The organism is Nonomuraea terrae, from assembly GCF_044465245.1.
Classification (GTDB): domain Bacteria; phylum Actinomycetota; class Actinomycetes; order Streptosporangiales; family Streptosporangiaceae; genus Nonomuraea; species Nonomuraea terrae.
Genome location: NZ_JBITLL010000004.1, coordinates 384,766 through 496,916 on the forward strand (window position 1 = coordinate 384,766; position 112,151 = coordinate 496,916).

Annotated in this window: 103 protein-coding genes and 2 pseudogenes (2 of these 105 only partly in view); 44 read left to right on the top strand and 61 right to left on the bottom strand. The window is 71.9% G+C overall.

The window, feature by feature from the left end; translation table 11 throughout:
- From ACIBP6_RS20085 to ACIBP6_RS20105, 5 genes are all read right to left on the bottom strand, one after another.
- A protein-coding gene (locus ACIBP6_RS20085) for a response regulator (protein WP_111182827.1) crosses the window boundary here: on the bottom strand, positions 1-148 show its 5' end (the start). It extends 521 nt beyond the left edge of the window; the window shows 148 of its 669 coding nt (coding positions 1-148); its start codon is at positions 146-148; its stop codon lies off the left edge, out of view.
- Positions 145-2,688, bottom strand: a complete 2,544-nt coding sequence (locus tag ACIBP6_RS20090) for a DUF4118 domain-containing protein (RefSeq protein ID WP_397054123.1) — start codon at positions 2,686-2,688, stop codon at positions 145-147. The genes ACIBP6_RS20085 and ACIBP6_RS20090 overlap by 4 nt, the downstream gene beginning before the upstream one ends.
- Positions 2,689-2,875: 187 nt before the next feature.
- Positions 2,876-4,786, bottom strand: a complete 1,911-nt coding sequence (locus ACIBP6_RS20095) for an amino acid transporter (protein ID WP_397054125.1) — start codon at positions 4,784-4,786, stop codon at positions 2,876-2,878.
- Between the two features lie 136 nt (positions 4,787-4,922).
- Positions 4,923-5,183 carry an SAV_915 family protein gene (locus tag ACIBP6_RS20100; protein ID WP_397054127.1) on the bottom strand — a complete coding sequence of 87 codons (261 nt, stop codon included), beginning with the start codon at positions 5,181-5,183 and terminating at the stop codon, positions 4,923-4,925.
- Between the two features lie 183 nt (positions 5,184-5,366).
- Positions 5,367-6,113, bottom strand: coding sequence for an SAM-dependent methyltransferase (locus ACIBP6_RS20105; RefSeq protein ID WP_397054129.1), 747 nt, complete (start codon positions 6,111-6,113; stop codon positions 5,367-5,369).
- A gap of 186 nt (positions 6,114-6,299) precedes the next feature.
- Here ACIBP6_RS20105 and ACIBP6_RS20110 point away from each other — a divergent pair, with 186 nt between their 5' ends.
- From ACIBP6_RS20110 to ACIBP6_RS20125, 4 genes are all read left to right on the top strand, one after another.
- Complete coding sequence (locus ACIBP6_RS20110) at positions 6,300-6,779, top strand: hypothetical protein (RefSeq protein WP_397054131.1); 480 nt, start codon at positions 6,300-6,302, stop codon at positions 6,777-6,779.
- A 67-nt stretch (positions 6,780-6,846) separates the two neighbouring features.
- Complete coding sequence (locus tag ACIBP6_RS20115) at positions 6,847-7,275, top strand: pyridoxamine 5'-phosphate oxidase family protein (RefSeq protein WP_397054133.1); 429 nt, start codon at positions 6,847-6,849, stop codon at positions 7,273-7,275.
- Between the two features lie 191 nt (positions 7,276-7,466).
- Positions 7,467-8,036, top strand: a complete 570-nt coding sequence (locus ACIBP6_RS20120) for an MFS transporter (RefSeq protein ID WP_397054135.1) — start codon at positions 7,467-7,469, stop codon at positions 8,034-8,036.
- Positions 8,037-8,053: 17 nt separating this feature from the next.
- Positions 8,054-8,539, top strand: a complete 486-nt coding sequence (locus ACIBP6_RS20125; RefSeq protein ID WP_397054137.1) for an MFS transporter — start codon at positions 8,054-8,056, stop codon at positions 8,537-8,539.
- Between the two features lie 132 nt (positions 8,540-8,671).
- Here the strand turns inward: ACIBP6_RS20125 and ACIBP6_RS20130 are convergent.
- Positions 8,672-9,190, bottom strand: a pseudogene (locus ACIBP6_RS20130) (hypothetical protein); the annotation flags it as partial.
- Positions 9,191-9,598: 408 nt separating this feature from the next.
- On the bottom strand, positions 9,599-11,260 hold the full coding sequence (locus tag ACIBP6_RS20135) for a sensor histidine kinase (protein WP_397054139.1): 1,662 nt from the start codon (positions 11,258-11,260) through the stop codon (positions 9,599-9,601).
- 173 nt (positions 11,261-11,433) lie between these two features.
- On the opposite strand from ACIBP6_RS20135, the gene ACIBP6_RS20140 reads away from it, so the two are divergent.
- A complete protein-coding gene (locus tag ACIBP6_RS20140; RefSeq protein ID WP_397054141.1) occupies positions 11,434-12,075 on the top strand; it encodes a response regulator in 642 nt (213 codons plus the stop codon).
- Between the two features lie 54 nt (positions 12,076-12,129).
- On the opposite strand, the gene ACIBP6_RS20145 is transcribed toward ACIBP6_RS20140, so the two are convergent.
- The 3 genes from ACIBP6_RS20145 to ACIBP6_RS20155 form a co-directional block, all read right to left on the bottom strand.
- Positions 12,130-12,504 carry an RrF2 family transcriptional regulator gene (locus ACIBP6_RS20145; RefSeq protein ID WP_397054143.1) on the bottom strand — a complete coding sequence of 125 codons (375 nt, stop codon included), beginning with the start codon at positions 12,502-12,504 and terminating at the stop codon, positions 12,130-12,132.
- A gap of 49 nt (positions 12,505-12,553) precedes the next feature.
- Complete coding sequence (locus ACIBP6_RS20150) at positions 12,554-13,492, bottom strand: sulfite exporter TauE/SafE family protein (protein WP_397054145.1); 939 nt, start codon at positions 13,490-13,492, stop codon at positions 12,554-12,556.
- A 163-nt stretch (positions 13,493-13,655) separates the two neighbouring features.
- A complete protein-coding gene (locus ACIBP6_RS20155; RefSeq protein WP_397054147.1) occupies positions 13,656-14,003 on the bottom strand; it encodes a peptidase inhibitor family I36 protein in 348 nt (115 codons plus the stop codon).
- Between the two features lie 263 nt (positions 14,004-14,266).
- On the opposite strand from ACIBP6_RS20155, the gene ACIBP6_RS20160 reads away from it, so the two are divergent.
- The 3 genes from ACIBP6_RS20160 to ACIBP6_RS20170 all read left to right on the top strand — a co-directional run bounded on the left by ACIBP6_RS20160 (position 14,267) and on the right by ACIBP6_RS20170 (position 18,098).
- Positions 14,267-14,455: a hypothetical protein gene (locus ACIBP6_RS20160; protein WP_397054148.1), complete on the top strand. Its 189-nt coding sequence runs from the start codon at positions 14,267-14,269 to the stop codon at positions 14,453-14,455.
- 193 nt (positions 14,456-14,648) lie between these two features.
- Positions 14,649-15,323 (top strand): sulfotransferase family protein, encoded by a 675-nt coding sequence (locus tag ACIBP6_RS20165; protein WP_397054150.1) that lies wholly within the window; start codon positions 14,649-14,651, stop codon positions 15,321-15,323.
- Between the two features lie 48 nt (positions 15,324-15,371).
- On the top strand, positions 15,372-18,098 hold the full coding sequence (locus ACIBP6_RS20170) for an alpha/beta fold hydrolase (protein ID WP_397054152.1): 2,727 nt from the start codon (positions 15,372-15,374) through the stop codon (positions 18,096-18,098).
- A gap of 146 nt (positions 18,099-18,244) precedes the next feature.
- On the opposite strand, the gene ACIBP6_RS20175 is transcribed toward ACIBP6_RS20170, so the two are convergent.
- From ACIBP6_RS20175 to ACIBP6_RS20185, 3 genes are read right to left on the bottom strand one after another with little or no spacing between them, the layout of a single operon-like run.
- Positions 18,245-19,249, bottom strand: a complete 1,005-nt coding sequence (locus ACIBP6_RS20175; protein ID WP_397054154.1) for a LacI family DNA-binding transcriptional regulator — start codon at positions 19,247-19,249, stop codon at positions 18,245-18,247.
- Positions 19,250-19,302: 53 nt separating this feature from the next.
- The gene (locus tag ACIBP6_RS20180) at positions 19,303-21,348 is read right to left on the bottom strand and encodes a SpoIIE family protein phosphatase (protein WP_397054156.1); all 2,046 of its coding nucleotides are present in this window, start codon (positions 21,346-21,348) and stop codon (positions 19,303-19,305) included.
- Positions 21,349-21,406: 58 nt separating this feature from the next.
- Complete coding sequence (locus ACIBP6_RS20185; protein ID WP_397054158.1) at positions 21,407-23,245, bottom strand: glycoside hydrolase family 15 protein; 1,839 nt, start codon at positions 23,243-23,245, stop codon at positions 21,407-21,409.
- Between the two features lie 147 nt (positions 23,246-23,392).
- Between ACIBP6_RS20185 and ACIBP6_RS20190 the strand changes: the two genes are divergently transcribed.
- Both ACIBP6_RS20190 and ACIBP6_RS20195 read left to right on the top strand, forming a co-directional pair.
- Positions 23,393-24,250, top strand: a complete 858-nt coding sequence (locus ACIBP6_RS20190) for an aldo/keto reductase (RefSeq protein ID WP_397054160.1) — start codon at positions 23,393-23,395, stop codon at positions 24,248-24,250.
- A gap of 64 nt (positions 24,251-24,314) precedes the next feature.
- Positions 24,315-25,445, top strand: a complete 1,131-nt coding sequence (locus tag ACIBP6_RS20195; protein WP_397054162.1) for an acyltransferase family protein — start codon at positions 24,315-24,317, stop codon at positions 25,443-25,445.
- Here the strand turns inward: ACIBP6_RS20195 and ACIBP6_RS20200 are convergent.
- Entirely contained in the window at positions 25,411-26,811 is a 1,401-nt protein-coding gene (locus ACIBP6_RS20200; RefSeq protein ID WP_397054164.1) for a pyridoxal phosphate-dependent decarboxylase family protein, read from the bottom strand. The two genes, ACIBP6_RS20195 and ACIBP6_RS20200, sit on opposite strands and share 35 nt — an antisense overlap.
- Positions 26,812-26,884: 73 nt before the next feature.
- Between ACIBP6_RS20200 and ACIBP6_RS20205 the strand changes: the two genes are divergently transcribed.
- A complete protein-coding gene (locus ACIBP6_RS20205) occupies positions 26,885-28,063 on the top strand; it encodes an acyl-CoA dehydrogenase family protein (RefSeq protein ID WP_397054166.1) in 1,179 nt (392 codons plus the stop codon).
- Positions 28,064-28,116: 53 nt separating this feature from the next.
- Positions 28,117-29,337, top strand: a complete 1,221-nt coding sequence (locus ACIBP6_RS20210) for a site-2 protease family protein (protein ID WP_397054168.1) — start codon at positions 28,117-28,119, stop codon at positions 29,335-29,337.
- A 28-nt stretch (positions 29,338-29,365) separates the two neighbouring features.
- Here the strand turns inward: ACIBP6_RS20210 and ACIBP6_RS20215 are convergent, their stop codons facing one another.
- Both ACIBP6_RS20215 and ACIBP6_RS20220 read right to left on the bottom strand, forming a co-directional pair.
- Positions 29,366-29,890: a proteasome activator gene (locus ACIBP6_RS20215; RefSeq protein ID WP_397054170.1), complete on the bottom strand. Its 525-nt coding sequence runs from the start codon at positions 29,888-29,890 to the stop codon at positions 29,366-29,368.
- A gap of 88 nt (positions 29,891-29,978) precedes the next feature.
- Positions 29,979-30,773 (bottom strand): SDR family oxidoreductase, encoded by a 795-nt coding sequence (locus ACIBP6_RS20220; protein ID WP_397054172.1) that lies wholly within the window; start codon positions 30,771-30,773, stop codon positions 29,979-29,981.
- Between the two features lie 250 nt (positions 30,774-31,023).
- On the opposite strand from ACIBP6_RS20220, the gene ACIBP6_RS20225 reads away from it, so the two are divergent.
- Both ACIBP6_RS20225 and ACIBP6_RS20230 read left to right on the top strand, forming a co-directional pair.
- Complete coding sequence (locus ACIBP6_RS20225) at positions 31,024-31,359, top strand: STAS domain-containing protein (protein ID WP_397054174.1); 336 nt, start codon at positions 31,024-31,026, stop codon at positions 31,357-31,359.
- Between the two features lie 31 nt (positions 31,360-31,390).
- Complete coding sequence (locus tag ACIBP6_RS20230; RefSeq protein WP_397054176.1) at positions 31,391-31,825, top strand: MarR family winged helix-turn-helix transcriptional regulator; 435 nt, start codon at positions 31,391-31,393, stop codon at positions 31,823-31,825.
- 19 nt (positions 31,826-31,844) lie between these two features.
- Here ACIBP6_RS20230 and ACIBP6_RS20235 read toward each other — a convergent pair whose 3' ends face one another.
- Together ACIBP6_RS20235 and ACIBP6_RS20240 are read right to left on the bottom strand one after the other, a co-directional pair.
- On the bottom strand, positions 31,845-32,840 hold the full coding sequence (locus ACIBP6_RS20235; protein WP_397054178.1) for a GlxA family transcriptional regulator: 996 nt from the start codon (positions 32,838-32,840) through the stop codon (positions 31,845-31,847).
- A 61-nt stretch (positions 32,841-32,901) separates the two neighbouring features.
- Positions 32,902-33,756 (bottom strand): FRG domain-containing protein, encoded by an 855-nt coding sequence (locus ACIBP6_RS20240; RefSeq protein WP_397054180.1) that lies wholly within the window; start codon positions 33,754-33,756, stop codon positions 32,902-32,904.
- A 162-nt stretch (positions 33,757-33,918) separates the two neighbouring features.
- Here ACIBP6_RS20240 and ACIBP6_RS20245 point away from each other — a divergent pair, with 162 nt between their 5' ends.
- From ACIBP6_RS20245 to ACIBP6_RS20255, 3 genes are read left to right on the top strand one after another with little or no spacing between them, the layout of a single operon-like run.
- Positions 33,919-34,833: an alpha/beta hydrolase gene (locus ACIBP6_RS20245; protein WP_397054182.1), complete on the top strand. Its 915-nt coding sequence runs from the start codon at positions 33,919-33,921 to the stop codon at positions 34,831-34,833.
- A complete protein-coding gene (locus tag ACIBP6_RS20250) occupies positions 34,830-36,419 on the top strand; it encodes a flavin-containing monooxygenase (RefSeq protein ID WP_397054184.1) in 1,590 nt (529 codons plus the stop codon). The genes ACIBP6_RS20245 and ACIBP6_RS20250 overlap by 4 nt, the downstream gene beginning before the upstream one ends.
- Before the next feature lie 42 nt (positions 36,420-36,461).
- Complete coding sequence (locus tag ACIBP6_RS20255) at positions 36,462-37,091, top strand: TetR/AcrR family transcriptional regulator (RefSeq protein WP_397054186.1); 630 nt, start codon at positions 36,462-36,464, stop codon at positions 37,089-37,091.
- Positions 37,092-37,095: 4 nt separating this feature from the next.
- On the opposite strand, the gene ACIBP6_RS46830 is transcribed toward ACIBP6_RS20255, so the two are convergent.
- The 4 genes from ACIBP6_RS46830 to ACIBP6_RS20270 all read right to left on the bottom strand — a co-directional run bounded on the left by ACIBP6_RS46830 (position 37,096) and on the right by ACIBP6_RS20270 (position 41,481).
- Positions 37,096-37,203 carry an MFS transporter small subunit gene (locus ACIBP6_RS46830; protein ID WP_425464789.1) on the bottom strand — a complete coding sequence of 36 codons (108 nt, stop codon included), beginning with the start codon at positions 37,201-37,203 and terminating at the stop codon, positions 37,096-37,098.
- A complete protein-coding gene (locus ACIBP6_RS20260; protein WP_397054188.1) occupies positions 37,200-38,564 on the bottom strand; it encodes an L-lactate MFS transporter in 1,365 nt (454 codons plus the stop codon). Before ACIBP6_RS20260 ends, ACIBP6_RS46830 begins: the two co-directional genes overlap by 4 nt.
- A gap of 317 nt (positions 38,565-38,881) precedes the next feature.
- Positions 38,882-39,385: a MarR family winged helix-turn-helix transcriptional regulator gene (locus ACIBP6_RS20265; RefSeq protein ID WP_397054190.1), complete on the bottom strand. Its 504-nt coding sequence runs from the start codon at positions 39,383-39,385 to the stop codon at positions 38,882-38,884.
- Positions 39,386-39,486: 101 nt separating this feature from the next.
- Complete coding sequence (locus tag ACIBP6_RS20270; RefSeq protein WP_397054192.1) at positions 39,487-41,481, bottom strand: FUSC family protein; 1,995 nt, start codon at positions 41,479-41,481, stop codon at positions 39,487-39,489.
- Between the two features lie 164 nt (positions 41,482-41,645).
- Here ACIBP6_RS20270 and ACIBP6_RS20275 point away from each other — a divergent pair, with 164 nt between their 5' ends.
- Positions 41,646-43,544 (top strand): S41 family peptidase, encoded by a 1,899-nt coding sequence (locus ACIBP6_RS20275; RefSeq protein ID WP_397054194.1) that lies wholly within the window; start codon positions 41,646-41,648, stop codon positions 43,542-43,544.
- A 90-nt stretch (positions 43,545-43,634) separates the two neighbouring features.
- On the opposite strand, the gene ACIBP6_RS20280 is transcribed toward ACIBP6_RS20275, so the two are convergent.
- Positions 43,635-44,987, bottom strand: a complete 1,353-nt coding sequence (locus tag ACIBP6_RS20280) for a hypothetical protein (protein WP_397054196.1) — start codon at positions 44,985-44,987, stop codon at positions 43,635-43,637.
- 221 nt (positions 44,988-45,208) lie between these two features.
- On the opposite strand from ACIBP6_RS20280, the gene ACIBP6_RS20285 reads away from it, so the two are divergent.
- Positions 45,209-46,726 carry a hypothetical protein gene (locus tag ACIBP6_RS20285; protein WP_397054197.1) on the top strand — a complete coding sequence of 506 codons (1,518 nt, stop codon included), beginning with the start codon at positions 45,209-45,211 and terminating at the stop codon, positions 46,724-46,726.
- A gap of 1 nt (position 46,727) precedes the next feature.
- Here the strand turns inward: ACIBP6_RS20285 and ACIBP6_RS20290 are convergent, their stop codons facing one another.
- The 6 genes from ACIBP6_RS20290 to ACIBP6_RS20315 all read right to left on the bottom strand — a co-directional run bounded on the left by ACIBP6_RS20290 (position 46,728) and on the right by ACIBP6_RS20315 (position 53,178).
- Complete coding sequence (locus ACIBP6_RS20290) at positions 46,728-47,969, bottom strand: aminotransferase class V-fold PLP-dependent enzyme (protein ID WP_397054199.1); 1,242 nt, start codon at positions 47,967-47,969, stop codon at positions 46,728-46,730.
- Complete coding sequence (egtD, locus tag ACIBP6_RS20295) at positions 47,966-48,946, bottom strand: L-histidine N(alpha)-methyltransferase (protein WP_397054201.1); 981 nt, start codon at positions 48,944-48,946, stop codon at positions 47,966-47,968. Before egtD ends, ACIBP6_RS20290 begins: the two co-directional genes overlap by 4 nt.
- On the bottom strand, positions 48,943-49,680 hold the full coding sequence (egtC, locus tag ACIBP6_RS20300; protein ID WP_397054203.1) for an ergothioneine biosynthesis protein EgtC: 738 nt from the start codon (positions 49,678-49,680) through the stop codon (positions 48,943-48,945). The genes egtD and egtC overlap by 4 nt, the downstream gene beginning before the upstream one ends.
- A 1-nt stretch (position 49,681) precedes the next feature.
- A complete protein-coding gene (egtB, locus tag ACIBP6_RS20305) occupies positions 49,682-50,974 on the bottom strand; it encodes an ergothioneine biosynthesis protein EgtB (protein WP_397054205.1) in 1,293 nt (430 codons plus the stop codon).
- Positions 50,971-52,194, bottom strand: coding sequence for an ergothioneine biosynthesis glutamate--cysteine ligase EgtA (gene egtA, locus ACIBP6_RS20310; RefSeq protein ID WP_397054207.1), 1,224 nt, complete (start codon positions 52,192-52,194; stop codon positions 50,971-50,973). Before egtA ends, egtB begins: the two co-directional genes overlap by 4 nt.
- 102 nt (positions 52,195-52,296) lie before the next feature.
- Positions 52,297-53,178 (bottom strand): MBL fold metallo-hydrolase, encoded by an 882-nt coding sequence (locus ACIBP6_RS20315; protein ID WP_397054209.1) that lies wholly within the window; start codon positions 53,176-53,178, stop codon positions 52,297-52,299.
- Between the two features lie 104 nt (positions 53,179-53,282).
- Here ACIBP6_RS20315 and ACIBP6_RS20320 point away from each other — a divergent pair, with 104 nt between their 5' ends.
- Complete coding sequence (locus ACIBP6_RS20320; protein ID WP_397054211.1) at positions 53,283-53,711, top strand: MarR family winged helix-turn-helix transcriptional regulator; 429 nt, start codon at positions 53,283-53,285, stop codon at positions 53,709-53,711.
- Positions 53,712-54,057: 346 nt separating this feature from the next.
- Positions 54,058-54,276 carry a hypothetical protein gene (locus ACIBP6_RS20325; protein ID WP_397054213.1) on the top strand — a complete coding sequence of 73 codons (219 nt, stop codon included), beginning with the start codon at positions 54,058-54,060 and terminating at the stop codon, positions 54,274-54,276.
- Positions 54,277-54,339: 63 nt separating this feature from the next.
- Here the strand turns inward: ACIBP6_RS20325 and ACIBP6_RS20330 are convergent, their stop codons facing one another.
- From ACIBP6_RS20330 to ACIBP6_RS20345, 4 genes are all read right to left on the bottom strand, one after another.
- Complete coding sequence (locus ACIBP6_RS20330) at positions 54,340-54,594, bottom strand: anti-sigma factor family protein (RefSeq protein WP_397054215.1); 255 nt, start codon at positions 54,592-54,594, stop codon at positions 54,340-54,342.
- Between the two features lie 80 nt (positions 54,595-54,674).
- Positions 54,675-55,304 (bottom strand): RNA polymerase sigma factor, encoded by a 630-nt coding sequence (locus ACIBP6_RS20335; protein ID WP_397054217.1) that lies wholly within the window; start codon positions 55,302-55,304, stop codon positions 54,675-54,677.
- 406 nt (positions 55,305-55,710) lie between these two features.
- Positions 55,711-57,033: a TerC family protein gene (locus tag ACIBP6_RS20340; RefSeq protein WP_397054219.1), complete on the bottom strand. Its 1,323-nt coding sequence runs from the start codon at positions 57,031-57,033 to the stop codon at positions 55,711-55,713.
- A 184-nt stretch (positions 57,034-57,217) separates the two neighbouring features.
- A complete protein-coding gene (locus ACIBP6_RS20345; RefSeq protein ID WP_397054221.1) occupies positions 57,218-58,036 on the bottom strand; it encodes a TIGR02452 family protein in 819 nt (272 codons plus the stop codon).
- A 279-nt stretch (positions 58,037-58,315) separates the two neighbouring features.
- Between ACIBP6_RS20345 and ACIBP6_RS20350 the strand changes: the two genes are divergently transcribed.
- The gene (locus ACIBP6_RS20350) at positions 58,316-61,333 is read left to right on the top strand and encodes a S8 family serine peptidase (RefSeq protein WP_397054223.1); all 3,018 of its coding nucleotides are present in this window, start codon (positions 58,316-58,318) and stop codon (positions 61,331-61,333) included.
- 222 nt (positions 61,334-61,555) lie between these two features.
- Here ACIBP6_RS20350 and ACIBP6_RS20355 read toward each other — a convergent pair whose 3' ends face one another.
- Together ACIBP6_RS20355 and ACIBP6_RS20360 are read right to left on the bottom strand one after the other, a co-directional pair.
- On the bottom strand, positions 61,556-62,593 hold the full coding sequence (locus ACIBP6_RS20355) for a FecCD family ABC transporter permease (RefSeq protein WP_397054225.1): 1,038 nt from the start codon (positions 62,591-62,593) through the stop codon (positions 61,556-61,558).
- Positions 62,590-63,630, bottom strand: coding sequence for a FecCD family ABC transporter permease (locus tag ACIBP6_RS20360; RefSeq protein WP_397054227.1), 1,041 nt, complete (start codon positions 63,628-63,630; stop codon positions 62,590-62,592). The genes ACIBP6_RS20355 and ACIBP6_RS20360 overlap by 4 nt, the downstream gene beginning before the upstream one ends.
- Before the next feature lie 91 nt (positions 63,631-63,721).
- Here ACIBP6_RS20360 and ACIBP6_RS20365 point away from each other — a divergent pair, with 91 nt between their 5' ends.
- From ACIBP6_RS20365 to ACIBP6_RS20375, 3 genes are all read left to right on the top strand, one after another.
- Positions 63,722-64,720: an ABC transporter substrate-binding protein gene (locus tag ACIBP6_RS20365; RefSeq protein WP_397054229.1), complete on the top strand. Its 999-nt coding sequence runs from the start codon at positions 63,722-63,724 to the stop codon at positions 64,718-64,720.
- A gap of 113 nt (positions 64,721-64,833) precedes the next feature.
- Complete coding sequence (locus ACIBP6_RS20370; protein WP_397054231.1) at positions 64,834-65,640, top strand: class I SAM-dependent methyltransferase; 807 nt, start codon at positions 64,834-64,836, stop codon at positions 65,638-65,640.
- A 117-nt stretch (positions 65,641-65,757) separates the two neighbouring features.
- Positions 65,758-65,922 carry a hypothetical protein gene (locus tag ACIBP6_RS20375; RefSeq protein ID WP_397054233.1) on the top strand — a complete coding sequence of 55 codons (165 nt, stop codon included), beginning with the start codon at positions 65,758-65,760 and terminating at the stop codon, positions 65,920-65,922.
- 89 nt (positions 65,923-66,011) lie between these two features.
- Here the strand turns inward: ACIBP6_RS20375 and ACIBP6_RS20380 are convergent, their stop codons facing one another.
- Positions 66,012-66,776: a class I SAM-dependent methyltransferase gene (locus tag ACIBP6_RS20380; protein ID WP_397054235.1), complete on the bottom strand. Its 765-nt coding sequence runs from the start codon at positions 66,774-66,776 to the stop codon at positions 66,012-66,014.
- Between the two features lie 227 nt (positions 66,777-67,003).
- The gene (locus ACIBP6_RS20385) at positions 67,004-67,180 is read right to left on the bottom strand and encodes a hypothetical protein (RefSeq protein ID WP_397054237.1); all 177 of its coding nucleotides are present in this window, start codon (positions 67,178-67,180) and stop codon (positions 67,004-67,006) included.
- A gap of 196 nt (positions 67,181-67,376) precedes the next feature.
- Between ACIBP6_RS20385 and ACIBP6_RS20390 the strand changes: the two genes are divergently transcribed.
- Both ACIBP6_RS20390 and ACIBP6_RS20395 read left to right on the top strand, forming a co-directional pair.
- Complete coding sequence (locus ACIBP6_RS20390) at positions 67,377-67,967, top strand: RNA polymerase sigma factor (RefSeq protein WP_397054239.1); 591 nt, start codon at positions 67,377-67,379, stop codon at positions 67,965-67,967.
- A complete protein-coding gene (locus tag ACIBP6_RS20395) occupies positions 67,960-68,931 on the top strand; it encodes a CU044_5270 family protein (RefSeq protein WP_397054241.1) in 972 nt (323 codons plus the stop codon). The genes ACIBP6_RS20390 and ACIBP6_RS20395 overlap by 8 nt, the downstream gene beginning before the upstream one ends.
- 245 nt (positions 68,932-69,176) lie before the next feature.
- Here ACIBP6_RS20395 and ACIBP6_RS20400 read toward each other — a convergent pair whose 3' ends face one another.
- The 3 genes from ACIBP6_RS20400 to ACIBP6_RS20410 are packed head-to-tail and all read right to left on the bottom strand — an operon-like array spanning position 69,177 to position 71,520.
- A complete protein-coding gene (locus ACIBP6_RS20400; protein ID WP_397054243.1) occupies positions 69,177-69,845 on the bottom strand; it encodes an NADPH-dependent F420 reductase in 669 nt (222 codons plus the stop codon).
- A gap of 57 nt (positions 69,846-69,902) precedes the next feature.
- Positions 69,903-70,844: an SDR family oxidoreductase gene (locus ACIBP6_RS20405; RefSeq protein ID WP_397054245.1), complete on the bottom strand. Its 942-nt coding sequence runs from the start codon at positions 70,842-70,844 to the stop codon at positions 69,903-69,905.
- A 52-nt stretch (positions 70,845-70,896) separates the two neighbouring features.
- Positions 70,897-71,520: an NADPH-dependent F420 reductase gene (locus tag ACIBP6_RS20410; RefSeq protein ID WP_397054247.1), complete on the bottom strand. Its 624-nt coding sequence runs from the start codon at positions 71,518-71,520 to the stop codon at positions 70,897-70,899.
- A 292-nt stretch (positions 71,521-71,812) separates the two neighbouring features.
- Between ACIBP6_RS20410 and ACIBP6_RS20415 the strand changes: the two genes are divergently transcribed.
- Positions 71,813-72,724 carry a LysR family transcriptional regulator gene (locus tag ACIBP6_RS20415; protein WP_397054249.1) on the top strand — a complete coding sequence of 304 codons (912 nt, stop codon included), beginning with the start codon at positions 71,813-71,815 and terminating at the stop codon, positions 72,722-72,724.
- Positions 72,725-72,870: 146 nt separating this feature from the next.
- Here the strand turns inward: ACIBP6_RS20415 and ACIBP6_RS20420 are convergent.
- Positions 72,871-72,966 (bottom strand): annotated as a pseudogene (locus ACIBP6_RS20420) (IS5/IS1182 family transposase); the annotation flags it as partial.
- Positions 72,967-72,985: 19 nt separating this feature from the next.
- The gene (locus ACIBP6_RS20425; protein WP_397054251.1) at positions 72,986-73,627 is read right to left on the bottom strand and encodes a TetR/AcrR family transcriptional regulator; all 642 of its coding nucleotides are present in this window, start codon (positions 73,625-73,627) and stop codon (positions 72,986-72,988) included.
- A gap of 143 nt (positions 73,628-73,770) precedes the next feature.
- Here ACIBP6_RS20425 and ACIBP6_RS20430 point away from each other — a divergent pair, with 143 nt between their 5' ends.
- From ACIBP6_RS20430 to ACIBP6_RS20445, 4 genes are all read left to right on the top strand, one after another.
- Positions 73,771-74,505: an SDR family NAD(P)-dependent oxidoreductase gene (locus ACIBP6_RS20430; protein ID WP_397054253.1), complete on the top strand. Its 735-nt coding sequence runs from the start codon at positions 73,771-73,773 to the stop codon at positions 74,503-74,505.
- A gap of 31 nt (positions 74,506-74,536) precedes the next feature.
- On the top strand, positions 74,537-75,160 hold the full coding sequence (locus ACIBP6_RS20435; protein ID WP_397054255.1) for an NADPH-dependent F420 reductase: 624 nt from the start codon (positions 74,537-74,539) through the stop codon (positions 75,158-75,160).
- Positions 75,161-75,275: 115 nt separating this feature from the next.
- Positions 75,276-75,449 carry a hypothetical protein gene (locus tag ACIBP6_RS20440; protein ID WP_397054257.1) on the top strand — a complete coding sequence of 58 codons (174 nt, stop codon included), beginning with the start codon at positions 75,276-75,278 and terminating at the stop codon, positions 75,447-75,449.
- Positions 75,450-75,578: 129 nt separating this feature from the next.
- Positions 75,579-76,001 carry a hypothetical protein gene (locus tag ACIBP6_RS20445; protein ID WP_397054259.1) on the top strand — a complete coding sequence of 141 codons (423 nt, stop codon included), beginning with the start codon at positions 75,579-75,581 and terminating at the stop codon, positions 75,999-76,001.
- 732 nt (positions 76,002-76,733) lie between these two features.
- Here the strand turns inward: ACIBP6_RS20445 and ACIBP6_RS20450 are convergent.
- Both ACIBP6_RS20450 and ACIBP6_RS20455 read right to left on the bottom strand, forming a co-directional pair.
- The gene (locus ACIBP6_RS20450; protein WP_397054261.1) at positions 76,734-77,210 is read right to left on the bottom strand and encodes a peroxiredoxin family protein; all 477 of its coding nucleotides are present in this window, start codon (positions 77,208-77,210) and stop codon (positions 76,734-76,736) included.
- A gap of 515 nt (positions 77,211-77,725) precedes the next feature.
- Complete coding sequence (locus ACIBP6_RS20455) at positions 77,726-78,229, bottom strand: DUF417 family protein (RefSeq protein ID WP_397054262.1); 504 nt, start codon at positions 78,227-78,229, stop codon at positions 77,726-77,728.
- 176 nt (positions 78,230-78,405) lie between these two features.
- On the opposite strand from ACIBP6_RS20455, the gene ACIBP6_RS20460 reads away from it, so the two are divergent.
- From ACIBP6_RS20460 to ACIBP6_RS20480, 5 genes are all read left to right on the top strand, one after another.
- Entirely contained in the window at positions 78,406-79,077 is a 672-nt protein-coding gene (locus tag ACIBP6_RS20460) for an RNA polymerase sigma factor (RefSeq protein WP_397054264.1), read from the top strand.
- A gap of 65 nt (positions 79,078-79,142) precedes the next feature.
- Entirely contained in the window at positions 79,143-79,337 is a 195-nt protein-coding gene (locus ACIBP6_RS20465; protein ID WP_397054266.1) for a hypothetical protein, read from the top strand.
- A 129-nt stretch (positions 79,338-79,466) separates the two neighbouring features.
- Complete coding sequence (locus tag ACIBP6_RS20470; RefSeq protein WP_397054268.1) at positions 79,467-80,441, top strand: zinc-binding alcohol dehydrogenase family protein; 975 nt, start codon at positions 79,467-79,469, stop codon at positions 80,439-80,441.
- A gap of 60 nt (positions 80,442-80,501) precedes the next feature.
- Complete coding sequence (locus ACIBP6_RS20475) at positions 80,502-81,380, top strand: alpha/beta fold hydrolase (RefSeq protein ID WP_397054270.1); 879 nt, start codon at positions 80,502-80,504, stop codon at positions 81,378-81,380.
- Positions 81,381-82,442: 1,062 nt separating this feature from the next.
- Complete coding sequence (locus tag ACIBP6_RS20480) at positions 82,443-84,377, top strand: outer membrane protein assembly factor BamB family protein (RefSeq protein WP_397054272.1); 1,935 nt, start codon at positions 82,443-82,445, stop codon at positions 84,375-84,377.
- Between the two features lie 191 nt (positions 84,378-84,568).
- On the opposite strand, the gene ACIBP6_RS20485 is transcribed toward ACIBP6_RS20480, so the two are convergent.
- Positions 84,569-84,742: a hypothetical protein gene (locus tag ACIBP6_RS20485; protein WP_397054274.1), complete on the bottom strand. Its 174-nt coding sequence runs from the start codon at positions 84,740-84,742 to the stop codon at positions 84,569-84,571.
- A gap of 342 nt (positions 84,743-85,084) precedes the next feature.
- Between ACIBP6_RS20485 and ACIBP6_RS20490 the strand changes: the two genes are divergently transcribed.
- The 3 genes from ACIBP6_RS20490 to ACIBP6_RS20500 are packed head-to-tail and all read left to right on the top strand — an operon-like array spanning position 85,085 to position 87,176.
- On the top strand, positions 85,085-85,699 hold the full coding sequence (locus ACIBP6_RS20490) for a TetR/AcrR family transcriptional regulator (RefSeq protein WP_397054276.1): 615 nt from the start codon (positions 85,085-85,087) through the stop codon (positions 85,697-85,699).
- Positions 85,696-85,902, top strand: coding sequence for a ferredoxin (locus ACIBP6_RS20495; RefSeq protein ID WP_397054278.1), 207 nt, complete (start codon positions 85,696-85,698; stop codon positions 85,900-85,902). Before ACIBP6_RS20490 ends, ACIBP6_RS20495 begins: the two co-directional genes overlap by 4 nt.
- A complete protein-coding gene (locus ACIBP6_RS20500) occupies positions 85,899-87,176 on the top strand; it encodes a cytochrome P450 (RefSeq protein WP_397054280.1) in 1,278 nt (425 codons plus the stop codon). Before ACIBP6_RS20495 ends, ACIBP6_RS20500 begins: the two co-directional genes overlap by 4 nt.
- 1 nt (position 87,177) lies before the next feature.
- Here the strand turns inward: ACIBP6_RS20500 and ACIBP6_RS20505 are convergent, their stop codons facing one another.
- Positions 87,178-88,281 carry a LacI family DNA-binding transcriptional regulator gene (locus tag ACIBP6_RS20505; RefSeq protein WP_397054282.1) on the bottom strand — a complete coding sequence of 368 codons (1,104 nt, stop codon included), beginning with the start codon at positions 88,279-88,281 and terminating at the stop codon, positions 87,178-87,180.
- Positions 88,282-88,513: 232 nt separating this feature from the next.
- Here ACIBP6_RS20505 and ACIBP6_RS20510 point away from each other — a divergent pair, with 232 nt between their 5' ends.
- The 3 genes from ACIBP6_RS20510 to ACIBP6_RS20520 all read left to right on the top strand — a co-directional run bounded on the left by ACIBP6_RS20510 (position 88,514) and on the right by ACIBP6_RS20520 (position 92,229).
- Positions 88,514-89,293, top strand: coding sequence for a GNAT family N-acetyltransferase (locus ACIBP6_RS20510; protein ID WP_397054284.1), 780 nt, complete (start codon positions 88,514-88,516; stop codon positions 89,291-89,293).
- Positions 89,294-89,621: 328 nt separating this feature from the next.
- A complete protein-coding gene (locus ACIBP6_RS20515; protein WP_397054286.1) occupies positions 89,622-90,227 on the top strand; it encodes a hypothetical protein in 606 nt (201 codons plus the stop codon).
- A gap of 25 nt (positions 90,228-90,252) precedes the next feature.
- Positions 90,253-92,229 carry an alpha-glucuronidase gene (locus tag ACIBP6_RS20520; RefSeq protein WP_397054288.1) on the top strand — a complete coding sequence of 659 codons (1,977 nt, stop codon included), beginning with the start codon at positions 90,253-90,255 and terminating at the stop codon, positions 92,227-92,229.
- Here ACIBP6_RS20520 and ACIBP6_RS20525 read toward each other — a convergent pair.
- The 14 genes from ACIBP6_RS20525 to ACIBP6_RS20590 form a co-directional block, all read right to left on the bottom strand.
- Positions 92,223-92,921 (bottom strand): DUF624 domain-containing protein, encoded by a 699-nt coding sequence (locus ACIBP6_RS20525; protein ID WP_397054290.1) that lies wholly within the window; start codon positions 92,919-92,921, stop codon positions 92,223-92,225. The genes ACIBP6_RS20520 and ACIBP6_RS20525 overlap by 7 nt on opposite strands.
- Positions 92,922-93,045: 124 nt before the next feature.
- Complete coding sequence (locus tag ACIBP6_RS20530) at positions 93,046-94,683, bottom strand: ABC transporter substrate-binding protein (protein WP_397054292.1); 1,638 nt, start codon at positions 94,681-94,683, stop codon at positions 93,046-93,048.
- 47 nt (positions 94,684-94,730) lie between these two features.
- The gene (locus ACIBP6_RS20535; RefSeq protein WP_397054294.1) at positions 94,731-95,606 is read right to left on the bottom strand and encodes a carbohydrate ABC transporter permease; all 876 of its coding nucleotides are present in this window, start codon (positions 95,604-95,606) and stop codon (positions 94,731-94,733) included.
- Positions 95,603-96,577, bottom strand: coding sequence for an ABC transporter permease (locus ACIBP6_RS20540; RefSeq protein WP_397054296.1), 975 nt, complete (start codon positions 96,575-96,577; stop codon positions 95,603-95,605). The genes ACIBP6_RS20535 and ACIBP6_RS20540 overlap by 4 nt, the downstream gene beginning before the upstream one ends.
- Positions 96,574-98,934 carry a beta-xylosidase/alpha-l-arabinosidase gene (locus ACIBP6_RS20545; RefSeq protein ID WP_397054298.1) on the bottom strand — a complete coding sequence of 787 codons (2,361 nt, stop codon included), beginning with the start codon at positions 98,932-98,934 and terminating at the stop codon, positions 96,574-96,576. The genes ACIBP6_RS20540 and ACIBP6_RS20545 overlap by 4 nt, the downstream gene beginning before the upstream one ends.
- A 295-nt stretch (positions 98,935-99,229) precedes the next feature.
- Positions 99,230-99,535: a hypothetical protein gene (locus ACIBP6_RS20550; RefSeq protein ID WP_397054300.1), complete on the bottom strand. Its 306-nt coding sequence runs from the start codon at positions 99,533-99,535 to the stop codon at positions 99,230-99,232.
- Positions 99,532-100,200, bottom strand: a complete 669-nt coding sequence (locus ACIBP6_RS20555; protein ID WP_397054301.1) for a response regulator — start codon at positions 100,198-100,200, stop codon at positions 99,532-99,534. The genes ACIBP6_RS20550 and ACIBP6_RS20555 overlap by 4 nt, the downstream gene beginning before the upstream one ends.
- Entirely contained in the window at positions 100,197-102,734 is a 2,538-nt protein-coding gene (locus ACIBP6_RS20560) for a sensor histidine kinase (protein WP_397054302.1), read from the bottom strand. Before ACIBP6_RS20560 ends, ACIBP6_RS20555 begins: the two co-directional genes overlap by 4 nt.
- A 1-nt stretch (position 102,735) precedes the next feature.
- Positions 102,736-103,578, bottom strand: a complete 843-nt coding sequence (locus ACIBP6_RS20565; RefSeq protein ID WP_397054303.1) for a potassium-transporting ATPase subunit C — start codon at positions 103,576-103,578, stop codon at positions 102,736-102,738.
- Complete coding sequence (gene kdpB, locus ACIBP6_RS20570; RefSeq protein ID WP_397054304.1) at positions 103,579-105,681, bottom strand: potassium-transporting ATPase subunit KdpB; 2,103 nt, start codon at positions 105,679-105,681, stop codon at positions 103,579-103,581.
- On the bottom strand, positions 105,682-107,343 hold the full coding sequence (kdpA, locus tag ACIBP6_RS20575; RefSeq protein ID WP_397054306.1) for a potassium-transporting ATPase subunit KdpA: 1,662 nt from the start codon (positions 107,341-107,343) through the stop codon (positions 105,682-105,684).
- The gene (kdpF, locus tag ACIBP6_RS20580) at positions 107,343-107,432 is read right to left on the bottom strand and encodes a K(+)-transporting ATPase subunit F (protein WP_080045909.1); all 90 of its coding nucleotides are present in this window, start codon (positions 107,430-107,432) and stop codon (positions 107,343-107,345) included. The genes kdpA and kdpF overlap by 1 nt, the downstream gene beginning before the upstream one ends.
- A gap of 357 nt (positions 107,433-107,789) precedes the next feature.
- Positions 107,790-109,184, bottom strand: a complete 1,395-nt coding sequence (locus ACIBP6_RS20585; protein ID WP_397054308.1) for a TROVE domain-containing protein — start codon at positions 109,182-109,184, stop codon at positions 107,790-107,792.
- A gap of 197 nt (positions 109,185-109,381) precedes the next feature.
- Positions 109,382-110,779: a TROVE domain-containing protein gene (locus tag ACIBP6_RS20590; protein ID WP_397054310.1), complete on the bottom strand. Its 1,398-nt coding sequence runs from the start codon at positions 110,777-110,779 to the stop codon at positions 109,382-109,384.
- Between the two features lie 454 nt (positions 110,780-111,233).
- On the opposite strand from ACIBP6_RS20590, the gene ACIBP6_RS20595 reads away from it, so the two are divergent.
- Positions 111,234-111,803 carry a hypothetical protein gene (locus tag ACIBP6_RS20595; protein ID WP_397054312.1) on the top strand — a complete coding sequence of 190 codons (570 nt, stop codon included), beginning with the start codon at positions 111,234-111,236 and terminating at the stop codon, positions 111,801-111,803.
- 63 nt (positions 111,804-111,866) lie between these two features.
- Here the strand turns inward: ACIBP6_RS20595 and ACIBP6_RS20600 are convergent, their stop codons facing one another.
- Positions 111,867-112,151, bottom strand: the end of a protein-coding gene (locus ACIBP6_RS20600; RefSeq protein WP_397054314.1) for a class I SAM-dependent DNA methyltransferase. The gene runs 480 nt beyond the window's last position; only the last 285 of its 765 coding nucleotides appear in the window; the start codon falls outside the window, past its right edge — the gene reads right to left on this strand; its stop codon occupies positions 111,867-111,869.

Below are 112,151 nucleotides of genomic sequence, written 5' to 3' on the forward strand. Positions count from 1 at the left end.
TGACCAGGTCGGGTGTGTGGTCGACGGCCGCGCGCAGCGCCGCGGCGCCGTCGGCGGCCACGGTCACCTCGTAGTGGCGGGCGGCCAGGTTGATGCGCAGTGCGCGCAGGATCTGGGGTTCGTCGTCCACGACGAGGATGCGGGTCACCGCGTCACCCCGCGCGGGGCGGTGGGCAGTGTCAGGATCATGGTGAGACCTCCCCCTGGTGTGTCTTCCGGGACGAGCGTGCCGCCCATGGCTTCGGTGAGCCCGCGCGAGAGCGCGAGCCCCAGGCCGACTCCCGAGTGGTTGTCGCGGTCGCCGAGCCGCTGGAACGGCTGGAAGACCCGGTCGTGGGCCTCGGGCGGGATGCCGGGGCCGCGGTCGACGACGCGGATCTCCACCTGTTCGCCGTGGCGGCTGGCGGTGAGGAGCACCGGCCGGTCGGGCGGGCTGTAGCGGACGGCGTTCGCCATGAGGTTGACCAGGACGCGTTCGAGCAGGGCCGGGTCGGCGGCGATCTCGGGGAGTTCGACGGAGATGTCGCCCTCGACGCGGTCGCGCAGCGGCCCGAGGTCGTCCACGGCCCGCGGGACGATCTCCTCCAGGGCGATCGGCTGCGGGGTCACGCCGAGCACGCCGGCCTGCAGGCGGCTCATGTCGAGCAGGTTCGCCACCAACCGGTTCAGCTTGTCCAGCGACTCCGCCGCGGTGTCCAGCAGCTCGGCGCGGTCATGGTCGCTCCAGTCGACGCCGGTGGCGGCGAGGCTCTCGACGGCGGCCTTGGCGGAGGCGAGCGGCGTGCGCAGGTCGTGGCTGACGGCGGCGAGCAGCGCGGTGCGCATCTTGTCGGCCTCCGCGAGCGGCTGGGCGCGGGCCGCCTCCTGCTGCAGGCGTTCCTGGCGCAGGGCGACGGCGGCCTCGGCGGCGAACGCCTCCAGCACCGCGCGGTCGGCGGCGTCCAGCAGCCGGCCGCGGGCGGCGAGCACGAGGGTGTCGTCGATCTGCACGTCGGTGTCGGACTGGGCCGGGCACGTGGACGGCGTGCCGCCGGAGGTGGCGACGATGCGCCAGGCGTCGGGATCCGACTGGTCGTCGGCGGCGCGCGCGGCCTCGGGCCGGCGTTCGAGCAGGGTGACCGAGGTCAGCCCGAACGTCTCGCGCGTCCGTTCCAGCAGGGACGTCAGGGCGGCCTCGCCGCGCAGCACGTGCCCGGCCAGTGTGGACAGCAGCTCGGCGTCGGCTCCGGCGCGGGCGGCCTCCCGGGTGCGGCGGGCGGCGATGTCCACGATCGTGCTCACCGCGGCGGCGACGAGGACGAACACGATCAGCGCGAACAGGTTCTCCGGATCGTTGATCGTGAACCGGCCGACCGGCGGGGTGAAGAACCAGTTCAGCAACATCGACCCGCCGATGGCGGCGGTGATCGCCGGCCACATCCCGCCCGCCAGCGCGACGCCGACCGTCAGGCAGAGGAAGAACAGGATCTCGCTCGGCAGCGACACCACCTCCCGGAACTGCGCCAGCACGGCGGTCAGCAGCGGCATCCCGGCCACCGCCAGCACCCAGCCGGCCACCCGGCGCTTGCGGGTCAGCGCGGCGCGGGTACGGGCCGGGCGGCGCCGTCCCATCCTGACCTCGTCGTGCGTGATCATGTGGACGTCGATCGAGCCGGAACGGGCGATGGTCTCGACTCCGACGCCGCGCGAGAAGAGCTGCGCGAACCGGCCGCGCCGCGACGCGCCGAGCACCAGCTGGGTGGCGTTCACGCCGCGGGCGAAGTCGAGCAGCGCGCGCGGGATGTCGTCGCCGACGACCTGGTGGTAGGTGCCGCCCAGGCTCTCCACCAGCGCACGCTGGCGGGCCAGGCCGGCGGGGTCGGCTCCGGCCAGGCCGTCGGCGCTGGTCACGTGGACGGCCAGCAGGTCGGCGCCCTTGGTGCGGGCCGCGATCCGCGCCGCCCGGCGGACGAGCGTGTCGCCTTCGGGGCCGCCGGTGAGGGCGACGACGACGCGTTCACGGGTCTCCCAGGTCGTCGCGATGCCGTGGTCGGCGCGGTAGCGGTCGAGCTGCTCGTCCACTTTCCCGGCCACCCAGAGCAGGGCGAGCTCGCGCAGCGCGGTCAGATTGCCGACGCGGAAGTAGTTCGCCAGCGCCGCGTCCACCTTCTCCGGCGCGTAGACGTTGCCGTGGGCGAGGCGGCGGCGCAGCGCCTCCGGCGACATGTCCACCAGCTCCACCTGATCGGCGCGGCGGACCACCTCATCCGGCACCGTCTCGCGCTGGGGCACGCCGGTGATCTCCTCGACGACGTCGTTGACCGACTCCAGGTGCTGGATGTTGACGGTGGAGACCACGTCGATGCCCGCGTCGAGGATGTCGTCGATGTCCTGCCAGCGCTTGACGTGCTCGGCGCCGGGCGCGTTGCTGTGGGCCAGCTCGTCGATCAGCGCCACCGCGGGCCGGCGCCCGATGACCGCCTCGACGTCGAGCTCGGTGAACGTGACCCCGCGGTGCACGAGCGTCCTGCGCGGAATGATCTCCATGCCCTCCAGCAGGGCTTCCGTGCGCGGGCGGCCGTGCGTCTCGACGAGGCCCACGACCACGTCCCGGCCGCGGCCACAGGCGCGGCGGGCCTCGTCCAGCATCGCGTACGTCTTGCCCACACCGGGTGCCGCGCCGAGGTACACCCGTAGCCGTCCCCGCACCTCAGGCCCCGTCCAGCCGTACGACGGTCAGGGCGGCGAAGACGTCGGCCATCTCCACTCCTCGATTCGGTCGGCCCCCCGGGACGAGCGGCACCAGACCCAGGAAAACGCCGAAATACTGGCCATTTTCCGTTCTTGACGTCATCCCTACGGCCGGGCGCCGATTCTTGACGCGATCCGTACGCCGTCAGCCGACGTGGACGTGCGGCCGGCGTTCCAGGTCGGGCTCAGCCTGGCGCAGCACCTCACGGGTCAGCGGCGGCACGTCGCCGCCGCCGAAGACCAGGTAGCGCAGCATCGCCCTGACCGGGTTGCCCTCGGTCCAGTGGAAGTAGATGTGCGGTACCGAGCCGGTGCGGTCGCGCAGGAAGAGCAGCAGAGCGGCCAGCGAGTTCGGCACGGCGGAGCTCTCGATGGTGAGGATCCGGTGGCCGAAGCGCTCCTCCGCCTTGACGTGCAGCTCCGTCTCGAACTCCGAGGCGTCCGGCACCGACACCTCGACGAACAGCACGGGCTCCGTGGTGCGCAGCCGGTGGTTGATCCACTGCTCGCGCAGCTTGTCGGCGTACTCGGCCTGGTCGCGCTGGTGGGGCTCGTTGGCGATCAGGTGGATCTCGCCGCACGTGTCGTTGACGAACCGCTCGGCGAGCGGGTCGAGGCTCACCTCGGTGACCCGCAGCTCGGTCGAGCGGGTGGCGCGCGACAGCAGCGAGGTGACGACGATCGCCACGATGAAGAACGAGGCGATCTTCACGCCGTCCGGCCGCTCGATCACGTTGTCCACCAGCGTGTACGCCAGCACCGCCGAGATCAGCGCGAACCCGGCCGCCGCCCGGTTCTGCCCCTTCTTCCTGGCCGACAGCGTCACCGCGACCGCGGCCGAGAGCATGAGGACGAGCACGCCGGTGGCGTACGCGCCGCCCTGGGCGTCCACGTCGGCGCCGAAGATGACCGTGATGGCGAACGCGATCGCCGAGAACACCAGCACCAGCGGCCGTACGGCGCCCGTCCACTCCGGCGCCATGCCGTACCGGGGCAGGTAGCGGGGCACCAGGTTGATCAGCCCGGCCATCGCCGAGGCGCCGGCGAACCAGAGGATCGCGATCGTCGAGACGTCGTAGACGGTGCCGAACCAGTCCCCCAGGTAGCCGTGCGCCAGATACGCCAGCGCCCGCCCGCTCGCCTTCCCGCCCTCCTCGAACTCCGCGTGCGGGATGAGCACGGTCGTGACGAGGCTGGAGAAGATCAGGAACACGCTCATGATGACCGCGGCGACGGTCAGCAGCCGTTTGGTGCCCTCGATCCGCCGCCGTACGTCGCCCTTGACCACCGGCATCACCGCAACGCCGGTCTCGAACCCGGACATGCCGAGTGCCAGCTTCGGCATGACGAGCAGGGACAGGCCGACCATGGCGAGCGGACTGCTGAAGTCGGCCCCCAGCCCGTGCCGCCAGTCCACGACGACCTGCGGGGCCTGCAGCACGTGGACGAAGGCGGTCGCGACGACGACCGCGTTCAGGCCGAGGTAGACGAAGACGAGCAGGACGGCGATGCCGATCGCCTCGGTGAAACCAAGCAGGAACACCCCGCCGAGCGCCGCGAGCAGCACCAGCGTGACGAGCACCCGCTGGCCGGACAGGAATCCGGGCACGAACGGGTTCTCCAGGATGTGCGCGGTGGCGTCCGCCGCCGACAGCGTCATCGTGATGACGAAGTCGGTGGCCGCGAACCCGAGCAGCGCGAGCACGAAGAACTTGCCCCACCACTGGGGGGCGAGCTTCTCCAGCATCGCGATCGACCCCTGCCCGTACGGGCTCTCGGCGGCGATGCGGCGGTAGACCGGCAGCGCGCCGAGCAGGGTGAGCGCGACCAGGAAGAGCGTGGCCAGCGGCGCGAGCAGGCCGGCGGCCAGCGCCGCGATGCCGGGCTGGTAGCCGAGCGTGGAGAAGTAGTCCACGCCGGTCAGGCACATCACCCGCCACCACGGGTGCTTGACGTGGGGACCGTGCTCGATCTGCCTACGGTCGGTCTGCAGACCCTGCAGCAGCCACGACCGCAGCGTCCCCTCCGTAGCGGCCGGCCGTTTCGCCAGCACCATCCCGGTCACCCGTCCCCGTCAAGAGCCCGTAAATACGCATCGCACCTTACTGACCGATATGCGACGTTCGCGGCGGTGGGGGCGTCAAGAAGGCGTAGTGAGGCGTATGTATGGATTCACGCGGCCGGGGCGCGGGTCACGCCACCTGCGTCACCGGCCGGGACATCGTGCCCGCGGGATCGATGATCGTGACGGGGACGTCGAGGTCGGCGACCATCGTCCGCAGGGCAGGGGCGGTGAGCAGCACCCACCGCTGGTCCGGCCCGAGCACCTTGGCGAGCTTGAGCGGCGAGGAGAAGGCCACGGCCGCCCGCTTGCCCGACGCGGTGCGGAACAACCGCAGCGTCAGGGCGCATCCGCCGCCGCGGACGGGGACGAACAATCGAGGCTCGGACATCTGCTTCCTTCCTCCGAACTGGGTACAAAGCAGACGCTAGACCCGTCTCCGCCGGCTGCCGGGGCATCACTACGCGATCAGGACGCACGCCCCGGAAATCCTGACGCCGCGTTGACGACGCCACCGGGCCCGCGCCTGCGCGCGGGCCCGGTGACCGGCTCAGTGACCGGCTCAGTGACCGGCTCAGCGCTTCATGAGCGCGAACACGCCCCAGCCGAGCAGGTGCCGCTGGTAGGTGGTGTAGAGCAGCGGCTCGCGCGACAGCTCCGCGCGGAACTCGGGGGCGAGCTCGTCGTCGGGGTTGGCGTCGAGCCAGGTGCGGACGTTGAGCCAGTGGGCCGCGACGTACCGGTCCCAGCCGTCCTCGTCGGCCAGGACCATCTCGACCACGTCGTAGCCGAGGCGGTCGAAGAGCCGGACGAGCCCCGGCAGGGTCTCGAAGTCGTCACGCGAGCGGGCGTGACAGGCTTCGACGGCCTCCTGGCCGGGCGGCTCGGCGCGCCAGAAGCACTCGCCGACCAGCAGCGTGCCGCCCGGGCGCACGCTGCGTTCGAGCAGCGCGACGGTGCCGGCGGTGCCCTGGCCGATCCAGGTGGCCCCGACGCACGCCGCGACGTCGACGGGCTCGGCCGCCACGTGGGTGGAGGCGTCGCCGTGCACGAACGTCACCCGGCCGGCGACGCCCAGCTCGGCGGCCCGCTCGCGGGCCGCGGCCAGGAAGACCGTGCTGATGTCGACGCCGGTGCCGGTGACGCCGTGGTCGCGGGCCCAGGTGGCCAGCATCTCGCCCTTGCCGCAGCACAGGTCGAGCACGGAGGCGCCCGGACGCAGCCGGATCGCGGCGCCCAGCGTGGCGAGCTTCTCCGGGGTGAGCGGGTTGAGGATCCGGTGGCTGCTCTCGCGGATCGTGAAGCTACGTGACAGGTCCAAAGGGATGAGTCCTTACGTGGGATGACGGGCTGACCAGGCGGCGAACGTCATCGACACGCATAAAGCAACTCCTCCGTCACGAGATGATCCTCCGCGACCCTAGGACGGCCCCCGGCCGTACCACAACCGAATTTCGGCGCCCGGGGCGTGCACCAGCACAGAAATCGTCAGGATATCCTGACGTCTATGACGTTGAAGTCGCCTGACCTCCCCGACCACGAGGGCTTCGTGGCGCCCGTGCTCCCCGATGGCGAGCTCGCCCCTTCCTCCAGCTCCTTCACCAGGGATTTCGTCGGCTACCAGGCCACGTGCTCCTGCGGCTGGACCGACCGGCGGCGTTACCCGGCCACGCCCGAAGGGACGAAGGAGGCGGAATACCGGTGGTGGAGCAGGCACGCCGGCCCCCTGTCCATGGCGGCGCCGCCGAGCTGGCTCGTCATCAAGTCGGACCTGCTCTGCCAGCAGATCGTGGGCCTCACCGCCGACCGTCCCCTGGCCGCCCTCACCCTGCTGTCGCAGGTGGAGAGCTGGCAGCGCACCCTGCTCGACCAGGCCGTCGCCGCCGCCCGGCAGAACGGCTCCTCCTGGGCCGAGGTGGGCGAGGCGATGGGCATCTCCAAGCAGTCCGCCCACGAACGGTTCAGGGACCACGCCGGTTCGCCGTGACGCCCGCCATGAGGTAGGGACTTTGGCCCCTACCTGCGAGGACGTCCACCGCGAGAGGCTCGCTGCCATGACGTACGACATCGACGCGCGCCCCCGCGCGCTCACGGAACTGTCCAGGGAGGAATCCCTGCGGCTGCTCGGCAACGTGGGGCTGGGGCGGATCGTGTTCATCAGCCGCGCCATGCCGGCGATCCGCCTCGTCACCCATGTCATGCACGACGGCCACATCGTGGCCCGCACCGGGTACGAGCCCGAGATCGAGGCCGTCCTGCGGCCGCGGGGGACGTCCATGGTCGTCTACCAGGCCGACATGGTGGATCCGGCCACCCACCTCGGCTGGAACGTCATGGTGACCGGCACGGCCGCGCTCGTGCCCGACGACGGCGCGTTCGCCGGCCGGCAGAGCTGGACGGGTGACAAGACGGCCCTCGTCCTGCGCATCCGGCCGGAGCTCGTCACCGGGTTCGAGGTGACCGGCGACCCGTCCCCCCGCTGACCCGGCCGGCCGCGGCTGCCATACGATCGCCTGCGGCTTCCGGGCGGCGCTTCCGGGCGGCGCTTCCGGGCGGCGCTTCCGGGCGGCGGTGGGCCGGCGCGGACGGGAGAGGGGAAGGCGTGGCGGGCGGGCGGGCCTTCTGGCCGCTGCTGGCGGTCCACGCGGTCCTGGTGCAGGCGGTCAGTTAAGGCATGCGGCCGTCACTGTCGTACGCGGTGCTGGACCTCGGGTACGGGCCCGGGTGGGTGGCCGTGGTGGCGGCGATGTTCGCGGTGGTGACCGGACGGCTGGTCGACCGGCTCGGCGAACGGCCCGCTCTGATGATCGGCGGCGTCGCACTGACGGCGTCGGCGGTGGTCGCCTGCCTCGGCTCGCGGAGCCTGGCCATGCTGGTCACGGCGACCGCGCTGCTCGGTGTCGGCATCGTCTTCTCGATGGTGGCCGAGCAGTCGGCGGTGGCCGGGCGGGCGCGTCCCGGCGGCCTGGACGCGGCCTTCGGCGGCTACACGTTCATCACCTCGCTCGGGCAGGGGGTGGGGCCGCTGCTCCTGCTGGTCCCGCCCGCGCCCGGGAGTCAGGCGCCGCCGCTGGTGCCGATCGCCGCCGTGTGCGGGGCGGCGAGCCTGGTGATCCTGGCGGTCTCGTCCGGGTTCGGCAGCCGCCACCGCGCGGCGCGGGCGCCGGACGCCCGCCGGTGGCCCGCGCGGCGGCTGCTCGCCATCCCCGGGATGTACCGGGCGATGCTGGTCGGGGCGGGCTGATCCTGGCGTCCATCGACGTGACGCCGGCGTACCTGCCGGTGCTGGCGCACGAGCGCGGGATCGCGCCCGGCTGGGTGACGGCGATGCTCGCGGCTCGGGCGGTCACGCAGATGTTGTCGCGCGTCAACCTGGCCCGTCTCGTACGGATGCTCGGCCGCAGGCGGCTCACCGTGGTCGCCTGCGTGGTGTCCGGGCTCGCGCTGCTCGGCCTGACGCCGCCGTCGCCCGTCGCCGTGCTCATCGTCCTGGCCTCCGTGTACGGGTTCGCCGCCGGCGTCTGCCCGCCGATCACGATGGGCTGGGTCGCCGCACTGGCGCCCCCGGGCACCCGGGGGACGGTCCTGTCGCTGCGGATAGCGGGCAACCGGCTCGGCCAGTCGCTGATCCCGATCCTGTCGGGAGCCGCCGCCACGGTCGGCGGCGCCTCCGGCGTCCTGGCCCTGACCGGAGCCACCCTCGGCATCGCCGCCTGGTCGGCCACCGCCATCCCCGACAAGGACTGACCCGGCCTTCGCCCCGAGCGGTACGGGGGCACCGGCCACGCCGTCCACGCGGCCGGCACCCCTTCCACCCGCCTACGGGATCGCCGAAGCGCCCGCCCCCGCGAGGGCGGGGGCGGGCGTGTGCGGTGCGGGTCACTTCAGGAACGGGTTGCGCCGCACGATCGCCAGCCTGCCCAGCCCGAGCGTGGCGCCCGCGTCGGCCAGGGCCAGGCCGACGATCACGACCGCGTGGACGAGGTGGTCGTCCATGAACGGGTTGCTGTCCAACGGCAGCTGAGCCGCCCACATCAACACCATCATCACCGGACCCGCCACAGCGGCGATCCGCAGGCCGACACCCAGCGTCAGCGCCAGACCGACCCCCAGCAGACCCGCCATGAACAACCAGTCCACCCACACCTGACCGGCCAACGCCCCGAACAGCCCACCCAGCGCGTTCTCCTGCGCGCCCTTCAGAAAACCGGACGTCGGGCTGCCACCCGCGACCCAAGCCCGCTCGGCCGGAGTCGCGAACCCCCACCCGAACGTCTTGTCGAGGAACGCCCACAGGAAGACCCACCCGAGCGAGATCCTGGCGACCGCCCACACGCGGTCGACCGGGAGGGAGGCGGCACCGGTCTCCTGGGCGGCGTGCCCGCCACGGGGCGCGCTCGCGTGCCGTACGGGGGTGACACGCCCAGCGCCGGGCCCGGTGTCGGGCCCGGTGTCGGGCCCGGTGTCGGGCCCGGTGTCGGGCCCGGTGTCGGGCGCTCTGTCGGGCGCTCTGTCGGGCGCTGTGTCGGGCGCTGTGTCGGGCGCTCTGTCAGGGACGGGCCGGGTGGCGGGCACGCGGCCGGTGCCCGGGGCGGCGGTTCGGGCGGCCGTGCGGGCGGCCGTGCGGGCGGCCGTGCGGGCGGCGGTGGGGGCGGCGGTGGGGGTTCGTCCGTTGACGGGGGCGGCCATGACGTCCTCTTTCCGTTGGAGTGGCTCGTCGCGTGCGCTTCCAGCACACCGCCCGCGCGCTCCTCACGGCAGTGCCGTACGGCCTTGTGTCGCCGGGACCTTCGTCCCGGCCGATCCCTACAGCGGGACCGTCCAGCACAGCCGGGTCCCGCCCTCCGGCGGTGTGTCGATGTCGGCGGTGCCGCCCAGCCCTTCGGCCCGTTGCTCGATGTTGCTCAGGCCGCTGCGGCGTACGACCTCGCCCATGCCGACGCCGTTGTCGGTGACGATGAGGGTGAGGATGCCGTCCGCGGCCTCGACGGAGACCTCGGCGCGGCCGGCCCGCGAGTGGCGTACGACATTGGACAGCGCCTCGCGGAGCACGGCCAGCAGGTGCTCGGCGACGGGTTCGGTCACCAGGGTGTCGATCTGCCCTTCCATGCGCAGCCCCGGCATGAACCCCAGGTGCCCGCCGGCCCCCTCCACCAGGTCGACGATCTGGCCGCGCAGGCTGGGCATGTCGTCCTCGGGGCCGGCCTGCAGGGCGAAGATGGTCGAGCGGATCTGGCGGATGGTCTCGTCCAGCTCGTCGATGCCGTGCTGCAGCCGTTTGGCCGCCTCGGGCCGCTCCACCAGCCGCAGCGTGCTCATCAACGTCATCGCGGTGGCGAACAGGCGCTGGATCACCACGTCGTGCAGGTCCTTGGCGATCCGGTCGCGGTCTTCGAGCAGGCTGAGGCGTTCGGCGTCGCGGCGCGCCTCGGCCAGCTCCAGCGCGATGGCCGCCTGCCCGGCGAACGCGTGCAACATCCGCTGGTCCGCGGCGCTGAACGGCAGCCGTCCGCTCCGCTTGGCCAGCACCAGCACTCCTCGGACGTGCGGCGGGGCGCCCAGCGGCACGGTGAGCTCGGGCCCGAAGCCGGGTCGCCGGCGGGTGTCGGCCTCGCCGCGCGGCTCACCGCTGGTGAGCACGTCGCCCACGGCGGACACGTCGACGGCGGTGCCGAGCAGCTCGTCGGCGCCCTCCCCTTCGGCGGCCTCGACGCGCAGCGCGCCGCCCGCCAGGTCGGGCAGCAACATCTGGACGAGGTCGGCGTCGGTCATCTGGCGGGCCCGGGCGGCGACCACGCTGAGCACCTGGCGGGGGTCGGCGCCCGACAACAGGCTCGTGGTCACCTCCGACGACGCCTCCAGCCAGGTCTCACGCCGGCGCGTCTCCTCGTACAGGCGGGCGTTCTCGACGGCGACGCCGGCCGCGGTGGCCAGCGCGATGACGATGGCCTCGTCCTCCTCGTCGAACTCGCCGCCGCCGCGCTTCTCGGTCAGGTAGAGGTTGCCGAACACCTCGTCGCGCACCCGGATCGGCACGCCGAGGAACGTCCCCATCGGCGGGTGGCCGGGCGGGAAACCGTACGACTCGGGGTGGTCGGCGATGCGGCCCAGCCGCAGCGGACGGGTGTCCTTGATCAGCAGGCCGAGCAGGCCGAGCCCGTGCGGCCAGTGCTCGATCCTGGCGATCTCCTCCTCGCTCAGCCCCACCGGGATGAACTGCATGAGGGTGTTGCCCTGCCCGACCACGCCCAGCGCGCCGTAACTGGCGTCCACGAGCTCGGTCGCGGTCCTGACGATGCGGCGCAGCACCGTCTCCAGGTCCAGGTCGCTGCCCACCGACACCACCGCGTCGAGCAGCGCGTGGACCCGGTCGCGGGTCGACAGCACGGCGTTGAGCCGCACCTGCAGCTCGGCCAGCAGCTCATCGAGCCGCATCTGGGGCAGCAACTGACGATGCTCGCTTTCCATGGCGATCAGTCTGGCATCGGACGGCGCCTCTTCGCGCGGGCCGCCCGTAGGCGGAAACGGCCGTCAAGTGACTAAAGGCCCTGAAAATACGCGATTCCGCCACAAATTCCACCCCCGGATTCGGGGACTTTCGCGCCTTTCGGCGCACGCCGCCACTCGGATACCGTCAAGGCATGATTCGCGTCTTCCTCCTCGACGACCACGAAGTCGTCCGCCGGGGCGTGGCCGCCCTGCTCGAGTCCGAAGACGACATCGAGGTCATCGGCGAGGCGGGCACCGCGGAGTCGGCCGTCGCCCGCATCACGGCGCTGCAGCCCGACGTGGCGGTCCTCGACGTACGGCTGCCCGACGGCAACGGCGTGGACGTGTGCCGCGAGGTCCGCTCCCGTCTCCCCCAGCTGGCCTGCCTGATGCTGACGTCGTTCGCCGACGACGACGCCCTGTTCGACGCGGTGATGGCCGGGGCCGCCGGCTACGTGCTCAAGCAGATCCACGGCTCCGACCTGGTCGGCGCCGTCCGCACGGTCGCCTCGGGCCAGTCGCTGCTCGACCCGCAGACCACCGCGTCCATGCTGCAGCGCCTGCGCGACCAGAGCGCCAGGAAGGACCCGCTGGCGGCGCTGACCGAGCAGGAACGCCACATTCTCGACCTGATCGGCGAGGGCCTGACCAACCGCCAGATCGGCGAACGGCTCTTCCTGGCCGAGAAGACGGTCAAGAACTACGTCTCCAACCTGCTGTCCAAGCTGAGCATGCAGCGCCGCACCCAGGCCGCCGCCCTCGCCGCCCGCCTGCGCGCCGACCGCCACAGCTGAGAGCCGAGCGGGGGGACGGCGCCGCCCGCGCGCACCGACCGCCGCGGCCGGGCGTCAGTGGGTGACGAGGTCGGCGAGGGTGGTCTCGCCGAGCAGGCGGTCCTGGTGGGCGCGGAGCTCGGCCCAGATGCCCGCCAGCGGCGCCGCCGCCTTCGGTAAGGGCCGGCCGACCGGCTCCATGCCCTCGGTGACGCGGATGACGTCGGCGAGGGCGATCTCGGCGGCCGGGCGGGCGAGCCAGTAACCGCCGTCGGGCCCGCGCTGGCTCTGGATGAGACCGGCCCGGCGCAGTTGCAGCAGGATGTTGTCGCAGAAGCGGCGGGGGATGTCCTGGGAGACGGCGATCTGCTCGGCGTGCAGGGGGCCGTCGGCCGCGGCGAGCGCCAGCATGGCGCCGAGGGCGTACTGCGTACGGGCGGAGATTCTCATAGGCGTGAGAGCGCCGGGGACCCGGTTCCCGGGCCCGGCGCGTACGGCCTCACGCGGAGGCCTGCTCCTCCTCACCGGCTCGGGCGCGCAGCTCACCTTCGACGGCTTCGACCGACTCGCGGGCCTTGTCGCGCCGGTACTCGCGGACGGAGTAGACGATGGCGGCGACCCAGATGACGGCGATCGCGATGTAGGCCACCGTCTGGACACCGCCGGAGGCGTCGACCCAGTCGCTGCGCAGCAGCGTGCGGACGTTGGTGAGGATGATCATGCCGCCGACGGCCGAGCCCAGGATGCGCGGCGGGATGTGCCGCACCAGCCAGGCCGCGATCGGCGCGGCGATCACGCCGCCGACCAGCAGGACGGCGACCCAGGCGAAGTCGATGTTCTCCGAGCCGATGCCGACGAAGAAGCCGATGCTGGCCGCGATCGCGACCAGGAACTCGCTGGCGTCGATGGAGCCGATCACCTTGCGCGGGGCCATCCGGCCGCTGGCCAGGATCGCAGGGGTGCCGACCGGGCCCCAGCCGCCGCCGCCGGTGGCGTCCACGAAGCCGGCCACCACGCCGAGCGGGGCCAGGAAGCGCTTGCGCAGCGGCTTGCCCAGGTTGCCGCGCGGCAGCCCGAACGCGGTGAACCGGACCAGGATGTACGCCCCGAGCGCCAGCAGGATCAGCGACATGACCGGTGCGGCCACCTCGGTGGACAGGCTGGACAGGAACGTGGCGCCGGCGAAGGCGCCGGCCGCGCCGGGGATGCCGATCTTGGCGACGACCTTCCAGTCCACATTCCCGAAGCGCCAGTGGGAGATGCCCGAGGCGAGCGTGGTGCCGATCTCGGCCAGGTGGACGGTGGCCGACGCGGCGGCCGCGTTGGTGCCGATGGCCAGCAGCAGCGTGCTGGAGGTGACGCCGTAGGCCATGCCCAGGCTGCCGTCGACGAGCTGGGCGACGAAGCCGACCAGCCCCAGGAGGATGAGCGCCCGCACAATCTCGCCTTTCTCTACTTTATAAGTAGGGATAATCATTTATGATGGGAAGGCGTTCGTCAAGCGGGGATGTCCGGGAAGCTGAGCCGGCTCCCGGGCCCGGACATGGGGCGGGGCCCGGGCGGCAGGATGCCCGGGCCCCGTCACTCATTCTGCGCGCAGGTCAGCAGCGTGGCGCCACCGCGTCGATCCTGCCGCCGAAGTCGTTGTCGTAGACCCTCCGGTAGTCACCGTTGCGGACGACGCGTGTCTCCTTCTGGGAGCCTGGGCGGATCCAGTTGATGAAGCAGCCGGCCGCCTCGGCTCGGAAGGATCCCACGTTGTCATGCAGGGCCGGGGGCACGTCCACGTAGCCGTTGCCCGGATTCCAGCACCAGGACGCGCCCTTGTAGTCCCGCTGGCTCCACATGCAGATGTCACCGGAACGCGCGGCGGCCGAGGCCGGGGCGGCGAAGGTGAGCATGGTGAGGGCCGTGGCGCCCGCGGCGGCGGCGATGCGCATAGCGTTCATGGCTGTCTTCTCCTCGTGGTCGTGCCGGCTGGGGGTTCCAGCGGCGGCTCGGTCACATGATGGAGCAGAGCGAACACGGAGCGCGTCCACCGTCGCGATACAAGATCGGGGACTCAAGGTCGCGGAGAAGTGGCGGCAGCGCCACATCCTGCGGAAACACGGGCCTTCGACCGAATGCACAACGTCACCATGGGTAACGTTATGCAGTCGTCGCCGGCAGGAAGCCTGAAGGGCAGAGCGGTTCCTCCCACGAAAGGATCCTCATGTCCCGGTTCGTGCTCCTGCTGGCCGTCGCGGCCGCGTTCCTGCTCGCCGCCGCCCCCGCGCGGGCCGTCATCGAGCCCACCGTGCTCACCCACTGCCTGTCCGGCGCGACCGACATCGACCTGCGCGTCGACCCGAGCGTGAGCGCCGTGCCCGAGCTCTCTCCCCTGCGCTGTCTCAGGCCCTGAGCGCCGGATCCGCCGGCGGCCCGGCCCGCCGGCGGGAACGCCCAAGCACAGGCCAAGATCTCGTCAGTTCTTTGTCATATCCGGCCACGTCGATCTCGCGGCACGCATACCTCCGCCCCTTTCGCGGCATATGCCATACCTCTGCGGCCAGAGCATCGAAGGCCGGAGCCCGGACGCGAGAGCGAGGACGAGGATGATCGAGGTGATCGGGGCCGGGCTGCCCCGCACCGGCACCCTGTCGCTCAAGGCCGCGCTGGAGCGGCTCGGATTCGGCCCGTGCTACCACATGTTCGAGCTCTACGATCATCTGGAGCTCATCGACCGCTGGCTTCCCGGAGTGCCGGACACGCGGGAGGGCTGGGAGCGGCTGTTCGCCGGCTACCGGTCATGCGTCGACTGGCCGGCCGGCTTCTTCTGGCGCCCGCTGGCCGAGGCGTTCCCGGAGGCCAGGGTGATCCTCACCGTCCGCGACCCGCGGAGCTGGTACGACAGCTTCCGCAGCATGATCAGACTGCGGGTCGCGTCCATGGCGCAGGAGGCACCGTCGCCGGAGGAGCTGGAATTCCGCACGAGGTTCGCCCGCATCCAGCCGCTGCTGCGGCGCATCGCCGAGGAGACGTTCGGCGCCGGCGGCTTCCCGTACCGGATGCCCGCGCCGCAGCCGGCCGTCAGGGCGTTCGAGCGGCACATCACGACGGTCGAGGAGTCCCTGCCGCCCGACCGGCTGCTGGTGTTCGACGTGCGCGAGGGGTGGGAGCCGCTCTGCGCCTTCCTGGGGGTGGCCGTCCCCGAGGGTGAACCGTTCCCCCGACTGAACGACCTCGACGCCGTCAGGGAGAGGTTCGCCGCGCTCAAGACCAGCCCGTAAGAAGCGTGCACGACGGGGGTACATCGCATGGTGCGGGTTCACCGGCCCATGTCCGAAACCGGTTTCGGCGGGATCGCCGGTCTCCTGCTGGGGGCCGCGGCGGGCGCGCCTCCCGATCGCGGCATCCGTCACGTCGGCGACGACGGCTCCGTCCGCGTCCAGCCTTACGCGGAGCTGCTCGACCTGGCCCGCCGGCTGCTGGGCGGGTTGCGCCGGCGAGGCCTGGCCCCGGGGTCGGAGGTGGCCCTGGTGCTGGAGCGGCCCAGCGACGTCATCCCGGCCTTCTGGGCGTGCGTGCTCGGCGGGTACGTGCCCTGCCCGATGGCGCCGCTGCCCGGCGACCCCGGCCGGTGGTCGACGCGGCTGCGGCACGCCGGCGAGCTGCTCGGCGACCCGCTGATCGTCACGGACGCCGACACCGCGCCCGCCCTGCCGCCGCTGCCGGGCGGGCGGGTCGCGCTCGTGGAGGACCTCGGCACGGCCACCACGGAGCCGGCGCGCCCGCAGGCGTCCGGGGACGATGTCGCGCTGATGATGCTGACCTCGGGCTCGTCGGGCGCGCGCAAGGCCGTCCCGCTCACGCACGGCAACCTGCTGGCGTCGATGGCGGCCAAGGCCGAGCGGCTCGGCTGTCACAGCGGTGACGTCATGATGAACTGGATCGCCTTCGACCACATCGCCGCGTTCGAGGGCCACCTGCTGCCGATGTCGGTCGGCGCCGAGCAGGTGCAGGTGCGGCCCCAGTACGTCCTGGAAGACCCGGCGCGGTTCCCGCGCCTGGCCTCCGACCACCGGGTGAGCGTGACGTTCGCGCCCAACTTCCTGTTCGGCGAGATCAACAAACTGCCGCCGGAGCCTGGGCTGGACCTGTCGGCGCTGCGGCACATCCTGTCGGGCGGCGAGGCCGTCGTACGCGCCACCGCCCGCCGTTTCCTCGCCGCGCTGGCGCCGTACGGGCTGCGTGAGACGGCGATCGTGCCGGCGTTCGGGATGACGGAGACCTGCGCGGGCAGCGTCATGAACCTCCGCTTCCCGGCCGACGGCGAGGAGCCCGAGTTCGCCTCGCTCGGCCACCCCGTGCGCGGGCTGGACCTGCGCGTCGCCGAGGACGGCCGGCCCGTCCCCGACGGCGCCGAGGGCGAGCTGCAGGTGCGCGGCCCCATGGTGTTCGGCGGCTACCACCGCGGGCCTGCCGCGACGGCCGCGGCGTTCACCGGCGACGGGTGGTTCCGCACCGGGGACCGCGGCGTGCTCACCGGCGCCGGGCTGCGCCTGGTGGGCCGGGACAAGGACAGCGTCATCGTCAACGGCGTGAACTACTTCAGCCAGGAGGCCGAGGCGGCCCTCGACACGCTGCCGGAGGTCGAGAGCTCGTACGTCGCCGCCTTCCCGACCCGGCCGCCCGGTGGCGACACCGAGCTGCTGGCGGTGGCGTTCACGCCGTCCGTGCCGCTGCCGGACGCGGCCGGGGTGCGGCGGGCGCTGGTGGCGGTCCGCACCGCGGTGGCGCGGCTGTGGGGCTTCCGCCCGGGGCTGATCGTGCCGCTGCCGGCATCGGAGATGCCGAAGACGAGCCTGGGGAAGATCCAGCGGGCGCTGCTGCGCCGCAGGCTGGAGTCGGGCGAGTTCGACGAGCGGCTCCGGTGGGCGGCGGCGCTGAGCGGCCGGCGGCCCGGCGACCGCGTCGCGCCGCGCACGGACGCCGAACGGGAGGTCGCCGCCATCTACGCCGACCTCTTCGCGCTCCCCCGTGACGAGGTCGGCGCGACGGCGAGCTTCCTGGAGCTGGGCGGGACGTCGCTGGACGTGCTGCGGCTGAAGCAGCGCCTGGAGCGCGCCTTTCCCGAGGCCGGGCTGCCGGTCGCGGCGATCCTGCGGGCACCCGCCGTACGGGACCTGGCCGCGCTGCTCGACCCGGCGGCGCGGCCGGACGGGCAGGCGTACGACCCGGTGGTGCCGCTGCAGCCCGGCGGGGAGCGGACGCCGCTGTTCTGCGTGCACCCGGGGGTGGGCGAGGTGCTGGTGTTCGTCAACCTGGCCGGGTACTTCGCCGGGGAGCGGCCCTTCTACGCCCTGCGGGCCCGCGGCTTCGGCCGGGGAGAGCCGCCTTTCGGCAGTTTCGAGGAGATGGTCTCCTGCTATGTGGAGGCGATCCGGCGCCGCAGGCCGCACGGGCCGTACGCGGTCGCGGGCTACTCCTACGGCGGCGCCGTGGCCTTCGAGGTCGCCAAGGCGCTGGAGGCGCTCGGCGAGCGGGTGGACTTCGTCGGCATCCTCAACCTGCCGCCGTACATCAGCGCGCGCATGCGGGAGATCGACTTCACCGGCGGCGCGCTGCACCTGGCGCTCTTCCTCGACCTGATCGGGCCGCGGCAGGCGGAGGAGCTGGCCGGGCCGCTGCGCGCGCTGCCGCCGGAACGGCAGATCGACCGGATCATGGCGATCGCCTCGCGGCGCCGGCTGGCCCAGCTCGACCTGGACCGTGACGGGTTCGCCTCCTGGGTGGGCCTGGCGCAGTCGCTGGTCGGCGCGGGCCGCTCGTACGAGCCCAGCGGCACCGTCGAGTCCGTCACCGTCTTCTACGCCCGCCCGCTGCGCGGCACCAAGCAGGAGTGGCTCGACCACGAGCTGCGCAGGTGGGACGACTTCACCCGTGGCGAGAACCGCTACGTCGAAGTGCCCGGCGAGCACTACACGCTCATGAACGCCGACCACGTCGGCACGTTCCAGCACATCCTGCGCCGGGAGCTGGACCGGGCCCTGCGCGGGCGGTGAGCGTTCAGCGGCCGGCCGGGGCCGGGCCGTCGGCCGCCGCCGGCGACAGCGCCGGCTCCTCCAGGCCCGAGAGCGCCGGCCAGGCGACCTCGGCGGTGGATCCGCCGGACTCGGTGACGACCGCGCTGGGACTCCACCGGACGGGGTCAGGAGGCCAGGCTGGAGCTGCGGACGACGAGCTCGGTGGCGAGCTCGATGTGGCGCGACTCGATGGTCTCGCCGGCGGCCAGGCGCAGCGCCGTGCGCAGGGCGACGATGCCCATCTCGCGCAGCGGCTGGCGGACGGTCGTCAGCGGGGGCGAGGTCAGGGTGGCGATCTCGGTGTCGTCGAAGCCGACCACGCTGAGGTCGTCGGGGACGCGCAGGCCGCGCTCCCTGGCCAGCTGCATGAGCGCGAGCGCGATCTCGTCGCTGGCGGCGAAGACCGCCGTCGGCCGCGGCTCGACGTCGAGCAGACCGGCGCCCTCCCGCAGCCCGTCCGGGTAGCAGAAGCCCGCGGTGCGTACGTATCCGGGCAGCACGGGCACGCCCGCGGTCTCCATGGCGGCGCGATAACCGTGCATGCGTGCCTGACTGCTGGCGGCGTCGGCCGGGCCGCCGAGGCAGGCGATGCGGCGGTGGCCGAGGGCCAGCAGGTGCTGGGTGGCGGACATGCCGCCGGCGAAGTTGGTGGCGCCGATGCTGGTCACGGGCGGGGGCGGCGGGTTGACCGGGTTGACGACGACCACCGGCAGGCCGGCCCGGGTCAGGGAGGCCAGCTGGCGCCGGTTCGGCTCGTCGGTGAGCAGGATCATGGCCTGCCACCCGCCGGCGGCCAGGCCGCGCGCCCACGCGTCCCCGGAGGGCGGCTCGCCCTTGACGTTGGTGATGACGACCGGCACGCGTGCCTCGGCCCCGGCCTCCAGCGTGCCCTTGATGATCTCGGTGGAGTACGCGCACAGGTCGCCGCTCACCTGCAGCTCCACCATGGCCGGCGCCCGCTGGGCCGGCCGGGCGGCGTATCCCTGCTTCACCAGCAGCGACTGCACCCGCCGGCGGGTGTCCGGCGCGACGTCGCTGCGGCCGTTGAGCACCTTGGAGACGGTGGCCACGGACACCCCGGCGGAGGCCGCCACGGTGGCCAGAGTGGCCCGCCTGCGACTGCTCGGCATCGATTTCCTCCCCAAGACCCGGCTTCTACCTTAGAGGCCGGAGGCGTACGGCGTCAGACGCGCGTGCGGGCGAGGAGGAGGGCGATGTCGTCCTCGGCGGGCCGCTCGCCCACCATGGCGTCGATGACGGCGGCGCACAGCCGGTCCAGCGGCAGCGAGTACCCGCCGAGGACGGCGCCGAGGCGTTCCATGCCCGCGTCCAGGTCGGCCTCGCGGGTCTCGATGAGCCCGTCGGTGTAGAGGGCGAGCACGCTGCCCGCGGCCAGCTCCAGCTCGACCGACTGGTAGGCGCCGAAGCCGACCCCGATGGGGGTGCCGCTGGGCAGCCGGACGAAGCCGACCTCGCCCGAGGGGTGGATGATCGCGGGCGGCGGGTGCCCGGCGGCGGCCATGGTGCAGCGCCGCGTGGCCGGGTCGTAGACGGCGTACACGCAGGTGGCCCCGGTGGCGTTGGCCGGCAGGCCGTCGGCGCCGGCGTCCTCCTCCGACAGGCGTACGACGAGGTCGTCGAGGTGGGCGAGCACCTCGTCGGGCGGCAGGCCCACGTAGGACAGGGTGCGGACGGCGGTGCGCAGGCGTCCCATCGTGGCGGCGGCGTTGATGCCGTGGCCGGTGACGTCGCCCACCACGAGCGCCACCCGGCCGCCGGCCAGCGGGATGGTGTCGAACCAGTCGCCGCCGACGCCGTCGCGGGTGCCGGACGGCAGGTAGTGCGAGGCCACGTCGAGGGCGTCGCCGCCCCTGAGGTTGCGGGGCAGGAGGTTGCGCTGCAGCGCGAGGGCGGCGGCGCGCTCGCGGGTGTACTGGCGCGCGTTGTCCAGGCTGAGCGCGGCGCGGGCGGCGAGTTCCTCGGCGACGACCACGTCGTCGGGGGTGAAGGCGGCCGGGTTGTCGTGGCGGGTCAGCACGGTGACGCCGAGGATGTCCCCGCGGGCCTTCAGCGGCACGACGATCAGGCTGTGCATCCCCGAGTCCCTGACCGCCTTGGCGCGCGCCGGATCCTGGTCGAGCCAGCCGCCGGGCGGCGGGTCGAACACCGGCTCGAAGTGCGACCTGCCGCTGGCCAGGGTCCGGGCGAACGGCGAGGACTCGGGGACGAAGACGGGCTCCCCGATCGCGAAGACGGATTCGGGGACGCCCTCGCGGATCGAGGCCACGCCCGCCCGGCGGAACACGGGCCCGCCCGGCTCCGCGCCCTGCAGGCGCTGCGCGGCCTCCTCGTCCTCCATGACCGCCTCGGCCAGGTCGACCGTGACGAAGTCGGCGAGCACCGGCACCGCCAGGAGGGCCAGCTCCTGGGCGGTCTTGATGATGTCGAGCGTGGTGCCGATGCGGATGCTGGCCTCGCGGATGAGGGCGAGCTGGTCGCGCGCCACGCTGTTGGTGATGTCGAGGGCCAGCGAGCAGACGCCGAGCGGGCGGCCGTCCAACCCCTCGATGCGGAAGAGCGAGGTCGACAGGGTGCGTTCCTCGCTGTCGTCGGGCGCCTTCCACCGGGCCTCCCGGTCGATCATGGGTGTGCCGTCGGCGAGGACCTTGCGCATGGCGTGGCGGGCCGCTTCGACGTCCACGCCGGGCAGCGGCTGCTCCAGCGAGGCGCCGACCCGGTAGTGCGGGAAGACCCGCCGCAGGGTCTGCGCCGCCTCGTTCAGCCAGACGACCCGCAGGTCACGGTCCCAGATGGCCATCGCCACGGGGAAGTGGCTGACGAGCGCCTCCAGCACCGAGCTCCTGCGGCGGGCGACGTCGCCGGCCAACGGCGTCGGCCGCAGGATCCAGCCGGGTCGCTCGGCGGAGCACAGGAAGCGGGTGGCCTCGATGTGCACGACGATCTTGCCGCCGTCGCGGTGGCGCATCTCGGCCACGCCCGACCAGCGCTCCTCGCCGCTGAACCGGCGCAGCCACGTCCGCATGCCGGCCATGCCGTCGCCGGGCAGCAGGATCGCGCTGGGCCGGTGGAGGGTCTCGGCGGCGCGGTAGCCGAAGAGCTCCTCGGCGAACGGCGTCCAGCCGACGATGGTGCCGTCGGCGTCGATCACGAAGATCGCCGGGAACGTCTCTCCTACCACACCGCCTGGAATGCCGCCGGACGCGGTCACACTCGAGGTCCGCTCCGCGGCCGGGCGCCGCGCTCGACAGGATCCGTGCATGCCACGGTTATCCGAGCGCCTGGTCGAGGTTGAAGGCGGCACTGATCAGGGCGAGGTGGGTGATCGCCTGCGGGAAGTTGCCGAGCTGCTCGCCGGTGTGCCCGATCTCCTCGGCGTACAGGCCGAGGTGGTTGGCGTAGGTCAGCATCTTCTCGAAGGCGAGGCGCGCCTCGTCGAGGCGGCCGGCGCGGGACAGCGCCTCGACGTACCAGAAGGAGCAGATCGAGAACGTGCCCTCGGGGCCCTCCAGCCCGTCGGGGCTGACCTCGGGGTCGTAGCGGTAGACCAGCGAGTCGGAGACCAGGCCGTCGCCGAGCGCGTCCAGGGTGGACAGCCACTTGGGGTCGGTCGGGGAGACGAACTTCGCCAGCGGCATCATGAGCAGCGAGGCGTCCAGTACCTCGTCGGCGAAGTGCTGGACGAACGCCTGCAGGCGGCCCGACCAGCCCTGCCGCATGATGCCGCGGTAGATGGAGTCGCGTGCGCGCCGCCAGCGCGGGATGTCGGCGGGCAGGCCGCGCTGGGCGGCCATCCGCATGGCGCGTTCGATGGCGACCCAGCACATCAGCCGCGAGTAGACGAAGTCCTTGCGTCCGCCGCGTGTCTCCCAGATGCCCTCGTCGGGCTGGTCCCAGTTGTCGCAGACCCAGTTGACCAGCGTGCACACCTCGTCCCAGCGGTCGCTGGAGATCGGCCGGCCCCACTTGTTGTAGAGGTAGATGGAGTCGATGAGGGCCCCGTAGATGTCGAGCTGGAGCTGGTCGGCGGCGGCGTTGCCGATGCGCACGGGCGCCGACTTGCGGTAGCCCTCCAGGTTGGTGAGCTCCTGCTCGGGCAGGTCGCTGCGGCCGTCGATGCCGTACATGATCTGCAGGGGCGGGGTCGGGTCGCCCGGGCAGCAGTCGATCGAGACGTGCTCCGACAGGAAGCCCATGAACGCCTCGGCCTCGTCGGTGAAGCCGAGCCTGAGCAGGGCGTAGACGCAGAAGGCGGCGTCGCGCACCCACACGTACCGGTAGTCCCAGTTGCGCTCGCCGCCGAGCCGCTCGGGCAGGCTGGTCGTGGGCGCGGCGACGATGCCGCCGGTCGGGGCGTACGTGAGCAGCTTCAGCGTCAGGGCGGAGCGGTGGACGACCTCGCGCCAGCGGCCCCGGTAGCGGGAGTGCGACAGCCAGCCGCGCCAGAACCGCACCGTGGCGGCGAACTCCGCCTCGGCCTCCTCGATCGGGCACCCGCGCACCTCGACGCCGGGCGCGAGCCGGTCGAGGGCGAACACCGCGTGGTCGCCCTCGCGCAGCGGGAAGTGGCTCCAGGCGTCCTGCCCGTCGGTCTCGAGCGGCACGCTGGCGAACAGGGCGAGGTCCATGGACGGCGAGGAGAACGTGATCCTGGAGCCGTTCTTGTGCGCGGTGTGGGGCTGGCGGGCGTAGTCGAAACGCGGGGCGATCCTGGCGCGGAACGGGATCGACCCGCGCACGCAGGCGACCCGGCGGATCAGCCGGTGCCGGTCCACTTCGCGGGGGTTCTCCGCGATCGGCATGAAGTCCTGGATCTCGCCCACGCCGTCGCCGGCGAAGAAGCGGGTGATGAGGACGTTGGTGTCGGGGAAGTAGAACTGCTTCGTGGTGGCCGGGATGTCGGCGCAGAGTTCGAACGACCCGCCCCGGTCGGCGTCGAGGAGCGAGCCGAACACGCTGGGCGCGTCGAACCTGGGGCAGCAGTACCAGTCGATGGTGCCGTTGGTCCCCACGAGCGCGACCGTGCGCAGGTCGCCGATCAGGCCGTGCTCGCCGATCGGCAGGTACCGGCAGTCACCTGGCTCGTCGCGCGTCCCATTTGTCCGCATGACATAAAAATAGGCAGTTCAAGGGACGCTCCATGTCAGCTCCACGTCAAGGAGCGGCAGATCTTCGTAGATCCCGCATGGTGGCTCACAGGCCGATTTGACCTGGAGTGCGCTCCAGAGGAGAGGCTGGGCGTCATGCACAATGCCATGAGAACGCGCGCCATCGGAAAGCGTCAGGTCGGCGTCATCGGGCTGGGCGCCATGCCCATGTCGGTGGCCGGGCACATGCCCGACGAGGACCAGTCGATCCGTACCATTCTCGCGGCCCTGGACGCGGGCGTCACGCTCGTCGACACCGCGGACGCCTACACCCCCTCGCACACCGACGTCGGTCACAACGAGCGCCTGGTCGCCCGCGCCCTGTCGCTATGGGGCGGCGACACCGGCTCGGTGCTGGTGGCCACCAAGGGCGGCCACACCCGCACGCCCGAAGGCTGGGGCCGCGACGGCAGCCTCGACTACCTGAGGAAGGCGTGCGACCGCTCGCTCAAGGCGCTCGGGGTCGACAGCATCGGCCTCTACCAGCACCACCGGCCCGACCGGAACGTGCCGTACGAGGAGACCATGGGGGCGCTCAAGGAGCTGCACGACGCCGGCAAGATCCAGATGGCCGGCATCTCGAACGCGAATCCCGAGCAGATCAGGCTCGCCCGCGCGATCCTCGGCGACCGCCTGGTGAGCGTCCAGAACGAGTACTCCCCGCGCTTCCGCAGCAGCGAGCCGGAGATCGACCTGTGCGAGGAGCTGGGCCTGGCGTTCCTGCCCTGGTCGCCGCTCGGCGGCATCGGCCGCACCGGGGAGACGACCGAGCGCAACACCGTCTTCACCGAGATCGCCGCGGCGCGCGGCGTCTCGCCGTACCAGGTCTGCCTGGCCTGGGAGCTGGCCCGCAGCCCCGTGGTGATCCCGATCCCGGGCGCGAGCCGGCCGGAGAGCATCCTCGACTCCGTCCGTGCCGCGGACCTGGAGCTGACCGCGGAGGAACTGGCCCGCCTCAACGGCTGACCGCCGGGGGCTTGGGCATGCTCGGTGTAAAGAACAAGGCGACAATTGTCCTAGACTCCGGCAAATGTCCCAAGCCCCCGCCCGGCTGGCCTGGCTGGACGCCCTGCGGGGGCCGGCAGCGCTGGCCGTCACCCTGCACCACGCCGGCTGGACGTTCGTGCCCGGTCTCTGGGCGGCGGTCGACGGCCGCGTCGACCTCGGCACGTGCGGGGTCTTCGTGTTCTTCCTGGTCAGCGGCTACATCATCCCGGCCTCGCTGGAACGGCGCGGCGACCTGAGCGCGTTCTGGACCGGACGCGCCTTCCGTCTGCTGCCGCTGCTGCTGGCCGCCTTCGCGCTGGCGCTCGCGCTCGCCGGGGCGGGCGCGCTGCCCCTGGCGCCGGAGCTGGCCGACCGGCCGCTGCCGGTGGTCGTGCTCGGCAACGTGACGATGCTGCAGGAGTTGCTCAACCTGCCCGCCGTCATCGACGTCACCTGGACGCTCTCCTACGAGATGGCGTTCTACCTGATGTGCGTGGCGTTGTTCGCGGTGCGGCAGGGGCACCGGTCGGCCGGGATCGCGGGAGGGCTGGCGGTGGCGGCCGTGCCGCTGGGCCTGCTGCTGCCCGGGGCCACGATCGGCGGCGGCGCCGACGCGGCCGCCGTGCTGCTCGGCCTCGCCGTCGCCGCCGCCATCGCGGTGACCGTGCTCGGCCGGGGGCGGGTGCGTACGGCCGCGGCGGTGGCCGGGGGGCTGCTCGGGCTGACGCTGGCGGTGCTGGGCAGCCGCGGCGGCACCTGGCAGGGCGTGATCATCGTGGCCACGATGTTCGCGGGCACCGCCGTGTACCGGGCCGAACGGGGCCAGATCCCGCCGCGGGCCGCCGTGCTCGCGGTCGCGGCGGTGCTGGCCTGCGGGCTCCCGGCCAAGGACGACCCGGGCTGGGCGCCCGCGCTGGCGCTGGCGTTCGGTGTGTTCGCGGCGGCGTTCGCGCTGCGCGGGCGGGTGTTCCCGCGCTGGCTGGCCTGGCTGGGCACGATCAGCTTCTCGCTTTACCTGCTCCACCCGCTCCTGCTGCACGTGGCGCCGGGCCTGACCGTGTTCTACGCGGTCCTGATCCCGCTGAGCGCCGTGACGTACCACCTGATCGAGACGCCGGGGCGGCGGCTCGGCCGCTTCCTCATCCGGCGCAGCGGTCCGCGGCCTCCCGGATGACGGCGAGGGCCTCGCGAACGCGGTCGGCGTGGGTGCGGAAGCTCAGCACGCACAGGCGCAGGAAGAACCGCCCGCCGATGGTCGTGCTGCTCAGGAAGACCCGCCGGCTGTCGTTGACGGCGGCGAGCAGCCGCCGGTTGGGCTCGTCGCCGCCGCGCAGCCGGAAGACGATCACCGTCAGGTCCGGCTCCCAGGGCGCCTCGAAGCGCGGGTCGCCGGCCAGCTCCGCGTAGGCGTGCGCGGCCAGGTCGAGTTTCTCGTCCAGCTCCTCCTCGAAGGCCCGTACGCCGTGCAGGTGCAACGGCAGCCACAGGCGCAGGCCGCGGAACTCCCGGGTCAGCTCGATGCCGAGGTTGCCGAAGTCGGGCAGGTCGTCCATCCGGCCGATGTCCTGCAGGTACTGGCCGTCGGCGGCGTGCGCCTCCCGCAGCAGGGCAGGGTCGCGCACCAGCAGCAGCCCGGTGCCGTACGGCAGGAAGAGACTCTTGTGCGGGTCGAGCGCGAGCGAGTCGGCCTCCCCGACGCCGGCGAGCGCGGCGCGGCCCCGTCGCGTCAGCTGGAACCCGCCACCGTACGCCGCGTCGACGTGGAACCACATCCCCTCCCGCCGGGCGAGCTCCGCCAGCTCGGGCAGCGGGTCGATCGTCCCGGTGTCGGTGGTGCCCGCCGTTCCCACCAGCAGGAACGGGCGCAGCCCCGCCTCCCGGTCGGCGGCGATCATCTCGGCGGCGGCGGCCACGTCCATGCGCAGGCGGCCCGTCGCCGGAACCGTGCGGACGCGGCCGGCGGGCAGCCCCGCGATGCGGGCGGCCTTGGCGACGCAGTAGTGCGTGTGCTCGGTGACGTACAGGGTGCCGCCGGCGATGTCCTCGCCGAGCCGGTGCTGCCGCGCGGCCAGCACCGCCGACAGCGTGGCGGGCGACGCGCCGGTGGTCACCAGCCCGCCCGCGCCGGCCGGCAGCCCGAACAGGTCGCAGAACCAGGTCAGCACGCCCTGCTCCATCGCGACCAGCGCGGGCGCCGTCTGGGCCACGCCGGTGTAGCGGTTGGCGGCCTGGGCCAGCATCTCGGCGAGCGCCGCCGAGACCAGCCCGCCCGCCGGGAAGTACGCGAGATAGCCGGGGCCCGCGGTGTCCACGCCCTGCCCGGCGGCCCGGCGGAACGTCTCCAGCAGGGCGCCGAAGTCGCCCGGTGCGCCGGACGGCGGGCGGCGTACCAGGGCGGACAGCTCCGCCGCGTGGTCGTAGTCGCTGGCCGGGGCCGAGCCGAGCTCCGCGAGCCAGCCGGCCAGGAACTCCACGGCCTCCCGGCCGAGCTTCTCGATGGCGGTCCGGTCGAGATCGAGGGGATATGCACCGATCGTCATCCCGGCAGCGTAAGCCGACCGGTTGGCGCGTGTCCTCAGTGTCGCGGGAGGCGGCGGGGGTAGGGGCCGGGCCATGTCCGAGCTGCTGACCGGGGACTTCTACGCGTTCGAGAACCTGCTCTCCGACGAGGAGCGGGCCATTCTGCTGCGGGTGCGGGAGTTCCTGAAGGAGAAGGTCGTCCCCATCGCCAACGATTGCTGGGCGCGCGCCGAGTTCCCGCTCGACCTGGTCAAGGGGTACGCCGAGCTGGGCATCGCCGGCCTGGCCTACCCCGAGTGCGCGGGCCCCAAGCCGAGCGGCCTGCTCAGCGGCTTCCTGGCGCTGGAGATGGCGCACGCCGACCCGTCGATGGCCACCTTCTTCGGCGTGCACACCGGCCTGGCCATGGGCAGCATCGCCGCGTGCGGTTCGGCCGAGCAGCGTCAGCGGTGGCTGCCGGAGATGAGCAGGATGGAGCGGATCGGCGCGTTCGCGCTGACGGAGCCGACCGGCGGCTCGGACGTGGCGGGCGGGCTGCGCACGACGGCCAGGCGCGAGGGCGACACGTGGCTGCTCGACGGGTCCAAGCGCTGGATCGGCAACGGCACGTTCGCGGACCTCGTCGTCGTCTGGGCGCGTGACACCGAGGACGGGAAGGTCAAGGGTTTCGTGGTGGAGAAGGGCACGCCCGGCTTCACCGCCACGAAGATCGAGAACAAGATGGCGCTGCGCACCGTGCAGAACGCCGACATCGCCCTCAGCGGCTGCCGCGTCCCCGAGGCCAACCGGCTGCAGGACGCCCGTTCCTTCCGCGACACGGCACGGATCCTGCGCAGGACCCGCAGCGGCGTCGCCTGGCAGGCCGTCGGGGTCATGCTGGCCGCGTACGAGATCGCGCTGCGTTACTCCAAGGAGCGCGAGCAGTTCGGCCGGCCCATCGCCAAGTTCCAGCTCGTGCAGGACCTGCTGGTCAGGATGCTGGGCAACGCCACCGCCTGCCTCGGCATGGTGGTGCGCCTGGCCCAGCTCCAGGACGAAGGCGTCTTCCACGACGAGCACTCGGCGCTGGCCAAGGCGTACTGCACGACGCAGATGCGCCAGGTCGTCGGCTGGGCGCGGGAGCTGCTCGCGGGCAACGGGATCATCCTCGACTACGACATCGCCCGCTTCGTCGCCGACGCCGAGGCCATCTACTCCTACGAGGGCACCCGCGAGATCAACACGCTGATCGTCGGCCGGGCCGTCACGGGGATGGGCGCGTTCGTCACGTGACCTGCGCCGATGCGTGGGTAAGAGGAGCGGACACGCCACCCGCGGGAGGGAACATGCGCTCCTCGATCTCTCTGGGCTCCATCGGAGGCGTCCGTGTCGGGCTGAACGTCAGCGTGCTCGTCATCGTCGCGATCCTCGTGGTGGGCCTGGCCTTCGGCCGGTTCCCGGTGGTCTTCCCCGGTCATTCGGTGGTCGTCTACGTGCTGGCCGGCCTGGTCTCCGCCGTCTTGTTCCTGCTGTCGCTGCTCGCCCACGAGCTGGCGCACGCCATGACGGCGCGACGGCACGGCATCGAGGTGGCCGGCATCACGTTGTGGCTGCTCGGCGGAGTGGCCGAGCTGCGCGGGGAGCCCCGCTCGCCCGGCGCCGACCTGCGGATCGCGATCGTGGGGCCGGTGGCGAGCCTGCTGTGCGGGGTGCTGTTCGGCGCGGTGGCGTGGCTCGTCGGCGCCCTGGCGGGGGCGCCGCTGGTGGCCGGCATCTTCGTCTACCTGGCCGCGGTGAACGTGCTGCTGGCCGTGTTCAACCTGATCCCCGCCGCGCCGCTGGACGGCGGGCGGGTGCTGCGCGCCGCCCTGTGGGCGCGCTGGCACGACCGCACGCGGGCCGCGATCACCGCCGCGCGGGCCGGCCGGATCTTCGGGTACGCGCTCATCGCCCTGGGTTTCCTCGAGCTCGTCACCGGCGTCGGGTTCCAGGGGTTGTGGCTCGCGCTGATCGGGTGGTTCCTGGTGAACGCGGCCAGCGCGGAGGAGCAGCACACCCAGCTCGGCACCGCCCTGTACGGGCTGCGGGTGAGCGACGTGATGTCCGGGCAGCCGGTCACCGCCCATCCGGACGAGACCGTGGCCGAGCTGGTCGAACGGGTGGTGATGCGGCGGCGGCTGTCGACGTACCCGCTGGTGGACGACGGCGGCCGGTTCGCCGGGCTGGTGACGCTCAACCGCATCCGCCAGGTGGACCCGCACGACCGCGAAGTCACGAAATTGCGTGATATCGCCTGCCCGGCCGCGGAGGTGCCGCAGGCGCGGGCCGACGAGCCGCTGATGGACCTGCTGGAGCGGATGCGCGGCTCCGCCGACGGGCGCGCGGTGGTCCTGGCTCCGGACGGCTGCCTGATCGGGCTGCTGACGCCGAGCGACATCAGCCGGGTGGTGGCCACGGCCGGCCTGCGAGCCACCGACCCGATGGGCCCGCGCGGCGCCGACCTCACCGTTCCCCACCCCACGCCCCACCAGGACCACCCCCACGGAGCCCGCCCCACCAACCGCTGACCGGTGGGTCCGGCGGGTGGGCCGTGGCCTACAGGTAGGGGCCGGTCTCGCGGCCGGGGATCGGGCGCGGCAGGTTCGGGCGGGCGGCCTCGTTGCGGGCGGCCATCTGGTGCAGGCTGAGCTCGGCCCTGACGCCCTGGAAGACGCCTTCCAGCCAGCCGACGAGCTGACTCTGCGCGATCCTGGCCTCCCCCTGACTGAGCGGGCCCGAGGAGTCGGGCAGCAGACGTTCCAGTTCGTCGCGCAGCTCGGGTGTCACCGCGTGGCCGATCTCCTCGACCGCCCGCGCGTGCGCCATCCGCAGCCGCTCGCGGGCGTGCTCGTCGAGCGACAGCTCGTGAAGCTCGTCCAGGAGCGAGCGCGCCATGCTGCTCACGCGCAGCAGCCGTGCCGGCTCCGTGATGCGCTGCACCTCGTTCTCCACCGCCGACTCCCGCGAGCCCGCCGGGGCGCGTGGCGGGTCGGAGGTGGCGGGGTGGTCTTGCGCGTCGGGCGGCGGGTGGTGGGTGTCGCCGGGCCTGTCCGGCTGGGAAGGGCCGGGTGTCGGTGTCATGGGTCAGCGTCCTCGTGCCTGTGCGGATTCGCCCGGTGGCGCGGTCCCGGACCCCCTGCCCAGGCAGGTGCGCCTCAGACGCCCACCGTCACCCGATCCGCCCCAGCCGCTCCTGCTCGGCCAGGAAGTCCTCCCAGGTGCGGCGGCCCACGGCGCGGTCGGGCGCCAGGTTCGCCCCGGCCCGGTACGCGGCGGCGGCCTTGCCCGGCGTCCTGACCGGCACGACGAGACGGCGCCGGCCGGCGGCGCGCAGGTAGTCGCGCGCCAGATCCTCCATGGCGTACACGCGCGGCCCCGCGATGTCGGGCACCAGACCGGCCGGCTCACCGAGGGCGAGTTCGGCGAGCCGCTCGGCGACGTCACCGGCGTCCACCGGCTGGAACCGCACGCCGCCCCAGGTCGTCATGACGGGCAGCTTGGCCATCATCCGCATCGTGGTGACGATCCAGTCGTGGAACTGGGTGGCCCGCAGGGTCGTCCACGGGATGCCCGACCCGGCCACGACGCGTTCGGCGGCCAGCTTGGCGGCGAAATATCCGAACATGGCGCGATCGAGGCCACTGACCACGGGGACGCGGTCGGCCCCGACGACCGAGATGTACACCAGGTGCCGCACTCCCGCCCCGGACGCCGCCCGCACCAGGTTCTCGGCCTTCTGCTCGTCGCCCTTGGCGCTGCCCGCGCAGTGCACGACGGTCTCCGCTCCGGCCACGGCGTCCTCCAGGCCGGCGCCGGTGCTGACGTCGCCGGTCACGTACGCGACGCCGTCCGCGTCGGGGCGGGACGTCCTGGTGAGCACGCGGACCTTCTGGCCCGCCTCGCGCAGCAGGGGGACGATGTGGCCGCCCAGGGTGCCCGTGCCGCCGGTGATCAGGATCGTCATGGCTCTCTCCTCAGTCGAACGTGCTCTTCACCGCCTCGACCCGCGAGGAGGAGAGAGTGTGACAGGCGCTCACCCGGAGAAGTCGCCGAGTTCCCGTACGGCCGCCGCCGGATCCCTCCGCCGACGCCCCAAGAGTCCGCCTGCGCCCCATGAGCACTTTCGCCCACGTACACTGGCCGCGCCGGTGCGACTTCCGCGATTTCTTGCACTGTGCAAAGCTGTGGGGCGGGCGTTGGATGGGGAGGGTGCGATGGGCGGCACGGACCGGACCGGCTTTTCCTGGATCGTCACACGGCGTGATGACGCGACCGTGCTGAGTCCCGCCGGCGACCTCGACCTGGCCAGTGTGGAGGAGTTCCGCAGCGGCCTGACGCAGGCCATGACCGACCTGACGCCGCCGCACGTCGTGGTCGACCTGCACGACGTCGGTTTCTGCGACTCCTCCGGGCTCAACGCGCTCATCTGGGCGGCCAACCGCGTCGAGGAGGCCGGCGGACGGCTGCGGCTGAGCGGCCTGCAGCCCCGGATGACCCGCCTGCTGCGGATGACGGGCCTGGACAAACGGTTCGCCGCCTCCGACAGCTGACCACTCCCGCGGGTGCGGGAGACTGGGAATCGTGAGCTTCGACAACGGCCGACCCGCTCCCCCGGTGACCAGCACCTCCATCGTCGTGCTCACGCTGGCCCGCCGGATCGAGACCGAGCTCAACGCCGCCCTCGCCCCGCTCGACCTCACCGTCAGCCGGCTCGGCCTGCTCGGTCACATCGCGGCCGTGCCCGGGGTGTCGTTCAGCGACCTGGCCCGCATGTCGGGCATCACGGTGCAGAGCGTGCACGCGGCGGTGAAGGCGCTCGCCGCGGCGGGGCTCGTGCGCGACAACACCGCCCGCGCCGGCACGGCGTCGGCCATCGAGGTCACCGACGAGGGCGCGCGGCTGCTGGAGCGGGCGCAGGCGGCGGTGGCCGAGGTGGACGAGCGGATGTTCGGGCCGGCCGCCGACCCGATCCAGCGCCAGGTGGGCGACGCCGTACGGGCCGCCTTCACCGCCTGACCGGCGGCTCTTCCCGCCTTCACCGCCTGACCGCCGCGCACGGCTCGTCCGCCGTCATCCGGCCGAATCGTTCGCGGTAGTCGGACGGGGAGACGCCCACGCGGCGGTGGAACGCGCGGCGCAGCGTCTCGGCGGTGCCGAAGCCGCAACGGCGCGCGATGACCTCGACCGGAGCGTCGCTCTCGGCCAGCGCCCGCTGCGCCGCCTCGATGCGGACGCGCTCGACGTACGCGCCGGGCGGCAGCCCCAGCTCGGCGGTGAAGCGGCGCTGCAGGTGGCGCGGGCTGAGCCGGGCGTGCTCGGCGAGATCCTTGACCTCGTGGCGGGCGCCGGGATCGGCGTGGATCGCCGCGACGGCGGCGCGGATCGGATCGGTGGACGGCTGCCCCGACCACAGCGCCACGCTGAACTGCGACTGCCCGCCGGGCCTGCGCAGGAAGAGGACCAGGTTGCGGGCCACGGTGAGCGCGACGTCGCGGCCGAGGTCGTCCTCGACGAGCGCGAGGGAGAGGTCCATGCCGGCGGTCACGCCGGCCGACGACCACACGCGGCCGTCCCTGACGAAGATGGGGTCGCTGTCGACCGTGACGGAGGGGTGCTCGTCCGCGAGCCGCCTGGCGTGGGCCCAGTGGGTGGTGACCCGGCGTCCGTCGACCAGCCCCGCGGCGGCCAGCAGGAACGAGCCGGTGCAGACGGAGGCGACCCGGCGCGCGCCGGCTCCCGCGGCGCTGATCCAGCCGGTCAGCGCGGGATCGTGCCGGGCGTCGAAGACGCCGACGCCGCCCGCCACGACCAGGGTGTCCACGCCGCGCGGGTCGAGGGTGCGCACACCGTGCTCGGCGTGCATGGGCAGGGCGCTGTCCGCGTGCACCCGTCCGGCGGCCGGGGCCACGATCTCGCAGGTGTAGTGGCCGTTGACGTGCCAGGCGGCCTGCTGGAAGACCTCGTACGGGCCGGCCAGGTCGAGGGCCTGGAAACCGTCGTAGACCACGAAGACGATGCGGCGCGGATGCACGCCTTACACCTTCCGGCGAGCGGCCGGGTGGCGTCAACGCCGTACAGCCCACGGATCGCGCCTATGGGCCCATGCGGCCCTCGCGCCGGCGGCGGTCGTCCTGGCCGGCCATGGACGAGCCCCCGGCGCCCTCCCCGTACGCGATGCTGCCCGGCGAGTAGTAGCGGCGCAGCCAGTCCGCGAGGCCGTCGAGGCCGGGCAGCAGCACCCGTTCGGTGATGTTGGCCTGGTCGAGCCGCTGCCGCACCTCGGCCTTGACCTCGGCCGGGATCACCCACCCGGAGGCGAGCCCGGGGTGCTCGGCCAGCCACTCCTCCAGCTGGTACGTCGCCGAGGAGAACGCCGACAGCACCGACGACTGGTTGACCACCCGCTCGTCCAGCGACGGCGGCTCGAAGAACACCAGGAACGGCGGCAGGCCCTCGCCGAGCCGGTCGAAGGCGCACAGGTCGGGGGCGTGCGCGGCGAGCATCTCGGTGGTGAACAGCAGCGCCCCCTCCTGGTCCAGCGACGCGCGCAGCCGCTCGGGCAGCAGCCGGTGCGCGCCGGCGCTGTCCACCGCGAGCAGCAGCGCGTCCTCCTCGGGCCAGGCCGCGGTCGCGAAGTGCAGGGCCACGAGCGGCGAGAACGTCCAGTCGAGCAGCCGCGTGGGCAGCCCGTGGTGCTGGCCGAGCGCCAGCCAGTCCCAGAGCGCCGGTCCCGGCGCCGCACGATGCGCATATTTACGAAAATTCCGGATCAGGTGGGACTCGACGGCCGCATAGTCGCCCTGCAACCGGGCCAGCCCCGACATGTGGGAGTAACCGCTCCGGGCCAGCCCCCGGAACACCAGCGTCGAATGCGCGTGCAGCGCCCCGTCGGAGCGTCCCGCCTCACCGATCGCCTCGTCCAGCTCCCGCCACGACGACACCGTCACCGCCTTCACCCTGCATCGGGTGCCCCCAGCGATTCCGTCCACACCACGGCAGAAAATCGGACGACTATCGTCCATTGACTCACTCCGGTCCGCATCCTACGTTGAGGACACATCGGGGTGACCTACATCACCCCCTCCGCGCTCCCCCCGTGAGGTGACCCCATGTCCCTGGATGACGCGACGACGCAGTTCCTCAAGCTGATGGGCGAAGCGGGCGGCAGGCCGATGCACGAGATGAGCCCCGAGGAGGCGCGCGGGCAGTTCGGCGTCCTGCGCGACCTGTACGGCAAGGGGCCCGAGGTGGCGCGCGTCGAGGACGTCTCGATCTCGGCCGACGACGGCGGCTCGTTCCCGGCCCGCGTCCTGACGCCCGAGGGCGACGCACGCGGCGTGATCGTCTACTACCACGGCGGCGGCTGGGTCATCGGCGCCGTCGACGAGTTCGACACCCTGGGCCGCCTGCTCGCCCACCGTACGGGCTGCACGGTCGTGCTGGTCGGCTACCGCCTCGCGCCCGAGCACCGCTACCCCACCGCCGCCCGCGACGCGTACGCGGCGCTGCTGTGGACCGCCGCCACGATGCCCGGCCTGCCGATCGTGGTGGCGGGCGACAGCGCGGGCGGCAACCTGTCGGCTGTCGTGGCCCGGCGCGCCAGGGACGAGGACGGCCCGGCCATCGCGCTGCAGGTGCTCGTCTACCCGGTGACCGACTGCGACCTGGACAACGCCTCCTACCGCGACCCTGAGAACCAGCTCATGCTCACCCGCGACACGATGGTCTGGTTCTGGGACCACTACGCGCCCGACCCGGCCGCCCGCGCGCACCCCGACGCCTCTCCCCTGCGGGCGGACGACCTGTCCGGCCTGCCGCCCGCGGTGGTGCTGACCGCCGAGCACGACGTGCTGCGCGACGAGGGCGAGGCGTACGCGGAACGGCTGCGGGAAGCTGGGGTGCCGGTCGAGTTCCAGCGCGTCGACGGCCAGATGCACGGCTTCTTCACCATGGTCAATCTGCTGCCGGCGCAGGCCACGGCCCTCGAGACCGTCGCCAAGGCCGTCGAGAGGAGGCTGTCGTGAGGTTCGACGCGGTCGTCGTCGGGGCCGGGTTCTCCGGCATGTACATGCTCCACCGGCTGCGCGGCCTGGGCCTTTCCGTACGCGTCTTCGAGACCGGCGACGGCGTGGGCGGCACGTGGTACTGGAACCGCTACCCGGGGGCCCGCTGCGACGTGCAGAGCATGGAGTACTCCTACTCCTTCGACGACCGGCTGGAGCAGGAGTGGGAGTGGACCGAGCGCTTCCCTTCCCAGCCCGAGATCCTCCGGTACGCCGACCACGTGGCCGACCGCTTCGACCTGCGGCGCGACATCCAGTTCGGCACCCGCGTGACCCGGGCGGCGTACGACGAGGCGACCGGCCTGTGGCGGGTGGAGACCGACCGCGGCGACGTCGTGGCGGCCCGCTACCTCATCTCGGCGGTCGGGTGCCTGTCGGCGGCGCGCGTCCCCGCCTTCCCCGGCGCCGAGTCGTTCCGTGGCCCGCGCTTCCACACCGGGCGCTGGCCGCACGACGGCGTGGACTTCTCCGGGCTGCGGGTGGCCGTCATCGGCACCGGCTCCTCCGGGATCCAGGCCATCCCGGTCATCGCCGGGCAGGCCGAGCACGTGACGGTCTTCCAGCGCACCCCCAACTACAGCGTGCCGGCGCACAACCGGCCGATGGAGCCGGAGTACCAGGGCTGGGCGAAGGCGAACTATCCCGACCTGCGCCGGCGCATGCGCGAGTCGCACGCCGGCCTGCTGGGCGAGTTCAACTCCACGTCCGCGCTGGAGGTCTCCGACGAGGAGCGCACCCGCGAGTTCGAGACCCGCTGGGCCAAGGGCGGCATCTCCTTCCTCGGCGCGTACGGCGACATCGCGGTCAACCCGCGGGCGAACGAGCTGGCGGCCGAGTTCGTCCGGAGCAAGATCCGCGAGATCGTCGGCGACCCCGGCACCGCCGAGCTGCTCTCGCCGCGCGACCATCCGATCGGCAGCAAGCGCATCTGCGTCGACACCGGCTACTACGCCACCTACAACCGGCCGAACGTGACGCTGGCGGACGTGCGCGCCGACCCGATCGAGGAGATCACGCCGACCGGCGTGCGCACCGCCGCCGGCCGCCACGACGTCGACATGATCGTCTACGCGACCGGCTACGACGCCATGACCGGCCCGCTGCTCGGCATGGACATCACCGGCAAGGGCGGCCTGTCGCTGCGGCGCAAGTGGGAGGCGGGGCCGCGTACGTACCTGGGACTGATGAGCGCGGGCTTCCCCAACCTGTTCACCATCACCGGCCCGGGCAGCCCGTCCGTGCTGAGCAACATGATCGTGTCGATCGAGCAGCACGTGGACTGGATCGCCGGCTGCGTCGCCTGGCTGCGCGAGCGGGACGTCGCCGCCATCGACGCCGACCCGCTGGCCGAGGACGCCTGGACCGCGCACGTGAACGAGGTCGCGCAGTTCACCCTCTACCCGCAGGCCGACTCGTGGTACCTGGGCGCGAACGTCCCGGGCAAGCCGCGGGTCTTCATGCCGTACGTCGGCGGGGTGGGGGCGTACCGGCTCAAGTGCGAGCAGGTGGCGGCCGACGGCTACGAGGGGTTCGTACTCTCGTCCTGAACACGCGGTCCTCCGCTACGGTGCTGCCGAGGAGGTGGCACCGTGTCCCAACCCGCGACGAACACGGCCGGGCCGGGCCGGCCCCGTGACGCCGAGGTCGACCGCAAGGCGCTGCGGGCGGCGATCGAGCTCTACGCCGAGCTCGGCTGGGCCAAGTTCACGCTCGACGCGGTGGCGCGGCGGGCCGGCATCGGCAAGGCGGCGATCTACCGCCGCTGGCCCACCCGCGAGCGGCTGGTCGCCGCCGCCCTGGAGCAGGCGCTGGTGCTGCCCGTCATCGCCGTCGACACCGGCACGCTGCGGGAGGACCTGCGGGAGCTGGCCCACGCGATGATGGCCTACTACCTGGGGCCGTACGGGCTGGCGGGGTTGCGCCTGCACGTGGAGGCGCGCGCCTATCCCGAGCTGTTCGCCGAGCTGGCGGCCGGCATCCGGCGCTCGCGGGTGCTGGAGGCGCGCGCCATCATCCGCCGCGCCATCGACCGCGGCGAGCTGGGCCGGCACGCCTCTCCGACGCTCATCCTGGACACGCTGGTGGGCGGGCTGCTCAACCACGTGCTGGCCACGCCGGAGGAGCTGCGGCCGGAGATGGCGGCGCAGAGCGAGCAGTACGTCGAGGACGTCACCGCGTTCGTGCTCACCGCCGCCATCGCGATCTACCCGCCAACGTGAGGAGCTACGTGAAGAGCTGGGTGAGCTTGAGGAAGAGCTCGTAGACGCCGTACGCGAAGGGCACGCCCACCCAGGTCCACGCCAGCACCATGAGACCGGTGCGCCGGTTCATACGGTCTGTCCCTTCTCCTCCAGCGGCACCTCACGGGGCCGCTCGTGGTATTTCTCGTGCACCGGCCGCACCAGCTCGTTGGCGAGGAAGCCCACGATGAGCAGGCCGATCATGACGTACAGCGACGTGGTGTAGAGGGCGGGGCCCGAGCGGCCGGCGGCCTCCTGCGCGTCGGCGACGGCGTTGACGATCAGCGGCCCGAGCACGCCCGCCGTGGACCAGGCGGTCAGCAGCCGTCCGTGGATGGCGCCCACCTGGTAGGTGCCGAACAGGTCCTTCAGGTACGCCGGGATCGTCGCGAACCCGCCGCCGTAGAAGGACAGGATGCCGAGCGCGCTGAGGATGAACAACGGCTTGGAGGTGTCACCGGCCAGGGCGATGACGAGGTAGAGCAGCGCGCCGACGCCCAGGTAGACGCGGTACATGTTCTTGCGGCCGATCAGGTCCGAGGTCGAGGACCAGACGAAGCGCCCGGCCATGTTGGCCAGCGACAGCAGCGCCACGAACCCGGCCGCCGCGCTCGCCGCGACGGCGACCGTCGTGCCGGCGAAGAAGTCCGTGATCATCGGCGCGGCCTTCTCCAGGATGCCGATGCCGGCCGTGACGTTGCAGCACAGCACCACCCACAGGCAGTAGAACTGCGGGGTGCGGATGGCGTTGCGCGCCGAGACGTCGGCCGAGGTGATCAGCGCGCGGGCCTTGACCGCCGACGGTTGCCAGCCCTTCGGCCGCCAGCCCTCGGGCGGGACCCGGACGAGCAGCACGCCCACCGACATGAACACCGCGTAGACCACGCCGTGCACGAGGAACGTGGCGGCGATCCCGTTCGTGGTCGGGCCGAACCCGGAGAGCATCTGCGCCGACCATGGCGAGGCGATGAGGGCCCCGCCGCCGAACCCCATGATCGCGATGCCGGTCGCCATGCCCGGCCGGTCGGGGAACCACTTGATCAGTGTGGAGACCGGCGAGATGTAGCCGATGCCGAGCCCGATCCCGCCGACGAATCCGTAGCCGAGCACGACCAGCCAGTACTGCTGGGTGAGCACGCCCAGCGCCGACAGCAGGAAGCCGGAGGAGAAGCACGCCATCGAGACGAACATGGCCCAGCGGGGCCCGTTGCGCTCCACCAGCGTGCCGCCGAAGGCGGCCGACAGGCCCAGCATCACGATGCCGAGCTGGAACGGCAGCGCGCTCTGGGTGCCCGAGAGCCCCAGCGCCTGTTCGAGCGGGGGTTTGAAGACGCTCCACGCGTACGCCTGGCCGATCGCCAGGTGGACGGAGAGCGCAGCGGGCGGCACGAGCCAGCGGCTCCAGCCGGGCGGCGCGACGGTACGGGAACGGCTGAGGAATCCTTCTGCCACGGGTCATTGGGTAACACATACGGTATGCCGTATTTCGCATCCGTCCGATGTTTACGGCGAGCGGTCAGATCTGGTCGATGAACGGTCTCGGCGTCGCGGGGGCGGGGGGAGGCGATCAGGTGGAATCCGTGGATCCCCAGGTCCGCATCACGTCAGGCGTCCACGCCGCCCACGACGCGGCCCCGTGCGGGGCACCCCGTTCGCCCGTCCGCCGGTCGGCGAGCTGCGCTTCGCCGTGCCCGTGCGGCCGAAGTCATGGGACGGCGTTCGCTGCCCGCTCGAACGCGACCCCGCCGGTGGCCCGCCTGGGGGCGCGCTCAGGCGAGGGTGCTGCCGAGGCGGCCTTCCAGCATCAGCAGCAGCTCGCCCAGCAGGTCGGCGAGCTGCCGCTCCCGGTCGTCGGGGAGGCCGGCCAGCAGCGCGGTCTCGTACTCCAGCTGCTCGGGCATCAGGCGCATGATGAACTCCCGGCCCCGCTCGGTGAGCGACAGGTGGGCCACCCGCCGGTCGCGGTCGTCGACCCTCCGCGTGACCAGGCCGATCTCCTCCAGTCGCTTGACCCGCTTGGTCACCGCCGCCCCCGAGGCGAACGTCTCACGGGCGAGCCTGCCGGGAGTCAGCTCACCGCCGACCCGGAGCAGCGCGCACAGCACGTCGTACTCGGCGCGGTTGATGCCCGCGCGGCCGAGCGGGGCATCGGTGGCCTGCTGCAACAGGGCGACGCACCGGTTGAGCCGGCCGATGACGGCGATCGTGTCGAGGTCGGCCTCGGGAAGGACCTTGCGCCACTGGCGCAGCGCGACCGCGACGGCGTCCTCCACGTGTCCGATCCTTCCGTCCGTGCCGGGAAATCTGGTGGCTCCGATCGTACGCGCCACCCACCCCGCCCCCACCCGCGCTCACGCGCCCGACCGCACCTGCTTCACGACGGAGACGCCACGCCGCAGCTCGACCGAGCGTGCGCACAGGTTGGGGGGCGGGTCAGGGGCGGACGGCGGGTGGTCGTCAGTTCGGCGAGTCGGTGGTGGCCGGTGCGTTCGGCCGCGGCGATGCGCTCCTGGGGCAGTTCCGTGCTCCACCACTCCCCCGCCGCGGTGTCAGCGGCCTCACGAAGCTCCACCAGCGAGGCGCGGAGCCGGTCGCAGGCGGCCCGCCGCCCGGCGTCGGACGCGAACGGTCCAGCAGCCGACGTGGCCGTCGCGGTCACGTACCCCGTGGACGGCGCGGGAGCCGACGCGAGCGGCGCGGGAGGGGTGAGGCCGGCGACGAGGCGTTCGAGCCTGTCGAGTGCGTCGTGTACGCGCCGGGCGGCCCCGCGGTCGGGGAGCAGCGCGCACACCAGCAGCCCCGCGGCCGCTCCGAGGCAGGTGTCCAGCCAGCGGTCCGCCACCATCTCCCGCACCGGCTCAACCCCGGCGAACTCGGTCATCAGCATGGCCATCGGCGCGATGAACGCGCTGCCCAGCCAGTAGTTACGGGTGACGGCCGCCTCCGTGACGAACTGGAGCACGAGCACGGTGACGATGAGCGCGAGCGCCCCCAGCCGGCTCACCGGCACCAGCAAGGTGAACAGGGCCACGCCGAGCAGGTTGCCGACGGTGCGCTGGAGCGCGCGGCTCCACGACAGCGTGGTGTTGGCCGCGAACACCGCCGCCGCCGTCACCACGGCCCAGTACGGACGCCCGACCCCGAGCCCCATCGACAGCCAGCCCGCGGCCGCCGATCCGGCGGTCACGGTCGCGATGGTCCGCACCCCAGGCCTCATCCCGGAGACCGCGGAACGCGTCGCCCGCGCCACGCCCGCGGCGGCGCCCGTCGCTCGGGCCCCGAGGGCCCGCGTCCCCCTCCGGACCCGCGGACCCCGGCGCGGTGCCACCGCGGGCGTCTCTTCCGCCGCGACGCCATCGCGTGCCCGCCGCAGCCGCCCGGCGTCGGTGTGACGCGGCGTACGCACGGCGGTGGCGCGTCGCGGGGAAGGGTGTTCGGCGGCCATGCCGGCCAGCTCAGCCTGCTCGGTCGCGGCCGTCAGCGCGTCGCCGGGCGGCGGCTCGGGGAGGGGACGCCCCTTGCGCAGGTCGTACGCCCACGTCGTGAACGTGTCGGCGTCGACGGCGAGCGCCGGCGACCCGGCGGCGGCCGACTCGGCGCGGACTAGGACGCGCCGGAGCCCGTCCCGGGGAGCGCCGGCGCGCAGGAGCGTCTGCCAGGCCGCGTTCACGGCGGCCGCCGCGTCATGCCGAGCCCGCAGCAGCGCGTCCTGCGGCGGCCCACCGCTACGGCCATCCCCGGAGACACCGCTCTGGTCCCGCCCGCCGTCCTTTCCACCGGAATCGGCGGCGGCGAACCTCGCGCGGGCGCGGAGGAGGCGGGCGGTGGCTTCCAGGGCGCGGGCCACGGCGACGCGTTCGGGGCCGTCCGGGCGGACGAGCCAGGGGGACATGCCGACCAGCCAGGCCACCGCACCGGCCACCAGGCCGATCCCGACGTGCAGCGGGACGTCGGCGAGCCGCTGCTCGGGCACGAACACGGCGCCGGCCGTGATGAACGTGAGCACGACGTTTCCCGGCGGCCCGATCCTGGTGGCGTCGCAGGCCGCCTTGTGCAGCCCGGCCAGCAGGGCCGCCACCAGGACCCGTACGGCGACCGAGTCGGTGAGCGCCGCGGTGACGAGCCCGACGGCCACGCTGCCGGTCATCCCGGCCACCACCCCGGCCAGCGCCCGGGCCCGCGCGGCGTACGGCAGGCCGTGCGCGTACAGGGCGCACATGCCGCCGCCGGCGGCGTACAGGACGAGGTCGAGGCGGTCCAGCGCGTACAGGGTGATCATCGCGAGCGCGAGCGCCACCACCGCGCTGACGGCGTGCTTGTGCCAGATGTCGCCGAGCGGCCTCAGGCGCAGGGCGGAACGGACGGGCATCCGGACACGGGGCCTGACCAGGCGAAAGGGGAGAAAAGTCATTGCCGACAAGTTTAGCAGGTGTTTTACTCGTAAAATAACTGCGTTCCCATGGCAGTGGGTCCCGCGCCGTGAGACCGTGCCGGTATCGCGCCGTGGAGGCGACGACCGGGAGGGGTGCCGACATGACCGAACCGGCTGGCGGGGTGGCCAAACAGGAGCTCCAGGACTTCCTGCGCACGGCCGACACGCTCACGCTCGACGACAGGAGACTCCTCGTCCGGCAGGCGCTGGTCCTCATCGAGCAGAACTACGTGCACCGGCCGATGAAGGAGGCCATGCACGCGGTCAACCCGGTGCAGCGCCTGCGGCTGCTCGCCCAGCGGCTCGACCGGCAGACCCCCGGGACCATGGGCCCCGAGTGGCGCTTCCACGCCGAGCTGTCGGAGATCTTCCACTCCGTACGCGACCTGCACACCAACTATCTGCTGCCCGAGCCGTACGCGAGCAAGGTCGCCTACCTGCCGTACCTGGTCGAGGAGTACTGCACCGGCGACGAGCGCCACTACGTGGTGACGATGACCGTCGAGGGGTTCGAGGCGCCGGGGTTCGGGCCCGGCGTGGAGGTCACCCACTGGAACGGGGTGCCGATCGACCGGGCGGTGGAGGCGAACGCGGCGAGGTTCGCGGGCGGCAACCCGGCGGCCCGGCACGCGCGGGGCCTGGAGTCGCTGACCATCCGGCCGCTGATCATGCACGTGCCGCCGGACGAGGCGTGGGTCGTCCTCACGTACGTCGACGCGGACGGCATCGTCCGTGAGCTGCGCGAGCGGTGGCGCGTCACCGACAACCTGCCGTCCTTCGTGGACGCCGACCGGCTCACCGCCGCCGCCGTCGCCCAGGGCCTCGACCTCGGCACCGACGAGATCGGCCGGGCCGTCAGGAAGCTGTACGTCCCCCAGGTCGCCACCGCCCACGAGACCGTGCACGGCGCCCGGCTCACGGCCGAGCCCGCCGAGCCGGGCGACGAGCCGCCGACGACCATGCCGTCGATCTTCCGGGCCAGGAGCATCGTCACGCCGTCGGGCATGTTCGGGCACATCCGCGTGTTCAGCTTCAACGTCAACGACCCGGGCGAGTTCGTCGTCGAGTTCGTCCGGCTGGCCCGGCTGCTGCCGCGGAACGGGCTCGTCCTCGACGTACGCGGCAACGGCGGCGGCCACATCCACGCCGCCGAGTTCCTGCTGCAGACGCTCACCCCGCACCCGATCACGCCGGAGCCCGCGCAGTTCGTGACGACGCCGCTGAACGTGCGCCTGTGCGGCCGGCACGAGGAGAACCCGTCCGGCGCGGTCGACCTCGGCCCGTGGTGCCCGTCGATGAACCAGGCCCTGGAGACCGGCGCCGTCTACTCCGGCGGCTTCCCGATCACCCCGGTGGAGGGGGCCAACGCGATCGGCCAGCAGTACTTCGGCCCCGTCGTGCTGATCACGGACGCCCGCTGCTACTCGGCGACCGACATCTTCGCGGCCGGTTTCCAGGACCACGGGATCGGCGACGTCCTCGGCGCCGACGACAACACCGGCGCGGGCGGCGCGAACGTGTGGACGCACGCGCTGCTCAAGCTGCTCATGGAGCAGCCCTCGCCGGAGGAGGACAGCCCGTACCTGCCGCTTCCCGGACAGGCGAACATGCGGGTGTCGATCCGGCGGACGCTGCGCGTGCACGACCTGGCCGGCACACCGGTCGAGGACCTCGGGGTGGTGCCCTCGCACCGCCACCGGATGACCCGCCGCGACGTCCTGGAGGACAACGCCGACCTGCTGGCCCGCGCGGCGGAGCTGCTGGCGGCGCGTCCCGTGCGCCGGCTGGACGTGCAGGTGGGCGCGGACGAGCTGACCCTCACGACGCACCTGGTGGACCGGGCCGACGTCTACGTGGACGGCCGGCCCCGCGCGTCGGCGGACGTGACGGCGGAGGTCGTGACGGTGCCCGTGACGGGGGTGGGGTCGGCCCGGGTGATCCGCGTGGCGGGCTTCCAGGACGGCGAGCTGGTCGCGGCCCGCACCGTCATGCCGGCGTAAGGCGGGCGCACTTCGAACGCTGCCGCCCCGGGCCGCGGGCTCACACCAGGCGGGTGAGCACGCCCTCGGGGCAGGCAGCGGGCGGCGGGCTCACACCAGGCGGGTGCGGCAGGCCGCGGCGAGCACGCGGTCGGCCTCGGCCACCGGCGGGCTCGCGCGCTGCGGCTGCCAGCCGGCGCGCAGGCGGCGCAGTTCGTCGCGTACCCGGGCCGAGGCGATCAGCCGTACGTCGTCGCCCAGCCCCAGCGCGGTGGCGGCGGCCCGGTCCAGGTCGCCCGCGCGCAGGTGGGCCTGTGCGGCCCGCAGGCCGATCAGCGTGCGGGTGCGCAGCTCGACGGGGCGCCGGGCGTTCATGGACGCCTCGAAGTGGCGGGCGGCGGTGGCGTGGTCGCCGAGCCGGGTGAGCGTGAGCCCGATCTGGTGCTCCAGCGACTCGCGCCGGTAGTTGCCCGTCCATTCGCTCTCGGGCGGGGAGTCGGCGCGTTCGAGCTGGGTCTCCGTGTTGCGCAGCAGGGTCAGCGCGTCCCGGCGGGTGCCGGTGGCGGCGTGCGCCTCGGCGCGCATGCCGGTGATCCAGGCCAGCGTGCGCCGGGGGCCGTGCCGGCCGAGCGCGGAGGCGGCGGCCTCGGCCAGCGCCAGCGCCTCGCCGTCGTGGCCCAGCTCGGCGGCCTGCACGGCCATGCTGCGTAACGCCGTCGCGCGCAGGACGAGGTCGCCCGCCTCGTCGGCGAGCCGTACGGTGCTGACGTAGTACCGCTGGGCCAGGGCGTTGGCCCCGGCGTCCATGGCCATGTACGCCGCCAGGTAGGCGAGCTCGGCCGCGGCCGTGAACAGGTCCGGCCTGGCGCGGCCGGTCGCCTCGCGCAGCAGCGGCGTGACCTCGCGCGACAGGTACGCGGCGACGGCGGAGCGGGCATGGCCGCCGCCGTACTGGTCGTCGAGGTCGGCGAAGCTCGCGGTGGCGGCGCGGACGCGGGCCACGTCGCCCGCCCCGGCACGGGCCGGGACGCGGCGGTGCCGCCCGGCGCGCGCGGACAGGCTCGACAACACCGCCAGCGTGAACGTGCCCGCGGTCAGCACGGTACGCCGGTTGAGCAGGTCGTCCTCCCCCAGCGTGGCCAGCCGGGCCACCGGGTCGCCGCGCCACGGGTCGTCGGGCGGCGGCGCGTGCGCCGGGTCCGGCCAGCCGAGCTGCGCCGGGGTGAGGCCGGGGCGGCCGAGACGGCGGCGGAACGCCTCGACCGCGGCGTGCACCGCCTCGGGGCGGGGCACCGTACCGCTCAGCCAGTGCCCCACCGCAGAACGGTCGTAGTGCGTCGGGTGCCCGCTCTCGGCGGCCACGGCGTTGACGTGCCGCGCGGTGGCGGCGTGCGTCCAGCCGGCCTGCTCGATCATCGCGGCGAGCGCCCGGTTGGCGACGGGGCGGGTACGCCGTGGCGGCATGGCATCTTCACATCGCTTCACATCGTCGTGCTCTCGACCATGCGGCGTACACGAGAGACCGTCAAGGTGCGGACTGCGATACGGTGGCCCGCCCCGGCGCGGGCGCGGGCCGAGAAGGAGCCCCCCATGCCCCATGCCCCGCCCTCCGGTCACGGCACCTCCCTCCAGCCACCCCACCCCGCGCAGCGCCCCCGTTCTGGCGCCCGACCACACGCGGCGTCATGAGAGCGCGTGTGGAGACGGGCGGTTCGGCGACCGCCGGCGGCGCGGACGTGCCGGAGGCGCCGGGGCGGGAGGCCGGCGCGGCGGCGGAGGTGGCGCAGGCCGAGTTGCTGGCGGCGCTGGCCGGGCGGCCCCTGGTCACGGTGGACCGGTTCAGTACGGCGCTGCGCACCGGCTACACCGGGCCCGCGCCCGTCCAGGCGCTGCGTCCCGTGCTCGGCATCGGCTGCTACGCGGCGTGGGCGCCGGCCCTGCCCGGCATGGTGGTCGCCGCCGAGGACCGCACCCGCACCCGTTCGGTGGCCGAGCGGAACGGCTGGCTGCGCCGCGTCCGGCACGACGCCGCCCGCCACCTGGTGACGCTGGACCGCCCGCCGGTCATCTCCGCCTGGCACGGCGACCGCCTGCAGGAGCTGGCCGGCGCGGGCGGGACCGTCGCGGCGATCGACCCCGCCGTACGGGCCGTCGTCGAGGCCCCGCACCTCCTCGACGACGTGCTGCGCGCGGCCGGCGTGCCCCGCGTGGCGCGGATCCGGTGCGTGCCCGCCGAGCGGCTGGGGAGCCCGGCCGAGCTGCGCCGCGCGGTCGGCACCGAGCGGGTCGTGGTGCAGTCGGGCGGGACGTCGGGCGGACGCGGCACCGTGGTCGTGTCGGGCGAGCGTGACATGGAGCGGGCGGTGCGGCTGCTGGGGCCGTACCGGGTGGCGGCGTACGTGGAGGGGTGGCCGTGCGCCGTCGCCGCGCTCAGCGTCCCGGACGGCGCGGGCGGTGTGCGCGTGTACGCCGACCGTCCCTCGCACGCGACGACCGGCGTCCCCGAGCTGGGCGTCGGGCCGCTGCGCGGCGCCGGCGCCGACTGGTCGCGCCCGTGGCCGGCGCCCGCCGCCGCGCTGCTCATCGAGTGCGCGGAACGCATCGCGCTGTGGGGCTGGCGACGGTACGGCGTGGCGGGGCTGTTCGGCGTGCGCGCGCTGCTCGCGCCCGACGAGCGGGTGTACGTGACGGCGATCAAGTGGCGGCACGACGAGAGCACCGAGGTGTCGGCGGTCAACCAGCAGGTCGTCGGGCTGCCGCCGTTCGTGCTCGGGCATCTGAGCGTGATGCTGGGCGGTCGGGTGAGCTGGCTCGGGGACCCGCAGGAGTTCAACCAGCTCAGCCTGCTGCGCGCCACCCAGCCCGGCGGGCCCTTCACCGTCAAGGTACGGCTGGGCACCCACGGCCCCGTGCGCGTCGTCACCTCGCGCGGGTCCGGCGTCTACCGGCTGGACGACCTCGACCGGCTGCGCTGGGTACGCCCGGGGGCGCACCCGTCCGACGCCGCCGCCGACCGGGGCGAGTTCCTGCTGGCGAACCTGCCGGGGCCGGACGTGGTGTGCCATCCCGGCGCCGACGTCGCCACCATCGAAGGCGTCACGGACGGAGGCACCCAACCATTCCACGGCCCGGCCTGCGCCTCACCGTTCACCCGCCGCCTGGCGACGGCCCTGCGCAAGCGCTTCCTCCCGGCCGGACCGTGAGTCAGGAGGCGGCCAGAACGCGCGCCAGACGGTGGAAGGTCTCCTCCGGTGTGCCCGGCGGCGGTGAGACGCGCAGGACGGGTCCGCGCAGGTGCAGCGGCGCCCGTGCGTACGGGACGACGGAGACCAGGAGCGAGGCCTCGGCGGCGCGGGCGGCGGCGCGCTCCGGCGTGTCGCCGGACGGGGGCCGGAGGGTGACCAGCGCGGACGGCTCGTCCGACGGCTCGGCCACCCGCCAGCCGCCGGCCCCGTCGAGCAGCCCGCGCGCGAGCCGGCCCAGGCCGGCGAGGTGAGCGTGTACGGCGTGCGGCCCGAGCGCGTGGTGCTCCAGCACGGCGACCCCGAGTCCGGCCCGCGCCGCGATCGCCCCTTCCGAGGTCTCGTAACGCGCCGCCCCGGGCAACGGGATCACGTCCTGCGCCGCTCGCCCGTGGCCGGACGACGGTGTCGCTTCCGGCCAGCGGTGGCCGCCGAGAGTGGGCGTGGCGGCGTCCATGGCGGCGTCCATGGCGGCGTCCATGGCGGGGGTCGGGCCGGGCACGACGAGGAAGCCGACGCCGCGCGGGCCGGCCAGCCACTTGCGGGAGGTGCCCACGTACGCGGTCGCGCCCGTGCCGCGCACGTCCACGTGCCCCAGCGACTGGCAGACGTCCAGGACGAGCGGGACTGCGGCCGCCCGGCACAGCGCGCCGATCTCCTGCGCCGGCTGGACGACGCCGCTGTGGGAGCCGATGTGTGAGACGACCACCAGGTCCAGGCCCGAGTGCACCGCCTCGGGGCCGAGGCGGCCGTCGCCGTCCACCGGCAGGTCGACGAGACGCCAGCCGTTCCGGGCGGCCAGGCGGCGCAGCAACATGACCGTGCCGCCGTACTCGGTGCGGGCGTGGCCGACGCGGCTGCCCCGTGCGAGCCGCCATCCGCCGAGCAGCGCCGCCATCGCCGCCGTACCGCTCTCCAGGAACGCCACGTCGGCGGGAGCGGCGTCGACCAGCGCGGCCAGCGCCGCCCTGGCATCGGCGAGGTCGGGAACGGCCGCGTACCCGCCGCGTGCGCGCTCCAGCCGCAACTGCCCCACGACCGCGTCCAGCACCCGGTCGCTGGGCACGTTGCACCCGGCCGCGTCGAGATGCCCGGCCGGCATCACGTCACGCGCCACCCGCCACACCGCGCCCACGTCGACCGGAGACGACTGCGCCGCACGTGGCGCCGCCGACTGTGGCGAGCGGGCCTGCCGGATGGTCATCGGCCGGCGAGGAGGAGGGTGAAGTCGCCGTCCGGGTCCGTGTAGTGGCGGCGTACGCGGAAGCCCGCCTCCTCCAGCTCCGCGCGCAGCCCCTCCGGGCGGAACTTGGCGCTGATCTCCGTACGCGTCTCCTCGCCTTCGGCGAAGTCCACCGCGAGCCCGAGCGCGTCGATCCGCACCCGCATGTCCCGGTTCGCCCGCAGCCGCATCTCGATCCACTCATGGTGCTCGTCGTACCGGGCCACGTGCGTGAACGCCTCCGGTTCGAAGTCGGCGCGCAGCTCCCGGTTGATCACCCGGAGCACGTTCCGGTTGAACTCGGCCGTCACGCCTTCGGCGTCGTCGTACGCCGCCACCAGTCGCGCGGGGTTCTTCACCAGGTCGGCGCCCAGCAGGAACGACTCCCCCGGCCGCAGCGCGGCCCGCAGCTCCTTGAGGAAGACGGCGCGGGCGTCCGGCTCCAGGTTGCCGATGGTGCCGCCGAGGAAGGCGACCATGCGCCGCCCGTTCTGCGGCAGCAGCGACAGGTGCCGTTCGAAGTCGGCGCACACCGGCCGCACGTCCAGGCCCGGGTACTGGACGGACAGCCGCCGGGCCGCGGACTCCAGCGTGACGGCGTCCACGTCGACGGGGGTGTAGCCGCGCAGCACGCCCGCGCCCTTGATCGCCTCCAGCAGCAGCACGGTCTTCTCGCTGGTCCCGGATCCGAGCTCGACGAGCGTGTCCGCGCCGCCGGCCCGGGCCACCTCATGGGAGCGTTCGCGCAGGATGGCGAGCTCGCGCCGGGTCGGGTAGTACTCGGGCAGCCGGGTGATGCGGGAGAACAGCGCGCTGCCGGTCTCGTCGTAGAACCATTTGGGCGGCAGCCACTTCGGCGACGACGTCAGGCCCACGGTGACGTCGTGTTCGAGCGCCTGGCGCAGATAGTCGCGGTCGAGGTGGTTGATCACGTGGACGGGTGAATGGCTCACGGTCATGAGACCTCCCGGATGGTGAGGGGCTGGACGCGGACGCCGGAGCGGCCGACGGTCAACAGGCTCCGCTCGGGCACGGCCTGCCAGCCCGGCAGGTCGTCGAGCGGTTCGCTGGACACCACGACGCCGTCGTCCAACCGGCGGTGGAAGAGCGTGTCGCCCCAGACGGTCGCGGCGATGGAGGTGCCGTCGGAGGCGAGCAGGTTCAGGCGGGCGTCGGGGTCCTTCTCCCCGGCCCGTACGACGACCTCGGCCAGCGCGTCGGCGAGCCCGGCGCCGGCGCGCCCGCGCAGGAACACGGCCGCGGCGACCCAGGCGGCGTCACACGCGCTCTCGGCCCGGTCGGGCAGGTCGTCGGCGAGGTCGCGCAGCGCGTCCCTGCTGACCCGGCCGTTGTGGCTGAGCAGCCAGCCGCCGTCGGCGAACGGGGCGGTGGCGCTCTCCTCGATCGGCATGCCGACGGTGGCCGAGCGGACGGCGGCCAGCAGGCACGTCGAGCGGGCCACCTCGGCGAGCGCGGGCAGGTTGGCGTCGGTCCAGATGGGCACGGAACGGCGGTAGCGGACCGGTTCCGGACGCGCGTCGTCGTACCAGCCCATGCCGAAGCCGTCGGCGTTGACCATGCCGAAGCGCTGCCTGCGGGGCGCGTACGACTGCCGCAGCAGGCCGTGCTCCGGCTCGTGGACGAGCCAGGCCAGCGGACGGGGCGCGCCCAGCCAGGCGGCGTGCCTGCACACCTCAGACCAGCTCCGAGCGGGCGCACCGGAACCCGGTGAAGATCTGCCGGCGGATCGGATAGTCCCAGTTCCTGAACGTCGTCCGCACCGCCGCCGGATCGGCCGCCCACGACCCGCCGCGCAGCACGCGGTACTCCTGGCCGAAGAACACCTCGCTGTACTCCTTGTACGGGAAGCTCCGGAATCCCGGGTACGGCTGGAACCAGGAGCCGGTCCACTCCCACACGTCCCCCACCATCTGCTCGGCCCCGTACGCGCCGGCCCCGCCCGGGTACGCGCCCAGCGGCGCGGGACGGGCGGCGCGGTGCCCCAGGTTGGCCAGCGACGGCCCCGGGTCGGCCTCGCCCCACGGGTAGCGGCGGGCCCGCCGCTCGTAGGGGTCCCAGCCGCACGCCTTCTCCCACTCGGCCTCGGTGGGCAGCCGCTTGCCCGCCCAGCGGGCGTAGGCGTCGGCCTCGTACCAGCAGACGTGCTGGACGGGCTCGTCCATCGGGAGGGGCTCGGTGCGGCCGAAACGGGTGCGCCACCAGGAGCGGCCGTCGTTCTCCCAGAACAGCGGGGTGGTCGCGCCGGTGCTCTGCCGCCAATGCCAGCCCTCGGGGGTCCACCAGCGGGGGTCGTCGTAGCCGCCGTCCTCGATGAACGCCGCGTAGGCGCGGTTGCCGACGGGCAGCCGGTCGATCCAGTAGCCGGGCAGGTCCACCCAGTGGGCGGGGCGTTCGTTGTCGTAGGCCCACGGCGTCGTGTCGGTGCCCATCAGGAATCCGCCGGCGGGCACGTACACCTCTTCCGGGCCGGCGTCGCGGCCGGGCGGCAGGGCGCCGTCGCGGACCAGGCCCGGCTGCCCGGACAGTTGCAGCGTGGCGAGCATGGTCTCGTCGTGCTGGTGCTCGTGCTGGATCACCAGGCCGAACACGAAGCCGTCGCGGTGCAGCGGCGAGGCGTTCTCCAGGTCGATCCGGTCGAGCACGTCGAGGACGCGCCCGCGCACGCCCTCGATGTAGCGGCGGGCCTCCGCCGGGCCGAGGAAGGGCAGGCTGGGACGGTCTTTCCGCGGCGTCTTGAACGCGTCGTAGATGTCGTCGATCTCAGGACGCACCGGGTCGATCCCAGCTGCCTCGCGCAGCACCCACAGCTCCTCGTAGTTGCCGACGTGGGCGAGGTCCCACACCAGGGGCGACATCAGCGGGGAGTGCTGGCGTACGAGCAGGTCCTCGTCGGCCTCGGTGTAGGCCAGGGACCGGTCGCGCACGGCGATGAGCTCGGCGGCGATGCGTTCCTTGAAGTCGTTCATTGCTGCCCTTCGTCGTTGAGCCAGGCCGGGACGGGCCGTCCCGACATCGGGTCGATCAGGTCTGCCGCCGGTGAGCGGCCCGCCGCCACGTACCGGTCGGCGAACGCGGCCACCTCGCCCGTCAGGCCGGGGCCCGCGCCGATGCGGGGCAGGGCCTCCAGCGCGGCGCGGAAGCACGCCTCGGCGGCCCGGCGCAGGCGGGGATCGGACAGGCCGCACCGCGCCGCCGTCTCCCACGCCGTACCGCACTCCTCGGCGGCGGCCAGCGCGGCGTCGGCGGCCCGGTCGTCGGTGACGAGGGCGTGGCTCACGGCCACGCACACCGGCCAGGCGTCCGGCCGCTGGGCGTCGAGGTAGCGGATCTCCAGCCAGCCCCGCGGCCGGACCGGCGGGAAGACGGTGGTGGCGTGGTAGGCCAGGTCGTCGGCGGTGGGCGGGCGCTCGCCGCCGCCCGCCAGCCAGTCGCGGAACGTCGAGCCGTCGCGCACCGGGCGGCATCCCCCGTCGTCCTCGCGCACCAGCATGAGACGGGCGTCCAGCAGGTACCGTGCCCAGGCGGCGGCCGGGTCGGCGTCGGGGGGCACGGGCGCGGTCCTGGTGGGGTCGAGGCCGGCCCAGACGGCCTGGCGTCCTGACATCCAGCCGCACGGCCGGCCGCCGCTCAGCGGCGAGTTCGCGAAAGCGGCCAGCAGCACCGGCCCGAGCACGTGCGCGCGCTCCCACCGGATCTCCGGCCGCTCCCCCAGGTCCAGGTTGACCTGGATGGACGCGGTCGAGCACATCATCAGCGGCCCGTACGGGAGGCCGAGGAACTCCGCCATCGCGTCGTAGCGCGGCTGCCGGAGCTGGCGGCGGGCGGGACGCACGGGGTCGAGGCCGACGCCGCCCAGCGCCAGCCCCTCCGCTCGCAACGCGGCACGCACGGCGGCCACGTCACCGGCCAGGCGCTCCAGCGTGCCGGGCAGCGCCCCGGCCGGCCCGGACAGTTCGAGCTGGCCGCCCGGCTCGAACGTCACCCTGCTCCCGCCGGCGAGCCGGGGCAGTGCCCCCTCGACCTTGGCCAGCGGCACCGGCCGGGTGGGGTCCGTACGGTCGAACACGAGAAACTCCAGCTCCACCCCCACCCGGTCGCCCGCGTCGGAACGGAAGCAGCGGCGCGCGAAGTCCGCCACCTCCGAGACGCCCCTGAGCGGCGCGCTCTCGGCGGTAAGCCCGATCATGGCTGTCCCTTCGCCTGGCACATCGGGAGTACAGACCCGCGAGCCGCGCGAACGTTACAGACTAATTTCGCGAATCAGGCAAAATCGGCATATTTCGGCTGGTCAGGCGTCCAACGGCCGCCAGGCGGGCCCGGCGCCGTCCCGGCTCACCCGGCCGAAGACCACGTCGGCGAGGTGGACGCCGAAGCCGATCGTGCCGGGCTCCGCCAGCTCGTCGGCGAGACGGCGGCGATGGGCGGCGCTGCGGGCGCGGTCGTGGTCGTTGCCGGCGGACCATTCGGGGTGGTCGAACTGGATCGGCGAGTGCACGGTGTCGCCGAAGGCGATCAGCCGCTGCCCGCCTCCGGTGATGACGTACTCCGCGTGCCCAGGGGTGTGACCGGCGGTGACCCGGACCCGTACGCCGGGGAAGATCTCTTGCCCGTCCGCCACCGTGCGCACGCTCGGCGCCAGGGCGGCGACGATCTCCTCGGTCGTGCCGTGCGCCTCCAGCACCTCCCGCCGGGCCCATTCCTGCTCGGCGACGAGGTAGTCGGCGCGGGCGAAGGCGGGGCGGTCGCCGCCGGGGGCCGGATGCCAGGCCCAGCCGAGGTGGTCGACGTGCAGGTGGGAGAAGGCCACCGCCTCGATCGTCCCCGGTTCACGGCCGAGCGCGGTCAGGTTGTCCAGGAGCGCGCCCCCGCGGATGGGACCGCGCGGGGTGCCGGGATCGGGCGGCAGCGACTGCGGCCCGAAGCCGGCGTCGATGAGCAGCGCGCGGTCGCCGTGCTCCACCAGCAGGCCGCCGAGGCTCGCCACGAGGTGGCCGGAGGCGTCCAGGTACTCGGGGTGGGCGGCCCAGACCTCGTCAGTGGTGTCGGGCAGCCAGCCGCGCGGCGGCAACCGCACGACCCCGTCGGGCACGAACGACACTTTCGTCTCCCCCAGCCGCACCGAGCGGATCCCCGCCGGGCGTCGCAGCCGTTCCCCCTGGTCGTTCGTCATGATGATGTCCTCCCGTGTCGGATCGAGGACGCCACCATAAGCTTCAAACTAGAAACATTCAAGCTAGAAATATTCTGGCTTGATGGACTTGCTAGGATGAGCGTATGACGACGCCCTCCGAGTCACGGGCCACCGCCGAGCGTGAGCTGTGCGGGCTGGTGAACGGGCTGGCCCAGCAGATCGCCGACCACGTGCGCGACCGCGCCGTCGTCCTGGGCCTCACCCCGGCCCAGGCGACCGCACTGCGGGAGCTGACCGGGCCGATGACCATGCGCGAGCTCGCCGAGCGCATGAGCTGCGAGCCGTCCAACGCCACCTTCGTCGTCGACAAGCTGGAGAAACAGGGCCTGATCGAGCGCCACCCGCACCCCACCGACCGCCGCGCCAGACACCTGGTTCTCACCGAGGAGGGCACCGCCCTGCGCGAACGCCTCCTCCAGCTCCTCACCCAGGAATCCCCGCTGGCCGGCCTCTCCCTCGACCAGCAGCGCATCCTGCACGGCCTGCTGCAACAAGCCGTCATCCGCCGCTGAGCAGCACGCGGGACGACACCGCGCCGGCCCGTAGGCGCTGGACCCGCGAAAGGCACGAGGGAACGGGTCATCGCGACCCCGCCGGCGGGGTCGTCGTCCACGTACTTCGTCGCGACGATCTCGTCCGGGGCGATTCCCCGCTCCACCCAGCGCACGATCGGCGTCAGCTTGTCGAAGGCTCTGGGCCAGGCGCAGGTCGCGGTGGTAGTCGAAGTCCCGCCGATCCCCGTCGGGGTCGCCGAACACCCAGTGGCGCCAGAAATTCGCCCGGGCGGGTTCGGCGTCGCCCCGGTAACCCCTCCTGCGTGCCTTCGCCGAGCAGAATTGCTCGCTCGGCTACGAGGGCATGATGGCGATCCACCCGTCGCACGTCCCCGTGATCAACGAGGTGTTCTCGCCCGGCGCCGAGGAACTCGCCCGTTACCGACGGATGATCGCCGCCGTGGAGGAGGCACAGGCGCGCGGCGCGGGAGCGATCACCTTCGAGGGCGACATGGTGGATGAGGCCATGGCGGCCCGGGCCCGAGCGGTCCTCCGCGACGCCGACCGCGACAGAAGACGATGATCGCCTCAGCGGAGGATCACGGAGGAGGTCGCGCCCAGGCTGTATGCCCTGTCGGGCCTGGTGTCAGCCGTCGGTGAGGTGGTCGGCGCGGCGGGTGCGGAAGGTGGAGAGCAGGCGGCTGCGGGTCTCGGGGGGCAGGGGCCTGGTGGGCAGGTCGCCGAGGACGCGGATGGTGGCGCGGTACTGGTCGAAGTAGCGTCCGCAGCCCTCGCAGCGCGACAGATGGTCGCGTACGGCGTCGCGTGCGGGCGTGTCGAGGGCGTCGTCGAGGTAGGCGGTGAGGTGTTCCACCAGTTCGTCGCAGGTGAACCGCTTCACGACGTTGACCGCCCTTGCCTCTGAGATGAACCGTTTCACTTATTGTGACCGCTGAACGGGCCGGACGGTGCCGTTCGGCGTCAATCCGGCTGTTTCACCGAGTCGTAGTAGCTCGCGAGCCAGCCGCGCACGGTCGCCCGCGCCCGGTGGAGCAGCACCCGCTGGTTGGCCGCCGAGATCTCCAGGATGTCGCAGACCTCCTCGGAGGTGCAGCCCTCCACGTCGCGCAGCGTGATCACGACGCGCTGGCGGGGCGGCAGCCTGCCCAGGGCCTCGGCGATGAGCCCCCGCGCCTCCGCGGCCAGCGCCTCCCCCTCGGGCGTCGGCCAGGCGGCGGTGAACTCCGCCCTGCCGCCGGGTGGCGGGCCGTGGCCGCCGAGCGTCTGGCCGTCCTGCTCGAAGGCGCTCCACGGCAGGGTGCGGCTCTCCCGCAGGCCGCGTTTCTTCGCGGTGTTGACCAGGATGCGGTAGACCCACGTCTTGACCGAGGAACGCCCTTCGAAGCCGTCGATGCCGTCGATCACCGCCAGCCAGGTGTCCTGGACGACCTCCTCGGCGGAGTGGTCGGTGGACACGTACGACCTGGCCACCCGCAACATGCCGTGGGACCAGGTGTCGAGCAGCGCGGCGAACATCGTCTCATCGCCGGCTCGCAGGGCCGTGACGACGACGTCGTCCGGGGGCAGCACCTCGCCCACGAAAGACCCCACGATCGCTTCCCCTCCGGTCGAACGTCAGGACTTCTCACTCCAGGGACGGAGCCGGACCCCGGCACCGCCCTGCGGCGGGACGACACCCCTTGCACGCTAATCCCTCACGGTGATTTTCCCCATCCTGGCGATCCGTAGCCACCCCCACCCGGATTCCCCGCTCCGGCCGGACGGCTCGCGCGGGGCTGGCTCGCCCTCGCGGACATCGTCGGCCGCGAGGGCGAGCGTTCCCCTACTCGCCGCCCACGGACGTCATCGGCCGTGGGCGGCGAGTGATCCCCGCCTCCCGCGGACGTCGTTGGCCGCGGGGGCGGGCGTTCGTGCCGCCGGTCAGGCGGGAGCCGGGTGGAGCGGGCGGGGCCGGAGCGATCTCCGGCTGTGCCGGCGTCGCGCCCGGCCGTGCGGGTCAGGCGGAGGGCGGTCCAGGGCCGTGGTGACCGATGGCTCCGCGCAAGCGCGCCTGCCCGCGCGGACGGTCACGCAGGTCACGCAAGCCGCGACAGTCACCTGAGTCAGGCAGATCATGGAGGTCACGGTCACGGAGGCCACGGAAGTCTCGGAAGTCGTGGAAGTCGTGGAAGTCGTCGAAGTCGCGGATCGCCTCGCGTACCTCTCGGGACTCCCAGTCCTCCTCCGCCCGCTCCCCGCGGGCCACGCCGTCCTCCTCGGGGATGCGGATGGCGGCCGACCAGGACTTCCGAGCCTCCGGTACGCGACCCGCCCGGGCCTCGGCGGCGGCTCGGAGGCGGGCGCGGCGGCCGGCGATCAGGCTGGTGGCCGTGACGACGACGAGGACCGCCACGATGAACGCGAGCGAGGCCGAAGCCGGCACCTCCGGCACCCACGTCCAGATCCCGTGCGCCCAGCGCAGGACCAGCTTGACCGCGATGAACGCCAGGATGACGCTGAGCCCGTGGCCGAGGTGGCGCGGCCTCACCGGCCCGCCCCGCAGCACGACGTACAGCGCCCGCAGGCCGAGCAGGGCGAACGCGTTGGCGGCGAACACCAGGTACGGATCGTCGGTGACCCCGTACCCGGCCGGCACGGAGCCCGCGGCGAAGACGACGTCCGTGGCCAGGATCGCGACCACCGCCAACGCCGGCGGGGTCGAAGCGAGCCGCCCCCTGTCCCGCACGAAGAGCCGGGACCCCCGGTGGTCCCCGGTGACGGGCGCGAAACGGCGCATCAGCCGTACGCTCCGCATGGACCGGACGTCCAGCTCGCGCCCGTCGTCGTTGAGGATCTTCCCGGCGGCGACGATGACGACGGCGCCGAACAGCAGCAACGCCCACGTGCCGCTCCCCAGTGCGGCGGCCCCCAGCCCGACGAGCACGCCCCGCAGGAGCAGCGCCCCGGCGATCCCGTACAGCAGCACCTGCCGGGCCGGGGCGGACGGCACCGCGAACGCCGACAGCAGCAGCATGAACACGAACAGGTGGTCCACCGACAACGACTTCTCGACCACGAACCCGGTGAAGAACTCCACCGCCGTCGCGCCCCCGAACGCGGCCCACAGCCCGGCTCCGAAAGCCAGGGGCAGCACCAGGTAGAAGACGGACCAGCCGACCGCCCTCCCCATGCGTTCCGCGCGGGAACGGCGGGTCAGGACGAGGTCGATCGCCAGCAGCAGCATCGACGCCGCGACCGTGGCCGACCACAGCGCGGGGGTGGCGATGCCGTCCAGCCCGGCACGCGACTCGACGGCACGCGACAGTGTGCCCGCGAGCATGGGAAGCCTCCCTCGAACGCTCGAACCGTTCGAGGTCTCCTTCACCCCGACAGGGGCGACCGCCCGGGGACGCGCGGGACGTCCGTATTGACCGGGCCGGCTCTTGGGAAGTACTCCCCTCGCCTGCTCAGGCTAGATCAAAGAGCACCCCGCATCCACCCCTTGCCCTCCACCCCTTGCCGGGTCACGCGAAACGTGCGGCGAAGGCGGCCCGGTTGGCGGACTCCTTCGCGCGGTCCCAGACGGCGAGGACGACCTGGTCGAACGCCGTCGCGTACGCGCCCGTGAGGTGGTCGTGGAAGGCCGCGGCGACCTCGCGGGGGTCGTTGCGGAACACGCCGCAGCCCCACGCGCCGAGGACGAGCCGGCGGGCGCCGTGGCGGGCGGCGACGGCGAGCACGCGCCCGGCGCGCTCGTGCAGCGCCCGGCGGATCTCCTCGCGGCGGCCGGGGTCGCGGCGCAGCACCTCTCCCGCGTTCGGCGCCGGGGAGGTCAGGAACGACACCGGGAACGGCTCGGCGACCAGCCCGCCGCCGGAGCCCCTGTGCACGGGCACGCCGGGCGACCAGATGACGCGGTGGCTGTAGAGGAGGTCGGGCGAGGCGCGGTGGGCGGCGTAGTAGTCAGGCGCCCGCAGGAGGCAGGGATGCAGCAGGGAGTGGCGGCACAGGTCCTCCTCCTGCGCCTTGGCTCCCCCGAGGTAGCCGCCGCCGGGGTTGCGGGCCGAGGCGAAGTTGAGCACCGCGATGTGGCCGGCTCCGTCGAGGTGGAGCCGCCGCGCGGCCTGCAGGCTGCCCTCCGGGGTCACCTCGAACGTCGTGCGGACGCCGGGGCGTGGCGCGGGCGGCTCGACCAGGTCGCCGGGCGGGTAGCTCACGGTGCCCGCGAGCGCCGCCGCAAGGGCCGGCCCCACGACGACCTCGACCCCTTCGGTGGTGGTGTACGCGCCTGTGGCGGCGATCTCGGCGTTGGCGGCCGCGATCGCGCGCAGTCTCGTGCTCACGCGCCCGCATGCTAGCCCGGCCCCGTCTCTCCGCCCCACTGGTTTTCCGGCGGTGTCGCATTATGTCGGCTTTCGGACACCTGGCGGGAACTCGCCACCGATCGCCCGGACCGGCCGGCACATCAACGAAACACCAGGTCAACGACCTTTTCCGGCCCTGACGGAAGAGGTGCACACCCGCACGAGGCGGCGTCCGGCCGCTTGCGAAGAGCACATGATCCACCAAAGATGCTCGGCGGTGGGCTCACAAGATCCCACAAACCTCCCCATGGAGATCGTGTGTCCCTTTCGCACCCCCGGCGATGGCTCCTGGCGGGAACCGTCCTCGCCCTCCTCGCCACCCAGACCCCCGCGTTCGCCCAGGATCCGCCCGATTCCGGCAAGATCGACCGGACGGTCGCGGCCGAGCTGTCCGCCGACGACAAAGCCACCTTCTGGGTACGGCTCAAGGACGAGGCCGACCTGCGGGCGGCACGTACCGCGACGACCAAGGCCGACAAGGGCCGCCAGGTCTACCGGCTGAAGACCGAGACCGCCGCCGCCTCGCAGGCCCGGCTGCGCAAGCTGCTCAAGTCGGCGGGCGCCGAGTTCACGCCGTACTGGATCGTCAACACGATCCAGGTGACCGGCGACGCCGGCCTGGCCGCCGAGATCGCCGAGCTGCCCGAGGTCGCGGAGATCACCCCCGGCCGGACGGCCGGGCTGCCGGAGCCGAAACCGGGCGTCGCCCGCGCCGAGGCCGGCTCCGTCGAATGGAACGTCGACCGCGTCAACGCCCCCAAGGTCTGGGACGAGTTGGGCGACCACGGCGAGGGCGTCGTCATCGCCAGCCTCGACACCGGCGTGCAGTGGGACCACCCCGCCCTGAAGGCGAGCTACCGGGGCACGCGGCCCGACGGCACCGTGGACCACGACCACAACTGGTACGACGCGACGGGCTCGTGCCCGGGCGACACCCCCTGCGACGACCGCGGACACGGCACGCACACCATGGGCACCATGGCCGGCGCCGAGGGCATCGGCGTCGCCCCCGGCGCCGAGTGGATCACCGCGAAGGCGTGCGGCACGACCGGCTGCCCCGACTACGCGCTGCTCGCGGCCGGTCAGTGGATCCTCGCCCCCACCGACCTCGAGAACCAGAACCCGCGTCCCGACCTCGCGCCGGACATCGTCAACAACTCCTGGGGCGGCACCGGCCTGGACCTCTGGTACAAGGAGATCGTCGAGGCCTGGGTCGCCGCCGGCATCTTCCCCGCCTTCTCCAACGGCAACGAGGGCCCGGCGTGCGGCACCACCGGGTCGCCCGGCGGCTACACCGCCTCCTACAGCGCGGGCGCGTTCGACGTGAACGGCCGCATCATGCCGGAGTCGTCGCGCGGCCCCGGCGAGGACGGCGAGCTGAAGCCCAACATCGCCGCACCGGGCGTGGACGTGCGCTCCGCCCTGCCCGGCGACGCGTACGGGGTCAAGAGCGGCACCTCGATGGCCAGCCCGCACGTCGCCGCCACGGTGGCGCTGATGTGGTCGGCCTCTCCCGCTCTGCGCCACGACGTGGAGGCGACCCGGGCGCTGCTCGACGGCACCGCCTCCGACGTGGACGACGCCTCCTGCGGCGGCACGGCCGCCGACAACCTCGTCTGGGGCGAGGGCAGGCTGGACGCGTACGCGGCGGTCAAGGCGACCCCGGCCGGCGAGCTGGGCACCCTGACGGGCACGGTGACCTCGGAGGGCGCTCCGCTGGCCGGCGCCACGGTGAGCGTGTCGGGACCGCTGAGCCGTACGGTGCCGACCGGCCCGGACGGGACGTACACGCTGCCGCGGCTGCTGAGCGGCGAGTACCGGATCACCGTCACGAAGTTCGGCTACGACGACGGGACCGCCACGGCCACCGTCACCGACGACGGGACGGCCAACGCCGACCTGACGCTGACCCCGCAGGCGATGAGCCCGGTGTCGGGCACGGTCAGCAGCGCGGGCGCGCCCGAGGAGGGCGCCACGGTGAGCGTGCCCGGCACCCCGGTCACGACCGTCACCGACGCCGCCGGCCACTACGCGGTCTCGCTCCCGCACCGGGAGTACGACCTCAAGGTCACGCCGGCCTCACGCTGCGCGAACGCGGCGACCACGCCCATCACGGTGACCGGCACGATGACCGAGGACGTCGAGCTGCCCGCCAACGCCGACGCCTTCGGCCACACCTGCAGGAGCGGCACGGAGGCGTACGCCGAGGCCACGGAGAAGCAGGCGCTCACCGGGGACGACGAGTTCCAGACGGTCGAGCTGCCGTTCGCGTTCCCGTTCTACGGCAGGACGTACACCAGCGGCATGCTCAGCACGAACGGGTTCCTGGCGTTCGGTGAGAAGTGGTCGTACCCGAACAACTCCCCCCTGCCGGCGGCGGGCGCGCCAAACGCCGGTATCTACCCGTACTGGGATGACCTGGCCTTGGACGACCGGGGCGGCCTCTACACCGCCACGCTCGGCTCCGCGCCGAACCGTACGTTCGTCATCGAGTGGCGCAACGCGCGCTTCTACAACGCCGACGAGTGGTTCTCGTTCGAGGCGCTGCTCGGCGAGGACGGCTCGATCGGGTTCCGCTACCGCGGGATCGCGAGCTCGCGCGCCGCGGGCGAGAGCGCCACGATCGGCATCGAGAACGCCGACGGCTCGGACGCGCTGCAGTACTCCTCCGGCGTGGCCGCCGTCGCCGACGGCCAGAGCCTGGCCTTCACCGCCCGGCGGCACGGCCTGGTGACCGGCACCGTCACCGACGCGGGCGACGGCAAGCCGGTGGCCGGGGCGACCGTCGACGTGGGCGGGGCCTCCTTCACCACCGGGGCGGACGGCACGTTCCTCGGGCAGGTGCCCGCGGGCGAGCAGCGGCTGGAGGTCTCGGCGGCGAACTACGGCACCCTCACCAGGGAGGTCACCGTGGCGGCGGGCGGTCGCACGGTGCTGGACGCCGCGCTGACCACCGGCCTGGTGACGGCCGCCACCGATCGCCTCACCCTGGTCGTGCCGGCCTCGGCCACCAGGACGCGCAAGCTGAGGCTGGCCAACGCGGGCGCGGCGGCGGCGTACACGATCGAGGTCGATCCTGAGCAGAGCGGCTGGCTGAGCGTGAGCCCCGCGTCCGGCGAGATCGGCGCGGGCGGGTCCGCCACTCTCGAGGTCACCGCGTCCAGCGACGGCATGGAACCCGGAAGCGTACGGACCGGCGTGCTGATGGTGCGCTCGGCCAGCGCGCGCAACCCGGCCTTCCCCGTCACCGTGTCCGTGGTCGTGCCCGGACACTAAGGCGTGCACGGACTTCGGATCCACAAGACGGCCGCACGTGAGCGAAGGCCGGCCAGGTAGCCTCCGGGCGTCTTGTCGAAGATCGATGCGGCGTTCCGCCGTGTCGCGCTCGGCCACGACACGACCGCTACGGCATGGGCGAGATCGCGAAGCTGGCGCTGTTCGAGGCGGCCGCCGACTGATGTCGTCCGGTGGCGGGCGAGGCCGGCGGCCTCGCCCGCGCTAGCCGGTCCGCCGGCGCCTGCCGTCCGTGGCGAGCAGCCACAGCAGGTACGCCCCGCCGAGCACTCCGGTGACCAGCCCCACCGGGATCTGGAAAGGAGCGAGGAGACGCTGGGCGAGCAGGTCTGCGCCGGTGAGCAGGGTCGCCCCCATGGCCAGGGCGGCGACCGGCGCGATGCCGGGGGTGCGGGTGAGCCTGCGTGCGAGCTGGGGGGCGGCCAGGGCCAGGAAGCCGATGGGGCCGGCGGCGGCGATGGCCGCGCCCGTCAGCCCGACGCCGAGCAGCAGAACGCTCATCCGGACACGACCGACGGGCACGCCGAGGCCCGCCGCGACGTCGCCGCCCATCTCCATGAGCCGGAGCGGGCGGGCCGTGGCCAGGGCCGGCGGGACGAGCAGGAGCAGGCAGAACCCGAGCGGCACCACCTGCGGCCAGGAGATGGCGTTGAGGCTGCCGTGCAGCCACGTCTTGGCGTTCTCCGCGGCTTCCAGGTCGGCCCTGGTGAGCAGGAAGTCGTTGACCGAGGCCAGCATGGCGCCGACGGCGATCCCGGTCAGGACGAGCCGGTTGCCGCCGGCCCCGCGGACCAGGGTGAACAGGTGGACGACGGCGGCGGTGCCGAGCCCGCCGAGCAGGGCACCCGCCTGCACGCTGAGGCCGCCCACGCCGACGAGGAGGGCGACCAGCGCCCCGGTGGCGGAGCCGGTGGTGAACCCGACGATGTCGGGGCTGCCGAGCGGGTTGCGTGACAGGCTCTGGAACAGGGCGCCGGACAGGCCGAGTGCGGCCCCGACGAGCAGGGCCGCGGCGACCCTGGGCAGGCGCTGGCCGAGGACGATGAACCGGTCGAGCCGCGTCCCGTCCCCGGCCAGCACTCCGAGCGCCCCCTCTGTGGTGATCTTGTAGGTGCCGGTGAGGACCGTGACGGCGCACAGCAGCGCGCAGGCGGCGAGGAGCAAGGCGACGACGAGGACGGAGCGCGCCGATCCGCGCAGGGTGAGCCCAGCGGGCAGGCGCAGCACGTGTGCGGGTCTCATATGCGCCCGTCCCGGCGCCGGAGCACCAGCCAGAGCAGGACGGGCGCCCCGAGGAACGCGGTGACGATACCCGCTTCGATCTCTCCCGGCGGGGCCACCACCCGCCCGGCGATGTCGGCGGCGAGCATCAGGACCGGCCCGGCCGGCAGGGAGTAGAGCAGCAGCCGCCGCAGATCGGCCCCGAGGACGATACGCAGGACGTGCGGGATGACCAGCCCGACGAAGCCGATCGGCCCGGCGGCGGCGGTGGCGGCCCCGCACAACAGCATGATGGCGACGAAGGCGGCGGCACGCACCCAGGTCACCCGCACGCCGAGAGAGGCGCCGAGGTCGTCGCCGAGGGCGAGCGCGTTGAGCGCCGGGCCGAGCACCATGGAGATCGCCAGCCCGGCGGCGATGAAGGCGACGACCTTGCCGGACACCCCGGGATCACGGTTGTCCAGCGCTCCGACGACCCAGAACCGGTAGGAGTCGAAGGCGTCGGTGTCGAACATGGTGATGATCCCGGTGCCCGCGCCGAGGCAGGCGGACAGCGCGGCCCCGGCCAGGACGAGCCGCACGTGGTCCGCGCCCGCCCGCGCGCGCGAGCTGACCAGGTAGACCAGCAGGCCGGCGAGCATGGACCCGGCGAAGGCGAACCAGATGTACCCGGACACGTCGGTGACGCCGAATCCGGCGATGGCGATGACCACGGCGAGTGACGCGCCTGAGTTGACTCCGAGGATGCCGGGTTCGGCGAGCGGGTTCCGGGTGACCGCCTGCATCACCACTCCGGCGACCGCGAGCGCCATCCCGACAGCGATGCCGAGCACGGTCCTGGGCATGCGCAGCTGCCAGACGATGATCGCGTCACGTCCGCCGTCCGGGTGCAGGAGGGCGTGGAGCACCGCCTCCACCGGGATGTTCCGCGCTCCGACGCCCATGCTGAGCAGAGCCAGCAGCACGGCGGCGGCCACACAGGCGAGCAGCAGGGCCGGCCGCGCGCCGGCTCTCGCGATCCCGCCCGGCGGGGTGGCCGCGGGGTCATTGTGATGCATGACACCCGCCACTTTGCTACTGATAATCATTTTCGTCAGCCTAAACTAGCCACCTGTGCACTTCTCACACAAAAAGCGTCTTTTCTTCTCATTGATCGCGATCGGCGCCATCGCCCTCAGTGGTTGTTCGGCCCAGCAGGCCGGCACGTCCAGCGCCTCCGGCGGTGCCGCCCAGCAGCCGGCCGCGCACCCGGCCCCGAGCACCGTGCCCGCGGACATGGGCAGTGGGAAGAGGGACGGCGACTTCCCGCGCACCGTCACCCACTTCAAGGGGAAGACGACCCTCGACAAGGCCCCCGAGAAGGTCGTGGTCATCAACACCGGCCAGGCCGACGCGCTCCTCACGCTGGGCGTCGTCCCCGTGGGGTCCACCAGCGCCGAGGGCGCCGACATGGTCCCGCGTTACCTGGCCGACGCCTATCCGCAGTTCGCGGAGCAGCTGGCGCACGTGGCGGACGTGGGCGCCCGGTCCGCCCCGGACGTCGAGGCCATCGCGAACATCCGCCCCGACCTGATCCTGATGAACGTGGCGGGCAAGGACCCGGACGCGCTGTACGCCGCGCTCACCGCCGTGGCCCCCACCATCGCCACGGAGGGCACCGGGCTGAACTGGCAGCAGGACTTCCTGCTGCTGGCGGACGGCCTCGGCCGGACCGAGGCGGCCCAGAAGATCCTGGACGGCTTCCACGCGAGGGCCGCCGAACTCGGCGACGGGCTCGCCGCACCGCCCACCGTGTCCTTCCTTCGGCTGACCGGCGACGAACTGCGTCTGTACGGCGTGGCGTCGTTCATCGGCGGCATCGCCGAGGAGGCCGGGCTGCTCCGCCCCGCAAGCCAGCGCTTCGAGGAGACCTCGCAGGACATCAGCAACGAGCAACTCGACCTGGCCGACGCCGACTGGATCTTCTACGGGGTGCAGGGCGGCCAGGCCGAGGCCGGGCCGCTGACCGATGCTCCGCTGTGGACGACGCTGTCCGCCGTGGCGGGCAAGACCGCGATCCCGGTGGACGTCGACACGTTCTTCCTCAACGCCGGCCCCACGGCCGCGGGGAAGGTCCTGGACGTTCTGGCCGACCATCTCCACGGGTGAGTGCTGGGCCTGTGCCGTCGACGTTTGAGTAGCTGATGGCGCCGATGCGCTCGCGCATCGGCGAAACTCGACAAACGTCCGGAAACGCGACCAAAGATCGCTAGGCTGCGACGATGGACCGCGTAACCGACCTGCCCGAAGATTTTCCCGGACAGCATCCTGCCTGGGTTTCGGCCGCAACCCAGCCCGCAGATCCGGACCAGGTGAACGACTACGACGCTTTCGCCGAGGCGTACTCGGCGGAAACCGAGAACAGCATCCTGAACGAGCACTGGGCGCGGTCCTCGATCCTGGCCCTCGTCGGAGACGTGGCCGGCCGCCAGATCCTGGACGCCGGCTGCGGCGCGGGCCCCCTGTCAGCCAAACTACGCGACCGCGGCGCCGTCGTCACCGGCATCGACGCCAGCGCCGGGATGCTGGCGATAGCCAGGCGGCGGCTCGGTGACGACGCCGACCTGCGCGTGGTCGACCTGCGTGACCCGCTGCCGTTCGCCGACGGCGCGTTCGACGACGTGGTCGCGTCGCTGGTGCTGCACTACCTGGAGGACTGGAGGCCGACCCTGGCCGAGATACGGCGAGTGCTCAGGCCGGGCGGCCGGCTCATCGCGTCGGTCAACCACCCGTTCGTGGAGCACCTGACCCAGAATCCTCGGCCCAGCTATTTCGCGACCACCAGCTACACCGACGCATGGACGTTCAACGGACAGTCCTTCCCGTTGACCTTCTGGACCAGGCCGTTGCAGGCGATGACCGACGCCTTCACCGCCGCCGGCTTCCGCCTTGCCGTCATCAGCGAGCCCCAGGTGGACCCGGCCGCCCGTGAGCTGTTCCCCGACGACTACCAGGACTGCGCGGACAAGCTCGCCTTCCTGGTCTTCGTCGTCGAGGTACCGCCGTCGGCTCCCGGCTCGGGCCGCTGACCGGCCGGCCGGACCCCGGCTCGATTGTTGCCGCACCCGGTGCATGTGAGCCGGTCGTGGGCGGCGTCCACCACTCGCCAGAGGTGCCTGTCGGGCTCGTCGATCACCATCTCGGCGATGTCGCGGCTCATCCAGGGCAGCCAGGGTGTCGAACTCCTGCGCGACGAACCCCCGCCATCCTGCTTCGACGATTTCGTCCACGAGCCCGGCGCATCGCTCGCACTCAGGCCCTCCGGTTCCCAGTGGTCGCCTTCGCTGCACCGCCGCATCCTCGAACGGTAGTCGCCGCTCCCGGCGTGACTGAGCGCTTCAGCCGGCGGGAACCGCCCGCTGAACGCTCAGTCACCGCAGTTGATCGTTACGAGGCGCCGTCAGCCGGCTTCCAGAACGAAGAACAGGAAGCTCAGGAACCTCGTGCCGGTGATCTCGCGGAACTCCTCGGGGAACAGTTCGCGGGCTTCCGGCACAAACGGCGGTTCGCTGATGACGCTGATGCGAAAGCCGGCCTCGGTGAAGGCCTCGGTCATCGCGTGCAGCGGCCGGTCCCAGAAGCTCATCTGGGCGGTCTGCCCACCCATGGTCCATTCATCGATCCGGATACGGGTCTCGAAGTACTGGGGCTTTTCCCCGGCCATGTGCTGCCAGAGGGTGATGGAGAAAGGATGCTCGACCGAGACGAGGAGTCGGCCGCCAGGCCTCAGCACGCGTCGAAGCTCGGCCAGTGTCGGTCCCCAGTCTTCCAGATAGTGCAGCACCAGGGACGCGATGACGTCGTCGAAGGCGTCGTTGGGGAAGGGCAGTGGACCGGCCAGGTCGGCGACCCGCAGGTCCGCGTCGGTGCCCAGCCGCTGTCGGGCCATCTCCAGCATCCCGGCGCTCGCGTCGATGCCGGTGACGATGGCGCCTCGATCGCGCAGCTCGGCGAACAGGGGGCCTGAGCCGCAGCCGGCGTCGAGGATGCGCCGGCCGGTCACGTCCCCGGCGAGTTCCAGCATCGCGGGACGCTCGTAGTACGCGTTCAGGAGGCTGGTCTCGTTCTCGGCCGTGTACCCCTCGGCGATGCTGTCGTAGTCGTTGAATCGGGACGGATGTGCAGTCTCAACGTGATCTTCGGGCATGGTAGGCATGCGGGCCATTGTGGACCAGCAGTCTTTTCGGCACAGACATATGGCCGTTCGCCGTGCCTGAGCGCTTCAACCGGCCGGAATCCGCCGCCTTGCCGTCACCAGCGAAGAAGGCAGCGGTGATTTCCGGCAAGACGCGGCCACGCTCGCCGACGGGGTAGCCCTCGCCCTTCGCCCATGCCGGCGCTGGAGGAAGTCATCGCGGAACCGGCGGTCCAGCTTGATGCCCATGCCTGCGATCACCTGAGCAGAGCGGACTCCAGCACCAGCTTGGTCAGCCGGCCCAGCAGTCCGTTCTCGCCGACCAGTTCCATGCCTTCGGCGCGGGCCTGATCGACCAGCCTGGCCACCAGCTCCCGATCCGTCGGCGCTGTGAACAGGGAACTGCCTACCTCGGCGGCTGTCCGAACGGGCACCTCACGCGGGAGCGCTCTACCGAGGCCCTGAAATCACCGTCAGCTCAACCAGAACGTGCCCGTCGCGTTGTGAAGACCGAGCTGTGATCTTCGACCACATGACGCCGTATGACACAGATCACATCTCATAACGTGAATTCGTGACCGTCGTCCGGGCGAAAGCTGACGAACCACTGCGCAAGGACGGGAGCACCATGTGATCGCCGAAGAATCCGGCAGGGCTGATGACGCCGAGTTGATCCGGCGCTCGGAACGCGCCCCGGAGGTCTTCGCCGACCTCTTTGACCGGCACGCGCCCGCATTGCGGCGCTATGTCGCCCGGCGGCTGGGGCCCTCGCTGGCCGACGACATCGTCTCCGACGCCTTCCTGGCCGCCTTCCGGCGCCGCCACCGCTATGACGCGAACCACCCCGACGCACGGCCTTGGCTGTATGGCATCGCCGCCCGGCTCATCAGCCGGCATCGGCGGGCGGAGATCCGTCTTTACCGGGCGCTGGTCCGCAGCGGCGTCGATGAGATCACTGAGCCGTACACCGAACGCGTTGAGGACCAGGTCGCCGCCCAGCAGGCCGGGCTGGCGGCGGCGCTGGCGAAGCTGTCACCCGGCGACCGGGAGGTGTTGTTACTCGTGGCCTGGGCTGAGATGTCGTATGAGGACGTGGCCCGCGCGCTGGACATCCCTGTCGGAACCGTCGCATCCCGCCTGCACCGGGCCAGAGCCAAGACGCGCCAGGCGCTCGACGGATCCCGCCCCGTGACCACCCGAGAGGAGTCCTTCGATGGATGATGACCTGCGATCGCTGCGCGAGTGGCGCGCCGAGATCCCCGAGCCGGGCCAGGAATGGATTATCCCGCAGCGCCAGCGGATGCTGGCGCGGATCCGGGGGCGCGGGCGGACACTGGGGCGCCGCCTGCTTCTGGTAGGAGCGCTGGGAGCCGCCACCGCACTCGCCGTGACCACCCTGCGGCCCGAACCGCCCACCCCGAACCCGGCGAACACGCCGCCGGTCGTCCGGCTTGATTCCAGCGTGGTGCTCGCCCGGGCTGCCGAGGTGGCGAGCAGAAGGAAAGGTGACCAGGTGCCCCTTCCGACGCAGTGGCACTACACCAAGACCCTGGACAAGCAGCCGAACTCGGACACGGTCAGGACCGGTGAGGGGTGGATGCGCTACGACGGCAGGCAGCGCGCCGACTTCGACGAGGATGGGAAGATAGTCGTCAGTGACATCCCCTCGGATCCGGGCGATGACGACCTGTCGCCGCAGCAGTACGACGCCAAGCTCCGTGCGCTGCCGACCGACCCGAAGAAGCTGCTGGTCGAGGTCACGGATGATCGACACTGGATCGACTACCCCAAGGAGGAGGGTGTCCCCAAGAGCGCCGAGCCCGACGCCGACCGCGCCTACCGTGTAATCATGCTTTACCTGAGCAGGTACGGCACGATGCCGCCGCGGCTGGAGGCGGCCATGTTCCGCGCCCTGGCGCTCATTCCCGGCGTCCGGATCGAGCAGGATGTGAGCGACGCGGCGGGCCGCAGCGGCCTGGGCATCTGGGTGGAGGGAACCGACACGATCTCCCGCACTTACCGCATCCTCGACCGGAGCACTTACCGCTACCTGGGAAGCCGCTCGGTCTGGCTGCGCGACGAGTTCCTCGGCGGCGAGAGCGAACCTGCCTTCCGCAAGGGCGCGGTGTGGAGCACGGCCCTGCTGTCATCAGTGATTGTCGACCGTCCCGGCCAGCGAGGCTGACGCTCACCGCACCGACGGGAAGCCAGCGAAACCAGGATTGAGTGGCAGGGGTTCCGGTAGCAGTCGCCGGAGATCCACCTGCAGGAGGCGTCATGCTCTCGACGTTCTCCCACCGGAACCTCCACCAGCGAACCCTAAGATCGTCGCAACACATTCCGTGTTGCGACGATCCCTGGAATCCGCCGCCTGCCGAGCGGGGCCATAACACGGCCAGACCATGCCGCGGCCCGCGCCCACTCGCGGGTTTACCGCGTTGCGGCGGCCAGTGCCACGCGGATGGCGTCCTCGCCGACCGGCTGGCCCTTCTCGTTCGAGTACGGCCCGTACGGGGTTCCCCATACCGGCGTGCCCGTCGCTTGCCGCCAGCTGTCGGCCAGTGGTCCCGCGTCCAGCACGCTGTACCCGATGGATTCGATGAATTCGGTCACCGCCGCCTTCGCCGGCGCGGAGTCCCCGGCGATCGGCAGGTACGAGCGGTCGGCCGCCCCCACCGGGCGGGCGAGTGACAACAGGTGCTTGAAGAAGATGTTGTTGAACGCTTTCACAACCATGGCGTCCGGGAGATGCTGCAGCAGCAGCTCGCTTGAGGTGAGCGACTTGCTGTCGAGCTCGGGGATGGGGCCGTCACGCTCAGGGCCGTAGTTGCACGTGTCGATGACCGTCTTCCCGGCCAGTGGCGCGGCGGGCACGTGGGGGAAGGCCCTGACCGGCACCGTGATCACGACGATGTCACCGGCTGCCGCGGCTTCCCCGCTGGTCGCCGCGGACGCCCGCGGCCCCAGTCCCGTGGCCATGTCCGCGAGCGTTTCGGGACCGCGTGAGTTGCTGAGCACGACCTGATGCCCGGCCTCGACGGCGAGCCGCGCGACGGTGCTGCCGATGGCGCCGCTGCCGATGAATCCCACAGTCGTCATATTCTGAGCCGCCCTCCTTGTCATGTGCCGGACTCGTTGAGACTCGGGTCCTTGCCGTCAGCCGGCGGGGAAGTAGTGGCCGTTGTCCAGATCGGCGAGCAGGCGGGGCTGAGCGGGTTCCCAGCCGAGGGTCCGGCGGGTGACGAGGTTGGACGCCGGGTAGCTCTGCGTGACGATGTTCGCGAGCAACCCGAAGTATGCCGGCAGCACCAGTTCGTCCACGGGAACGCTCACGGCGGGCAGGCCCAGACGGCTGCCGATGGCCTCGGCGATCTCCCGGAACGGGATGCCCCCGTCGTCGACCGCGTGCCAGTATTTGCCGGCCGGGCCCTTCTCCAGCGCCAGGCGGAACAAGGAGGCAACGTCGCGGATGTGCACGGCGTTCCACAGGTTCGCGCCGTCTCCGGGGTAGCCGATGAAGCCCTTCTCCTTCGCGAGCGCGATCAGCGTCGGGAGGAAGCCGGCACGATCGGTCGTGCTGTGCGCGATGTTGGCGATCCGCACGACCGAAGACCGCACGCCCTGCTCGGCGAGGCCGATTACGGTGGTTTCCACGATGTTACGAGCCCGCAGGGTGCCCTTGTGCTCATCCCCGCTGGGAAGGGCCGGGTCCTCCTCGGTGGCCGTCCGGCCCAGGAATCCCTGCCCGGGCGAGCCGATGCTCCCCGCCGTGACCAGCGGCTTTCCGGTTCCCGCCAGTGCCTCGCCGTAGGCGAGCATGATGGGGAGCTCGGCGGCGGCCACGGCGTGGATCCCGCCGGAGAAGAGCAGGTCCTGCCGGTGCGCGACGTGGATGACGCCGTCGGAGTCCGCAGCCGCTTCCTTGAGCCCGTCGAGATCCCGGAGGTCGCCGCGACGCACCTTCGCGCCGAGCGCGGACAGCGCCGCCGCGGCAGTGTCCGACCGGGCCAGGCCGGTGACCTCGTGCCCGGCGGCTATGAGCTCGGGGACGATGTACGAACCGGAATGGCCGGTCCCGCCAGTGACGAAAACGCGCATTCTGCTGTTCCTTATGAGTGAGGTGGCGCGAGAATTGGTGGTGCGGGTGTGCTCAAGGGAGATTGCTGACGCCGAGGGCGAAGTTGAAGTCACCCACGCCGTGGCGGGCCAGGTTGATCATCAGCAGGCCCGTCCCTTCCAGCCAGTGCGCCATCTCCAGGCCTCCGGCATCCAGGGGGCGCAACCCGAGGCTCTTGATGAACGCCGATACGCTTGCCTTGGCCCGCGCGTCGTCGCCGGCGAAGAGCACGTCCAGAGGGCGTTCCGGGGCCAGGACGTGGCCGAAGACGGTGTTGAACGCCTTCACGACGTGCGCGCTCGCCGGGGCGGCCTTGGCGATCTCCTGCGCGGCGGAAGTGCCGTCAGGGGTGGTCAGCCCGGTGGCGTCGGCTGTCATGGGGTTGGTGATGTCGATGATGACCTTGCCGGCCAGCGCGTCCCCGTACTGGGCGACGACCGGCACGGCGCTGGCGTTCGGCACGGCGAGGATGACGATGTCGCCGGCTGGGGCGTCCCCGAAGGTCCCGGCCGTGGCGCCGCCGCCGAGCGCGGCGACCAGGTCCTTGGCCTTGGCCGCGTCGCGACCGACGACCTCGACGGCGTGGCCGCCCTCGACCGCGCGGGCGCCAATGGCGCGGCCCATACCCCCCAGGCCGATAATGCTGATGCCGCTCATGGAGTGCCTGCTTTCTGGAATGGAATATCTGGACAGAACGACACGCCCACCCCGTTGTCGTCAACGGCTGTGTCGTCGATGCCATCGAATGACACGACGGGCCTGAACCAATTCAGGACGTGCTGATTCAAGTTCTGGGGACCTACTATCAAGTCCCGACGTCGAATTCTTGTTCCGGATTCGCTCCGGCCCACCGGGTACCTATTGAGGATTTCATTGGTCTGAAGCGGGTGTCCAAGACCTATTCCAGCGATGGCGATACCCTGGAGGCATCGCCGTACCGGGGGGCTCCATGGATCTGGACCTGCGCAAGTTGCGCTACTTCGTCGCCGTCGCCGACCGGCTGCACTTCGGCCGCGCCGCCGATGACCTGCACATCGCACAGCCGGTGCTCAGCCGGCAGATCCGCGCGCTGGAACAGGATCTTGGCACCCCGCTGCTGATCAGGGACAGCCACGGCGTGGCGCTGACCGACGCCGGCAGGCAATTGCTGACCGACGCGGGCCCGCTGCTGGCCTCCACAGACGCGGTCCGCCGCCGGGTGACCGTGGCCGCGCGCGGCAGCCAGCGGCTGATGGTCGGCTTCCGCGCGGGCATCACGGCCACCGCGGCGGTGCGGGAGTTCGCCATCCGGCACCCGGACGTGATCGTGGACCTGCAGCGGATCGAGTCCGACGACCAGGCCGCGATGCTGCTCGACGGCCGCATCGACGTCGGCTATGTGCGGCTGCCCATCGACGAGACCGGCCTGCGTGTCACCCCGCTGTACACCGAGCCGCGGGTGGCGGTGCTGCCCGCCGGCCACCGATTCGCCGGCAGGAAACAGATCACCGAGGCCGACCTGGCCGGCGAGCCGCTGCTCTGGCATCCCGACACAAGCACGCAGCCCACCAAGCGCCCGCACCCCAACGCCGGATACCTGGTGCGCGGGGTGGACGAGACGCTCGAACATGTCGCGGCCGGCCGGGGCATCTCGTTCCTGGCCCGTTCGACAGCCGTGTTCTACTCACACCCGGAAGTCAGCTTTGTGCCCGTCACAGACCTGGCGCCCGACCAGGTGTGCCTGGCGGTGGCGGCATCGCGCACCTCACCGGTGGTCAACGACTTCGTCGCCGCGGCTCACGTGACGGCCGAGATCACCGCAGAATGCGGGAACGATGAAATGTGGCAGCTGGCAAGCGGTGCCGCCACTCAACACGGTTGATCAGTTCGACCGACAACATCAGAACCAACAGGGGACGCCACAGCAAAGGCGAAAACATTGAAGTGCGACGGCGGAGGATACGTTCGCGTACAGCGAGAATCGACATCGCCGCGCGGCAGCCTCCGCAGTAATGAAAGAACCTTTTTTCATTCTACGGTTGCTTCGTAGTTCTGTAGCACGTGGATGGCATCGGCGAGTCGACCGACCCCGCGTGGGCTGACGCGGACTTTGTGCAGGATGCGCCGAGGCGTGATCGGGCCGTCATTGGCCTCCCACCGGAACGGGAGCAGACCCGGTGGTTCCGCGGTCATCGCTGGGCTGCCGAGGAGATGACGTGGGGATGGCGTTGTCGATGAGGACGGCGGCGATGGCGGCGGCGGTGGGGAAGGCGTCGGCGTCGATGACGCGGGTGCGGGCCGCGGCGCCGTCGATGAGCAGCGCGAGCTGCTCGCCGAGCTGTTCAGGGTCGGCGGCGCCGGCTTCGCGGGCGGTGTCGGCGAGCCGCGCGGCGACGGCTTTCTTGTAGTCGCGTGCGTACTGGGATGCGGGGTGCTGGGGGTCGTGGAGTTCGACGGCGGCGGCGATGTAGGGGCACAGGGGGGTGGTGGGGGGGATGTCGAAGGCGGCGAGGAGCCGTTCGCGGGGCGTGAGGTCGGTGCGGTCGAACACGCCGGACAGAACGGAGGGGTCGAACCGGCGCAGGTACTCGGTGACGAGTTCGTCCTTGCCGGTGAAGTGCTGGTAGGCCGTGCGCTTGGACACCTGGGCCGCCGCGCAAAGCTGGTCCATGCCGGTGCGGTTGATGCCCTGCTCGCGGAACAGCTGCTGGGACGCGCTGAGGATGCGCTCGCGGGCGCCCCGGCCGCGGCGCCGGCCCTGGGGGCCCTTCTCCAACTCCGTCACGGGTCCATGGTACCCGAGTCGGGTAACGATCGGTGTACATAGTTTGCGTCCGGGCCGCGCGCCTCGTACCGTAAGCACACAGAGCGGTGTACATAACGCCGTCATCCCAGGTGCGCACGGCACCACCGACCTCAAGGAGCAACATGGGAAAGCTTGACGGCAAGGTAGCGGTCATCACCGGCGGCACCACCGGCATGGCGCTGGCCGGCGCGAAGCTGTTCGTCGACGAGGGAGCGCACGTCTTCATCACCGGCCGCCGCCAGGACGCCCTGGACGAGGCCGTGAAGCAGATCGGCCGCAACGTCACCGGCGTCCAGGGCGATGCCGCCGACCTGGACGACCTGGACCGCCTGTACGACACCGTCAAGCGGGAGAAGGGCAGCCTCGACGTGCTGTGGGCCAGTGCAGGCGGGGGCGAGCCCGCGCCGCTCGGCGAGATCACCGAGGCCCAGTTCGACACCTGGTTCGGGCTCAATGCCCGCGGCACCCTGTTCACCGTCCAGAAGGCCCTCCCGCTCTTCAACGACGGCGGCTCCATCCTCATGACGGGCTCCAACGCCTCCCTCGGCGCCTTCCCCGGCTGGAGCGTCTACGCCGGCAGCAAGGCCGTCCAGCAGGCCTGGGCCCGCGTCTGGCTCAACGAGCTCAAGGACCGCCGCATCCGCGTCAACGTCCTGACCCCCGGCCAGGTCGCCACCGCCAAGCAGGAAGAACTCTTCGACGAGGCCACCAAGCGCCAGTTCGAGTCCCTCATCCCCCGCGGCCAGATGGGCCGCCCCGACGAGATCGCCACCGCCGCCCTCTTCCTCGCCTCCGACGACTCCAGCTACGTCAACGGCATGGAACTCGTCGTCGACGGCGGCACCACCGCCATCTGAACCGAACAACCACCACCAGGACAGGCATCTCATGAGCAACATCAGCATCATCGGCACCGGCAACATGGCCCGCACCATCGGCGCGCGGGCGGTAGCGGGCGGCAACACCGTCGAGGTCATGGGCCGCGACCAGTCCAAGGCCGCTGACCTGGCCAAGGCTCTCGGCGGCGGCGCCACGACGGGAGAATGGGGCACCGCCCCGGCCGGGGACATCGTCATCGTGGCCCTGTTGTACGACGGCGTCGTACCGGTCGTCGCCCAGTACGGAGACGCTCTCGCGGGCAAGGTCATCGTCGACATCAGCAATCCCTTCAACTCCACGTTCGACGGGCTTGCGCACCGCGAGAAGACCTCGATCGCGCAGGAAGTCGCCAAGGCGGCCCCGGCCGGCGCCAGCGTGGTGAAGGCGTTCAACACCATCTTCCGTCATGTCCTGGAGAAGGGTCGGCCCGACGTCTTCATCGCCGGCGATGATGCGCAGGCCAAGGCAAGTGTGGAGGCGTTCATCGAGAGCCTCGGGCTGCGTCCGCTGGACGTCGGCGGCCTGAAAATGGCGCACTGGCTGGAAGGAGCGGGCGTGGTCACGGTGGGCCTCGCCAACCACGGGGTGGGGAACTTGGACTTCGCCCTCAGCATCACCGAACTTCCGGTCTGAGCAAACGGTTGACGGATCACCGAATTTCACACTTCCCATAGTCGGGCCCGCTATCAGCAGCTCCGCTGGCCTGAGCGCGTTCTGCCGCGGGATCGAGGACCTTGGCTACGGCACGTTGCGGGTCGGCGATCGCCTGGTCCAGCCGGTCGATATGCAGAGCATCCATCCGGGCAAAGAGCAGCCGTACCCGCCGCAGATGAAGCGTTACCTCGACCCGGTGCTGCTGTGGACCGTCGCCGCGACGGCGACCAGCCGGGTGGGGCTGAATGCCAGCACTGTCACTTTCTGAAGTCGCGTGCACGGACGTCCTGGGGATTCGCGGCTCTGTGCAGAGGACTGTGAAGCACCGGCTTGTCAGCAGTCCTCTGCGCTACGGTGCGTTTGTTCCGTACTCGCGTGCGCGACGGTGGGGTCCGGCATGGACGGCGGCCAGGCGCAGATCATCGAACAGGGCGTGCTGACCGCCCCGGACGTGGACTCCTCCTGCTGGCCGGCGGGACCGGCAGCGGCCAGGTCAGGCCGGGCGGCGAGAGTGACCAGGCGCACGCTGAGCCGCGATGCCGCCTTTGGAACTGCCGGTGGCGGCGGTGCCGCCTGCGGCGCCGTCCGGCAGATGATGCTGCGGGCCGGGCGGCGCCTGGAGTTGGGACGCACGAACCCGCACGGTTTGCGGCATGAGTTCGCGACCGCTGTGCTGGGCGCCACGAACGGCAACACGGTGATCGCCCGGGACGCCGGGGGCTGGGCCTCGGCCAGGACCGTTGGAGCGACCTACGGTCATACCGATCTGCACGACCCGGCCTTCAACGCGGCTCTGGATCGGATTTGGAACGATTCGTGACCGGGCTGAGGGTCGTTCACGACGAGGGCACACGTCGGGTCGGCAGGTATCGGCTGGAGCTGCTCACCGCATTGATCGAGGCCCCGGTGTTCGACCCGCTCTATCGCGATGAGCTGATCGCGATGCCTCCTCAGCATCCGGTTTTCGGCTGGGAATGCGTCGCAGCGGCCTGCGGACGAGTACGGAGGATCGGAATCCTTTGCCAGGCGCACCAGGAGGAGTGGCTGGAGGCGAAGCCGCTGGCAGCAGCCGGGCAGACTTCCTGGCAACAGCGGCCCCCTACCAGCCGAAGGAGGGCCAGTCGCAGACACCTTGCCTGGTTTGCCTCGAGCGGTTCTCCAAGCGCAAGGACATGCCGCTTGCCCCACACACGACGGGCGATGGCAGACGGCCAGCCGACCACGGGATGCGCAGCTGCAGGAGTGTCTGCGCAGCCAGGCCCGTATTCTCAGAAATGGCCAGTTCCGGGCCTGGCCTCCGGCTTGTTCACACCATCCCTCCGATCGGGATGGCCACCGGCGTCGGGGTCCTCGCGCGCGGAAGGGCTACCGGCCGCCGACGTCTCAGAGCGGCCGCGCTGACGGGGGACTACCACATCGCCTTAGGCACCGCCGCCGTCCTGCTGCTGGCCGTCCTCGCCGTGCTGTGCCGGCCGGGGACGGCCCTCGGACGGCCGGACCGGCCGGCCGCGACCACGGGCGCGCTGCCCGTGGTCGCGGCCGTGCTTGGCGTTCATTCATGGTCGCGCAGGTAACGGATCATTCCGATGACGTCCTCGGGGACGAGCCGGCCGATGGCGCCGCTGGAGTAGACGCTGACGACCACGCGGCCGTCGGGCGACAGCACGAACCCGGTCGACTGGACGTACCGGGGCTCGTCGTTGACGAAGGCGCCGGTGGCGAGGGCCAGGGCGGCCGGGTCGGCCCCGTACCCGACGGGGAACTCCAGGCGGTGTTTCCCGATGAGCTGCCGCGTGGTGGCCTCGTCGTCGGCCGACAGGGCGACGACCCTGGCGTCCACGGCCGTGAGGGCATCGAGCGACCGCTGGAAGGCCCGGAGCTGCGCGTTGCAGTAAGGGCACCACGACCCTCGGTAGAAGAGGACCACACCGTAGTGGCCGGCCAACGCGCCGGGCAGCTCAAGGGTCTCGCCGCCGGGCAGGTCCACGGTCAGTGCGGGGAATGGGTCGCCGGGGTTGAGCAAGGTCATCACGTATTCCTGTCATGTCGGTGCGGAAGCGGAAGAAGGCGAGAGGCCTGTCCGGTGGCATGGCCGGGGAGGGGGTGCCCCTCGGAAGTGAGCGAACCGCCCACCGGCCGGGCCCGACGGGGACGCCGGAACCGAGCCGCCCCGCCACGGCGGCGTCTCTCCGCGCCGGGAACGCGTGCGGTCCTGCCGCTGGGTGACGTGCTCATACCTGGTTCGCGTCGCCGCCGCGCGACTTCTTACCTGCCATGCCCGTGTTCGTCGCCGGTGAGGAGCATCGACGGCATGGCGTCGGCGAGCCCACCGTGGGCGGCAGCCCGGCTGTCCGCGCATCGCTCGACGCGGAGCCGGCCGAGTGACTGCCCGCGCTCGGCCGCCCAGCCCGGAACGAGAGGCCGCCGTAGAGCGGCTGCACGGGATGCGACTGCGGGTCGCTGGCAACGAGGTGCACAGGCGCGGCCTGCGGCTGCACGTCTCGGGTCGACGTGACCGGAGGCAATCCCGCGATGCCACCTGCGTCAGGGACGGTGCGTACCGCTCCTCGGGCGGGCACTTTCCAGTGACTCGCCCCAGGTCCACAGCGCGACGCCGATCAGCACGAGGTCCTTGAGGAGGAACTGCCCGGGCTGGCCCGACAGGACCGGAAGCCCCTTGACCACGGCGTAGATCACCCCCGGCGTGGTGAACAGGAAACTCAGTGTGCCGAGGAACAACATCACCGCGATGGCGCTGCCCACAGCGGAAACACGAGGCCAGAGCGGGTGGAGGGCGATGAGCGCGGCGGTGACGATCTCCACGGTGCCCAGCGCGTTCGCGACCATGGCGTAGCTGAACAGGTCGTAAAGCCAGCTCAGCAGAGGGCTGTGCTCGATCAGCGTCCGGCTGTCCATCTTGACGTACTTGCCCGCGCCGATCCACGCCAGGACGACGACCAGCCCGTACCGGCTCACCAACCGTCCGGCCGCCGAGATACGGCCGCCGGCTCTTTCCAGGGACACCGCCAAGTCAGGGACAGTAGGCATGAAAGCTCCTTCCTCGTTGGGCGGACGGGAGGGGATCACCTCCCTGAAGCGCCACTACCGGGCCGGGAAAGGGATAACCCAGGGGCCGGATCGGTGGTCATATCGTGTTGGCGTCGCGGCTGCGCGGAGTCTTACCTTCGGATTCGCCGCCGTGCGCAGGTCGATAGCATGAACGCATGGCGACGCCGCACCCTTCGGTGAGCGCGGCCCCGGCCGCCCGCGCCTCGCTCGACGCCGAGTCGGGTGAGTGGCTGCGAGCGCTGCGCGGTTCCCGGGCGGAGCGACAGGCGGCCATCGAACGACTGCACGCGTTGCTTCTGCGGATCGCCAGGAACGAGGTGAACAGGCGGAGTGCCCGGCTGAGCGTCACCGGCCCCGAGCTCGACGACCTCGCGCACCAGGCCGCGCATGACGCGCTGCTCGCCATCACCGCCAAGATCGACGACTTCCGCGGGGAGAGCAGATTCACGACCTGGGCCTACAAGTTCGTCATCCTGGAGGTGTCGGCGAAGATCGGGCGGCACTTCTGGCGTGACCCCGGGGTCCGCCTCGAAGCCGAGGATTGGGAGCGGCTGCCCGACCGGTTCGGGTTCGACCCGGCCAAGGAGTCGGAATGGCGCGACCTGCTCGCCGCGTTGCGCCGAGCCGTGGAGGAAGAGCTGACCGAACGGCAACGCCGCATCTTCGTCGCGCTGGTCCTCACCGGAGTTCCGCTGGACGCCCTGGCCATCGAGATGGGGAGCAACCGGAACGCGATCTACAAGACGCTGTTCGACGCCAGACGTAAGCTCCGGGCGGTCCTCACCGCGAACGGTTACATGAACGACGACATCTCGAGGCGGCCATGAACGGATGGGCTGAACTGGACCGCTTCCTCCACACCGACCCCCGTGACGTGGGATGTGAGGAGGCGATGGCCATGCTTCATGTCTACGTCGAACTGGTGGCACGGGACGCCGGCGCTGAGCAGCGCTACCCGGGCATCGCCGCGCACCTGCGCGCGTGCGGCCCCTGCTCGGACGACTTCGAGGGCCTCCTGGCCGCGATCTGCGGCCCGGCAGACGGTAGTGATGAAGGCCCCCGCATCGGCCCGGATCCTGCCCGATAAGCTGAAAGAACCTGGTCAAAGCAGCACTGCTCGGTGCAGCGAGGCTTGGCAGCGGCGGGGCCGGCCCGCAGGCCCGAATCGCTCTCGTGGCACTGAGCGAGATCGAACAGCCTCGTTTGGAGGGCTGTGATGCGTGCCATCGTCATCGAGAAATTCGGCGGACCGGACTGCCTGATCTACACCGAACTGCCCGATCCCGAGCCGCTCGCCGGTCACGTCGTCATCGACATCAAGGCGTTCGGCATCAACCACGCCGAGATGCACATGCGCCGAGGTGAGTGGGCCGAGGCGGCGAAGGTGAGCGGCATCGAATGCGTCGGGCTGGTCAAGGCCTGCCCCGGCGGCGAGTTCCCGCTCGGCGCAAAGGTGGCGGCGCTGATGGGCGGCCTGGGACGGACGATCAACGGCAGCTACGCCGAGTACACCCGGGCGCCGGTGTCCAACGTGGCCCTGATCGAGTCGGATCTGCCCTGGGCCGAGCTCGCAACCATCCCTGAGACGTACGCGACGGCCTGGACCTGCCTGTTCCGCAATCTCGAGATCACCGCCGGGCAGACGCTGGTCATCCGCGGCGCAACCTCGTCCTTCGGTCAGGCCGCGATCAACATGGCGGTCAACGCCGGCACACAGGTCATCGGCACCACCCGCGACCCGTCACGGTTTGCCATGCTGGAGGAGTTCGGCGCGGTGCGCGCCGAGCGGGAGGCGCCCGACCTGTCCGCACGGATCGCCGAGGCCAAGCGGGTGGACGCGGTGCTGGACCTGGTGGGCAACAGCACAATTCTGGATTCCCTGGCGATGCTGCGGCGTGGGGGGCGCGCCTGCCTGGCCGGCTGGCTGGGCGGCCTGGACCCGATCGCCGACTTCAACCCGCTGCTGCAGATGGCCAGCGGCGTCTATCTGACGTTCTTCGGCAGTTTCGTCTTCGGGACCCCTGGTTTCCCGCTGTCCGACGTGCCCTTGCAGGAGATCGCCGAGCAGGTGGCGGCGGGCCGGCTGAAGGCCAAGCCGTCGCGTGTCTTCGGCTTCGACGAGGTACGCGAGGCGCACCGCCTGATGGAGGCCAACGAGGCCAAAGGCAAGATGGTGGTCGTCAACGCCTGAACGGCGGCGCGCATGACGTGCCAGGCAGGAAAGCGGTCGAGTGAGATCACGGGGGTTGTCATGGTGGCCGTTCATCATCGCTACGCGCAGGTGCGGGGCCGGCGGCTGTTCTACCGGGAGGCGGGCCCCGCGGACGCGCCGGCCGTGGTGCTCCTGCACGGATATCCCACCAGCTCGTTCATGTTCCGCGGCCTCGTCCCCGCGCTGGCCGATGACTACCACGTCATCGCCCCCGACCATCTGGGCTTCGGGCTCTCCGACGCGCCGTCCGCGGACGAGTTCACCTACACCTTCGACGCGCTGACCGACCTGACCGCCGCCCTGCTCGCCCACCTGGGCGTCGCCCATTACGCCATCTACGTTCAGGACTACGGCGCCCCGATCGGATGGCGCCTCGCCCTGAACGAGCCCGCGGCGATCAGCGCGATCATCACCCAGAACGGCAACGCCTACGAGGCCGGCTTCGTCGACGCCTTCTGGCGGACCGTCTGGGACTACCAGCGCGAGCAGACCCCGCAGACCGAGGCGGCGATCCGCGAGGCGCTCACCCTCGACGCGATCAAGTGGCAGTACCTCACCGGCGTGCCTGACCCGACCCTCGTCAGCCCGGAAACCTGGCATCATGATCACGCCCTGGTCTCCCGCCCCGGCAACGACCGCGTCCAACTGGCCTTGTTCCGCGACTACGCCACCAATCCGCCGCTCTACCCCCGCCTGCACGAATATATGCGCGCCTACCGGCCACCGCTGCTGGCCGCCTGGGGAAAGGGCGATGAGATCTTCGCGCCCGCCGGCGCCCGTGCCTTCGCTGACGACGTGCCCGATGCGCGGGTCCACCTCCTCGACGGCGGCCACTTCCTTCTGGAGAGCGCGCTCGACGAGGTCGTCCCGCTGATCCGGGACTTCCTGGGCGACAACGTGCCGAACAACGGACAGTAGTCGTGCGACTACCGCGCAGCGACCGCAGCGGGGGGCCGATAAGGGGCTGGGGAAAGCCCGGCGCGAGCCGGTCACGCTGCGTCATCGTGGGGTGCCTGTACGACGCCACTCGGGAGACCCCCATGCATGACCACCCGGGCACGCCAACGACCAGCCGCCCGCGTTCCAGCTGCCGACGCCCGCCGAACTCGACCAACTCGACACCGAGTCCGCCGCCTGGCGGGTGACCTCCTCGCCGACGCCGCCCCGGCGGCGCAGGTTCGACATCCCGCCGGGCGTGCTGGCCAGGGTCGGAGCAGCCGCCGCAGTCCTGGCCGCGGTTGGACTCGGCATCTGGTCGGCGTCTTGGGGCCGTCGACCAGCCCGGCGGCCGCGCCCGCTTCCTGCACAACGGCGCCGCCGCCTACGGAATCGCCTGATGGTCACCGCCGGCGACGTGCGCGCAGCCCTCCACCGCCGCCATCCTGGGCGCCGAAGCTGATCATCTTTCCCAAGTGTGGGCCACGACCCCGACCCTGATCAGGCATCAGGCACTCACTAAGCAGCGAGAGCGCTGACAACGTCACACACATGTTCGCCAAGTGAAGGCCCAGGTCATCTCTGTGATGTGACGAATGGCGTGCAGAAAAGATCACGAGGCCCCTCGACGCCGGCGACGTGCATCGTCTCGTACCAGGCTCGGGCTTCGGCCTCGTCCAGGGTGTGCATGCCGAGGGCGAGGACGCGGCGGCCGGGAGGGGCGCGACCAGCTGCTCCAGCAGCGTGCGGCGCTCGCGCAGCGGCAGCCCGGTCACGTCGTGGGCCGTGGAGCCGGAGCAGGTCTTCTCTGTCAAGTTGGATGCTGTCGCGAGTGCACTCTTGGGGCCGGCGGTGCGGGCAATGATGCTCTCCACGGGTTCGACTGGCATGGGGGGTGCCGGACGGCCGGTGTTGACGGTGGCACGCTCACAAGATTACGGTCTGGACCAAAACTTTGCAGCTTTGAACATCATGGAGGTGCGGCCCGTGCCGCGAACCTGTCTTGCGCTGCTCATGGTCATGTCCGCCTTATCGATACCGGCCTTGCCGACAGCGGCCGCCGCACAGGCGACGGCCGCACCGAGCTGCGGCACCCCGGCCGTCACCACGTACGGCTCTGCCTCCGTCACAGGCGCGATCGTCGGCGCCACCGTCCACGAGGGCCACGCTTACGTGGTCTCCCGCGGGCCGAAGCCTCCGGTCGTGGCCGAGATCGACCTGGCCACCCGCAAGGTGACGCGTACCGCCACGCTGCCCGACGGCCCCAAGGCAGGCGAGCCGGAAGGCGGCTGGGCCACCGCCGTCGCCGGCGGCAAGCTGTACATCGGAACCTACCCAGTACCCGACCTGTACAGCTACGACCTGGCCACGGGCCAGGTGGCGCACCTGCACTCCTTCGGCGCGAACGGCGGCTTCGTCTGGAGCATGGCCGCTGCGCCGGACGGCACCCTCTACCTCGGCACCTCCTCCGACGGCCGGCTCTGGGAGTACGTCCCCTCGACGGGCGCAGTCCGCAGGTACGGTGTGCTGGCCCAGGGCGAGCACTACGTCAGGGCGGTCGCCGTCGATGAGACCACCGCCTACGTCGGCCTGCTGGAGAAGGCCAAGCTGATGGCCGTCGACCGGGTCAGCGGCGCGGTCAGGGAGCTGGCCCAGGGGGCCCAGGCCGTCGGCACGGTCTTCCTCCATGGCGACCGGGTGCTCGCGGCGAGCGGGAGCACGCTGATCGACGTGCGCAAGGACGGCACGGACCGGCGGCAGTTCGAGGCGGGGGTGGGCGTCATCGACGCGTTCGAGGTGGCCCCCGACGGCACGGTCTACCTCACCTCGCGCCCCGACGGAGCCGTCTACAGCTACCGCACCGGGCAGGACGCGGTGACCAAGGTCGCCGACCCGCCTTCGCCGGGCGAAGAGACCCGGGCACTGAAGCTGGACGGGCAGCGGCTCATCGGCTTCGCCGGCAGTGGCGGCCTGTGGTGGCTGGACCTGCCGAGCAAGACCTCCGAGTTCGTCGACCTCATCGACGCGGGCTTCCCGACCGGCGCCGAGCGCACCCAGAGCATGCTGCTGGTGCCGAACCGGGCCCTGTACATCGGCGGCCACTTCGCCGTGGAGGTGCGTGACCTGCGGACCGGGCAGGAACGCAGGATCCGCGTGGTCGGCGAGCCGAAGGCCATGGTGCGGCGGGGGAACAAAATCTACGCCGCGCTGTATCCGAGCGGCCAGATCATCTCCATCGACCTACACACCGACGAGGTACGCGGCCTCGGCTACATCGGGCATGACCAGTCGCGGCCGTGGGACATCGAGCACGACCCCGTCACCGACACCATCCTGGTGGCCTCCGCCCCGACCGGCGCGAAGCTGCAGGGCGCCCTGACGGTGCTCGACCCCGACACGGGGACGATGGACGTCTACCCGAATGTCATCCCCGACCAGAGTCTGATGAGCCTGAGCGTCGACCCCGAGCGCGGCATCGTCTACCTCGGTGGCGACGTGCTCGGCGGAGGCGGCACGCCGCCGACCAGGACGACGGCCTCGATCGCCGCCTTCGACCTGAAGCAGCGCAAGGTGGTATGGCAGCTCGATCCGCTTCCCGACCACCGTACCTTCCAGGACCTCAAGGTCCACGAAGGGCTGCTGTACGCGGTGTACAAGCGCGTGCTGGGCGCCTGGATCGCCCTGGACCCCGCCACCGGGACCATCAAGCACCAGGGCCTGCTGTCGGGACACGGCGAACTGCAGGTCCACAACGGCCGGGTGTTCACCTCCACCTTCTTCGGCGGCGGCAACGCCTACGAACTCGGATCGGAGGCCAGGCTACTCGCGACCGGGCTGGGCGACGAGTGGCACACCAATCCGCACCTGCAGTTCGAGCCCGGCTCCTTCGACGCCTGGACGATCGTCGGCCGGGATCTGGCGAAGGTGCGGCTCGACCCGCGCTGCCCGCCTGTGACGATCCCGGAGTCGCAAAACTAGTTCCGGCCTGCACCGGAATCCGATCAACCCGCTTACGTACGAGACGGATAACGGAATTCACGTAGGTCAGGGCGGATTTTCGGTCAAGGCAAGGCGAAGGGCGCCGGCCCGGTCGGCGGGCGCCCTTCGTCGTGGGTCGTTAGTAAGGCGGATGTCGAGTTCGACCGTGGAGGTGATCCGGGCCCGCCCGATCACGGTGAGCCCGAACCCGGCTCGATCACCTCGGCCGGGTCGCGCTCGGTGTGATCGTCCGCGAGGAGTCGGGCAGCATCGTTGACCACGTGCGTCTCGTAGTCGGTGAGGACCTTGCTCGGGTCGCCGTACGTGCCGTACAGCTCCATACCGGCGCGGCCGAGGACGTGCACCCAGGACGGCGCGGGTCACCGTGAAGTCCTCCCCGTATGCGTCGCCGAGCGCGTCAGCGAGGAAGGCGGGCACGTCGCGGACGTCCTCGGCAAGCGCGGCGAGCACGCGGTATTTCCGCAGGTGAAGGCCGGATTCCGGCGAGCACCCTAGTTCGCGGTCCATCGGTAGCACAACGTCTTGAACCGTACTGCCGCTGGGTACGACAAAACCCCAGCCCTGTCCAGCTGGGGCTGAGTCGTGCACGAAGCCGACCTCCAGGAAGTGCTGGGCCGCTCAGTACAGTCGCCGGAGAACTGGAATCGGGTCTTGACGATTCAAATGAACGTCTTTTTAATTCGTTCATGGGACGCATAGCCGGCGTCACCGCCGCCGAGACGCGTGAGCGCCTGCTGCTCGCCGCCGCAGACGCCTTCGCCGAGCGCGGCTACGACGGCACCCGGGTGGTGGACATCGCGGCCGCCGCGGGCGTGAGCAACGGCGCGCTGTACGCGCACTTCGGCTCCAAGGCCGAGCTGCTGGTGGCCGCGCTGCGCACCCACGGGCAGCGGCTGCTGGCCAGCCTGCTCGCCGCCGACCCCGAGCGTTCGGCCACCGACCTGCTGCTCGCCATCGGCCGGCAGTTGCCGCGTCCCCGCGACGCCCGGGGCTACCTCATCGTCGAGGCGCTGGTCGCGGCCCGCCGCGACGAGGACGTGGCCGGGCCCATGCGCGACTACGTGGGCGAGCGCGCCGGCTGGATCGCCGACCTCGTACGCGTCGCACAGGACGGCCGCGAGATCGACGCCGGGCTGTCGCCCAACGCGCTGGCGCACTTCTGCCTGCTGCTCGCCATGGGCAGCGCGCTCGTTCCGCCGGACCTGCACGCGGTCGAGGACGACGAGTGGGCCGCGCTGCTGGCCAGGATCGCCGCCGCCCTCGCCCCCGCCGACACCGCACCAAGGGAGCCAACCGAGTGAAAGTGCAGATCAACCCCGAACGCTGCCAGGGCCACGGCCGCTGCTACGACCTGGCGCCCGAGCTGTTCGGCGAGGACGACGAGGGCTACGGCGTGGTGCTCGGCGACGGCCTCGTGGCGCCGGAGCACGAGCGGGCGGCGCGCCTGGCGGTGGTCAACTGTCCGGAGCAGGCGATCGACTCGGGCGAGGAGACCTCATCATGACCGTCGACGACCGCTTCACGCAGGGCTTATTCCGAGACCCCGACGAGAACGAACCTGTCGGCGTCCGCAGCGAGATCGTCACGGGGCCCGTCTCCGACTGGGCGACCGACTTCTCGCACCTGGAGCCGGAGTGGGCCGCGGACCCGTACCCGATCATCGATGACCTGCGGGGGCGCTGCCCGGTCGCGCACACCGACCGGTTCGGCGGCGGATGGCTGCCGACCCGTTACGAGGACGTCGCCGCCGTCGCGTACGACACCGAGCAGTTCTCCTCGCGGTCGATCATCATGAGCAACTTCCGGCCGCCGCGCGAGCTGGCGCCGATGGGGGGCTCGCCGCCCATCTCCTCCGACCCGCCGTTCCACCACCACGCGCGCAAGCTGCTGCTGCCCGCGTTCACCAAGACGGCGGTGGCCAAGCGGGAGGAGGCGACGCGGGCGTACTGCCACGCGCTCATCGACGCGCTGGAGGGGCGCGCGGAGGTGGACGTCGCGCGCGACTACGCCCAGCACATCCCGGCACGCGTCATCTCCGACATGCTCGGCTTCCCGCCCGAGGACGGCCCGCGCTTCCGGGAGTTCATCGAGACCGTGCTCGAAGGGGTCAACCTGCCGCCGGAGGAGCGCGTGGCGGGCATGGACGAGCTGTTCGACTACCTGCTGGCGCAGATCCGCGACCACCTCGACAACCCGCGCGACGACCTGACGACGTACCTCATCGACGCGGAGATCTTCGGGCAGAAGCTGGAGTCGGCGCACGTCGCGGGCACGATGGCGCTGCTGCTGATCGCGGGCATCGACACGACGTGGAGCGCGATCGGCGCCTCGCTGTGGCACCTGGCCAAGACGCCGGCCGACCGGGAGCGGCTGGTCAGCGAGCCGGAGCTGCTGCCGACCGCGATGGAGGAGTTCCTGCGGGCGTACGCGCCGGTGACGATGGCGCGCCTGGTCAAGCAGGACATGCACTGGAACGGCGTGGACATGAAGGCCGACGACTGGGTGCTGCTGTCGTTCCCGGCGGCCAACCGTGATCCGGCGCAGTTCGACCGGGCGGACGAGGTGGTCATCGACCGTGAGGTGAACCGGCACGTCGCGTTCGGCCTGGGGATCCACCGCTGCGTCGGCTCGCATCTGGCGCGCATGGAGCTGAGGGTGGCCCTGGAGGTGTGGCTGGAGCGGGTCCCGCGCTTCAGCCTGGTCGACCCGGCGGCGGTGACGTGGGCGACGGGGCAGGTACGCGGCCCGCGCTCGGTGCCCGTCCGCATCGACGGGTAGCTCAGGTCGAGGCGCGTTCGACCAGGTCGGGCTGGAAGATGACCTGGCGGTGCTCGTGCTCGGCGAGGTGGTTCGCCTCGTCGAGCAGGAGCTGCGCGGCCGTGTGGCCGAGCTGCTCCCGGGGCTGCCTGATCGACGACAGCGGCACGGCCGCCGCGGCGGCGAAGCTGATGTCGTCGTAGCCGAGGATCGCCAGGTCGGCCGGCACCCGCAGGCCGCGCTGCGTCATCTCCTGCAGCACGCCGATCGCGACCAGGTCGTTGGCGCAGAAGACCGCGGTGGGGCGCTCGCCCGGCGGCAGGTCGGCGATCTCCTTGCCGGCGGCTCGGCCGGTGGCGATGGTGAGGTCGGGCAGCGGGATCACGGTGAGCGTGTCGCCGGGCTCCAGCACCCCGGCCAGGCCGTCGTGCCGCTCGCGCACCTGCCGCACGCCGAACGGCCCCCCGGCGAAGGCGATGTGGCGGTGGCCGCGCTCGCGCAGGTGGAGCCCGGCCAGCCGGCCGCCGAGCACGTCGTCGACGGCGACGGAGCAGCCGTGGACGTGCGGGGCCGAGCTGTCGAAGACCACCACCGGGATGCCGCGGCCGGCGAGCCGGCCGAGCCGCTCCTCCACGCCGCTGTCGTTGACCGGCGTGATGAGCACGCCGAGCGGCCGCTGCTCCTCGAACGTCTCCAGCAGCGCGGCCTCGCGCGCCGCTTCCTTGTTGCTGTTCAGGACCATGACGGTGACGTCGGCCTGCTGGGCCGCGGTCTCGGCGCCGCGCAGGACGTCGATGAAGAACGGGTTGGACAGGTCGAGCGCGACCACGCCGATGGTCCTGCTGCGGCCGGCGCGCAGCTGGCGGGCCGGGCCGTTGCGGACGTAGCCGAGCTGCGCGATCGCCGCCCGGACCCGGCGGCGCGTGTCGGGGGCCACCACCTCGGGCCGGTTGAGCACGTTGCTCACGGTGCCGACGGAGACCCCCGCGAGCCGGGCCACCTCTTTGATGCTCGACATCGTTCCTCGTGTCCGGTGAGCTGCGCTGGTGACAGGCGTGGTGATGACCGGGGTCAGCGCCTGGGGCGGCGGATCGTTCCAGGTCACGGGCGTGTCGGTGGCGATCATAGCGCAGGCTCTCCTTCCGGTTTTGGGTGGTTCGCCCCGAAACCGCACCCGTGGGCGGCCGTTCAGCTCGGCCCCGGCGGCGGACGGCAGCCCCGCCGCCCGGGCCGCGGACGTCCGCCGCGGCGGACGTCCGCGGCCCGGCGTGGCCGGCGTCAAGTTCGCCGTCTTCATGGACGAGGACAAAGGGGTTGATATATGAATAAACCGGTCATGGCACCGGTAGCCTGCCCTCATGACCCATATGATCGATCCCGCGACGGAAGCGGCCGTGAACGCGTTCCACGCCACCATTGCCAGGTTTACAGAGCTTGTGCCCGGTATGTATATGCGGCAGGGTGCTGCCGGTACCAGATTGGCGTTCTCCGGTCTGCCCATGCCCACGCTCAATGTGGTGTCCGTCGGGTCCGAGCAGGACCTTGGCGAGATGGACGCGTTCGCGAAGGAGCTGTCGGCCAAGGATGTGCCGTGGAGCATCCAGGTGCGGGGCCAGGCCGATCCCGCGGTGCTGGAGGTGGCCGCCCGCTACGGCCGAACGCCCTCCTTCACGCTTCCGCTGTTGACGTGGGACGCTGAGCTGCTGCCCACGCTGCCCACCGGCATTCCTGAGGGTGCCACCGTGCGGCAGGTCACCGGGGGCGAAAGTGAGGTGTTCGCGACCGCCTTGGCAGCGGGGTTCGGGATGTCGAGAGATGTGGCCGAGGTGTTCGCCACGCCTGCCCTGCTGGATGCGCCCGACACGACGGCCCATGTTGTGGACGTGAACGGCGAAGCCGTCGCGACCGGATTCACCATCATGACCGGCGACCACGTAGGCATGTACAACGGCGCGGTCCCTCCGCAGCACCGGCGCAAGGGCTACTACCGTGCTCTCGTCGCGGCGCGTCTGAGGGACGCTGTCGCCGCCGGGGCACGTCACGCCTTCGTCCAGAACACGCCGATGTCCCGGCCTCTGTACGAGTCGTTCGGATTCCGGCTCGCGGAGGAATGGACCTACCTCACGTCCACCGGCTGACGTCGTGACCGGCAGGGTGGCAGCGACCAGGCGGCAACCGGCGCCACCCTGTTCCGCACCACCCCGGCGCACAGGCTCGGGCGAGAACCCGTCGAACCCGGCAGTCCTGGCGACGACGCCGGGGAAAGGGAGCGGAACGCCTGTGCGGGGCCGACGCGAGGACGTGCCCGCGGAGGGTGCGGGTGGACTGCTGTGGTACGGCGCTTGCCTGCGCGATAACGTGGATCACCAATCGTGATCTTTCTGGCGGTCGCGCTTGACCGGCGTGGCGATTCATGCCTAGATCGAGTGATTCGACCGCCCGAGACCTCCTGGAGGACCGCAGCGCATGGCATCGGCAGGGACGCATCCGCCCGTGCTGACCGAGCACCGCGACAAGGCCAGGGAACGCAGGGGACGCGCGTTACGGGTCGCCACGGTGGCGGCGGGCCTCCTGCAGCTCGCCGCGGCCGCGATCCTGATCGGGCTGCCGGGCGGCTCGCCCACGCTCACCCTGGTGCCGGTTCCTGACGGCGAGGCCGAGCCGACCCCCGGGCAGCGTCCGGCGGCGGCGCTCAGCGTGCGCCCGACCGCCTCGCCGGTCCCGTCCACGCCCCGGGCGGAGCCGTACGATCGTCCCGCCGCGCCCCAGGGCAGCCCGGCACGCCCGGCCTCCCCCGCGGACACTCCCGGGGCCGTCAACGGGCAGGGCGCCGCGCCGCGGCTGCGCGGGATCGTCCCGCCGCCTGACGCGATCGCGCCCGCGCCGCCGGCCCGCAAGCGGCCCGTCGTCCGCTCGGCCAGGCCGTACGCGGTGCTGCCGTCGCCCGGACTGACACCGCGGGCGAGCGTGGAGCCGACCGTGAAGGCCGTCCGGCCGAGGAAGACCCGGGAGCCGTCGAAGGTGCCGGGGCAACCGGCCGTCATCGACGAGCACGGCGCCGTCAAGGGATAGCCCCAGAGAACCCGAAGGAGCCCTCGTGACCATCCCCGAGCTGAGCGGCGTGCACCCGGCCTGGCTGCCGCCGGAGGCGTTCCGGGCGATCGGCTCACGCCGCACGCTCGTGCTCGGCGACGATGTCCTGGCCGACACCGTACGCGCCGAGGTGGCGCACGCCTGCGCCCGTTACGGCGGCACGCTGCACGACGACCGGGACGGCGCGTACGACCTCGTGCTCGCGCAAGACCCCGAGGCCGGCGTGGGCCCCGAGGGGTTCGTGCTGAGCCGCCGCGACGGCGCCACGACGGTGGTCGCCGGCGGCCCGGCCGGGCTGCTGTACGGGCTGTTCGAGGTGGTCCGGCGCGGCGAGGCGGCGTTCGGGGCGGACCTGCCCGCCGAGGCGCACCGGCCCGCGCTGCGCCGGCGCATGCTCGACCACTGGGACAACATCGACGTGCACCCCGTGATGGGCCAGGTCGAGCGCGGCTACGCGGGCGGGTCGATCTTCTGGCGGGACGGCGGGCCGCGCGACCTGACCCGGGTGCGCGCCTACGGCCGGCTGCTGGCGGCGTGCGGGATCAACGCGGTCGCGGTCAACAACGTGAACGTGCACGCCACCGAGGCCCGCCTGCTGACCGACCGGCTCGGCGAGGTCGCCGCCATCGCCGACGAGCTGCGCCCGTACGGGATCCGCGTGCACCTGTCGGTCAACTTCGCCTCCCCCGTCGCGCTCGGCGGCCTCGCCACCGCCGACCCGCTGGACGACGGCGTGCGGGCGTGGTGGGCGCGGACGACCGAGCGCGTCTACGAGACGATCCCCGACTTCGGCGGCTACGTCGTCAAGGCCGACTCGGAGGGCCAGCCGGGACCGTTCGCGTACGGGCGCGACCACGCCGACGGCGCCAACATGCTCGCCGACGCGCTGGCGCCGTTCGGCGGGGTGGTGCACTGGCGCGCCTTCGTCTACGACCACCGCCAGGACTGGCGCGACCGCTCCACCGACCGCGCCCGCGCCGCCTACGACCACTTCGCCCCGCTCGACGGGCGCTTCCGCGACAACGCGATCCTCCAGGTGAAGAACGGCCCCATCGACTTCCAGGTGCGCGAGCCGGTCTCGCCGGTGATCGCGGCCATGCCCGACACCCGGCTGGCGGTGGAGCTGCAGGTGACCCAGGAGTACACCGGCCAGCAGAAGCACGTCTGCTACCTGGCGCCGATGTGGCGGGAGGTGCTCGGTTTCCGGCCGTGGGGGCCGGACGGGCGGACGGTGGCGGACGTGGCCACCGAACTGGTCGCGGTGTCCAACGTGGGCGACGACCCGTACTGGACCGGCCATCCGCTGGCCCAGGCCAACCTGTACGCGTTCGGCCGGCTCGCCTGGGCGCCGGGGCTGGACCCGGCGGACCTGCTCGACGAGTGGATCGGCCTGACGTTCCCCGTCGCCGGCGACCCCGGGCGGCTGCGCCGCGTCCTGCACGAGATCATGGACGGCTCGTGGCGGACGTACGAGCGCTACACGGCCCCGCTCGGCGTCGGCTTCATGGTCCGCCCCGGCCACCACTACGGCCCCGACGTGGACGGCTACGAGTACACGCCGTGGGGCACGTACCACTTCGCCGACCGCGACGGCGTAGGCGTCGACCGCACCCGCGCGACCGGCACGGGCTTCACCGGCCAGTACCCCAAGCCGTGGTCGGATGTCTACGAGTCCCCGGCGGAGTGCCCCGACGAGCTGCTGCTGTTCTTCCACCACGTCCCGTACGGCCGCGTGCTGCACGACGGGACGACGGTGATCCAGCACATCTACGACACCCACTTCGCGGGCGCCGAGCAGGCCGCCGCCATGCGGGATCGGTGGGAGAAGGCCGCCGGCGACGTGCCGCCGGAGCTGCACGCCCGGGTGCGGGAGCTGCTGGACGAGCAGGTACGCAGCGCGCGGGAGTGGCGCGACCAGATCAACACGTATTTCTTCCGCAAGTCGGGCGCCGCGGACGCCCACGGGCGGCGGATCTACTGAGTGAACCGCTCCTCGACCTCGGTGGTCATCGGCCGGGCCTGCCGGCCGAGCACGGCGGTGAACACCGAGGCCAGCAGGGCCAGCACCGCCTCGGAGGCGACCAGCACGACGCCGGCCGCGACGACGAGCAGGCACAGGTTGGCGACGGTGGCGCCGGGGAAGCGCCCCAGCGCGTACGCCGCCAGCTTGGCCACGTCAACGGCGCGGAACACGAACAGCGACGTGATCACCAGCGCGTTGGCCACCCAGAGCGTGGCGATCATCGCGATCACGACGAGCAGCACCGCCCACCAGCCGGGCACGCCGGCGGCGGAGAAGTTGCCCAGGTTGACGCCGATGACGGTCATCCCGAGCAGCCACGGCACCCAGATCTTCAGCGCCCCGGCGGCGTTGGCCCGGTAGCCGCGCCAGAACAGCCGCGCGGGGCTGAGGTCGGTCAGCTCGCGCTGCCGGCGGCGCAGGGCGTACACGGCGGCCGAGAGGGCGGGGCCGAGCGGCAGCAGGCAGAGGGCGGCCAGCGGCACGTTGGCCGCGTCACGCTCCAGCAGGACGAGCCCCGCCAGGCCCGGCACGGTGGCGAGCAGGAGCAGCAGCTCGACGACCAGCAGGCTGTAGACCAGCGCGGCGGCTCGGGAGAGCGGCCCGCTGCCGAACCGCCGGCTGGTCGCGTCGCCCGCCATCACGTCGCTCATCGTGCGCCCTTCCCGGCCCGCCGCGACGGGCCCAGTAGCCGAAGACGGTGCCGGCAACCGCTTTCCCCGCAGGATACCTCCGCAGCGGGCCGCCCCCGGACGGAGGCGGCCCGGTGCGGGACGGTCAGCCGTGCTCCTTCTGGAACCGGTCGCGGGCGGTGTTGACGAGGTTGATGTAGGTGGTGCTGTTCTTGGCCTCCAGCTCCTTGACGTAGGCGTCCCATTCGCCGAGGTCGCGCTCGCCGAGGACGAACCGGAGGGTGTTCTGGGTGACGTGGTCCTTCAGCGCCGTCTCCCAGAGGCTGGACTGCTCGCGTTCCTCCTCGGTGAACGGGTGCGGCGGCTCGACCGGCCATTCCTTCCTGGCGTTCATGACGGCCTGGAACTCCTTCTCCTCCTCGGAGAAGGTGGACTCCAGCAGCGTGGTGGGGCCGCCGTAGGCGAAGACGCCGTTGCCGAAGCCGAAGTCCTTCTGCAGGTGCTTGGGCGCGCCGGCGTTGAGGCCCACGTAGTCGACGTCGTCGGCCAGCTGGTAGGCGCCGTTCGCGTCCTTGGTGAACGTCGTGCCCTCGACGCCCCACTTGGCGAACTCCTGGCCCGAGTCGGAGTACCAGAGCCAGTCGATGAACTGCATCATCGCGACGAAGTTCTTGTTCTCCAGCGCCTCCTTGGAGATCATGATGCCGTTCTCCAGGCGGTCGGCGATCTTGTACTCACCGATCGGGCCGGTGGGCACCGGGATCTTCACGATCTTGGCGTCCGGGATGTTCTCGGTCAGCGGACCGCGGTAGTCGTTGATCAGCACCTGCGCGTTCGTGCTGATGACGAACGCCTTGCCGGAGACGAACTTCTGCTTGGCCGGATCGTCCTGCTGGGTGAAGCTCTCCGGGTCGAGCAGTTTCTCGGCGACCAGCTTGTGCAGGTACTCGATCATCTGCTTGTACTGCGGCATGGCGCCGGTGTAGACGAACTTCCCGGCGGCGGCGTCCCAGGTCGCGTGCTGGTACTCCCAGCCGGCCTGGGTGCCGTACGCCTGGGCGACGAGCTTGAACAGGTTGCCGCCCGGCGTCGGCACGCCCCACCGGTCCGTCATCGGGTACTGGTCGGGGTACTCCTCCTTCATCGCCTTGAGCATCGTGTAGAACTCGTCGTACGTCTTGGGGATCTCCAGGCCGAGCTTGTCCAGGATGTCGGTCCGCACCGCATACGAGTAGTCGGCCCAGCCCTTCTCGTGGATGCCGGGCAGCAGGTAGAAGCGCCCGTCCGCCTGCCGCAGCGTGTTCAGCTCGGGTTCGAGCCGCCACTTGGCGATCTTCTCCTTGAAGTTCGGCATCAGGTCGAGGTAGTCGCTGACCGGCAGGATCGCGCCGGAGGAGACGAACGCCTCCTCCTGCGGGTGGTACGTCTTCGGGATGATCAGCGGGGCGTCGCCGGCGCCGATGATGAGACCGCGCTTGTTCTCGTAGTCGCTGAGCGGCACGACCGTCGGGTTGAGCGTCACGTTGGTGCGCTTGGTGAGCTCCGACCAGAACAGCCAGTCGTTCTTGATCGGGTAGAACGAGTGGTTGTTGTACAGGATGGAGAAGTTCACCGGCTCTGTGGCCTTGAACTGCTGGCCGACGGCGAAGTTCGCCATGGCGCCGGCCTTGTTCGCCGTGCCGGCGTTCTGGCCCTGCGCCGGGGTTCCGTCCGAGCCGCAGCCCGCGAGGGCGAGGGCGAACGCGCCCAAACCGATTGCCTGACGCCGCGAAATCTCTCGCATGGGGGGTTCCTTTCCGGTGATTTGCGCTGGTTGGAGGCGTCGGAGCGCTAACCCTTGACCGCGCCGAGCATGACGCCGGAGACGAAGTACCGCTGGACGAACGGGTAGATCGCGAGGATCGGCAGGACGGTGAGCACGATCGTCACCGACTTGATGTTGGCGGCCGCCTGCGTCACGTCGGCCACCGCGGCCCCGGCCCCCTCGGCGCCCGTGGCTCCGGCGATGAGGTTGCGCAGGTAGACGGTGACCGGGAACAGCTCGGTCTCGTTCATGTAGAGGAACGCCGAGAACCACGAGTTCCAGAACGACACGGCGTAGAACAGCACCATCGTGGCCATCACCGCCTTCGACAGCGGCAGCACGATCCGCCACAGGATGCCGTAGGTGTTCAGGCCGTCGATGGAGGCGGCCTCCTCCAGCTCGTCCGGCAGGCTCTCGAAGAACGCCTTCATGACGAGCAGGTTGAAGACGCTGATCGCGTTGGGCAGGGCGATGGCCCAGATCGAGTTCTTCAGCCCCAGGCTGGTGACCAGCACGTAGTTGGGGATCAGGCCGCCGTTGAAGAACATGGTGAAGACCGCGATCCAGATGAGGAAGGTGCGGCCCTTCAGGTGTCTCTTCGACAGCACGTACGCGTAACAGGTGGTCAGCACCATCGCGATCAGCGTGGCGACGACCGTGTAGACCACCGTGTTGCGGTAGTTGATCCAGAACATCGGGTCCGAGCCGACGATCTGGTACGTCGTCAGGTTGAACCCCTTGGGGATGAGGTTCACCTGGCCCGACAGGATGTAGCGTTCGTCGCTGAACGACTGGGCGACGATGTTGACGAACGGGTACAACGTCGCGACCACGACGACGGCGAGGATGACGGCGTTGAAACCCTGAAATATCCGGTAGCCCCGGGTCATCTGGTGGGTCACCACAGGCTCGTCCCAACTGTGCGCTTGGAGATGACGTTCGCCGAGATGATGAGGGTGAGGCCGATCAGCGCCTCGAACAGGCCGATGGCCGCGGCGTAGCTCATGTTGCTCGACTGCACGCCCATCCGGTACACGTACGTGGAGATCACGTCACCGGTCGGGTAGGTCAGCGGGTTGTACAGCAGCAGGACCTTCTCGAAGCCCACCGCCATGAACGTCCCGATGTTGAGGATCAGCAGCGTGACCGCGGTCGGCCGGATGCCGGGCAGGGTCACGTGCCAGATCTGCCGCCACCGGCTGGCACCGTCGATCTTGGCGGCCTCGTAGAGCTGCTCGTCGATGGTGGTCAGCGCGGCCAGGTAGAGGATCGTGCCCCAGCCGACCGTCTGCCAGATCTCGGAGGAGACGTAGATCGTGCGGAACCACTCCGGCCGCTGCATGAACGAGATCGGCTCGCCGCCCGCCATCTGCAGGATCTGGTTGACCGGCCCGTCGAGCGACAGGAACTGCATGACGATGCCGGCCACGACCACGATCGACAGGAAGTGCGGCAGGTACGACACCGACTGCAGGAACCGCTTCATCTTCCGGTTCCTGACCTCGTTGAGCAGCAGCGCCAGCACGATCGGCAGTGGGAAGCAGAACAGCAGGGTCAGCCCGCCGAGGACGAGGGTGTTGGTGAAGACGTTCCAGAACGTGGGGTCGTTGAGGAACATCCGCACATAGCGGAGCCCCACCCACTCCTCGCCGAAGATGTTGCCGCCGGGCTCGAACTTCCGGAAGGCGATGATGTTCCCCAGCATGGGGGCGTACCGGAAGATGAGGAAGAACAGCAGCGGGAGGATCACCAGCGAGTACAACTGCCAGTCGCGGCGCAGCGCCCGCCGCCAGGAGCCGCCGCGGCTCGTGCGGCGCCCGGAATCGGGCCGCTCCTCGAGCGTCTCCGGTTCCAGCGTGTCGGCCGTGGTCATCCTCCGCCCTCCGGGGTGTCGCGATCGATGCGCGCGGGCACCTCGAGCCGGCGCGCGTGACCGACCTCGCGCTCGGCGCCGACCAGGCGCAGCGGCAGCGCCGCCGCCACCTCGGCGCTGGAACGGCCGAGCCGCAGCTCGACGTCGCCGGGCTCGACGACGCGCCGGCCCTTGACCCCCGTGAACGACGTGGCGTCCGCCGGGACGGTGAACGTCACGCGCGCCGACTCCCCCGCCGCCAGCGGCACCCTGGCGTAGCCGACCAGCCGGACCACCGGCCTGGTCGTCTGCGCCACCGGGTCGTGCAGGTAGAGCTGGACGACCTCGGCCCCGTCGCGGGCGCCGGTGTTGCGCACGGTGACCTCGACGGCCACCTCCCCGTCCACCGGCCAGGCCGTGTCGCCGCCGGTCACCCGGGCGTCGCTCCACTCGAACGTCGTGTAGCTCAGCCCGTGCCCGAACGCGTAGGCCGGCGTCGGGTCGACGGACGACACCCCCGAGCGGCGGCCGAGCGGCGGCGCCAGGTAGGTGGCGGGCAGGCCGCCGGCGTCGCGCGGCACGCTGACGGGCAGGCGTCCCGACGGGTTGACCGCTCCGGTCAGCACCTCGGCGAGGGCCTGGCCGCCGCGCTGGCCGGGGAAGAAGCCGTAGACGACGGCCTGTGCCGCGTCGGTCTCCTGGCCCAGCGCGTACGGGCGGCCGGCCAGCAGCACGAGCACGACCGGCGTGCCCGTCGCGAGCACGGCGCTGACCAGCTCCGCCTGCACGCCGGGCAGGCGCAGGTCGGCGGCGTCGCAGCCCTCGCCGGAGGTGCCCCGCCCGAACAGCCCGGCCCGGTCGCCGACCGCGAGCACGCACACGTCGCTCGCCGCGGCGAGCGCGGCCGCCTCCGCGATGCCGGAGGTGTCGTCGCCGGTGATGTCGCAGCCCCGCGCGTACGCCAGGTCCGGGATCCGGGCGGCGAGCTCGGCGCGCAGCGTCGGCAGCTCGACGCCGAGCCCCTGCTCGGGGTGCGGGCCGACGTGCGCGGGGAAGGTGTAGCAGCCGAGCATCGCCATCGGGTCGTCGGCCAGCGGCCCCACCAGCGCCACCCGGCCGCCGGGCGCGAGCGGCAGGACGCCGGAGTTGCGCAGCAGCACGACGGACTCCCTGGCCAGGCGCAGCGCGAGCTCGGCGCTCTCGTCGTCGTCGAGGCGCACCTCCTCGGCCGGTCCCGGCAGCGGCTGCCAGCCGTCGTCCAGCAGGCCGAGCTCGGCCTTCTGGATCAGGACGCGGCGCACGGCCCGGTCGACCAGCGCCTCGTCCACCGCGCCCGCCTTGACCGCCTCGACGAGCGGCGTGCCGAACGTGTCGACGGTGGGCAGTTCGACGTCGATCCCGGCGCGCAGCGCCAGCCCGGCCGCCTCTCCCCCGTCGGCCGCGACGCCGTGCAGGCGTTCGAGGAAGCGGACCGCGAAGTAGTCGGAGACGACGGTGCCGGCGAAGCTCCACTCGTCCCGCAGCAGGCCGGTGAGCAGGCTCTCGTCGGCGGCGACGGGCACGCCGTCGATCTCGGCGTAGGAGTTCATGACGGACCTGGCGCCGCCGAGGCGCAGGGCCATCTCGAACGGCGGCAGCAGCACGTCGGCCAGCTCGCGGCGGCCCATGGGCACGGGGGCGAGGTTGCGCCCGCCGCGGGAGGCGGAGTAGCCGGCGAGGTGTTTCAGCGTCGCGACGATGCCGGCGCCCTCCAGACCGCGCACGTAGGCCGTGCCGACCGTCCCGACGAGGTAGGGGTCCTCGCCGATCGTCTCCTCGGTACGGCCCCAGCGGTAGTCGCGGGTCACGTCGAGCACCGGAGCCAGGCCCTGGTGCACGCCCGCGGCGCGCATGGACCGGCCGATCCGCGCGGCGACCTGCTCCACCAGGGCGGGGTCGAAGGACGCCCCCCAGCTCAGCGGCGCGGGGTAGACGGTCGCCCGCCAGGCGGCGAACCCGGTCAGGCACTCCTCGTGCACCTGGGCCGGGATGCCGAAGCGGCTGGCCGCCACGATCTCCGCCTGCGACGCGGCCAGCGACCGGGCGCCCGCGACCGGGTCCACGGGGGCGGTGCCGAACGGGCGGGTCAGCTGGCCGAGCCCCTGGCGGATGGCGTCCTGCCAGACCGGGCCCGGGCTCATGTCGGTCTGGTGCGGGGCGACGCCTCCCCCTGACGCGTCGGCGCCGACCCACAGACCCACGAGCTGGGCGACCTTCTCTTCCAGGGTCATGAGCGGGATGAGCGCGTCGGCCCGCTCAGCGGGGGTCAGGTGCGAGTCCCGCCACCGTTCGTTTTCGCCGGATGCCGAGCCTGTGTCGATGGGTACCTGGGCCCTCATGCCATCCCTTCGCGCTATGCCGGCGTCGCGCCGCGAGGTGAGCGTGGGATGTTACGCGGGGCGTGACGCCGAAACTTTCAAGAAGATCTGCTTAATATTGCGGCAACATATGGGCCCTCCTGAGGCCTGTCAAGAGTGCTGCAAACTGGTACGTTTCCGGTTCATCCCCTTGCCGGTCGGGGACTTTCCGGCGCAGGTCAGCGCCCGAAGAGAACGTTAACTTTCCCGAAAGTTTCGGAAAGTGTCGAGGCCGGACAATGTCACCGAATTCGGCGCTTGCCGTACACGGTGCCGGTCACCGCGTACGGCGCTTGCCGTACACGGTGCCGGTCGCCGCGACGACCACGAGCACCGCCAGGACGACGGGGGCGCGGCCGAGCCGTTCAGTGCCGAGGAAGAAGGCGGTCACGAGCGCCCACGCCATGACGGCCGTGCCGACGGCCGCGGTGAGATCCCTGACGCAGACCGCGTACAGGAGCACGAGGAGGGTGACCACGGCGACCCGGGAGCCGGACGCGGCGTCCGGGGCGGACAGGACGGCGATGACGCAGCTCGCCACCGCGACCAGGAAGCCGCAGCCGAACCACCGCGCCGGAGTCACGGCCGGAACCGGTAGCCCATGCCGGGCTCGGTGATGAGGTGCACCGGGTGGGCGGGGTCGCGTTCCAGTTTCTTGCGCAGCTGGGCCATGTACTGGCGCAGGTAGTGGGTCTCCTTGACGTGCCCGCTGCCCCAGACCTCGGCCAGCAGCAGCCGCCGCGGGATGAGCTTGCCCGGGTTGCGCACCAGGATCTCCAGGATGTGCCACTCGGTGGGCGTGAGCCGCAGCCCTCCCGAGATCGTCTTGCCGGTCAGGTCCACCGTGCGGTCGCCGATCCGGACGCGGGCGAGCTCCGCCTCCTGGACGGCGGCGCGGCGGGAGACGGCCCGGATACGGGCCAGGAACTCCTCGATGCCGAACGGCTTGGTCACGTAGTCGTCGGCGCCCGCGTCGAGAGCCTGGATCTTGTCGCGGTTCCCGGCCCGGCCGGACAGGACGACGATGGGGATCCGCGTCCAGGCGCGCAGCCCGTGGATGACCTCGATGCCGTCGAGGTCGGGCAGGCCCAGGTCGAGCACGATCAGGTCGGGGCGCCAGTCGGCCGCCGCGCGCAGCGCGGAGGCGCCGTCCGTGGCGACCGCGACGTCGTAGTGGCGGGCGGCCAGGTTGATGCGCAGCGCCCGCACGATCTGCGGCTCGTCGTCCACCACGAGGATCCTGGTCACCGGGTCACCGCCCTGGAGGCGATCGGCAGGATCACCGTCATGGTGAGCCCTCCTCCTGGAGTCTCCTCCGGGACGAGCGCGCCGCCCATGGCCTCGGTCAGCCCGCGCGAGAGCGCGAGCCCCAGGCCCATGCCGGCGCCGTTGTCGCGGTCGCCGAGTCGCTGGAACGGCTGGAAGACCCGGTCGTGGGCCTCGGGCGGGATGCCGGGGCCGCGGTCGACGACGCGGATCTCGACGTGCTCACCGTGCCAGCTGGCGGTGAGCAGGACCCGCCGGCCGGGCGGGCTGTGGCGGACGGCGTTGGTCAGCAGGTTGACCAGGACACGTTCGAGCAGCGCGGGGTCTGCGGCGATCTCGGGGAGTTCGACGGAGATGTCGCCTTCGACGCGGTCGCGCAGCGGCCCGAGGTCCTCGACGGCGCGGGGCACGACCTCCTCCAGCGCGACGGGGTGCAGGGAGAGCCCGAGCACACCGGCCTGGAGGCGGCTCATGTCGAGCAGGTTCTCCACCAGCCGGACGAGCCGGGCCAGCGACTCGTCGGCGGTGGCGAGCAGTTCGTCGCGGTCGTGCGGCGACCACTGCACGTCCTGGCTGCGCAGGCTCTCGACCGCGGCCTTGGCCGCGGCCAGCGGGGTGCGCAGGTCGTGGCTGACGGCGGCGAGCAGCGCGGTGCGCATCTTGTCGGCCGCGGCCAGCGGTTCGGCGCGGGCCGCCTCCTCCTGGAGGCGTTCCTGGCGCAGCGCGACGGCGGCCTCGGCGGCGAACGCCTCCAGCACCGGCCGGTCGCTGGCGTCCAGCAGCGGGCCGCGCGCCGCGAGCACCAGCGTGTCGCTGATCACCACGTCGTTGTCCGCGGCCTTCGGGCAGGTGCACGGGGCCGGGCCGGAGGTCGCCACGACGCGCCAGGCGGCCGGCTCGGCGTGGTCGTCGGGGGCGGGTTCGCCGACGCGCTCGAGGAGCGTGACCGACTCCAGCGCGAACGTCTCGCGCAGGCGGGCGAGCAGCGAAGGAAGTGCGGCCTCGCCGCGCAGCACGTGCCCCGCCAGCGTGGACAGCGCCCCGGCGTCGGCGCTCGCCCGGGCGGCCTCCCGGGTACGGCGGGCGGCGAGGTCCACGATCGTGCTCACGGCCGCCGCCACCAGGACGAACACGACCAGCGCGAACAGGTTCTCCGGATCGTTGATCGTGAACCGGCCCATCGGCGGGGTGAAGAACCAGTTCAGCACCAACGACCCGCCGATGGCGGCGGTGATCGCCGGCCACATCCCGCCCGCCAGCGCGACGCCGACCGTCAGGCAGAGGAAGAACAGGATCTCGCTCGGCAGCGACACCACCTCGCGGAACGGCACGAGTGCGGCGGTCAGCAGCGGCATCCCGGCCACCGCCAGCACCCAGCCGGCCACCCGGCGCTTGCGGGTCAGCGCGGCACGCGCGCGGGCCGGGCGCCGCCGTCCCATCCTGACCTCCTCGTGGGTGATCATGTGGACGTCGATCGAGCCGGAACGGGCGATGGTCTCGACTCCGACGCCGCGCGAGAAGAGCTGCGCGAACCGGCCGCGCCGGGAGGCTCCCAGGACGAGCTGGGTGGCGTTCACACCCCGGGCGAAGTCGAGCAGCGCGCGCGGGATGTCGTCGCCGACGACCTGGTGGTAGGTGCCGCCCAGGCTCTCGGCCAGTGTGCGCTGGCGGGCCAGGTTCGCCGGATCGGCTCCCGCCAGGCCGTCGGCGCTGGTCACGTGGACGGCCAGCAGGTCGGCGCCTTTGCTGCGGGCCGCGATCCGCGCCGCCCGGCGGACGAGCGTGTCGCCCTCCGGGCCGCCGGTCAGCGCCACCACCACCCGCTCGCGGGCCTCCCACGTGGCGGCGATGCCGTGCTCGGCGCGGTAGCGGTCGAGCTGCTCGTCGACTTTCCCGGCCACCCAGAGCAGGGCGAGCTCGCGTAACGCGGTGAGATTGCCGACGCGGAAGTAGTTCGCCAGCGCCGCGTCGACCTTCTCCGGCGCGTAGACGTTGCCGTGGGCCATCCTGCGGCGCAGCGCCTCCGGCGACATGTCGACCAGCTCGACCTGGTCGGCCCGCCGCACCACCTCGTCGGGGACGGTCTCGCGCTGCGGGATGCCGGTGATCTGCTCGACGACGTCGTTGACCGACTCCAGGTGCTGGACGTTCACCGTCGAGATGACGTCGATGCCGGCGTCGAGGATCTCGTCGACGTCCTGCCAGCGTTTGGCGTTCTTCGAGCCCGGCACGTTCGTGTGCGGGAGCTCGTCGATGAGCGCGACCTTCGGGGCGCGCTCGATGACGGCCTCGACGTCGAGCTCGGTGAAGGTGGCCCCGCGGTAGACCACGGTCTTGCGCGGGATCACCTCCATGCCCGCCAGCAGGGCTTCCGTGCGGGGGCGGCCGTGGGTCTCGACGTAGCCGACGACCACGTCCCGGCCGCGTTGCCGGGCGCGACGGCCTTCGCAGAGCATCGCGTACGTCTTGCCGACCCCCGGCGCGGCGCCGAGGTAGACCCGCAGCCGCCCCCGCATGTCAGGACCCGTCGAGGGCGAGGTTGAGTTCGAGCACGTTGACGACGGGCTCGCCCATGAAGCCGAGCGCGCGGCCGGTGGTGTGCTCGCCGATCAGCGCCTTCACCTGCTCGACCGGCATCCCGCGTTCCCTGGCCACGCGGGCGGCCTGCAGGTCGGCGTAGGCGACGGAGATGTGCGGGTCCAGGCCGGAGCCGCTGGCCGTCACCGCGTCCGCGGGCACCTCCGGCGGTCCCGCGTTGCCGCGGATCGGCACGGTCCTGCCCGCCGCGTAGTCCTCGCCGGGCTGGGCGCACTCCACCTTCAGCCCCTGGTAGGCGGTGATGAAGGGGGTGGCCGGGCAGGCCTGGTTGACGCTGACGGCCCGGTCCGGGAACACCTTCAGCACCGCGCCGACGCCGTCCGGCGTGCAGTAGGGGCGGGCGCCGCTGACGCCCTCCAGCTCGCCGACGGCCTTGGAGCGGGCGCACACCTGGGTGAGCAGCGACTGCCTGCCCTGGTCCTCGGCGCCGGGCACCGGCAGGGTGTCGATGACGTCCTCGGGGCCGAGGTTGCTCGCGGCCGTGGAGGTGGGGTCGTAGCCGTCGCCGGCGGCCGACGGGCGGGACTGGAAGTACGTCCTGATCGGGTTGCCGTCGGCGTCGGTGAACGACTGGCCGACGAGCGAGCTGCCCACGACCGTGCCGTTCCTCTCGATGAGCGAGCCGTTGGCCTTGCCGTTGAAGACCGCCTGGGCCACGCCGGTGGCGGCCAGGGGGTAGATGACGCCGGTGACCACCGTGAGCACGAGCACCGCGCGCAGGGCGGCCACGTGCTGGCGGATCCAGCTGGGCATGCGTTCCATTTATGACATCCCCGGAAGGAACTGGATGATGAGATCGATGATCTTGATGCCGACGAACGGCGCCACGATGCCGCCGAGCCCGTAGACGTACAGGTTCCGCGACAGCAGCTTGGAGGCGCTCGACGGCCGGTACCGCACGCCGCGCAGCGCCAGCGGGATCAGCGCCACGATGACGAGCGCGTTGAAGATCACCGCGGACAGGATCGCCGACTGCGGGCTCGACAGACGCATGATGTTGAGCGTGTCCAGGCCCGGGTAGACCGCGGCGAACATCGCCGGAATGATCGCGAAGTACTTCGCGATGTCGTTCGCGATCGAGAACGTCGTCAGCGCGCCCCGGGTGATCAGCAACTGCTTGCCGATCTCCACGATCTCGATGAGCTTCGTCGGGTTGGAGTCGAGGTCCACCATGTTCCCGGCCTCCTTGGCGGCGGAGGTGCCGGTGTTCATCGCCACGCCGACGTCCGACTGCGCCAGTGCCGGGGCGTCGTTGGTGCCGTCACCGGTCATCGCGACCAGCCGGCCGCCCTCCTGCTCCTTCCTGATCAGCGCGAGTTTGTCCTCGGGGGTGGCCTCGGCCAGGAAGTCGTCCACCCCGGCCTCGTCGGCGATCGCCTTCGCGGTCAGCGGGTTGTCACCGGTGATCATCACCGTCCGGATGCCCATCCGGCGCATCTCGTCGAAGCGCTCCCGCATCCCCTGCTTGACCACGTCCTTCAGGTGGATGACGCCGAGCACCCGGCCCTTCTCGGCCACCACCAGCGGCGTCCCGCCGGAGGCGGAGACGCCGTCCACGATGTGGCCGATGTCGTCGGTGGGGTGGCCGCCGGCGTCGCGCACCCACTTCATCACGGCGGTCGCCGCGCCCTTGCGGACCTCGCGGCCGTCCAGGTTCACCCCGGACATGCGGGTCTGCGCCGTGAACGGCACCCAGTCGGCGCCGTGGATCTCCCGCTCCCGCAGCCCGTAGCGCTCCTTGGCGAACACCACGATCGAACGCCCCTCCGGCGTCTCGTCGGCCAGGCTCGACACCTGCGCGGCCTCGGCCAGCTCCGCCTCGGTGATGCCGGCGACGGGAACGAACTCGGCCGCCTGCCGGTTGCCCAGCGTGATCGTGCCGGTCTTGTCCAGCAGCAGCGTGGACACGTCCCCGGCGGCCTCGACCGCGCGGCCGGACATGGCCAGCACGTTGCGCTGCACCAGGCGGTCCATCCCGGCGATGCCGATCGCGGACAGCAGCGCCCCGATCGTCGTCGGGATCAGGCACACGATCAGCGACACCATCACGATCCCGGTCACGCCGTCCGCCGTCAGCGCGAGCGAGTCCGGCACGCCCGGGTTGATCGACTTGGAGTAGATCGCCAGCGGCTGCATCGTCGCCGTCGCGATCAGGAAGATGATCGTCAACGCGGCCAGCAGGATGTTCAGCGCGATCTCGTTCGGCGTCTTCTGCCGGTTCGCGCCCTCCACGAGGGCGATCATCCGGTCGACGAAGCTCTCGCCCGGTTTCTGGGTGATCTTCACGACGATCCGGTCCGACAGCACCTTCGTGCCGCCGGTCACCGCGGACCGGTCACCGCCGGACTCGCGGATGACGGGGGCGGACTCCCCGGTGATGGCCGACTCGTCCACCGACGCGATCCCCTCGATCACGTCGCCGTCACCGGGGACGACCTCACCGGCCTCCACCACGACGACGTCACCCTGACGGAGTTCGGTCGCTCCGACGACCTCCCACTCGTCCGGCGCGCGGCGCGTCAGTCGGCGCGCGGTGGTGTCGCGCTTGGCCGCGCGCAACGTCGCGGCCTGCGCCTTGCCCCGCCCCTCGGCCACGGCCTCGGCCAGGTTCGCGAAGATCACCGTCAGCCACAGCCACACCACGATGGCCCACGCGAACACCGACGGGTCCGCGATCGCCAGCACGGTGGTGAAGACCGCGCCGATCTCCACGATGAACATCACCGGGTTGTGCCACAGCGTCATCGGGTTCAGCTTGCGCAGCGCGTCCGGCAGCGACCGGATCATCTGCTTGGGGTCGAGCAGACCGCCGCCCACCGGGCCGTTCTTCTTGGGCGCGGGTGCCTCGAGCACGTGCGTTGACATCTAGAGAAGTCCTTCTGCGAGCGGCCCGAGCGCCAGGGCCGGGAGGAACGTGAGGGCGACGAGGATCACCGTCACGCCGACGAGCATGCCCACGAACTGCGGCCGGTAGGTCGGCAGCGTGCCGGCCGAGGCCGGGACGGGCCTCTGCTCGGCCAGCGACCCGGCCAGCGCCAGGACCAGGACGATGGGCACGAACCGGCCGAACAGCATGCACAGGCCCAGCGTGGTGTTGTAGAAGGGGGTGTTCACGCTGACGCCGGCGAAGGCGGAGCCGTTGTTGTTCGACGCCGAGGTGTAGGCGTAGAGGATCTCCGACAGGCCGTGCGGGCCGGTGTTGAGCATGGCGGCCCGGCCGTTGCTGGTCGCCATCGCCACCGCGGTGCCCACCAGCACCAGGACGGGCATGACGAGGAAGTACGCCGAGGCGAGCTTGATCTCGCGCGCGCCGATCTTCTTGCCCAGGTACTCGGGGGTGCGGCCGACCATCAGGCCCGCCACGAAGACCGTGATCACGGCGAGGACGAGGATGCCGTACAGGCCCGCGCCGACGCCGCCGGGCGCGACCTCGCCGAGCAGCATGTTGACGATCAGCATCCCGCCGCCGATGGCGGTGTAGGAGTCGTGGAAGGAGTCGACCGCGCCGGTGCTGGTCAGGGTGGTGGCGGTGGCGAACAGGCCGGAGTTGGACACCCCGAAGCGGGCCTCGCGGCCCTCCATCGCCTGCCCGATGGCCTGCGGCACGGTGCCGTTCGCGCTGAGCTCGGACCAGTTGGTGACGCCGATGCTGACGATCGCGATGACCGCCATCACGCTGACGATCGCGTACCCCTGGCGGTTGTCGCCCACCATGCGGCCGAACGTGCGCGGCAGGCAGGCGGCGATCACGGTCAGCAGGAAGATCTCCAGCAGGTTCGTCCACGACGTCGGGTTCTCGAACGGGTGGGCCGAGTTGACGTTGAAGATGCCGCCGCCGTTGGTGCCGAGGTCCTTGATGACCTCCTGCGAGGCGGCCGCGGCCGGGGTGAAGGTCTGCTCCCCACCGGTCAGCGTGGTCCACGTGCTGTGGTCGGCGAACGTCTGGATCGCGCCGCCGGCCACCAGCACCAGCGCCGCGACGAACGCGATCGGCAGCAGGATGCGGATCGTGCCCCGCACGAGGTCCGCCCAGAAGTTGCCGAGAGTGTCGCTCCTCTTGCGGGCGAAGCCGCGGACCAGGGCGATGGCCACCGCCATGCCGACGGCCGCCGAGACGAAGTTCTGCACGGCCAGGCCCGCGGTCTGCACCACGTGGCCCATCGTGGACTCGCCCGAGTAGGCCTGCCAGTTGGTGTTGGTGACGAAGCTGACCGCGGTGTTCCAGGCGAGCGCGGGCTCGACCGGCTCCATGCCGAGCGACAGGAACAGGTGCGACTGCAGGCGCTGCAGGGCGTAGAGGAACAGCAGGGACAGCAGCGAGAAGGCCAGCACGCTGCGGGCGTACGCGCCCCAGCGCTGCTCGACGTCGGGCTTCACCCCCACCAGACGGTAGATCACCCGCTCCACGGCCAGATGCCGGGTGCCGGTGTAGACGCGGTACATGTAGTCGCCCAGCGGCTTGTAGCACAGGGCCAGGGCGAGCAGCAGGGACGCGATGAACAGGATCCCTGCCAGGGTCGACGACATCAGAAGCGCTCCGGGAACAGCAGGGCCGCGACCATGAAGATCACCAGGCCGGCGACCACGACCAGGCCGGTGGCGTTGACGGCGCTCACAGGCGCTCCACCGCCTTGACGACCAGCCCGAAGATCGCGAAGGAAGCGATCGTCAGGGCGACGAAGATGACGTCGGTCATCCCCACTCCTCAACTCGGAAAAGACGTTCCAGTCGCCTGAGCAGGCGGCTGCAAACTAAAGGAAATACCGCGTGATAAGCGGTTTTGCCGGTCTTGACGGCTTCCATACGGGCCAGTCCCGAATATTGACGCGATCCCTACGCATGGATGACGGCATTCGCCGGCGGATGCCGTCACGGTGGACGCCATTCAAACCCGCGGTGTCGCATCTCACGGTGGATTCATGACACGAAAAGACACACCCGACGGCGGACCCGGAATTGACGCGTGACCGATTTCAGAACGGCCAGTCCGCGGTGCGGGCCATCTCGACGTGCGGGATCGCGGCGAACGAGCCGGGGGTGACGTCGGTGAGCACGTGCTCCTGGCCGGGGCCCGCGACGGCCTCGGCGGCCTCGGCCGCCCGGTCGGGGTGGGTGAGGACGATGATCCGGTCGTACCCGCCGGCGTGCTCGCGGATGACGCGCGCCGGACTCGCCGAGCCCCCCGCGCCGTCGCCGAGGCGGGCCAGCACGGCCGTCAGCGGCTCTCCCGGACGGACCAGAACGGAGACCTCGCTCGTGCCGAGGACGACCACCCGCGCGTGGGCGGCGCGGCAGGCGAGCGCGGCCCCGGTCACCGTGGCCGCCTCCGCCCTGGTCAGCCCGCCCTCCGCGGGTCCGGACATCAGGTCGCCGCGGTCGACGACCACGAGCGTGCGGCCGGCCAGCGCCGGGACGTTGGCCGGCGACAGCTCCAGCGCCGGCCGCAGCGCCCGGCTCCAGCGCGTGCCCGGCACCGACCGCAGGGCGGCGTACACCTCCAGCGGCGTCACGCCGGAGCGCAGCACGCACGCGGGCGACGCGAGTTCGTGGGCCACCCGTTCGGCGCATTCGGCGTCCAGCCCGTCGCGGTCGAAGTCGGCCAGGTGGGCGAGCCGGTCGCGGTACGGCATCGACCCGGCCACCGCCGCCCAGGCGGGGCCGGTCATGGTGCCGAGCAGCCAGCGTCGCACGGCGTCCCAGCTCATGGCGGCTTCGGCGAGCGCGCTCGGGGCGTGCGGGCGTTCGAACAGGGCATGGCGGCGGGCGGGCGGGATCCAGTAGAGGGCGCGCCGGGCGCGCAGCAGCGGCAGCGACTCGGGGATGTCGTCGAAGTCGCCGCGCCTGCGGGAGATCGCGTGGCGGAAGACGGCCGCCTGCGCGGGCCCGCCGGGAGCCGGGTGGGTCAGCGCGAGGACGTCGGCGAAGCGCAGGGAGGCGCCGGGACTGTCGTACGTCGCCAGGGCCCGTTCGTCGTAGAGCCGGACGACGGCGTCCGCGACGCCCCGTTTGAGCGGCTGCGGCAGGGCTCTGCCGTACCAGTGGAGCCAGTAGGCGAGCAGCTCGCCCGGCTCGTCGGCGCGGCGCAGGCACTGGTCGAGCAGTTGCCGGGAGCCCGTGACGCCGGTGTCCAGCCGGGCCTGCACGAGCTCGGCCACGGTGGCCAGCCGCAGGTGGCGCAGCGCGTCATGCCGGGCTGTCCAGGCGGTCATCCGCACCAGCCAGGCTTCGTCGGCGCGGGCCAGCCGGGTCGCGAGCGCGACGTGACGCGCGGACGGCACGCGGGCGCGGGCGTCCCCGAGCGCCCTGGCCACCAGCAGGAAGAGCTCTTTCCGGTACGTGTGCACGTTCGTCGAGGCGCGAGTGGTCATGGCGGCCTGCACTCCCTTCGGAAATGGGAAAGAGCCTCCCGAGAAGGGCGGCCGCCGGCGACCCGGCGGGTGCCGGGCGGCCGGGGCCAAGAGCGCATCGGGAGGCCCTGTGCCGCGGCGGTCAGGGCCGCGGCGGGGTTCAGCCGTTCGTGGGCTGGTGGCCGTGGTGGGCCTGGTGCTTGCGGCGGCTGCGTTTCCTACGCGCGCGCTTGGACATCGTTCTCCTTTCCGAACAGGCACGCGCCGGCGCGGGCCTGCTCGATGGCGGGGATCGCGGCGAACCAGCCGTCGCCGGCGTCGGTGATGACGTGCCAGGATCCGGCCGGCTCGACGGCCGCGTCCGGATGGGTCAGGACGATCACCCGGTCGTGCCCGCCGGCATGGGCGTGCACGGCCTCCGCCGCCGGGTGATCGCCCGCGGGCTCGTGGAAGCGATCCACCGACTCCAGCAGTGAGCCGCCGATGTCGACCCGTCCGGCCGCGGGCCCGAACTGGACGACCTCCACCGACGGCGAGCGCAGCGCGAGCGCGGCGGCGACGGCCGCGGCGGCGTCGGCCCTGGTCAAACCCCCGTCGCGGCGGGCCATCGCCGCGCCGCGGTCCACCAGGACGAGCGTCCGGCCCTCCAGCGCGGGCACCTGGCCCAGCGCGTGCCCGAGGGCCCGGTCCAGGGCCGCGGACCAGCGCGAGCCGGGGACCGCCCGGCAGGCGGCCAGGATCTCCAGCGGCAGCGCGCCGCCCCGCCGTACGGAGATCTCGTCGGCGAGCTCCGCGCAGAGCCGGTCGGCCACCGCACCGCTCAGCCCGGCGCCGTCGAGAGCGCTCAGGACGGTCAGCCGCTGCCGGTACGTCATGGACGGCAGCACCACCGCCCACGCCTTGGCGGTCATCTCGCCGCCGAGCCAGACGGCCACCTGCTCCCAGTCCATCCTGGCCACGGCCAACAGGGCGGCCGCGTCGGGCCGCTCCAGCGCCCGGTGCCGCCTGGCGGCCGGCAGGTCGTGCAGCTCGGCACGGGCTCGCAGGGTCGTCAGCGACTCCGGCACGGGACGTTCGCGCTTGAGGCGCCGGGCGGCGTACTGGAAGACGTCGTTCTGCGCCTTGCCGGACGGTTCGGGATGGGTGAGCGCGATCACCTCGGCGAAGCGCATGGCGGCCCGCGGGGTGTCGTGGACGGCCAGGGCGTGCTCGTCGTAGAGGCGTTCGGCGGCGTCCGCGACGGCCTGTCTGATCGGCTTGGGGATCGACCGGCCGTACCGGCCGATCAGGTAGGCCAGCAGGTCGCCGGGGTCCTCCGGGCGCAGCAGCACCTCGCCGCCCAGCCGGCGGGCCTCGGCCGAGGTGGCGAGCCTGGCGGTCAGCCGGGTGCGCAGGTATTCGGCCGCGGCGGCCAGCGCCAGCAGGCGCAGCGCCGGCTGCCTGCGGGTCCAGCCGATGAACGCGCTCATCCAGGCGTCGTCGGCGGCCAGCGTGGCGACCGGCCCCGCGAGCCGGTCGCCGAGCTCTCCGGCACGCCGGTCGGCCAGGGCGCGGGCGGCCAGCAGGAAGAGCTCGCTCCTGGCGGCGGTCACCGCTGAAGGCTGGGGTGTGGTCATCGGCCCTTCTTCACGAAAGAGGGAAGAGGCCTCCCACGTCGGCGATCAATGGGATTCCGGTTGCGCCACAATCCGGAATCGTCGCCATCCGCGGGAGGCCCCGAGGAGGCACCGCGGATCTCGCGGTGCGGCGTGGAGAGTCATCCCACGCCTGTGTGTCCGTGCTCCGTGACACACCATCGGACGGGTCGCCGGAGATGGTGACGGCGCACAACGCTGCGGCGGGGTCGTGCCGTCATTTCTTCTCCTTTACCCGTCCGGCGACCTCCACCATGTCCGGGTCCCGAATGCCGGGGCAAGAATTTTGACACCATGCCTACGCGTAAAAGACGCGAAAAACGCGCCCGCGTTGAATGAGACCCCTCTAATGCTCGTCTCACGGAACGGCAATGGCCGGTCGAGATGCTTCTGGTGGCCGGGGAGAGCCCGGCCGGAGCTGACGAAGGGGACCGACATGAGAATGATCAAGCTGACCGTGGCCGGCGCCGTCCTGGGCACGGTGCTCGGGAGCATGGCCCTGGCCTCGCCGGCCCACGCCGACACCCGCACCTGCTCGGGCACGATCCGCTCCGCCTCCGTCGACGACGTCCGGGTCCCGAAGGGCGCCCGGTGCACCCTTCTCGGCACCAGGGTCGACGGCAACGTCAAGGTGGCGAGCGACGCCACCCTGGTCGCCCGCGGCGTGCGGGTCGACGGCGACATCCAGGCCGACGACGCCCGCTCGGTCTCGGTGAGCAGCGGCTCGCAGGTCGACGGCAACATCCAGATCGAGGACACCGGCGTCGTCACGGTGCTGTCGACCCGGGTCGACGGCGACATCCAGCTGGAGGACAACCGCCGCTCGGTGCGCGTCGAGGGCAACCGCGTCTCCGGCAACGTCGAGGTGGAGGAGAACCGCGGGAGCGTGCGGGTCCAGCGCAACGCCGTCCGGGGCGACCTGGAGTGCGAGAGCAACCGCCGCGGAGTGTCCGGGGGGAACAACTCCGTGCGCGGCGACAAGGAAGGCCAGTGCCGCCGCCTCTGACGGCGCTCCTCCCCTGACGACCGCCCCGGGCGCCCCGCACGGCCCCGGGGCCGCTCGTACGCGCTAGGCGGGAAGGCGGTAGACGGAGACGTGGGAGCGCGACTCGGCGGTGAACTCGGCTCCCGACCAGTCGGCGTGCCGGCTCTCCAGCTCGAAGCCGGCCAGCTGCCCCATGAGGTCGAGCTCGGCCGGCCAGATGTAGCGCTGGGGGGTGCGGAAGAGCGTGGCCTGCCGGCCGTCGCCGAAGCGGAAGTGGTGGGAGACGAGGTGCTGGCGCACCACGTCGTAGGTGTCGATGCCGAGGTAGCCGGGTTCGCTGGTGAAGACGAAGCCCTGCTGGCCGGGGGG

What these genes read in the sequence shown, in the direction of transcription:
- ACIBP6_RS20375 (WP_397054233.1), top strand. Translation starts at nt 65,758, where the DNA reads ATGTCGCGGCTCATCCAGGGCAGCCAGGGTGTCGAACTCCTGCGCGAC.
- ACIBP6_RS20155 (WP_397054147.1), bottom strand. Translation starts at nt 14,003, where the DNA reads ATGAACGCTATGCGCATCGCCGCCGCCGCGGGCGCCACGGCCCTCACC.
- ACIBP6_RS20460 (WP_397054264.1), top strand. Translation starts at nt 78,406, where the DNA reads ATGGCGACGCCGCACCCTTCGGTGAGCGCGGCCCCGGCCGCCCGCGCC.
- ACIBP6_RS20200 (WP_397054164.1), bottom strand. Translation starts at nt 26,811, where the DNA reads ATGACGATCGGTGCATATCCCCTCGATCTCGACCGGACCGCCATCGAG.
- ACIBP6_RS20355 (WP_397054225.1), bottom strand. Translation starts at nt 62,593, where the DNA reads ATGAGACCCGCACACGTGCTGCGCCTGCCCGCTGGGCTCACCCTGCGC.
- ACIBP6_RS20560 (WP_397054302.1), bottom strand. Translation starts at nt 102,734, where the DNA reads ATGCGGGGGCGGCTGCGGGTCTACCTCGGCGCCGCGCCGGGGGTCGGC.
- ACIBP6_RS20115 (WP_397054133.1), top strand. Translation starts at nt 6,847, where the DNA reads ATGACGTACGACATCGACGCGCGCCCCCGCGCGCTCACGGAACTGTCC.
- ACIBP6_RS20545 (WP_397054298.1), bottom strand. Translation starts at nt 98,934, where the DNA reads ATGAGGGCCCAGGTACCCATCGACACAGGCTCGGCATCCGGCGAAAAC.
- ACIBP6_RS20405 (WP_397054245.1), bottom strand. Translation starts at nt 70,844, where the DNA reads ATGCGCGTTTTCGTCACTGGCGGGACCGGCCATTCCGGTTCGTACATC.
- ACIBP6_RS20565 (WP_397054303.1), bottom strand. Translation starts at nt 103,578, where the DNA reads ATGGAACGCATGCCCAGCTGGATCCGCCAGCACGTGGCCGCCCTGCGC.
- ACIBP6_RS20215 (WP_397054170.1), bottom strand. Translation starts at nt 29,890, where the DNA reads ATGACACCGACACCCGGCCCTTCCCAGCCGGACAGGCCCGGCGACACC.
- ACIBP6_RS20285 (WP_397054197.1), top strand. Translation starts at nt 45,209, where the DNA reads ATGAGAGCGCGTGTGGAGACGGGCGGTTCGGCGACCGCCGGCGGCGCG.
- ACIBP6_RS20500 (WP_397054280.1), top strand. Translation starts at nt 85,899, where the DNA reads ATGACCGTCGACGACCGCTTCACGCAGGGCTTATTCCGAGACCCCGAC.
- ACIBP6_RS20270 (WP_397054192.1), bottom strand. Translation starts at nt 41,481, where the DNA reads ATGCCCGTCCGTTCCGCCCTGCGCCTGAGGCCGCTCGGCGACATCTGG.
- ACIBP6_RS20170 (WP_397054152.1), top strand. Translation starts at nt 15,372, where the DNA reads ATGTCCGAAACCGGTTTCGGCGGGATCGCCGGTCTCCTGCTGGGGGCC.
- ACIBP6_RS20135 (WP_397054139.1), bottom strand. Translation starts at nt 11,260, where the DNA reads ATGGAAAGCGAGCATCGTCAGTTGCTGCCCCAGATGCGGCTCGATGAG.
- ACIBP6_RS20175 (WP_397054154.1), bottom strand. Translation starts at nt 19,249, where the DNA reads ATGCCGAGCAGTCGCAGGCGGGCCACTCTGGCCACCGTGGCGGCCTCC.
- ACIBP6_RS20220 (WP_397054172.1), bottom strand. Translation starts at nt 30,773, where the DNA reads ATGACGATCCTGATCACCGGCGGCACGGGCACCCTGGGCGGCCACATC.
- ACIBP6_RS20190 (WP_397054160.1), top strand. Translation starts at nt 23,393, where the DNA reads ATGAGAACGCGCGCCATCGGAAAGCGTCAGGTCGGCGTCATCGGGCTG.
- ACIBP6_RS20595 (WP_397054312.1), top strand. Translation starts at nt 111,234, where the DNA reads ATGAGAATGATCAAGCTGACCGTGGCCGGCGCCGTCCTGGGCACGGTG.
- ACIBP6_RS20095 (WP_397054125.1), bottom strand. Translation starts at nt 4,786, where the DNA reads ATGGTGCTGGCGAAACGGCCGGCCGCTACGGAGGGGACGCTGCGGTCG.
- ACIBP6_RS20120 (WP_397054135.1), top strand. Translation starts at nt 7,467, where the DNA reads ATGCGGCCGTCACTGTCGTACGCGGTGCTGGACCTCGGGTACGGGCCC.
- ACIBP6_RS20415 (WP_397054249.1), top strand. Translation starts at nt 71,813, where the DNA reads ATGGATCTGGACCTGCGCAAGTTGCGCTACTTCGTCGCCGTCGCCGAC.
- kdpB (WP_397054304.1), bottom strand. Translation starts at nt 105,681, where the DNA reads ATGTCAACGCACGTGCTCGAGGCACCCGCGCCCAAGAAGAACGGCCCG.
- ACIBP6_RS20470 (WP_397054268.1), top strand. Translation starts at nt 79,467, where the DNA reads ATGCGTGCCATCGTCATCGAGAAATTCGGCGGACCGGACTGCCTGATC.
- ACIBP6_RS46830 (WP_425464789.1), bottom strand. Translation starts at nt 37,203, where the DNA reads ATGAACCGGCGCACCGGTCTCATGGTGCTGGCGTGGACCTGGGTGGGC.
- egtA (WP_397054207.1), bottom strand. Translation starts at nt 52,194, where the DNA reads ATGATCGGGCTTACCGCCGAGAGCGCGCCGCTCAGGGGCGTCTCGGAG.
- ACIBP6_RS20315 (WP_397054209.1), bottom strand. Translation starts at nt 53,178, where the DNA reads ATGACGAACGACCAGGGGGAACGGCTGCGACGCCCGGCGGGGATCCGC.
- ACIBP6_RS20360 (WP_397054227.1), bottom strand. Translation starts at nt 63,630, where the DNA reads ATGCATCACAATGACCCCGCGGCCACCCCGCCGGGCGGGATCGCGAGA.
- ACIBP6_RS20185 (WP_397054158.1), bottom strand. Translation starts at nt 23,245, where the DNA reads ATGCGGACAAATGGGACGCGCGACGAGCCAGGTGACTGCCGGTACCTG.
- ACIBP6_RS20475 (WP_397054270.1), top strand. Translation starts at nt 80,502, where the DNA reads ATGGTGGCCGTTCATCATCGCTACGCGCAGGTGCGGGGCCGGCGGCTG.
- ACIBP6_RS20455 (WP_397054262.1), bottom strand. Translation starts at nt 78,229, where the DNA reads ATGCCTACTGTCCCTGACTTGGCGGTGTCCCTGGAAAGAGCCGGCGGC.
- kdpA (WP_397054306.1), bottom strand. Translation starts at nt 107,343, where the DNA reads ATGTCGTCGACCCTGGCAGGGATCCTGTTCATCGCGTCCCTGCTGCTC.
- egtD (WP_397054201.1), bottom strand. Translation starts at nt 48,946, where the DNA reads ATGACCGTGAGCCATTCACCCGTCCACGTGATCAACCACCTCGACCGC.
- ACIBP6_RS20160 (WP_397054148.1), top strand. Translation starts at nt 14,267, where the DNA reads ATGTCCCGGTTCGTGCTCCTGCTGGCCGTCGCGGCCGCGTTCCTGCTC.
- ACIBP6_RS20320 (WP_397054211.1), top strand. Translation starts at nt 53,283, where the DNA reads ATGACGACGCCCTCCGAGTCACGGGCCACCGCCGAGCGTGAGCTGTGC.
- ACIBP6_RS20510 (WP_397054284.1), top strand. Translation starts at nt 88,514, where the DNA reads ATGACCCATATGATCGATCCCGCGACGGAAGCGGCCGTGAACGCGTTC.
- ACIBP6_RS20110 (WP_397054131.1), top strand. Translation starts at nt 6,300, where the DNA reads ATGACGTTGAAGTCGCCTGACCTCCCCGACCACGAGGGCTTCGTGGCG.
- ACIBP6_RS20245 (WP_397054182.1), top strand. Translation starts at nt 33,919, where the DNA reads ATGTCCCTGGATGACGCGACGACGCAGTTCCTCAAGCTGATGGGCGAA.
- ACIBP6_RS20380 (WP_397054235.1), bottom strand. Translation starts at nt 66,776, where the DNA reads ATGGCCCGCATGCCTACCATGCCCGAAGATCACGTTGAGACTGCACAT.
- ACIBP6_RS20100 (WP_397054127.1), bottom strand. Translation starts at nt 5,183, where the DNA reads ATGTCCGAGCCTCGATTGTTCGTCCCCGTCCGCGGCGGCGGATGCGCC.
- ACIBP6_RS20410 (WP_397054247.1), bottom strand. Translation starts at nt 71,520, where the DNA reads ATGAGCGGCATCAGCATTATCGGCCTGGGGGGTATGGGCCGCGCCATT.
- ACIBP6_RS20525 (WP_397054290.1), bottom strand. Translation starts at nt 92,921, where the DNA reads ATGAGCGACGTGATGGCGGGCGACGCGACCAGCCGGCGGTTCGGCAGC.
- ACIBP6_RS20400 (WP_397054243.1), bottom strand. Translation starts at nt 69,845, where the DNA reads ATGACGACTGTGGGATTCATCGGCAGCGGCGCCATCGGCAGCACCGTC.
- ACIBP6_RS20290 (WP_397054199.1), bottom strand. Translation starts at nt 47,969, where the DNA reads ATGACCATCCGGCAGGCCCGCTCGCCACAGTCGGCGGCGCCACGTGCG.
- ACIBP6_RS20210 (WP_397054168.1), top strand. Translation starts at nt 28,117, where the DNA reads ATGCGCTCCTCGATCTCTCTGGGCTCCATCGGAGGCGTCCGTGTCGGG.
- ACIBP6_RS20505 (WP_397054282.1), bottom strand. Translation starts at nt 88,281, where the DNA reads ATGATCGCCACCGACACGCCCGTGACCTGGAACGATCCGCCGCCCCAG.
- ACIBP6_RS20430 (WP_397054253.1), top strand. Translation starts at nt 73,771, where the DNA reads ATGGGAAAGCTTGACGGCAAGGTAGCGGTCATCACCGGCGGCACCACC.
- ACIBP6_RS20275 (WP_397054194.1), top strand. Translation starts at nt 41,646, where the DNA reads ATGACCGAACCGGCTGGCGGGGTGGCCAAACAGGAGCTCCAGGACTTC.
- ACIBP6_RS20450 (WP_397054261.1), bottom strand. Translation starts at nt 77,210, where the DNA reads ATGACCTTGCTCAACCCCGGCGACCCATTCCCCGCACTGACCGTGGAC.
- ACIBP6_RS20370 (WP_397054231.1), top strand. Translation starts at nt 64,834, where the DNA reads ATGGACCGCGTAACCGACCTGCCCGAAGATTTTCCCGGACAGCATCCT.
- ACIBP6_RS20225 (WP_397054174.1), top strand. Translation starts at nt 31,024, where the DNA reads ATGGGCGGCACGGACCGGACCGGCTTTTCCTGGATCGTCACACGGCGT.
- ACIBP6_RS20325 (WP_397054213.1), top strand. Translation starts at nt 54,058, where the DNA reads ATGATGGCGATCCACCCGTCGCACGTCCCCGTGATCAACGAGGTGTTC.
- ACIBP6_RS20205 (WP_397054166.1), top strand. Translation starts at nt 26,885, where the DNA reads ATGTCCGAGCTGCTGACCGGGGACTTCTACGCGTTCGAGAACCTGCTC.
- ACIBP6_RS20195 (WP_397054162.1), top strand. Translation starts at nt 24,315, where the DNA reads ATGTCCCAAGCCCCCGCCCGGCTGGCCTGGCTGGACGCCCTGCGGGGG.
- ACIBP6_RS20585 (WP_397054308.1), bottom strand. Translation starts at nt 109,184, where the DNA reads ATGACCACTCGCGCCTCGACGAACGTGCACACGTACCGGAAAGAGCTC.
- ACIBP6_RS20165 (WP_397054150.1), top strand. Translation starts at nt 14,649, where the DNA reads ATGATCGAGGTGATCGGGGCCGGGCTGCCCCGCACCGGCACCCTGTCG.
- ACIBP6_RS20280 (WP_397054196.1), bottom strand. Translation starts at nt 44,987, where the DNA reads ATGCCGCCACGGCGTACCCGCCCCGTCGCCAACCGGGCGCTCGCCGCG.
- ACIBP6_RS20590 (WP_397054310.1), bottom strand. Translation starts at nt 110,779, where the DNA reads ATGACCACACCCCAGCCTTCAGCGGTGACCGCCGCCAGGAGCGAGCTC.
- ACIBP6_RS20515 (WP_397054286.1), top strand. Translation starts at nt 89,622, where the DNA reads ATGGCATCGGCAGGGACGCATCCGCCCGTGCTGACCGAGCACCGCGAC.
- ACIBP6_RS20445 (WP_397054259.1), top strand. Translation starts at nt 75,579, where the DNA reads ATGGACGGCGGCCAGGCGCAGATCATCGAACAGGGCGTGCTGACCGCC.
- ACIBP6_RS20145 (WP_397054143.1), bottom strand. Translation starts at nt 12,504, where the DNA reads ATGAGAATCTCCGCCCGTACGCAGTACGCCCTCGGCGCCATGCTGGCG.
- ACIBP6_RS20465 (WP_397054266.1), top strand. Translation starts at nt 79,143, where the DNA reads ATGGCCATGCTTCATGTCTACGTCGAACTGGTGGCACGGGACGCCGGC.
- ACIBP6_RS20140 (WP_397054141.1), top strand. Translation starts at nt 11,434, where the DNA reads ATGATTCGCGTCTTCCTCCTCGACGACCACGAAGTCGTCCGCCGGGGC.
- egtB (WP_397054205.1), bottom strand. Translation starts at nt 50,974, where the DNA reads ATGAACGACTTCAAGGAACGCATCGCCGCCGAGCTCATCGCCGTGCGC.
- ACIBP6_RS20395 (WP_397054241.1), top strand. Translation starts at nt 67,960, where the DNA reads ATGGATGATGACCTGCGATCGCTGCGCGAGTGGCGCGCCGAGATCCCC.
- ACIBP6_RS20435 (WP_397054255.1), top strand. Translation starts at nt 74,537, where the DNA reads ATGAGCAACATCAGCATCATCGGCACCGGCAACATGGCCCGCACCATC.
- ACIBP6_RS20490 (WP_397054276.1), top strand. Translation starts at nt 85,085, where the DNA reads ATGGGACGCATAGCCGGCGTCACCGCCGCCGAGACGCGTGAGCGCCTG.
- ACIBP6_RS20540 (WP_397054296.1), bottom strand. Translation starts at nt 96,577, where the DNA reads ATGACCACGGCCGACACGCTGGAACCGGAGACGCTCGAGGAGCGGCCC.
- ACIBP6_RS20530 (WP_397054292.1), bottom strand. Translation starts at nt 94,683, where the DNA reads ATGCGAGAGATTTCGCGGCGTCAGGCAATCGGTTTGGGCGCGTTCGCC.
- ACIBP6_RS20340 (WP_397054219.1), bottom strand. Translation starts at nt 57,033, where the DNA reads ATGCTCGCGGGCACACTGTCGCGTGCCGTCGAGTCGCGTGCCGGGCTG.